Below are 115343 nucleotides of genomic sequence, written 5' to 3' on the forward strand. Positions count from 1 at the left end.
GCCTCCGCCGACGGCTCGGGTCGCTTCTTACGTCCGGTCTGGTCGTTCAGTGTCGCGGTCATCACGGCACCCTCCTCACCAGGCACAACGCCTGGTAGGTCAGTCCGGAAACACCGTTAGATCCATACTCCCTGCGGGCGCCCGCAGGCGTGGTGGGGTCGGGCGGGAGGTCAGGGAGTGCGGACCGCTTCCAGGGCCAGCAGGGCCACGTGGAGGGAGAGGCTGGCTTCTACCGAGTCGAGGTCCACGTCGAGGATGCGGGCGATGCGGGCCAGGCGTTCGTAGAAGGCCGGTCGGGACAGGTGGGCGGCGGCGGCAGCGGCGGACTTGTTGCGGCCCTGCGCCAGGTAGGTGCGCAGGGTGTCTAGCAGTCGCTCCCGGGGGTGGCGGGCGTCGTACTCGAGCAGTGCGCCGAGTTCGCGCTCCACGAAGGTCTGCAACCGGGGCTCGTCGCGCAGCAGGTGCAGCAGCCCGGCCAGACCGACGTGGGGCAGCCGGAAGATCGGCAGGTCGCGCGGATCCCGCCGGGCCGCCTCGGCGATCTGCCGCGCCTCGACGAGCGAACGGCGGGCCTCCCGCGGGGTGCCCACCCCCGATCCAGCGGCCACGATCACGGCACCTGGACCACCACCCCGGGATCCGTCGACCCCCGCCGGCCCGGCGGACGGGTCGATGCCGGCCGCCGACCGGGTCGTGTCACCGACGGAGGACGCGCGAGCGGCGCCCGCGTCGAGGCGTACCCGGCGAAGTGCGCTGGCGAACGCGGACAGCGCGCGGTCCTCGGCGGCCGGGTCGGTCAGGGCCAGCAGCACACCTACCGAATTGTCGTCGACCGCGCTGGTGAGGGCGGTCAGTTTCGCCTCGCGCAGCGCCTGGCCGACGGCCTCCGACAGGTCCCGCAGCCGGGCCTGGGCGGCCTCCGGGCCACTGTCCCCGGCCAGGTCCTCGGTCCGGTGTCGGACCATCACGCCCACCAGGTGCCGACGGTCGAGCACCACGCCGAGCGCCTTGGCCCGCAACGTGACCTCGTCCACCGGTCGGGAGTGGTCTAGGAGCGCGGTGAGCAGGGTGCGGTGGATCTGCCGTTCCAGCCCTTCGGCGTCGCGGCGGATCAACCGGCCCAGCGCGAGGGTGGACGCGGCCCGCTCGATCAGGATTGTCAGCCGGGTGGGCGGGCCGGCGGTCGGCGCGCTGGACTGGGCGCTGGGCACGTCGCCGCTGGCCGGCCAGCGCAGCAGCAGCCGCCCCCAGTCCTGCCCCCGGGCGCCGACGACTGTCACCAGCCACCCGCTGTCCGGGTCGTACGCGGTCCGACCGGCAGGTCGGATCCGCCGGGAGTGCTGCTCCCAGCCGTCCAGCAGCAGCTCGGCGCTCTCCCCGGCCGGGTCGTACCCCAGCACCTGACGGGACAGGTTCTCCAACACCACAGGGCAGCCGGAGAGCTCGGCGGCCTGCCGGATCACCTCGGCGGCGTCGGCGCCCTCGACGGACAGGTCGTTGAACCGCTGGTGGATCTCCTCGGTGGCGCGCAGCTCGGTGAGCTGCGCGTCGACGATCAGCGCGTGGACCGCCTCGGTGATCCGCACGAACGGGGTGGCGCGGCGCAGCTCCACCAGGGGCAGCCCGCGCCGCTCGGCGGCGGCGATCATCACCCGGGGCACCCCGCTGACGTAGCGGCGGCCCAACTCGACGACCAGCCCGGAGACGCCGACGTCGGCCAGGTCCCCGATGAACGCGCGGAGCCCGGCGTCGTCCCCGGGCAGGCCGATGCCGGTGGTGAGCACCAACTCGCCACCGCCGAGCAGGGTGGCGATGTCCGGCACCTCGGCGACGTGCACCCAGCGGACCGGTCGGTCCAGCCCGGCGTCCCCGGCGACCATGCGTGGTGCGCCGTGTCGGACCGGGTCCAGGGCGAGGACCTCACGCACGGTAGGGAACACGGCCGACACGCTACCCTCCGTGACGCCGGATCTCGACTTTCGCCGGGCGACGTCACGCAGGGTCGGCGCGGGTTGGCTCAGTCGACGCCGAACTCCATGGCGGCCCGGTCGAGTGCCTCGTCGTCGGCGGAGGTGACACCCCGGGAGGCGATGGCTTCCGCGCCGCCCTCCGGCATCGCACCGATCAGCCCGGTCGAGGCCGCCTGCGCGGCGCCGACCATCCGCTGCGGGCTCGCCCCGCCAACCATGCCGAGGTTGGCGTACTGCTCCAGCTTCGCCCGCGAGTCGGCGATGTCCAGGTTGCGCATGGTGAGCTGGCCGATCCGGTCCGACGGGCCGAACGCCGAGTCCTCGGTACGCTCCATCGACAGCTTGTCCGGGTGGTAGCTGAATGCCGGGCCGGTGGTGTCCAGGATCGAGTAGTCCTCGCCCCGCCGCAGCCGCACTGTCACCTCGCCGGTGACCGCGGTGCCGACCCAGCGCTGCAACGACTCGCGCAGCATCAGCGCCTGCGGGTCCAGCCAGCGGCCCTCGTACATCAGCCGGCCCAGGCGGCGGCCTTCGCTGTGGTAGTTGGCCAGGGTGTCCTCGTTGTGGATGGCGTTGACCAGCCGCTCGTACGCGGCGTGCAGCAGCGCCATGCCCGGTGCCTCGTAGATGCCCCGGCTCTTGGCCTCGATGATCCGGTTTTCGATCTGGTCGGACATGCCGAGGCCGTGCCGGCCGCCGATGGCGTTTGCCTCAAGCACCAGGTCGACAGGGCTGCCGAACTCCTTGCCGTTGATCGTCACCGGGCGGCCCTGGTCGAAGCCGATGGTGACGTCCTCGGTCGGGATCTCCACCGCCGGGTCCCAGAACCGGACGCCCATGATCGGGCTCACCGTCTCGATGCCGGTGTCGAGGTGCTCGAGGGTCTTCGCCTCGTGCGTGGCACCCCAGATGTTGGCGTCGGTGGAGTATGCCTTCTCGGTGCTGTCCCGGTAGGGCAGGCCACGCTCCAGCAGCCACTCCGACATCTCCTTGCGCCCACCCAGCTCGGTGACGAAGTCGGTGTCGAGCCACGGCTTGTAGATCCGCAGCTGCGGGTTGGCCAGCAGGCCGTAGCGGTAGAACCGCTCGATGTCGTTGCCCTTGAAGGTGGAGCCGTCGCCCCAGATCTGGACGTCGTCGGAGATCATCGCCCGCACCAGCAGGGTGCCGGTCACCGCCCGGCCGAGCGGGGTGGTGTTGAAGTACGCCCGGCCGCCCGAGCGGATGTGGAAGGCCCCGCAGGTCAATGCTGCCAGGCCCTCCTCGACGAGGGCGGCGCGGCAGTCGACGAGTCGGGCGACCTCGGCGCCGTAACTGAGTGCGCGGCCGGGCACCGAGGCGATGTCAAGCTCGTCGTACTGGCCGATGTCTGCGGTGTAGGCGCAGGGCACAGCGCCCTTGTCGCGCATCCACGCGACCGCGACCGAGGTGTCGAGGCCGCCGGAGAAGGCGATGCCGACACGTTCGCCGATGGGCAGGGAGGTAAGAACCTTGGACACGGGGAAAATTATGCAACAGAGCGCATGGACATGCAAGCCGGAGTGAATTATTCGCTGTCGTCCAACGGATCGTCGCGACCCAACTCCCAGAAGGCGACAGCTGCGGCGGCGGCGACGTTCAGCGAATCCACCCCGCGTCGCATCGGGAGCCGCACCCGTACGTCACTGGCGCTCTGCGCCGCGCCGGTCAACCCGGGGCCCTCGGCACCGAACAGCAGCGCCGACCGTGCCCGCTGCTCCGCGGAGAGCCGCTGCATCGGCAACGCCTCCGCCGCCGGGGTCAACGCCAACACCGTGAAGCCGGCCTCCCGCACCTGCTCCAGGCCCGCCGGCCAGCGGGTGAACTTGGCGTACGGGACCGCGAAGACCTCGCCCATGCTGACCCGGACGCTGCGCCGGTAGAGCGGGTCGGCGCAGGTCGGCGACAACAACACCCCGTCGATGCCGAGCGCGGCGGCGCCCCGGAAAACGGCACCCAGATTGGTGTGGTTGTTGATGTCCTCCAGGATCACCACCCGGCGCGCGGCGGCGAGCACCTCGGCCGCCGTCGGCAGCGGCCGGCGGTGGAACGACGCCAGCACCCCCCGGTGTACGTGGAACCCGGTGGCCCGTTGCAGCACGTCCTGCGTCGCGGCGTAGACCGGCGCGTCGCCGGTGTCCAGGTCGGCGAGTTGGTCGATCCGCTTGGCGTCGACCAGGTACGACCGGGCCGGGTAGCCGGCCCGCAACGCCCGGCGCAGCACCAACTCGCCCTCGGCGATGAACAGGCCGTGCGGCGGCTCCCAGCGGGTGCGCAGTTCGACGTCGGTGAGCGCACGGTAGTCGGCGATGCGGTCGTCGTCAGGGTCGGTGATCTGGTGGACGGGCACCCGACGATTCTGCCGGACGGCGCGGCTCGCCCACCGATGCCCACCCGTGGGGTGTTTTGTCCGAAGGAGAAGGGGAAAGACGGCCGAGTAGCGGAACCGACGGGAAGGACCAGTCAGGTGAGCACAGCGCACCCCGGACCGGGCGAAGTCGGCGCTCTGCCCCGGCACCCCACCGTCGCCGACCACATCGTGTCGCGACTGTTCAGTTGGGGCGTACACCGCTACTTCGGTTACCCGGGCGACGGCATCAACGGCCTCACGTCCGCGCTGCAACGCACAGGTGGTCGCGCCCAGTTCATCCAGGTCCGTCACGAGGAGACCGCGGGCTTCGCCGCGTCGGCACACGTCAAGTACGGCGGCGGGCCGCTGGGCTGCGCCCTGGTGACCAGCGGGCCGGGCGCCATCCACCTGCTCAACGGTCTGTACGACGCCAAGCTCGACCACCAACCGGTGGTCGCCCTGGTCGGGCACACCGCGACCACCGCCGAGGGCGGCGGCTACTACCAGGAGGTCGACCTGCTCGCCCTCTACAAGGACGTGGCGGCGGCCTTCCTCGCGCAGCTCGACCACCCCGCGCAGGTACGTCACCTGGTCGACAGGGCGTGTCGCACCGCGTTGGCCCGGCGTACGGTCACCGCCCTGATCCTCCCCCTGGACATCCAGGACGAGCCGGCCATCCCGGACCCACCGCACGCGCACGGCTACTACCAGACCAGCAACGTGCCGAGCAGCACTCCCACAGTGCCGCCGGAGGCCGACGTGCGCCGGGCCGCCGAGGTGCTCAGCGGTGGGCAGCGGGTGGCCATGCTCGTCGGGCAGGGCGCGCTCGGCGCGCAGGAGGAGGTCCGCGAGATCGCCGATCGACTCGGTGCCGGAGTGGCCACCGCCCTGCTCGGTTTCACAGTCGTCGACCATCGCGAACCCTGGGTCACCGGGGCGATCGGACTGCTCGGCACCCGACCGAGTTGGCAGTTGATGACCGGCTGCGACCGACTGCTGATCGTGGGCAGCAACATGCCGTACTCGGAGTTCTACCCGCCACCGGGACAGGCCCGCGCGGTGCAGATCGACCTGGACGGCACCCAGCTCGGACTGCGGTACCCGACCGAGGTGAACCTGACCGGTGACGCCCGTCCCACGTTGCGGGCGCTGCTCAACGAGCTGGGCCCCGGCCCCGGACCGACCGCCTGGCGGGCGGAGATCGCCGAGGCCACCTCCGCGTGGCGTCGCGTGCAACGGGACCTGGCCGAGCAGAGCGCCGACCCGGTCAACCCGCAACTGCTCTTCCACACCCTCAACGAGCGGCTCCCCGAGGACGTGCTGCTCGCCGTCGACTGCGGCACCACCACCGCCTGGTACGCCCGCCACCTCCAGGTCCGCCCCGGGATGCTGGCCAGCCTGTCCGGCACCCTGCTGTCCATGGGCGGTGCCATGCCGTACGCGCTGAGCGCCAAGTTCGCCCACCCCGACCGGCCGCTCGTCGCGCTGATCGGCGACGGGGCCATGCAGATGAACGGCGTCAACGAGCTGATCACCGTGGCGAAGTACTGGCGCGGTTGGGCCGACCCCCGGTTCGTGGTGCTGGTGCTCAACAACCGGGACCTGGCGTTCGTCAGCTGGGAGCAGCGTTCCAGCGAGGGAACGCCGATGTTCCCGGACAGCCAGCAGTTGCCGGACATCGCCTACCACAAGTGGGCAGAGGTGCTCGGGCTGCACGGCGAACTGGTCGACGCACCGGAGCAGGTGCCGGCGGTCTGGGAGCGGGCGCTCGCCGCCGATCGACCGGTGGTGATCAACGCCCTGGTCGACCCGGCCGAGCTGATGCTGCCACCGCACTTCACCGCCGAGCAGGCCCGGAAGACCGCGGCGGCGGTGCTGCGCGGCGACACCGACTGGGCCGGCATCATCCGCCGCGGCATCCCGTCAACGCTAGCGACCTACCGCCCCCGCCGCCCCAAAAACTAACCCCAACCCTCAACCCCAACCCCCCAACCCCAACCCCAACCCCAACCCCAACCCCAACCCCCCCCCCGCGGCCCCACCCCCTGCCCCGTCGATCATGGAGTTGTGGTGGTGGACAGAGGCCCGCAAATACCCGTACAACGGGCACCACAGGTCCATGATCGACGGGTGGGGACGGGGGCGGGGGTGGGGGCGGGGGTGGGGTTCAGCCTCGGCGGTTCAACCAGCGTTCCAGCGGGGACAGCGGGTTTTCGTTCTGGTTTTGGGGAGGCTGCGGGGTCCTGGGGCGCTCTACCGGGCGGTGCGGGTCGCCGGCCAACTCGTGGCTCGGTGCGGCGAACGCCTTCTCCGGCTGGCCCTTGACGGCTGTCGCGATGACCCGGGCGACCGCGTCGATCACCTTGGTCTGCACGGCCGACCCCACCGAGTCGGCCGGGTCGTCCGGGTTGGCGGCGATGCCGGCCACCGCGACCTGCGGGGTGAAGCCGACGAACGTCTCGGTGGAGTTCTGCTCCGAGCTACCCGTCTTGCCGGCCACCGGCCGGCCGTCGAGGATGTCGTTCACCCCGGTCGCGGTACCACCGTTGCACTGCCCGAACGCCGACTGCTGACCCACCGGGCAGCGCGCGGCATCGGTGGCGGCACGGGCGACGTCGGGGTCGAGGACCCGCTTGCAGGCTGGCTGACCAACCGGCACCTTCGCACCGTTCGCGTCGGTCACCGAGACCACCGGCACCGGGGCGCAGTAGGTGCCGTCGGCGGCCACCGTGGCGTACGCATTGGCCAGGTCCAGCGGGGTGGTGGCGGCCACGCCGAGGGTGAACGAACCCCAGTTTTCGGCGTTGTTCTTGGCGAAGGCGGCATCGGAGTCGGCGCGGAAGGTGATGCCGAGCCGCTGCGCCATCTCGACCACCTTGTCCTGGCCGACCTGCTCGGCCAACCAGACGAAGTAGGTGTTCACCGAGCGGCCGAAGCCGTCCCACATCATCCGGTACCCGTCCATCCAGTCCGGGTTGGCGTTCGCCGGGCACCATTTGCCGTCACAGCTGCCCGGCCCCTCGGCGGCGTACCGGGTGGGCAGCTTGGCCGGCGCGTCGAAGCCGGTGGAGAGGGTACGGCCCGACTCCAGCGCGGCGAGCATGGTGAACAGCTTGAACGTCGAACCCGCCTGGTACCCGTCGACGCTGGCCCCGCCGGAGATCAACGGGTTGACGGTGTTCGGGTAGTTCGGTTGTCCGGCCGGGTTGTCAGCCAGGCTGTAGTGCCGGTTGACAGCCATCGCCAACACCTGGCCGGTGCCGGGCTGGACCGCCGCGATCGGCAGGGCGCGCTTGTTGTCGTACCCGTAGACCTTGGTGGCCTGCTGCTGCGCGGTGGCCTGGATCTTCGGGTCCAGCGAGGTGATCACGGTGTAGCCCCCGGAGCGCAGCGCCTGCTCGCGCTCCGCGACGGTCGCCCCGAACGCCGGCTGGGCCACCCACCACCGCCGCAGGTAGTCGCAGAAGTAGCCCCAGTCGTCGTGCCCCTGGGACACGGCGGTGCAGCCGTTGGGCTGCGCGGTGGGGTGCAGGGCCAGCGGCTCCGCCTTGGCCTGGGCGGCCTGCGCGGCGGTGATCGCGTTGGTGGCGACCATCGAGTCCAGCACGTACGACCGGCGGGCCAGCGCGTCGTCCTTGTCTCCGCTGATCGGGCTGTACGCGTCCGGGGACTGCACCAGGCCGGCGAGCAGCGCCGACTCGGCGAGGGTCAGCTGCGCTGGTGCCTTGCCGAAGTACCGCTGGCTGGCCGCCGCGATCCCGTAGGCGCCGGAGCCGAAGTAGGCGATGTTCAGGTACCGGTCGAGGATCTCGTCCTTGCCGAGGCTCTTGTCCAGCGCGCTCGCGTACCGGATTTCCTGGATCTTGCGACCGACGGTGGGGTCGGTGGCGGCGGCCCGCTCCTCGGCGGTGCGGGTGGGGTCGGTCTTGAGGACGTTACGGACGTACTGCATGGTCAGCGTCGAGCCGCCCTGCTCGGTGCCACCGCCCTTGACGTTCGCCACAAGTGCCCGGGCGAGGCCGCGCAGGTCCGCCCCACCGTGGTCGTAGAAGCGCCGGTCCTCGGCCGCCACGATCGCCTGCCGCATCACCGGGGCGATCTCCGACAACGGGACGTCGGTGCGGTTCACGTCGTAGAACGTGGTGATCAGCGTCTTACCGTCGTTGGCGTAGAGGTACGAGCGCTGCGGGGTGGCCGGGGTCTTCAGCGAGGCCGGCAACGCGGCGTACGACCCGAGCGCGGCGCGGGCGCCGAGCCCGAGCAGCAGGTTGCCGGGGAGCGCGGCGACGGCCAGGACAAGCCCGGCCAACACGCCGGCGAGCAGCACGGTGAACAGCCGCGACAGCGGCGAGCGGGGGGCGGCCATGTTTCCCAGGATTGCCACGGAGTTCGGAAAACGGCCAGCGTGGGCGGCGATTGTCAGGCAATTCACCGCCAACCGTGGCAGCGGCCCGACCGTCAACCCCCCAGTACGCCGCTCCAGCGGATGAACCCGGGCAACAGGAGCACGGCGCACACAAGCGCCAGAACCGTCATCGTCAACGGCAGCCGGGCGCGACGCAACGCCCGGCGCAGGTACTCCTGCCGGATCTCGTGCTTCTCGGGCTCGCTGAAATCACGGTCGATGTAGAGGTCGGCGTCGCGTTCAGCCGCCTGGAACAGGTGCGCCGCCCAGGTCAGGAAGCCGGCGGCGACCACCCAGAGCGCCGAATCCAGCGCGATCTTGCCGGTGGAGACGTCGCTGCCCGGTGGGCCGGTGGAGACGGAGGTGAGCATGTTGATCCCGGCCCCGGCGAAGAGCCCGGCCAGGAAGTTGAGCGTTGACGGCGCCGGCACCGCGATGCTCACGCGTCCTCCTCCGGCCCGAAGTCCGGCCACGGCAGATCCGGCCAGGCGACGCCGCAGACAGTGCTACCGAGCGCATCGATCTGCTCCAACAGCTCCCGATCGGCGTGCTCGTCGAGCCGACTGCTCAGCTCCGTGAGCCGAGCACGGTAGGCCAACTGCTCGCTGATCACCTTTTCCACGGCGGGCGTCCGCATCGGTCCGTCGCGCTTGCTGATCTTGTCCCGGATGGTCCCCTCGATCTGCTCGCAGCCGCGCTGCCAGGCGCGCAGAAGACGCCTGGACATCGTCGCCCCGTTGGCGGACGACTCGACGGTTTGCGGCGCCACGGCCACCTCCGACAGCTCGGACGGCTCCGGCCGACCTGGGTTGATGACGTCGGCGAACAGTTTCAGGCTCTCCAGCTGCACGATGCGCCACACGATGTCGGCGAGTTGGGCGGCCACGAAGGGAATGCGGAGCCGCTCCTCGGGCGCGGTGCGCAGCAGCGTCGGGCTCCTCCGCTCGGTGGTGATCCGCTGGACCAGCGTCTTCAGGTGGTGCGGGGCGTCACTGGCGGCTTCGGTGCAGAGCAGCGTCGCCTCCAGCGCCTGAGCCATGTCGATCTCCCGGCCCTGGGTGGCCCACTCCCGTTCCCGCCCCAGCAGCCAGGCATACGCGGTATTCATGCCCGGCCGCATCGGCACCCCGGCTCGCCTCAGGGCACTGAGGCTCATGGCGGTGGTGGCCTCGTCGCGGTTCCACGTGCCGGTGCCGCTGCGCCACCAGTTGTCGAACGGCCCGCCCTCGGACACCTGCAGCTGGAGCCATTTGCAGGCGTCCTCGACCACCGGGTGGTCCACCCGCAGGTTCGCCTGGCACAGGCCGAGCACCACCCGCGCGGTCACCCAGGGCACCCTCGCCGGGTAGAAGTTGCCGTCGTCCTCCTGTGCCCGGCGGGCCACCTCGATCAGGAGGTCGATCCGCTGCTGGTCCTGGTACTTCGCCGGCGCGGCGCCCTCGAAGCCCAGCAGCAGACCGAGCACCCAGTTGCGGTACATCCGATCGGTGTCCAGCTCGTCGGCGCGGATGCCGGCCAGGTGTGGCGCCGCCCCGAGGATGGCGTCCTCCTCGGCCATCGACTCCTGGATCTTGACGAAGTCCTCGTAGTCGGCGGTCACACCACCCACGGGCTCGGGCAGCTTGCAGTCGGGAGCGTCGTAGCTCCAGCGGGCTCGCACCTTGTCGGCGATCTCCTGCCAGGATTCGACGTGGTTGAGCTGAACGAGCGCACTCGCCGCGAAGACGGCGGCGCCGAGATTGTCCCCCCAGGACGGGTCCTCGGCGCTCTGCCGCCGCATCGACCGGCCGTGCCGGATCAGCATCTCCCAGGTGGTGAGCAGGTGCAGGCTGTCGGTACGGGCCATGTCCGGCGAGACCAGCTGGTCGAGCCGACCCAGCGTCGCCTTCATCAGGCGCTCTCCACCGCGCTGCAGATGCAGCCACACGTTGTGCTCCGGGCGCTTCCACAGGTCGGCAGCCTTCCAGTGCTGGAGGGCGTGGTTCATCACCAGCTGAGCCCGACGGCGGGAGCCGATCAGGTAGGCGCCGTCGACCTGGAAGATGAGGCCGTCGTCGCGCAACTGCTCAAGTGTCGTCCGCAACTGACCCGCCTCGCGGGTCGCCATCTGCAGCTCCAGCACGCCGAGGCAGGCCAGGCGGTAGAGCATCTCCCGCTGGTCGTCGGTGGACACCTGCCGGGTGTAGTAGGCCTCCAGGTCCGCCTCGGTGGGCACGCCACCGCGCAAACCGTAGAGGTCGATCGCGGTCAGCGCGATGTGGACGTCGTCCTGAGCCAACCGCCGGATCGTCGGCCAGTTTGCCTCGCTGATGCCGCTCTCGACCAACAGTTGGCTGATCAGCGACTTTCCCTCGGCGAGGACCTGACGCAGCTCCCGGGTGGGTTCGCCGCCGGCGAGTCTGGGGCCGGCCGACTTCCAGCTCGTGGCGAGCACCTGAACGTCCAGCCCGAAGTCGGAGCGCAGCCGGTTGAGGCAGTCGAACATCTCGTTGAGCACCGGCGGGTTCGCGTGCAGGTTCTCCAGGACCACCAGGTAGTGGCCGGTGTTGCTGCGCCCCTGCTCCAACAGCGCCAGCATGATGGACTCCGGGCCGTCGGCCGGGTCGGCGAGGTTGAGCCAGACGACGCCGTCGCCGGCACCGGAGCGCTTGTCGGCGACGTTTGCCACAAGCGCGGACTTCCCGCAGCCGTGCTCGCCGATGACCACCACGTCGCGGCCCTCTTCGAGCTGAAGCTCGACCTTCGTGGAGCTCTCCGTCAACCGGTCCAGCTTGGCGTAGTACTCCATCGCGGCGGCCGAGGGCCGCTCGGCGTGCCCGACCCGCTTGGGCCGCCAGCTCGGACCGAACGGGTCCTTCTGTAGCGCGTACGCGAGTAACACCAGCGGCGTGACACCGTGCGTGCCGTCGGTGTCCTCGGTGGTGGCCCGGACGGCATCCTCGGAGAGTCGCACCTCGGTGGGGCGCCCCATCGCCTCGACCCGGACGACCAGCTCGTGCCCCACCCCGTCGAGGAACTCCGTCGCCGCGCTGACGACCCGCAGCGCGGCGGGTCGCTTGTCGAGCATGGCCGTCTGGGCGGTGAGGTCCTTGTGGGCGGCGGTGAGCAGCTCGTACGCGCTCGCGTTGGGGCTGAGAGCGTTGACGGCCAACCAGGGCGAATAGTCGGGCACCGACCCCCCCTTCGGCGATCACCGTGGGTCAACCACATCACCACGACATGTTGATGCTAACCGCCAATCCTCGTGCTGTCGCAGGGCAGGTCCACCCGCAGCCGGAGGTACTGGGTCCGCACCAGTTCGCCGTCGACCGACTCGACGTCCGAATCGGACACCCGGAATCCCGCTCGGTTGAACGCCGCCCGCACGTCGTCGGCGTCCCCGAGGTCGTGGCTGGCCATCCGGGTGGCGTACCGGCGGGCCGCGTAGGCGAGATCGTCCAGCTCCACCGAGAGCAGCCCCCGCCAGCCCGCGGCCCGCTCACGGAACCGCAGCTCGAAGTCGTCGACGAGATCGGACACCCGGTGCCGGTCGTCCTGCTCCTCGTCATCCCTGGGCCACTCGTTGCCCGGGTGCAACCGGACGGTGGTGATCACCGAACCACCCGGGTTCAGCAGCGCCGACCAGCTGCCGAGCACGGTGTCCGCCGAGTCGCGGTTGAACCGGGTCAGGAACGCGTCGGCCAGCACCAGGTCGAACCGGCCGTCCTCGACGAGCCGGGCGACCGCGTCGGGACAGGTCACGTCGGCCTGGTGCACCTGGACCCGGGAACCGACCTGCTTGGCGTACCAGTCGCAGGCCAGCAGCGGCGTCTGACACATGTCGAGCACGTGCACGTCCAGGTCGGTGGGGAGGACACCGACCGCCGACCGGGCCGCCTCCAGGATGTAGGCGAGCAGGGTGTAGTCGGCGGTGCCACTGATCAACACCCGGCGGGCGCCCTGGCGGAACGCCTCGGCCAACTGCCTGGTGTAGAACTCGGCGTGCCACTGCGGGCTGCTGACCATGTCGAACAGCCGCAGGTACTGCCAGGACTGGTGGTACCAGGAGCAGCCGGTCCGGTCCAGGTGGGACGGTCCGCAGGACATCGGGGCCATCGCGTACAGCATGTTCGCCGACTGGAGCAGCCAGCGGGTCAGCTCCAGGCCGGGCCGGCGCGGTCGACCACGGTCGGGGAGGCATGCCTGGCTGCGCAGCCGATCCCAGAGCAGGCGGGCCTGACTCACCTCGTCGGAGTGACCACTGACCACCCAGGACGCGAGGCCGTCGCCGCCCACCTCCTGCCGCACCACCACCTGACCGTCGATCAGCCACATGTCGGTCATCGGCGCCAGCGGCGGCTCACCGGCGATGAACACCGGCACCATCACCGCGTCCAGATCATGCTCCAGGTCCTCGGCCAACTGCTTGTCGACAGCGCCGGTGCCCACGTCCTCCCCGGGCACCAGGTACATGCGGCGTACCGTGGCCCGCTGCGCCAACTGGCGGAACATCGCCCGGGAGAACGGGTCGACGGACCGGCTCGCGGTGGTGTACGGGACTATCTGGCACAGCTCGTCGTGCACCCCGGCGACCAACCCCTGCACCAACTCGTCCATCGCCGCGCCGGGTAACCGCACCGAGTTGGGGTCGGTGCCCTCGTAGGAGGCCCGGTAGAAGAGGCTGGCCCGCCGCGCCCGGTCGATCAGGTCGGCTGGCGTGACCCTCCCCGGCGCCCCCTTTCGCTCGGTCATCTCGACCACTCCCTCACCCTCGCGACGCCGTGATCACCAAATGATGGCTCCCGGGCACCAACTCGGCGTGCCGGATGAGCCACCCTGATTCCCTGACGGCGGCGATGGCGTCGGGATAGTGGAACCTGCGGGACTGGAAACAGCGGACGCGATGGCCCGCCTGCACCTCTGCGCCACCCAGGACGCCCGGTCGGAGCAGCACTGCTTCGCCGGTCACCGCCCCGTCGCGCCACTGCAGCACGAAATCCAGGTCGACCTCGGGCAGACCGGCGGCGCGCAGCGGCTCCAGGGCCGCGGCGCGGAACTCCGGGCAGCGGTACGGCGCAAGCACCGTCTCCGCCGGCTCGTCCGGCCGACCGACCACCACGCTGAGCACGAGCACGTCGTGCGGGCGCAGCGAGGCTCGGATGTTGGCCAGGGCGGCGGTCGGGCATTCCAGGTTGCCGAGTGTGTGCCCGAGCAGGCAGACGACCACCGGTTCAGGACCGGGTCGCCACCGCTCGACACCCTCGGACACGCCGGACTCGATGTCCCACACGTGAGAGTCAACGCTCATCCGGCCGGCGGCGAAGCGGGCCAACCGGTGACAGGCGATGGCGAGCAGGGTGGCGCTGAAGTCCAACGCGAGGTAACGCTGGCAGGGGTGACCGAGGCTGGTCAGGTGGCCGAGGAAGGCGCTGCTGCGCCGGCCGTTGCCGGGGCCGATCTCGGCTACCGCGAGCGCGTCGGCGGTCAGCGCCTGGGCCGCCAGCAGGGCTTCGGCCTCGTGCCGGGCAGAGGTGAGCATGCTCAGGTAGTCGTCGGTGCTGGCGTACGCGTCGTGCGTGTGGGCGGCACTGCCGGCGTAGGCGAACTTGAGTGGCAGCTGACCGGCGTGGATGGCGGCCAGCGCGGCTCGACGATGCCGCTCGCACTCGAAGTGTGGTGACGGGCAACGGCTCGCGTCACCTGTCGGATCGGGCTGTGGTGGCAGGTTGGTGGCGCCTGTGCCCACCGCGCCGATCGCTTCCGCCACAATGCCCTCCGACGAAGTCAGAGCTGCCGCCGACCTGATAGTAGGGCAATGACGCATGACAATGGCTCGTGTACGCCTGGATTGTTTCAGGATCTGCAACCACAGCACCTCATTCGCCACTAGTAGCAGACCAATAAGCTGATCGCCACCGGCCATCGGCCGGACATTCAAGCCGAACGGCTGAATTGCGCACCGGGCGACTCAGTCGGACCGGCCACTGCGTTTACGCAACTGTTGCACGGCGGCGCGGGCCGCCGTGGTGAACGTCGGCGCGGTGAACTGGTGCCGTTGCCAGTCGCCGTGCAGCCCGCCGATGTCGTCCACCCCCTCCTCCACCAGCAGCACCATGTACTTGCTGAAGGCGAGGGCGGCTCCCTTCTCCTCGATCAGCCAGGCGCTTGTCGCGAACTTCTCCCCGGGCTCGGCAAACTGCCGGGCCCGGGTCATCAACGATACGAAGTACTCGCACTCCCGAATACGGTTGAGCACCGCCATTCCGACGTACCCGTCCGCGGCCCGGCCGGTGATCACGGTGAAACCCTGGTCCTCCAACAATCCGGTGAGACCCCGGACGAAGCCGTCCTCCTCCTTGAAGCGGTAGGACAGGAAAACGGTGTTGCTGGCGACCTTCGGTCGCACCAGGCCCGGTTCCGGCCGAACATGCTCCAGAATCCGCACCTGGTCGACGTCGTCGACCAGGCGTTCCAATTCGTCGTCGCCAGTGCTGCTCGCCCGCTCGCGCACCTCGCCGAGGAGCCGATCCGCCCGGGATCTGCCGGTGGCGAGCAGCCGGAACGCCTGACACTTGGTCAGGACCACGTCGGCCTCGGCCCCCAACATCTCCGGCGGAGTGCGCTTGTCGAGGGTGATGGCATCGCGCAGCCGGGTGCGGTCTCCGTGGTAGAACGTCACCGCTTGTTCCTCGACCCGGGCCAGGTCCACGTAGAGCACCGTCGCGATGCCCTCGTCCGTCCGGGCGAGAACGAACCGGGCGGCCTGAGCCAGATCGGTGCTGAGTGGATCGACGATGAGCACGTCGAATTCCGTCGCGCCCGCGACCCGCGCTGCGGCGTCGGCAAGGGTCTCGACCGCCACCACCCGCTCCACCAGAGGGCTGGAGGTCAGTTCCTGGTAGAGCCGGCCCGCAGCGGAACTATCGTTATCGCAGAGCAGCACGGTCAATCGGGGAAGCGCAGCCACGATATTGCTCCATGAATGTCGACATCGCCGGGAATTGAGCACCAATGGTGGCACGATCCCGCGGCGAGACGCCTCCGCGTTGCGTCCGCCGACAATGGCCAAACGGACCCGTGCCGCGCCGTTGGGACGGGGCGCCATGGGCTGTGTGCTTTCCGGGGCCACACAGTCGGACCTCGGGCGGATCACCGCCCGACGGAGCCGGGGCGCGTCGACCGGATCGGTGCCCGGCCGCTGCCCAGCCGCGCTCTGAGCCCGCGAACTGGGCCGTCACCAGCGGCGGCGCACTGTCGAGTGCCGAGGCTACGTCGACGAAACCGTTGTCCGCCCCGACGTCACCAGCCGCCTCACCGCTATCGACGAGTGGCGGTGACGATGTCGGCACAGGCCGACCACGGCTCGACCCGACCAACCCGAAGGTCACGGATCCGACAGTTCCGTGGAACCGTCTTTCCCGCCGCCGTAGGCCCGCAGGACAACCTCATTTCGTCGTATGGGCTAACCCGCGGCAGGTTTATCGCCGGCACGAATCAGGCGGCGGAAATGGGGCCACCCGGGGCGGTGGGCGGCCCGGCCGGAGTGGAGAGGCTGGCGCTGGCCGCGTCGCGGGCGGTTTCCCGGGGCATCAGGCGGCCGGAACGGTAGCCGATACCGATGCCGGCGATCAGCACGAAGATCGCGCCGAACGTCTGCAGCGAGCCGATCAGGGCACCGCCCAGGCCGAGCAGCGGCGCGGCGATGATCAGCATGACCCCGTCACCAAGACTGAAGGTGCCCGAGCGGGCCACCGCCCACCCGGTGAGAAACCAGCCCACGCTGTAGAACGTCGCGCCGAGCAGGACCAGCGACCGTGCGGTGGTGCCGAAGACCGGCGTCTGCTCGGCGAGCCCGGCGAAGGGCAGCATCAGCACGGTGCCGGCGATGCTCACCAGCAGCCCGGCGGCGGCCACCCGGCGGCTGCGGGTCGCCGCCAGCAGCCCGGTGAGGGCCAGCAGCGCGAGCAGGCCGAGCCAGACCGCGGCCACCCAACCGATCAGGTACGCCGCCCGGCCGTCGGCCGGATAGGGGTCGTTGCCCACCCCGCCGTCGCTGGCCATCGCCACCACGCCGTAGAGGATGGCGTACGCGGGCAGCAGCCACACGGCCGCCCGCGCGAACCGGCGCACCGACCAGGCCCAGCTGGCGTTGGTGGCCGGGCTGCCCGGCGTCGGCTCGTCGACGAACGGCAGTACGCCGAACCCGCCACCGGTGCTGCGGGATCCCAGCGGGGCGAGGGGGTCGTGCGCGCCGGGCACCGGGGCCGAGGACCACATCCGATTCGCCGGATCCTTCATGCGTCACCTCGCTCGTCCGCGAGTGGTGCGGAACGCGCCGGGGCGCCCCGATTGCCTGGTCACCACCCGTCCTAGGACCGATCGTGGCAGGCTTCGGAGCGCCCCATGAGTCTTTCTCGCATTTATCCGGTCGGGCGACCGGCGTCCTGGATCAGCCGCGCTCGCGCTCGTCGGCCGGATCCTCGGTCAGGCTGGCCGGCGACACCGGCTCCGGCGCGGGCAGCCCCTGCGGCTTGTTGCCGCCGGTGGCCTGCGCCTCGGCGACGCGTACCTCGTCGTGGATCTGCTGGGCGGCGGCGGCCGCGGCCTGCGCCGCCTCCGCGGCCTCGCGCTCCACCTGGCTCGCGTGGTCCGCGGCCTCCGGTGCGGGCAGGTCCCCGACCATCTGGCTCAACCCGCCGAGCGCGCCACCCATCCCCTCCAGGGCCTTGGTCAGCTCGGCCGGGACGATCCAGACCTTGTTGGCGCTGCCCTGCGCGATCTGCGGCAGGGCCTGGAGGTACTGGTATGCGAGCACCTTCTGGCTCGGGTTCGCCTGGTGGATCGCGTCGAAGACCGTCCGGATCGCCTTCGCCTGACCCTCGGCCTGCAGGATCCGGGCCTGCCGGTCACCGTCGGCCCGCAGCACCGCCGACTGCTTCTCACCCTCGGCGGTGAGGATCTGCGACTGCTTGTGTCCCTCCGCGGTGAGGATCGCCGCCCGGCGGTCCCGCTCGGCGCGCATCTGCTTCTCCATCGAGTCACGGATGCTGGCCGGCGGCTCGATCGCCTTGATCTCGACCCGGGTCACCTTGATGCCCCACCGGCCGGTGGTCTCGTCCAGCACCCCGGAGAGGTGCCGGTTGATCTCGTCCCGGCTGGTCAACGCCCGCTCCAGGTCGAGCGAGCCGATCACGTTACGCAACGTGGTGACGGTGAGCTGCTCGATGGCCTGCAGGAAGCTGGAGATCTCGTAGGTCGCCCGGACCGCGTCGACCACCTTGAAATAGAGCACCGTGTCGATCGAGACCACGAGGTTGTCCGAGGTGATCACCGGCTGCGGCGGGAAGCTGACCACCTGCTCCCGCATGTCGACCTTCGTGCGCACCGCGTCGATGAACGGCACCAGCAGGTTGAGGCCCGGGGTGAGCGTGCGCTTGTACTTGCCAAGCCGTTCCACCACGTCCTGGCGTTGCTGCGGCACGATCCGCACCGCCTTCGCCAGCGTTATCACGGCGATCAACGCCACCGCGATCACCACCACCCCGATCAAGGTCATCCCGTTCACCCTCTCGCTTCCGGCAGCTCGCCGGCGGAAGAAATATCGTCCTGCCAGACCAGGGCGGTCGCGCCCCGGACTTTGATCACCCGAACCCGTTGACCCGGGTCGAACGTCTGCGTCGTGTCATACGAGCGGCCACTCCACAGCTCACCGTCGATCTTGACGAGGCCGTGGTCGGCGTCCACCCGCTCCAGCACCAAGGCCGTGGAACCCACTATCGCCTCCAGGCCGAACGGCTGGTCGCCGCTCTCCAGCGACGAGAGCTGATGCCGCCGCAGGGCCGGCCGGGCCACCAACAGACTCAGCGCCGACACCACCGCGAAGACAAGCGCCTGTACCGCTACCGGCGCACCCAGCGCGGCGGCACCGCCAGCGGCGAAGGCACCGGCCGCGAACATGATCAGAAACAGCGTCGTCGTGAAGATCTCGGCGACGGCCAGCAGCACACCCAATACGATCCACACCACGGCGTCCACCCCACGATCGTGACACGCAAATGCACGCGCGGCCTCCTCTGGAAGATCAGTAGGCTCGGCGCCGCCCAGTTTCGACCACGATCCGAAGGTCTGACCCCGAGGAGATCCCGTTGACCCTGCTGCCCGAGACCGCCCGACGGATCGACGCCCAGGTCGCCCAGGCGCAGCTGGACGGGCACGCCCCGTCGCTGGTACTCGGCGTGGTCCGCGACGGCGCGCTGGTCCACCTGGCCACCGCCGGCGAGCACCCCCGCCCGGACGCCGACCTGCAGTACCGGCTCGGCTCGATCAGCAAGACGATGACCGCGACCCTGATCATGCAACTGCGTGACGCCGGCCGCCTCGCCCTCGACGACCCGCTCGAGGAGCACCTCCCCGGCACCGGCGTGGGCTCGCTCACCCTGCGCCAGCTCCTCGGGCACGCCAGCGGCATCCAGCGCGAGCCCGAGGGCGAGTGGTGGGAGCGGACCGCCGGGGTCGACCTGACCACCCTGCTCGCCGGGGTCGATCCCGACAAGATCGCCTATCCGCCGCACGCCACCTACCACTACTCCAACCTGGCGTACGCGCTGCTCGGCGGGCTGCTCGAACGGCTCACCGGGACCCCCTGGGTGGACCTCCTCGGCGAGCGGATCCTCACCCCGCTGGGCCTGCCCCGCACCACCTACGCGGCCATCGAGCCGTTCGCCCGTGGCTACGTCGTCCACCCCTGGCACGACACAGTGCGCGAGGAGCCGCGGACCGACACCGGTGCGATGGCCCCCGCCGGGCAGCTCTGGTCGACGATCGAAGACCTGGGCCGCTGGGCCGCGTTCCTCGCCGACCCCGACCCGTCGGTGCTGGCCGCCGACACCCTTACCGAGATGTGCTCCCCCGTGGTGATCAGTGACCTGAAGTCCTGGACCCACGGGCACGGTCTCGGCCTCGAACTCCACCGGGAAGGCGACCGCGTCTTCGTCGGCCACGGCGGCTCGATGCCCGGCTACGTAGCCTCACTGGCCGTACACCGGCCCAGCCGCACCGCCGTTGTCGGCTTCGCCAACTCGTACGGCTTCCGCAGTGGTCACATCGGCGCGCTCGGCCGGCGACTGCTCACGCTGGTCCTGGACGCCGAGCCCGCACCTGTCACCCCGTGGCGGCCGGCCGAGGCCGCGCCGCCCGCCGACCTCGCCGAACTGACCGGCCACTGGTGGTGGATGGGCACCTTCATCGAGGTGTACGCCGACGCCGCAGGTGACCTGCACGCCGGCCCCGTCGGCGCACCCGACCTCCGCTTCGTGGCCGAGGGGCCGGACAGGTGGCGGGGGCGCGCCGGCGAGCAGGACGGCGAGATTCTCAGCGTGCGCCGGGACGAGCAGGGCCGGGCGGTCGCGTTGGACATCGCGACCTTCGTCTACACCCGCACCCCCGACCAGGAGCCCTGAGTCGCGCCGCTCCGGCCGAGGCGGACCCCTCCGTCGCACCCGACAGCCCGCGCAACCGCGCCGAGCCCCCGGGCGCCTGCCACGATCCGCGAACCTTGCCTGATGTCGCTCCCCCCAGCGCCCCGAAGGCAGCCGTCGCGGATCGTGGCGGAGGCGGGCGCGGGACCGCGCGGGTGGGTCAGGTTGGTTCGGTGACGAAGTCGATAAGGCGTTCCATCGCGTTGATCAGCGGCGTCTCCACGTCGGCGAAGCTGTTCACCCGGGACAGGATGTGCCGCCACATCGCCGCCGGCTCGGCCACCCCGAGGGCGGCACAGACCCCCTCCTTCCACGGCTGCCCCGGTGGCACCACCGGCCACGCCGCGATGCCCAGCGCCGCCGGCTTCACCGCCTGCCAGACGTCCACGTAGGGATGGCCGGTGACGAGCACGTACGGCGAGGTCACCTGGGCGACGATCCGGCTCTCCTTGCTGCCCGGCACGAGGTGGTCGACGAGCACGCCGAGGCGTCGGGTCGGGCCGGGGTCGAAGCCGCGTACCTCGGTGTCGAGGGCGTCGATGCCGTCCAACGGCTCCACGACCACACCCTCGATCCGCAGGTCGTCGCCCCAGATCCGCTCGACAAGCGCGGCGTCGTGGATGCCCTCCACCCAGATCCGGCTGGCCTTGGCCACCCGGGCCTTCACGTTGTCGACCGCCACCGAACCGGAGGCCGTCCGTCGCCGGGCCGCCGGCACCGCGGCCCGGCTCGGACGGCGCAGGGTCACCGGGCGGCCGTCGAGCAGGAACGCGGCCGGCAGTAGCGGGAAGTTGCGCCGCCGGCCATGCCGGTCCTCAAGGACCACGGCGCCGGCCTCGAAGCCCACCACCGCCCCGCAGAACCCGGAGTCGGCATCCTCCACGACGAGATCCGGTTCGGCGTCCACCTCGGGGGTGACCTTCCGCCGCCGCCAGTCCCCCGCCAACACGTCCTCGCTGTATCGCCCCGCCATGACGATCACGCTAACCTCCGCGGCTCCGCCCCCGGCCCCGACACACCGCCCACCCGCCCCCACCCGCCGGCCGGGCCGGGGCCCGGCAGCGTGGCAGAAAATCGGGGCGAACAGGGTAGTTCGGGGCAGGCCGGGCGACCGGAGCGGCAGTCGAGACAGGGCCGGTCAGGACCACGTACCCTTTCGGCATGTCCACCCCCGCAGCGGGCGCGGCCACACTCACGCCGCGCCGGTCGAGCCGGTTCGTCGCCTGGGTGCGCGCGTGGCGCGCCGGGTTGGTGCCCTACGACGAGGTCGCCGACGCCATCGCCGGCGACGAGGAACACCTCGTCGCGGACGCCCCCGGCACCTGGACCGACATCCCGCTGGGTGCCGCGCTGCCCACCCTGGCCAAGCTCTCCCCGGACGACATCCGCCTGGTGCTGCCCGCGCCGGGTGACCCCCGAGGGCTGCCCGGGCCGGGCGACTTCGCCGGGGCGGCACTGGTCACGGGCGAGGCGGTGGTCGCCGGCGGGCTCGGTCTGATCCCCCAGGTGCGCTCGCACACCTCCGGCTCGGGAGACTGCTTCGAGACGGTGCTCTGGCGGGTCTATCCGCTGCCGGCAAACGCGCCCGCCGCGTCACTCTCGTTGCCCGGCGCCGCCGAGGCGGAGGCCGAGCTGGCCGCCGCGCTGGCCGAGACGACCGCCGCGCTGACCCGACTCGACGTGGCCCAGTGGCGGCCCGAGTTGGCCGGCGCGCTGGCCGCGCTGCGCCGCCCGGACGGCGCCACCGACCTGCCACCGGGCTTCGATCCGCGAGCCCGCCGGCTCTTCGCCCGCGCCGCGGTGCTCGATCGGGTGCTCGCGTTGGCCGGGCACGCCGCACCCGGCGGCGCGATAAACAACTACGAGGCCCAGCAGCGCGACGCGGCTCTGCGTCCCCTCACCACGGCCTGCCGTCAGGCGCTGGTGGCCGCCTGCAACGCCCCCCTGCGCCCCTGACCCGATCACCCCGCGCCACACCACGAGGCCTGCGCCACGCCGCCAAGGCCCGACGCGCCAGCCGCCGGTCCGATGCGCCCGCCGCAAGGCCCGACACGCCCGCGCACCGGCCCGACACGCCCGCGCACCGGCCATGATCGCGCTCGAACATGGATGTAGTGGCCTTCGGCGCAGCTGGTGACCACTACATCCTGGATAGAGCGCGATCATCACAGGCCGCGCGATCATCACAGGCAGCGCGATCATCACAGGCAGCGCGATCATCACAGGCCGCGCTCGGCAGCGCGCGGCAGCGTCAGCGGCACGGGCAAGCGCCGGCAGCGCCGTGCGGTCAGATCTCGTCGAGCAGGTCCGCGACCGAGTTGATGATCCGGGACGGGCGGTACGGGTAACGCTCCGCCTCGGTGCGGCTGCTGATCCCGGTGAGCACCAGGATGGTCTCCAGCCCCGCCTCCAGACCGCAGAGGATGTCGGTGTCCATCCGGTCACCGATCATCGCGGTGCTCTCCGAGTGCGCGTTTATCGTGTTGAGCGCCGAGCGCATCATCATCGGGTTGGGCTTGCCGACGAAGTACGGCTCCACCCCGGTCGCCTTGGAGATCATCGCGGCGACCGAGCCGGCGGCGGGCAGCGCACCCTCCACGGACGGGCCGGTCACGTCGGGATTGGTGCAGATGAACCGCGCCCCGTCGTTGATCAGGCGGACCGCCTTGGTGATCGCCTCGAAGCTGTAGGTGCGGGTCTCGCCGAGCACCACGTAGTCCGGGGCGAAGTCGGTGAGCACGTAGCCGACCGCGTGCAGCGCCGTGGTCAGTCCGGCCTCACCGATGACGTACGCGGTGCCGCCCGGCCGCTGGTCGGCGAGGAACTGGCCGGTGGCCAACGCGGACGACCAGATCGACTCCTCCGGCACGTCCAGCCCCATCCGGCTCAGCCGGGCCGTCAGGTCACGCGGGGTGTAGATCGAGTTGTTCGTCAGCACCAGGAACGGCTTGCCGGAGGCACGCATCCGGTTGATGAACTCCGGCGCCCCGGGCACCGGCTGCCCCTCGTGCACCAGCACGCCGTCCATGTCGGTCAGCCAACTCTGCACGGGCTTACGGTCATGCATCGGTGCTCCCAGCAGGCGTCGGACGGCGGGTCGGTACACAGCAGACGGTCGGGCAGGAGTCCCACATCGGCAGCTCACCGAGGCGACGGCGCAGCTGCGCGCCGTCCGGTTCGGTCCGCTCGGTGATCAACTCCCGCACCATTGTCACGAAACGCGGGTCGGTGCCCGGGGTGGCGGCCCGGACGAAGTCCAGGCCCAACTGCTTGGCCGTCTCCAGCGCCTCGGTGTCCAGGTCCCAGACGACCTCGAGGTGATCGGAGACGAACCCGATCGGGCTGACCACCACAGCTGTGGTGCCACCCTGCGCGAGGGCGGCCAGGTGGTCGTTGATGTCCGGCTCCAACCACGGCACCTGGGGTGGACCGGAGCGGCTCTGCCAGACCAGGTCGTACGCGAGGTCGGGGGCGGCGGCCGCGGCCACCAGGCGGGCGGTTTCGTGCAGTTGTGCCTCGTACCGGCCGCCGTGCGGGCCGGCGTTGGCCGCCATGGAGCTGGGGATGGAGTGGGCGGTGAAGACCAGCCGGGTGGTGTCCCGCCGCGCCGGGTCGAGTTGCCCCAGGGCCGCCCGGACCGCGTCGGTGTGCGGCTCGACGAAACCGGGGTGGTCCCAGAACTGGCGCAGCTTCTCGATCACCGGGGCGTCCGGGCCGACCGCGGCCCGCGCGGCGGCGATGTCCTCCTGGTACTGCCGGCAGGACGAGTAACCGCCGTACGCGCTCGTGACGAAGGCGAGCGCCCGGGTGATGCCGTCGTCGCGCATCTGGGTCACGGTGTCGGCGAGCATCGGGTCCCAGTTGCGGTTGCCCCAGTAGACCGGAAGGTCGAGCCCGTGCGCGGCGAAGTCGGCGCGGATCGCGGCGAGCAACTCGCGGTTCTGCTTGTTGATCGGGGAGACCCCGCCGAAGTGCTGGTAGTGCTCGGCGACCTCGGCCAGCCGCTCCGGCGGCACGCCTCGACCCCGGGTCACGTTCTGCAGGAACGGCATCACGTCCTCGGGTCGCTCCGGGCCACCGAAGGACACCAGCACCACCGCGTCGTACGACATGGTGTCATTCTTGCCGGTCGGCCGGGACCACCCGGCGACGCCCCCTGGTCCGGCCGTGTGGGTCACGTCGGCGGCGGTCGGGGGCGTCGTCGGGGGAACGTCAGGAGCCGATGGCGTGGTAGCCGCCGTCGACGTGGACGATCTCGCCGGTGGTGGCCGGGAACCAGTCGGACAGCAGCGCCAGGCAGGCCTTCGCGGCGGGCACCTGGTCGCCGAGGTCCCAGCCGAGCGGGGCCCGCTCGGACCAGGCGTCCTCGAACTCGTCGAAGCCGGGGATCGACTTCGCGGCGATGGTGCGCAGCGGCCCGGCGGCGACCAGGTTGCTGCGGATGCCCTGCTTGCCCAGGTGCATGGCGAGGTAGCGCGACGCCGACTCCAGACCGGCCTTGGCCACGCCCATCCAGTCGTAGACCGGCCAGGCCACCTTCGCGTCGAAGGTCAGGCCGACCACCGCGCCGCCGGGGGACATCAGCGGCAGCGCCGCCATCGCGAGGGACTTGTACGAGAAGGTGGAGACGTGCAGCGCGGTCGCCACGTCCTCCCAGGGGGCGTCGAGGAAGCCGCCGCCCAGGCAGCTCTGCGGGGCGAAGCCGATCGAGTGCACGACGCCGTCGAGGCCGTCGACGTGCTCGCGGACCCGGTCGGCGAGGCTGGCCAGGTGGTCGGGGTTGGTGACGTCCACCTCGATGACCGGAGCCGGCTCGGGCAGCCGCTTGGCGATCCGCTCGACCAGGGAGAGCCGGCCGTAGCCGGTGAGCACGACCTGCGCGCCGTTCTCCTGGGCGAGCTTCGCCACCGAGAAGGCGATCGAGGCGTCGGTGATGACACCGGTGACGAGCAGCCGCTTACCGGCGAGCAGTCCGGACATCCGGGAGTTCCTCCGTACGTTGTTGAGATGCGCTGATCAGTGGCCCATGCCGAGGCCGCCGTCGACCGGGATCACGGCGCCGGAGACGTACCCGGCGCTGTCGGAGGCCAGCCAGGTGACCACCCCGGCGACCTCGTCCGGGCTGGCCATCCGGCCGGCCGGGATCGTCTTGCGGATCTCCGCCTTGCGGTTCTCGGGCAGGCCGGCCGTCATGTCGGTGTCGATGAAGCCGGGCGCCACCACGTTGGCCGTGATGTTGCGGCTGCCCAGCTCCCGGGTGATCGAGCGGGCCACGCCGACCAGACCGGCCTTGCTGGCGGCATAGTTGACCTGCCCGGCGCCGCCGGCGAGGCCGACCACCGAGGAGATGAAGATCATGCGGCCCCACTTGGCGCGGAGCATCTTCCCGGAGGCCCGCTTGGCGACCCGGAACGCGCCTGTGAGGTTGGTGTCCACCACACCGGTGAACTGCTCCTCGGTCATTCGCAGCAGCAGCGTGTCGGCGGTCATGCCGGCGTTCGCGACAAGCACCTCGACCGGCCCCAGCTCGGCTTCGACGGCGTCGAACGCGGCGTCGACGGAGGCGGCGTCGGTGACGTCGGCGCGTACGCCGAACAGCCCTTCGGGGGCGTCGCCGCTGCGGTGGGTGACCGCCACCCGGTCGCCCTGCTTGGCGAAGGCCTGCGCGATGGCCAGGCCGATCCCCCGGTTACCCCCGGTCACCAGCACGGTACGGGCCACGGTTCCTCCTTGCGGATGGTCAGCACGGACGCGTCGGAGCCTAGGCGTTACCGGCAGGTAAGCGCTAACGGGAGTCGTGTCACACCGAGGTACGACACCGGGATCAACCCCTGGTGGCACGCCCCGTGACGGCCTCGGCCCGTAGCCTGCGGGTGATGAGACGGCAACCTGTCGTCGTGGCCCTGCGGGCGCTGCGGCAGACCCTGCTGGGCCCGGACGCCCCGCCCGGCCGGCCGCTGCTGGCCCGCTGGCCCGGGCTGGCCCGCCATGCCGGGCCGGTCGGCCTGCTCGCCGCCCTCGGTCTCTTCTGGATCACGGTGACGGTGGAGAGCGACTGGGGCCTGCCGACGCCGATCGCGGTCCTGTTCGCGGCGATGACAGTGGCGCCGCTGCTGGCGCTGCCCCGGCGTCCGCTGCTGGCCTGGCGGCTGACGGTCCTGGCCCTGCTGGTGTGCACGTTCAACGCGCCGGCCGACCAGCCGTGGCCGTGGACCCCGCCGCTGGCGCTCGGCTCGGTGGCGGTGCTCGCGGGGGTCGTCGCGCGTGTCGACCGGCCGGTGCTGGCCTGGGTGGTGGCGATCAGCACGGTGCCGGTGCTCACCCTCGTGCACCCCGACAACCGGCCGGCCGTGCTGGCGCTACTCGGCGCGTCGGCGATCGGCGGCGACCTGATCCGGCGCAACCGGTTGTCCCGGCGGGCGCTTGCCGTGCAGACGGAGCTGAGCGAACGGGAGCAGGAGCGTCGGGCGGTGCTTGAGGAACGCACCCGGATCGCCCGGGAGATGCACGACGTGGTGGCCCACCACATGTCGCTGATCGCGGTGCAGGCGGAAACGGCTCCGTACCGGCTGAGCGACGTGCCGGCCCCGGCGGCCGCCGAGTTCGTCGCCATCGCCGCCTCGGCCCGCGACGCGCTCACCGACATGCGGCGGCTGCTGGGGGTGCTGCGCAGCGAGACGACCGGACCGCAGACCGCGCCGCAGCCGGACCTGACCGACCTGGGCGCGATGGTGGACGCGGCGCACCGGGCCGGGCTGCCGGTCACCCTGGACGCCGAGCTGGTGGACGACGACCGGGTGCCCGCGCCGGTCGGGCTGGCCGCGTACCGCATCGTGCAGGAGTGCCTGGCCAACGCGGCCCGGCACGCGGTCGGGGCCGCGGTGCGGGTCACCGTCCGCGTCGGTCCGTCCGGCCTGGAGGTACGCGTCGAAAACTCGCCGGCCGACGTCCGACCGACCGCCGACGGCGGCTCCGGGCACGGCCTGACCGGCATGCGGGAGCGGGCCACCTCGCTCGGCGGTACGTTCACCGCCGGGCCGCTGCCCGACGGGGGTTACGCGGTGGCGGCCGAGCTGCCGTACGAGCCGGAGGGCGGGGACGCGTGATCAAGGTGCTGATCGCCGACGACCAGGCGATGGTCCGACAGGGCTTCGGGGCGCTGCTGGCCGCCCAGCCGGACCTGCTCGTGGTGGGTGATGCCGCCGACGGCGCGCAGGCCGTCGCCGCCGCCCGCCGGCTCGACCCGGACGTGGTGCTGATGGACGTGCGGATGCCGGTCCTGGACGGTCTGGCCGCCACCCGCACGCTGCTCGGCGACAGGTCGGCGCAGCGCCCCCGGGTGCTCATCCTCACCACCTTCGACCTGGATGACTACGTGTACGAGGCGCTGCGCGCCGGGGCCAGCGGTTTCCTGCTCAAGGACGCCCCGGCAGCCGATCTGGTGCAGGCGGTACGGGTGGTGGCGGCCGGGGACGCGCTGCTCGCCCCGGCGGTCACCCGACGGTTGATCGCCGAGTTCGCGGCCCGCCCGGACCGTCGCCGGCCTCGCCCCACCGACCTGGCCGGGCTCACCCCACGGGAGACCGAGGTGCTGCGGTTGATCGCCCGAGGTCGCAACAACGCGGAGATCGCGGGTGACCTGGTGGTGGCCGAGCAGACGGTGAAGACGCACATCGGACGGATCCTGGCCAAGCTGGGGTTGCGCGACCGGGCCCAGGCCGTGGTGCTGGCGTACGAGACGGGTCTGGTGGCCGCCGGCGAGTAGTCCCGTGGAGCCACCCCGCAGACGGCTCCCCGGCATGACGATCACGCACCACCCGCCCGCGCACTGTCCCTCCGGACGACATTCCGGAGGGAGAACGAGATGCGACGACGAGGTGCCAGCCGGCTGGCGCTGGCCGCACTGCTCGGCGTGAACCTGGTCCTGCCGACCCGACCCGCTCCGGTCGCGGCGGCGGGGTTCGTCGAGGCGTACCCCGTGATGGCGGCGGCGATGCGCGCGGCCGGCCCCCCGTACGCGGACTGGGCGGCCGACGGACGCCGGTTCCTGCTGTTCGACGCGCGCGGTGACGGCCGGGCGGTCGAGGTGCTCGGCGACCTGGCCACGGCGGACCGGATCGCGGTGCTGGTGCCCGGGGTGGGTAGCACCCTCGCCGACTTCGACAGAGGGCTGGGCGGGATGGCCCGGCGGGCGCCGGCGGTGCAGGCCGGGCAGCTCTACCGCGAGTTGCGGGCGAGCGAGCCGTTGGCGCCGGTCGCGGTGCTGGCCTGGCTCGGTTACGACCCGCCCGACGGGGTGTTGACGGCCGCCGGTGGCCGTAGCGCCCGGCGCGGCGCGGCCGGGCTGGCCGGGCTGCTGCGGGAGCTGGCCGCGCGTCGTCCGGCGGCGACGATCACGCTGGTCGGGCACAGCTACGGGGCGCTCGTGGTGGCCCTGGCGGCGGCGGACGCCCCGGCCCAGGTCACCGACGTGGTGAGCCTCGGCGGTGTTGGTGCCGGCGTGCAGCGCGCCGACGACCTGCCCGGCGGGCGGCGGTTCTGGGCGGCGGAGGCGAGCACCGACTGGATCCGTCGGGTTCCGTCGGTACGACTGCCCGGTATCGGCTTCGGCCGCCGCCCCGGTGACCCGTCGTTCGGCGCCCAACCGCTGCCGGTGGGCGGGGTGAGCGGGCACGACGGCTACCTGGCGCCGGGCAGCGCCACGCTTGTCGCGGTGGCGGCGGTCGTGCTGGACAGCGCCGACGCCGACCGGCTCGGAGACGCGCGGTGAACCGGGACCGTGCCGTCGACGCGCTGCGGGCGTACGCCATCGGCGGGGTGGTGCTGGGGCACTGGCTGGTCACCGGGTTGGTGCTGACCGGCGACGGCGGGCTGCACCAGGCCAGTCCGCTTACCGCCCTGCCCGGCCTGGCCCCGATGACCTGGGTGTTGCAGACGCTCGGGTTGTTCTTCTTCACCGCCGGGTTCGGCTCGGCCCGGTCGTTGGCCCGCCACCCGGACGGTACGGGCCGTTGGCTGGCCGGCCGGCTGCGCCGGCTGCTGCTGCCCGCTGTGGCGCTCCTCGGCGTGGGCGCAGCGGTGCTGCTCGCCGCCACCGTCGTCGGCACCTCCGACGACACGCTCGCTGTCGCGCTGCGGCTCGCGGTCAGCCCGCTGTGGTTCCTGGTGCCGCTGGTGTTCCTGGTCGCGGCGACCGGCCCGCTGCGCGCCGCCGTACGCCGGTGGGGGGTGGCGCGTTGTGTCGTACCGGGGGTGGTCATGGTCGCCGCGGCCGACCTGGCGGTGCGCCTGCTGCCGGCCGCCACCGACCTGCCCCCGGTCACCGTGCTGGCGGCCTGGTCGGTGCCCTACCTGCTGGGGGTGGCGCACGCCGACGCGCGGCTGGCCGGCCGGCGGGCGGGCGGCACGTTGGTGGCGGGTGGGACCGTCGCACTGGCGGCGCTGCTGGCGCTGGGCTACCCGGTGAGCGCGGTGGGGGTGCCCGGGGCCGGGGTGTCCAACCTGAACCCGCCGTCGTTGTTGGCCGTGGCGCTGGCGGTGGTCCAGGTCGGGCTGGGGCTTCTCGCCCGGCCGGCACTGGAACGGTTGCTGGCCCGGCCGTTGCCGGGCCGGGCGGTGACCGAGGTGAACCGGTTCGCGTTCCGGATCTATCTGTCCCACCAGCCGATCCTGGTGGGAGTGACCGCGCTCACCGCCCGGGGCGGGTTGGCGTTGCCGGGTCTGCACACCGCGCCGGACGATCCGGGCTGGGTGCTGGCGCGCCTCTGCTGGTTGCCGGTGCTCGCCGCGGCGCTGGTCACTGTCGTGCGGACGGGCCAGCCGCGGGTGCGACGCCGACCGGGCGGCGGAGGGGTCGCCGGCCGGTCGGCCGAGTGCGTTCCGCCGGCACCGCAGGTGTACGATCATCGACGTTCCGGCCCGCCCGACTTGCAGGAGGTGATCGCTGTGCGAGATAGCGATCCTCCCAGTCGTGGCCGGGCCGATGGTCAGCCCCGCTGAGCCACGACTCAGTCTGGTGAGCTGACCCCGCTTCGCTCCCCCACCCCTCGGCCCACGCCGAGGCGTGTGCCGCGCCGTCGGTCCGCCGACGGTCGCCGGGAGCCGCCCGGTCACGACTTCGTGTGCGCGTCCCCACCCCCTGCGGTCCGCCCCCGCACGCGGACCGTCCAGCCGCCACCCGGAGCCGTCCATGAGCCGCTACGTCGCCCCGCTGGGCTTCACCCTCGCCGCCGTCTGGGTGGCCATCGTCTTCGTGCTGGCCGGCGGCGGCCACTGAGGTGGTGCCGACCGGCGGCGGTCGGTGACCGCCGCCGGTCCATCGCTCAGAGCATCCGCGACGACCACAGCAGGCTCAGCGCACCGGCGCAGAGCGCCAGCAGCAGCGCCAACCCGGCGTACCACTGGGTCACCTCCCGCGGCTCGGTCCGGAAGCCGATCGAGCTGCCCATGTCCTGGTAGACCTGCTTCAGCTCGCTCACCGACGCCGCCTCGTAGAAGTAGCCCTCGGTGGTTTCGGCAAGCTCGGCCAGGGCCAACCGGTCCACCGGCACCCGCTGCAACTGCCCGCCGATGTCGACCTGACCGGTGTCGGTGCCGAACGCGATGGTGGAGACCGGAACGTTTGCCGCCTGCGCCGCTGCCGCCGCCTCCTCCACCGACCGCCCGGAGGTGCGGAAGCCGTCGGAGAGCAGCACGATCCGGGCCGGCGGGATGCCCGCCGCACCGTCGGCCGGCACCGACCGGATCGCCTCCAGACAGGTGAACACCGCCTCGCCGGTGGCTGTCGCCTCGGCCAGCACCAGACCGTCGATGGCACTTGTCACCGACTCCCGGTCCTTGCCCGGCGGCACCAGCACGTTCGCCGCTTTGGCGAACGACACCAGGCCCAGGTTGTAGCTCTCCGGCAGCTCACCGACGAACTGCTTGGCCGCCTCCTGGGCCGCCTCCAGCCGGTTCGGTGCCACGTCGTCGGCCTGCATCGACAACGACACGTCGATGGCGAGCATCACGGTGGCCCGCTCCAGCGGCTCCCGGGTGTCCACAGCGGGCCGGGCCAGCGCGGTGGCCAGCACCAGCAGGCAGAGCAGGAACGCGGTCGCCGGAACGTGCCGACGCCAGCCGAGCCCCTTCGGTGCCACCGTCCGCAGCAGGTCCACATTGGTGAACCGCATCGCGAACGACTTACGGTGCAACTGCCGCCACACGTAGAACGCCGCGAGGGCGAGCACCGGCAGCACCGCCAACAGCCACCACGGTTGCATGAAACGGATCATCGTGTCGTCCCCCGGGTACGCGCGTGCCGCTGCGCGGCCACGAAACGCACCATGTCCAGCAGCCAGTCTCGGTCGGTACGCAGTCGCAGGTGGGCCGCGCCCGCGCCGCGCAGGGCGGCGGCGATGGCGGCCCGCTGGGCGGTCGCGGCGTCGGCGTAGCGCTGGCGCAGTCGAGGGTCCGCGGTCTGCACCTCGTGCAGCTCGCCGGTCTCCGGGTCGACCACCGGCAACACACCCACGTCCGGCAACTCAAGCTCGCGCGGGTCGATCACCTCGATCGCCAGCACGTCGTGGCGGACCCGCAGCTTGCGCATCGGCCGGGCCCACTGCTCGGGCGGCGCGAGGAAGTCGGAGACCACAACGACCACCCCGCGCCGGCGCGGTGGCCGGTTGAGCATCTCGATGAGGGCGCCCAGGTCACCACGGCCCGGCTGGGTGGCGGTGCCGGCGACGGTCCGCAGCAGGCCCTGCGCCTCCTTGCGGCCGGAGCGGGCCGGCAGCCGGGTGAGCACCCCGGGTCCGGCCGGCGGCGGTGGTCCGACCCGCCAGCGGCGGGCCGGTGCGGACCCGCCGCCGGTGCCGATCACCGCGCCGATCCGGTTGCCCCCGCGCACTGTCAGGTGGGTGATGGCGGCCACCGCGGCCACCACCACCTCGCGTTTGAGCCACTTTCCGGTGCCGAAGTCCAGGCTGGCGGAGAGGTCCACCGCCAGCCAGGTCTCCAACTCCCGGTCGGCGACCGTACGCCGCACGTGCGGGGTGGTGGTGCGTGCGGTGACCGGCCAGTCCATCCGGCGCACGTCGTCGCCGGGGCGGTACTCCCGGGACTCCCCCGCCTCGCTGCCCGGCCCGGGCAGCAGGCCGGCGTAGTCGCCCTGGAGCAGACCGTCGAGTTTGCGGGTGACAAGCAGTTGCAGCCGGGACAGCACGGCCTCGCTGCGGTCGGGGGCGGGACGAGGGGTGGGTGAGGTCACGGCCGCTGCCCGGGCCAGCCAGCGCCCGGCGGCGGCGCGGTCGACGGCGCGGTGGCCTGCTGCCGGGGGGCGACCGCCGGCAGCGGAATCGTCGACATCACCCGGTGCACGATGTGGTCGGCGGGCACGTCGTCGGCGAGCGCGTCGTAGCTGAGCACCAACCGGTGCCGCAGGATGTCCGGCGCGATGTCCTGCACGTCCTGCGGCAGGGCGTAGTCGCGCCCGCGCAGCAGCGCCAGTGCCCGGGTCGCCCGGACCAGGCCCAGTGAGGCGCGGGGGCTGGCCCCGTACTGGATCAGTTGGGCGACGTCGGGCATGCCGTGCTCGGCGGGGGCGCGGGTGGCCAGCACCAACCGGACCGCGTAGTCGACAAGCGCGTTGTGCACGAAGACCTGGTCGGCCTTGCGTTGCAGGGCGACCAGCTCGGGGGTGTCGAAGACCGCCGTCGGCTCGGGCGCGGCCACCCCCATCCGGTAGACGATCTCGCGTTCCTCCGCGTCGGTCGGATAGCCCACCACGATCTTCATCAGGAACCGGTCCCGCTGCGCCTCCGGCAGCGGGTAGACGCCCTCCTGCTCGATCGGGTTCTGGGTGGCCATCACCAGGAACGGGTCGGGCACCCGGTGGCTCTCACCGCCGATGGAGACCTGCCGCTCGCTCATCACCTCCAGCAACGCCGACTGCACCTTCGCCGGTGCCCGGTTGATCTCGTCGGCGAGCAGGAAGTTGACGAAGACCGGGCCCAGCTCGACGTCGAACTTCTCGCTTGACTGCCGGTAGATGCGGGTGCCCATGATGTCGGCCGGCACCAGGTCCGGGGTGAACTGCACCCGGGCGAAGGACCCGCCGACGACAGTGGCGAGGGTCTCCACCGCAAGGGTCTTGGCGACCCCGGGCACCCCTTCGAGCAGGCAGTGACCACGAGCGAGCAGCGCGACGAACATCCGCTCCACCATCCGGTCCTGCCCGACGATCACGCGTTTGATCTCGAACAGCGCCCGCTCCAGCACTGTGGCGTCCTGCGCGGGGGTGGTCACCGCCGTGGGCGTCTGTGGTGCCGCCCCGTTCGGCGTCGGGGCGTCGGGCATGGTCGGCTGGGCCACCGGTCCTCCACAGCGTTTGTCGGTCGTCGCGGCTCGTGCGGTATCAAGACTCGCATGCCTTGCTGAGTGTCGAGGTGGGGAGAAGCCGATTTTCGCCGCGCGGTCCTCAGCAGCAGAATCGCCCGGTGAGGGTGTACAAGGACCCACCTACCGCGTGTACGATTCACCCCGTCGCCGGGCGGCTCCCCCCGTGGTCGCCCGGCGATCAAACTTCCGTCCGGCTGCCCCTAGACTGGCCCGGATGAGCACCCTCTCCAGCGCCGACGACCCCCTCGTCTGCTCGGCCCGTGGCTGCCGGGCCGCCGCTGTCTGGGCCCTGGAGTGGAACAATCCCCGGCTGCACGACGCCGACCGACGCAAGACCTGGCTGGCCTGCGCCGAGCACCGGAGCAGCCTCGGTGACTTCCTGGACGCTCGCGGCTTCCTGCGTGCCGTCACTGCGGTGCCCGGATCGCCTACGCTCGACACGTGAGCACCCCCGGCGCCCCACCGCCTTCCGGATCCGACACCCCGACGGCCGCGCCGCTGGGCCGGGGGCCGCTGGAGCCCTGGCCCGACACGGTCCACTGGCAGCCGATCTCCACCGACCTGATCTGGGTGCAGCTGATCCGGCTGGCGGTCGTGGTCGCCATCGGGCTGGCGGCGACCGGTGTCGGCTGGGCGTTGAGCGGGCACCTGTTGTTCGGGATCGCCCTCGCCGTCGTGGTGCTGCTCGGCGGGTGGCGGGCCGTGGCGATCGTCCGCGCCGTCCGGGCCTGGGGGTACGCCGAACGGGACAACGACCTGCTGGTCCGACACGGGCTGCTGGTCCGCCGGCTCTCCATCGTGCCGTATTCGCGGATGCAGTTCGTCGACGTCAGCGCCGGCCCGCTGGAGCGCGCTTTCGATCTCGCCACCGTGCAGTTGCACACCGCCGCGGCGGCGAGCGACGCCCGGGTGCCCGGGCTTCGCCCGGCCGAGGCGTCCCGGCTCCGCGACCGGCTGACCGCGCTCGGCGCGGACCGGGCGGAGGGGTTGTGAGCGCGGGAGCGGGCCACCGGTGCCGCCCGCACTGCGACAAACCGGTCACGTCCGGCGCGGGGCAGCGGCCGGGCCGGGGGCCGACCCTATGACCGACGGTCCCGCCGAGCCGAGCACCGTACCGCCGGCCGACCCGACACCGCGCGGGCCGGTGCCGACGGCGCCGCCCGCCGCCTGGCCGGCGCCGCCGGGCGACGGCGCGGGCGAGCCCCGGCAGCGACTGCATCCGCTCAGCCCGCTACTGCACGGGGCCAAGTCCCTGGCCGTGGTCATCGCCGGGTTGTCCTGGTCGACGCTGTCCCGGGTGGGCTTCGGCTGGTTCGCCGCCATGGTGGCGGTGCTGGCGCTCGGCGCGACAGTGCTGTCGGTGATCAGCTGGTACAACACCGGCTACCACGTGGTGGGCCGCGAACTGCGCGTCTACGAGGGGCTGCTCTGGCGGCGTACCCGGGCCATCCCGTTGGAGCGGCTACAGGCCGTGGAGGTGGTCCGGCCACTGCTGGCTCAGCTCAGCGGTCTGGCCGAGTTGCGCCTGGAAGTGGTCGGCGGGGGCAAGACCGAGGCGCCACTGGCGTACCTCGGGGTGGCCGACGCGGCCCGACTGCGCGAGCGGCTGCTGGCGCTGGCCGGGCCGGTGACGCAGCCGACCGCGCCGGGCGACCCGACGCCCGCTGTGGTCCCGGGGGCGGCACCACCGACCAGGCCCGCGCCGGGCCGACCACTGCACGCGGTACGCAACAAGGACCTGCTGGTCAGCCAACTGCTCACCCCGCAGGCGTTCCTGCTGCCGTTCGGGGTGGCCTTCGTCGTCGTGCAGTTCGTCACCGCCGGGTCGTGGTCGTTCGTCGCGGTGGCGAGCACCCTCACCGCGATGGCGGGCGTGCTGCTGCAACCGATCCGCCGGGTGCTCGACGACTGGAACTTCCGGCTGGCCCGCGACGGCGGCACGCTGCGGGTGCACAACGGCCTGCTGGAGACCCGGGCGCAGGCGGTGCCGCTGGCGCGGGTGCAGACCGTGCGGGCCACCTGGCCGCTGCTCTGGCGGGTGAACGGCTGGCTGCGGCTGCGCCTGGAGGTGGCCGGGTATTCCCTCGCCGACGCCGACGACCGCAACCGGCCCGACCGGCTGCTGCCGGTCGGTGACCTGCCGACGGCGACGATGATCGTCGCCGAGGTGCTGCCCGGGGTACGCCTCGACGCCCTGATGCTGACCCCGCCACCGACCCGCACCCGGTGGCTGCACCCGCTGGGCCGTCGCGCGTTCGGTGCGGGGCTGTTCGAGGAGGTGTTCGCCACCCGGTCCGGGCGACTCACCCGGCAGTTGGTGATCCTGCCGTACGCCCGCATCCAGAGTGTGCGGGTGGTGCAGGGCCCGGTGCAGCGCCGCCTCGGGCTGGCCTCCGTGCACGCGGACACCGCTGGCGGTTCCGGTGCCACCGCCCAGGACCGCGACCTGGCCGAGGCCTGGGCCCTGGCCGCCGAACTAACCTCCCGAGCCCACCAGGCCCACAACCCCACCTAACCCAACCCCCAACCCCACCCCCCGCGCGCCCCGCGCCCTCCTCGCGCCCTCCTCGTTGATCATGAAGTTATTGCCCGTCCGAACGGCGTGTCGCGGCAATAACTTCATGATCGACGGGCGGGGTGGGGGTGGGTCCGGGGGGTGGGGTGGGGGTGGGTTTTGGGTGGTGGGTTCGCCAGGTTGTCCAGGCGCGCTCGGCCAGGCCGACCACCAGGAAGGTCAGCCCCACGTACGTCCAGCCGACAAGCACGTCGATCACGTAGTGCTCACCCGAGTAGACCAGGGTGAAGGTCATCGCCAGCGGGTACGCGAGCAGCAGCGGCCACCAGCGGCGGCGGGTGCTGGTCAGGAAGAACAGGACCACGAACAGCGCCCACGCGGTGTGCAGCGACGGCATCGCGGCGACCGGGTTGGAGGCGATCTGACCGGCGTTGAGGACGTTGCCGGCACCGTGCATGCCGAACGCCTTCCAGCCCCGGGTGGAGATCCGGGCGACCTCGGTCAGCAGTCCGTTCTGCGCCGCCCACCAGGGCGGGGCCGCCGGGTACACGAAGTAGGTCACCAGGCCGGCGGCGCACAGGAAACCCCAGCGCCGCATGTACGCGGCCCAACGGTGCCGGTCGCGCAGCCAGAGCACCGCGGCGGCGGCCAACGCGACAACGAAGTGGGAGAAGTACACCCAGCTCGCGGCGACATCCCACCAGTGCACCTGCGGGCGGTAGAGGTGCTGCTGCAACCAGACGGTGGGCACCTCACCACCGGTGGCCCAGCCGAACATGAACCGGTCGGCGACGATCAGCTCCATCGCGTGCGGGGTGGCCCCGTTGTCGGCGAACCCGCGCGAGAGGTTGTAGACGACGAACAGCAGCACCACAGGCACCCAGTCCCGGGCGAAGCGCAGGTGACTGCGCCACGGCCGGTCGCTGTTCCAGGCGATGGTCGCGAGCCAGATCCAGACGAAGGCGTACGCGGGGTCGGTGGGCAGCCCGATGGCCAGCCACGCGGCGACGAAGGCGACCGCCCAGACGGTCATGGCGACGACGCGCCGACGACCCCCGTCGCCGGACGCGGGCGGGTCGGTCCGGGCGGGGGGCTGGGGGTCAGTCACGACGGCCATCGTCGTCAAGGTTAACGACGGGTACGCATCGACCGACGGGGACCACCCGTCGGCCGTTCGGGGTGGGTGCGCCCGGATCGCCGGGCGCGTGCCCGACGCCGTCAGCGAGCACCTAGGCTGACGACCATGCAGGAGCAGCCCGAGCCGGCCTTCGCGCCGGGTCTGACCGCCCAGGTCGAGTTGACCGTCACCGACGCGGACACCGCCCAGGCGGTCGGTTCCGGGGACGTACCGGTGCTTGGCACTCCCCGGGTGCTCGCGTTGGCCGAGGCGGCCACCGTCGCGGCGACGGCGACCGGCCTGCCGGCGGGATCGACGACAGTCGGGACGCGGGTCGAGCTGGAACACCTGGCGCCGACGGTGGTCGGTCGCACGGTGCGGGCGCAGGCCCTGCTGGCGAGCGTCGACGGCCGCCGGCTGTCGTTCGAGGTGACGGTCAGCGACGGCGACCAGACGGTGGCCCGGGGCCGGGTGGATCGGATCCTGGTGGATCGGCAACGCTTCGTCGAGCGCGCCGGGCGGTCGTCGTGACCACCGGTTTCGTCGAGGTCGCCGACCGGGTGCACGTGCTCCGCGAACCGTTGCTACGGGTAAACGTCACGCTTGTCGTCGGGGCCGACGAGGCGCTCCTGGTGGACACGCTCTCGTCGGCCGCGCAGGCCACCGAGCTGGCCGCCGCCGTCCGGGCGGTCACCGACCGTCCGTTGACGATCGTCAACACCCATCACCACTACGACCACTGCTTCGGCAACGCGGTCCTGGCCGGCGACCCACCCCGCCCGGTGTACGCGCACGAGCTGGCCGCCACGGCGCTGCGCACCGATCCGCAGCGGCTGCGCCGGGAGGCGTACGCGGAGCTGCGCGAGGAGCATCCGGCGCTCGCCGCCGAGCTGGCCGACACTCCACTGCTCGCCCCGACGCACACCGTGCACACCGAGACGTCGCTCGATCTGGGTGGTCGGCGGGTGCTGCTGCGTCACCCGGGGCGGGGGCACACCGACGCGGACCTGGTGGTGCACGTGCCGGACGCCGACCTGCTCGTCGCCGGGGACCTGGTGGAGCAGAGCGGCCCGCCCGCCTTCGAGGACGCGTACCCGTTGAAGTGGCCGGACGCGGTCGCGGACCTGCTGCGGCTGACCACCTCGCGCACCGTTGTGGTGCCGGGTCACGGCGAGTTGGTGGACGTCGACTTCGTCCGGGCCCAACATGCCGACCTGGTGAAGCTGGCCTGGCTGATCCGGGCCGCGCACACCGGCAGCGCACCGCCCGAGCGGGTGGCCGCGGAGGCACCCTTCGGCGCCCGCGCCGCGCTGACCGCCGCCCGCCGCGGCTACGCCGAGCTGGACGGCGAGGCCTAGACCCCGAAGCGACGCTCGACGTCCGCGCGGGTGGGCATGGCGGTGGCACCACCGGGACGTTCGCAGACCAGGCCGGCCACCCGCAGCGCGAACGCGACCCGCTCGACCCACCCTGCCGGGGTGTCCGGTTCGCCGTCGTCGAGCAGGTCGGCGATCAGTGCGGCAAGCACCGAGTCACCGGCGCCGGTGGCGTCGATGGCGTCGACCTTCGGGGCCGGCACCCGGACCGGGTCGGCCTCGGCGGCGGCGAGCACCGCGCCGGCCGCGCCGAGCGTCACCACGACAGTGGCGGCGCCCAGCTCGCGCAGGTACGCGGCCACCCCCTCGACCGGTTCACCCGGGTAGAGCAGCCGGGCGTCGGCGGCGCTCAGCTTGACCAGGTGCGCGCCGGCGGCGAACTCGGCCACCACCTGGCGTAGCCCGTCCAGCGGGCCCGGCCCGTCCAGCAGTCGGGGGCGCACGTTCGGGTCGAAGACCCGCAGGCCCGCGGCGAGCGACCAGGCGCGTCGGGCGGCGGCCAGCGGGCCGGGTTGGAGCAGCGCGATCGAGCCGCAGGAGAGCACGTCGGCGCCCTCGAGCAGCGCGAGGTCGAGGTCGTCGGGGCCGAGCAGGCCGTAGGACGGGGGTTCGCCGTAGAAACGGAAGTCGGGTTCCGGCCCGGCGTACGTGACCACCGCCAGCGTGGTCGGTGCCGGCACCGTCACCGCACCGGCCACCCCGACGTCGGCGGCGCTCAGGAAGGCGCGGATCCGGCCGCCGAGCACGTCGTCGCCGAGGGAGCCGACGAACTGTGCCGCGCCGCCGAGTCGGGCCACCCCGACGGCGACGTTGAGCGGGCCACCGCCGATCGTCTGCCGGTAGACCCGCTCCCCGTCGCGTTCGCTGTCGAGCAGGTCGACGAGCGCCTCGCCGAGCACCACCGCGTACCCCATGTCGGTCCTCTCGTCGTCACCAACCACCGGCCGCCGCGCGCCGAGCCGATCGCCGTGCCCTCAGGCTGGCACAGCGCACCGCCCGGTGGGCGCCGAAGGCGGTGCACCGACGCCCGTCACCCCGGCCGGTGGATCGCCCCGTCGAGCGCGGCGAGGGGGCGACCGCTGCCACCCCAGCGGGCCGCGACGATCTGCGCGGCCACACTCACCGCGGTCTCCTCCGGGGTACGACCACCGAGGTCCAGCCCGATCGGGGAGGCGAGCCGGGCCAGTTGCGCCGCACTGAGCCCCGCCGCGCGCAGCAGCTTGTGCCGCTCGTCGTGGGTGCGCCGCGAGCCCATCGCGCCGACGTAGGCCAACCGGTGGCGTAACGCCAACTCCAGCACCGGCACGTCGAACTTCGGGTCGTGGGTGAGGACGCACACCACGGTCCGTTCGTCGGCCCGGCCCGCGGCCAACTCCGTGCGCAGGTAGCGGTGCGGCCACTGCACCACCACCTCGTCGGCCTCGGGAAAGCGCCGGGCGGTGGTGAAGACCCCTCGGGCGTCGCAGACGGTGACCCGGTAGCCGAGGAACGCACCGATCCGGGCCACCGCGGCGGCGAAGTCGATCGCCCCGAAGACGATCATCCGGGGCGGGGTGGCGTACGCGGTCACGAAGAGGCTGACGCCGCTGCCGCGCCGCTGCCCGTGGTAGCCGTACCGGAGCACCCCGCTGTGCCCGGCGGCGAGCAGTCCGAGGGCGTCGACGCGGGCGGCGTCGTCGAGCCGGTCGGCACCGAGCGAGCCGATCGACAGCTGGCCGGTGAGCACCAGCCGCCGGCCCAACCGCCGAGCTGGGTCGGTCGGCACCGCGCCCGGCGGATCGCTGGCGTCGGCGGCCACGCAGGTGACCATCGCCGCCGGTCGCCCGTCGCGGCGGGCGGCGGCGACCGCCGCCAGCTTCGGCAGGGCGTCGGGGTCGACGCGCTCGACGAACACGTCGAGGATGCCACCGCAGGTCAGGCCCACGGTGTACGCGTCGTCGTCGCTGATGCCGTAGCGGATCAGCTCGGCGGCACCGGTGTCGAGCACCTGGCGGCACCGTTCGTAGAGGTCCGCCTCGACGCAGCCGCCGGAGACGCTGCCGGTGACCGTGCCGTCGATCGCCACCGCCATCGTCGCGCCGGGCGGTTGTGGCGCGGAGTGCCAGGTGGCCACGACGGTGGCCAGCGCGACCGGCTCACCGGCGCGGCACCGGCGGTGCACCTCGTCGAATACCTCCGGCACTGGCCGCCGCCTCTTTCGGTACGTCTCCCCGTCCGCAGGATATGGCGTTCGACGGCCGCTGGTGGGTCAACTCATCCATCGAGCAACGACTATTGCGCGGTGGCTGGTGGCGTGCTGAGATGGTGGGTACCGGGCGGTGCGAGGGCTGCCGCGCCACCGGTTGCCGGGTTCGTCACACGCGAGGGCGCCGGTCCCTGACAGGACCGTTGATGGCGTGCGTCCACCGGCCATTCTTCCGCCGGGACACGTCGCCGTGATCGTCGCACCGCTCACATCAGCGGGGCGAGCAGGCCACGTCCCACCCGGTTGCGGCGGGGCGGCTCGGGCGGCGCGCCTCGCGAGTCAGGAGATCCCGTGAACCGTTCCCGTATGGCCGCATTGCTCACCGCGGCCATGACCCTCGCGCTGGGCGCTGTCGCCCTGGCGTCCAGTCCCCAGCCGGCCGCCGCGCACGGTGCGGCGATGACCCCGGGCAGCCGCACCTACCTCTGCTGGCAGGACGGTAAGAGCCAGACCGGCGAGATCAGGCCGAACAACCCGGCGTGCGCCGCCGCGGTGGCCCAGAGCGGGGCGAACTCGCTCTACAACTGGTTCAGCGTGCTGCGCTCCGACGCGGGCGGCCGGACCACCGGCTTCATCCCGGACGGGCAACTGTGCAGCGGCGGCAACACCGGCTTCCGCGGCTACGACCTGCCCCGCACCGACTGGCCACTGACCCACCTGACGTCCGGGGCCCGGCTGGACTTCAAGTACAGCAACTGGGCGCACCACCCGGGCACGTTCTACTTCTACGTGACGAAGAACAGTTGGAGCCCGACCCGGGCGCTGGCCTGGAGTGACCTGGAGGAGCCGTTCCTGACGGTCACCAACCCGCCGCAGCAGGGCGCGGTCGGCACCAACGAGGGGCACTACTACTTCAGCGGCAACCTGCCGTCGGGCAAGAGTGGCCGGCACATCATCTACTCCCGCTGGGTGCGCTCGGACTCGCAGGAGAACTTCTTCGGCTGCTCCGACGTGACCTTCGACGGCGGCAGCGGTCAGGTGACCGGGGTGGGCCCGGGTAACGGCTCGCCGTCGCCCGACCCGACGACCCCGCCGCCGGACCCGACCACCCCGCCGCCGAACCCGACCACGCCGCCGCCGAACCCGACCACGCCGCCGCCGAACCCGACCACCCCGGCACCGGGCGGTGACTGCATGGCGGTCTACAAGGTGAGCAGCACCTGGCAGGGCGGTTTCCAGGGTGAAGTCACGATCATGAATCACGGCAGTACGCCGTTCTCCGGCTGGACCGCGAGTTGGACCTGGCCCAACGGGCAGTCGATAAGTCAGATCTGGAGCGCCACCCAGACGACGTCCGGCTCGACAGTGACAGCGACGAACGTCTCCTACAACGGCACTGTCGCACCGGAGGGCAGCACCACGTTCGGCTTCCTGGCCAGCAGCACGGGAACGAACGGACTCCCGACTGTCACCTGCGCCCGCAAGTAGCCACCACCCCCTGAAATGATCAAGAGGTTTGCGTCACCGGATTGCTCCGGCTGACGCAAACCTCTTGGTCACTGTGGGTGTCAGCGCACCATCGAGCCGACCACCGGCTTGGTGAGCAGGGCGGACTGGTTGCGCTGGATGCCCGGGTCGAGGGTCTTCGCCACGAAGATGGCGTGCCAGATGCAGAAGATCAGCACGGTCCACACCTTGCGGGAGTGGTCGGCCTCCTCCCGCTTGTGCTCGTCGAGCAGCCGCAGCGCGTACGACAGGTCGAGCAGGTCACCCGCGCCCGAGGTGCTGAGCACGTGCCGGGCCCACTCGTACATCTCGCCGCGCAGCCACACGCGGGTCGGGGTCGGGAAGCCCAGCTTCTTGCGGTTGACGATGGCCGGCGGTACGACACCCTGCAACGCCTGGCGCATCGCGTACTTGGTGGCGTCGGAGCGCGGCGGCAGCTTCAGGTCCACCGGGATCTTCGCCGCGACGTCGAACACCTCGCGGTCGAGGAACGGCACCCGCACTTCCAGCGAGTGCGACATCGAGATCCGGTCGGCCTTGACCAGGATGTCGCCGCGTAGCCAGGTGTAGAGGTCGACGTACTGCATCTTGGTGACGTCGTCCAGCTCGGTGCACTCGGCGTAGATCGGGGCGGTGACGTCGGTGTAGCGCACCGAGGGGTCGTAGCGGCGCATCAGGTGCTGCTTCTCCTCCTCGGTGAACATCCGCGCGTTGCCGTAGTAGCGCTCCTCGATCGGGGTGGTGCCGCGCTCCAGGAAGCTCTTGCCCTTGACCCCCTGCGGGATCGCCTTGGAGACCGCCCGCAGGCCCTTCTGCACCCCGCCGGGCAGGCCGTTGACGGTGCCCAGCGACAGCGGCTCGCGGTAGATCGTGTAACCGCCGAAGAACTCGTCCGCGCCCTCACCGGAGAGCACCACTGTGACGTGCTCGGCGGCCTTCTTCGCCACGAAGTAGAGCGGCACCAGCGCCGGGTCCGCCACCGGGTCGTCCAGATGCCAGACGATCTTCGGCAGCGCGTCGATCATGTCCTGCGGACCGATCTTGGTGGGGATGGTGGTGACGTCCAGGTGCCGCGCCGAGTCCTGCGCGACGTCGATCTCCGAATATCCCGGCACGTCGTAGCCGACGGTGAAGGTGAGGATGTTCGGGTTGAACTCCCGGGCCAGCGCCACCACAGCTGTCGAGTCGATGCCGCTGGACAGGAACGAGCCGACCGGCACGTCGGAGCGCATGTGCATGCGCACGCTCTCCCGCAGGGTCTCCCGGATCTCGTGGTACAGCTTCTGCTCGTCGTCGACCGGCGCCGGCCGGAACACCGGCCGGTACCACCGGCGTACGTCGATGCGCCCGCCCGGGGTCCAGTTCAGGTACTCCCCCGAGCCGATCCGGCTGATGCCCTTGTGCAGGGTGCCGGGCTCCGGCACGTACTGCAGCGTCAGGTAGTGGCTCAGATTGGCCGGGTCGACACCCGCGTCACCCTGGTAGCTGCTGTGCGCGAACGGCAGCAGCGCCTTCTTCTCCGAGGCCAGGTAGAGGCCGTCGGCGGTCTCCAGGTAGTGCATCGGCTTGATGCCGAAGTAGTCGCGGGCGCCGAACGCGCGCCGCTCCTGCCGGTCCCAGATGACGAAGGCGAACATGCCCCGCAGCCGGGTGAGCACCTGCTCGCCCCAGAAGTGGTAGCCCGCCACGATCACCTCGCCGTCACCGGCGGTGGCGAACTGCGCACCGAAGTTCCTGATCAACTCCTCGCGCAGCTCGATGTAGTTGTAGATCTCACCGTTGAAGGTGAGCAGGTAACGACCGTTCGCGTAGGGCAGCGGCTCGTGGCTCGACGCGACGTCGATGATGGCCAGCCGCTTGTGGGCGAACACGCCGTCCGCGTACCGGCCGGAAGCGTCGCCGACCACCTCGACCCCTGTCTCATCGGGGCCGCGGTGGTGCAGGCATTCCAACGCTCCGGCGATGTGGTCGCGGTGCGCGGCGGCATTGCCGTTCGCGCTGAAGAAGGCCAGAAGTCCGCACATGGTCGTCATCTTTCCACGCGTGCTGTCGGCCCGTCGCAGCCGTCCGTCGATCCGGCCGCCGGGGGCGTCGGCGCGAACCGGGCGCGCGGTACCGTCGGGATCAGCAACGAAGCGGAGGGAGCGGCGCAATGACCGAGGGACAAACCGGCGGTACGCCGACGGACGGCACGGAATCACACGATCCGGACTTCCCGGAGGCGTTCCTGTCCTTCATGCGGCAGGGCTGGCGCGACACCGCGCTCCCCGTGGCACCCCGGCCGGAGACGCCCAACTACGCCAAGCGGCGCGCCGCGCTCTCCGCGGCCTTCCCCGGCGAGACGCTCGTCATCCCCACCGGCACCGAGAAGGTCCGCGCCAACGACACGGACTACCCGTTCCGGCCGGGCAGCGACTTCGCCTACCTGACCGGCGACCATGACGCCGACAGCGTGCTGGTGCTGCGCCCCAACGGTTCCGGGCACGACGCGACGCTGTACATGCGGCCCCGATCCTCCCGGGAGACCGACGAGTTCTTCCGCAGCCGCAACGGCGAGCTGTGGGTGGGCCGGCGACACACCCTCAACGAGAAGTCGACCGAGCTGGGCCTGCCCACCGCCGACCTGACCGGCCTGGAGGCGACTCTCGCCGACCTGGCGCCGGGGCGTACCCGGGTGTTGCGCGGTTTCGACGCCCAGGTGGACGCGGCAGTGCGCCCCTACGACGGCCCGCGCGCCGACGGGCAGCCGGCCCGCGACCGGGAGCTGGCCATCGCCATCTCGGAGATGAAGCTGGTCAAGGACGAGTGGGAGATCGGCCAACTCCAGGACGCGATCGACGCCACCGTCCGCGGCTTCGAGGACGTGGCCCGGATCCTGCCGGCCGACCGGGCGGTCTCCGAGCGGCTCCTCGAAGGCGTCTTCGCGCTGCGTGCCCGGCACGACGGCAACGACGTCGGCTACAGCTCGATCGTCGGCGCGGGCGAACACGCCACGATCCTGCACTGGGTGCACAACCACGGCGCCACCCGCCCGGGTGACCTGCTGCTGATGGACATGGGCGTCGAGGGCCGCAACCTCTACACCGCCGACGTGACCCGGGTGCTCCCGGTGAACGGGCGGTTCACCGCCCTGCAACGCCAGGTCTACGACATCGTGTACGCCTCGCAGCAGGCCGGCATCGAGGCCATCCGCCCCGGCGTGAAGTTCAAGGACGTCCACCTGACCTGCATGCGGGTCCTCGCCGAGGGCCTGTCCGACCTGGGTCTGCTGCCGGTGAGCGTGGACGAGGCGATGGACGAGAAGTCGACCGTCTACCGGCGGTGGACGCTGCACGGTTTCGGTCACATGCTCGGCATCGACGTGCACGACTGCTCGAACGCCCGCAAGGAGACGTACCGCGACGGCGCGCTGGGCGAGGGCTACGTGCTCACCGTCGAGCCGGGTCTGTACTTCCAGCCCGAGGACGAGTTGGTCCCCGAGGAGCTGCGCGGCGTCGGCATCCGGATCGAGGACGACGTGCTGGTCACCGCGACCGGCGCGGTGAACCTGTCGGCCGGGCTGCCGCGCACCTCCGACGAGGTGGAGACCTGGCTGGCCGAGCAGCGCGAGGCCGGCCCCCGCCTGCCCGGCTGACCAGCCCGCCAGATCACCGCCCCAGCTTTCACCGCCCCAGCTTTCACCGCACCAGCTTTCACCGCACCAGCTTTCACCGCCCCAGCTTTCACCGCCCCAGCTTTCACCGCCCCAGCTTTCACCGCACCGGCGTCGCCGGCCGACCAACGGCCAGGCGGCGCCGGTGCGTCGTCGTCGACAAGACCTCCGGCCCAGCCGGAGGCGGCCGGCCAAGCACCCTCCCCCGTGATCCACTCGGGCGTGATCCACTCGGGTTCACGGAAACCGCGCTATCCAAACCCCGCCGACACCACGGTTTCCATGAAACCCGAGTGGATCATGCTTTCGGCGGGCCTGCGGCGCGGGCGTCGGGCGGCACGCGGGCCGGATGGGTGGTCTCCGTTCCTGCGCAGCGCGGTCGCGCAGGTTGCTTGCCAGCCGAGCCGCAGCTGGCGGTGACATTCACCCGCCAGCGTCACCGCTTTGCGCTGCTCACCCCCTTTTCGCCAGCCCGGGACCGCTTGCCCGGCGACATCTAACCTGCGCCGAATGCGGGGTTATCTCGGATACGTCCGCATCGCGAAGATGGTTCTCATACGGTGGGGATCAGAGGCTGCAACCCATTTGTAGCTGGTCGTGGCGCCTCAGGCGGTGCGACCCCGTCTGGTAGCAGGAAAGGGCGGAAGGCTCTGATGTCCAACGACGTAACGAGTACCGACGGCGGGGCCTCAACAGCTCCGCCGACACGACGACGGCGGGCGCTGTGGGTCGCCGGCGTGGCCGGGCTGACCGGGGTGGTCGGTCTGGCGGCCCTCGGCGGAGTGGCCGCCAGGGATGACAAGCCCAAATCCGACCAGGTCTCCGACGCGCAGCCGTCGACCAACCGGCAGAACGCCAGCGACGCTGGCGGCACGGACGAAGGCGGCGCCAAGGAAACCGACGCCCGGGACGACGAGTGGAGCGGCGACGACTGGAGCGGCTTCGACGACCGGTCCGGCAAGGCCGGCAAGCGCGAGGACGACAAGCGCGACGAGAAGGACCGCGCCCAGCAGGTCCCGTGCGACACGGACAAGCTGATCCAGGCCATCACGTTCGCGAACAACGACGACGGCGGCGTGCTGGAACTGGCCAAGGGCTGCACCTACACCCTGACCCGCAACCAGGGCGGCAACGGCCTTCCCGTGATCACCCAGCCCATCACCCTGAAGGGCGAGCACACCACCCTGGGTCGTGAGGCCACTGCCGACTACTTCCGCATCCTCAACGTCGGCCCCGGCGGACACCTCACCCTCAAGGGTCTGAGCATCAGGGGTGGCCAGACCCTTCAGGCCCCGATGGCCGCCGACCCCGCGACGGTCTGGGCGCCGTACTCGACGGTGATCGGGCCCACCGCGGCCGGCCCGGCAGCGAAGCCGGCCGTCACAACGGCAGCAAAGCCCGCAGCCACAACGGCAGCGAAACCCGCAGCCACAACGGCAGCCAAGGCAGGCCAGGCGACCACGGCAACCAAGGCCGCAGCAACCAAGGCCGCAGCAACCAAGGCCGCAGCAACAAAGGCCGCAGCAACAGAGGCCGCCAAGCCCGCAGCGAAGGCGACGGCGACGGCGGCAGCCGCCAAGCCGATCGCCGCGGCGGCGAAGCCGGCCGGGACCTCGGTGGCGCCTCTGGTCGAGGAGCCCGGGTTCAACGACGGCGCCGGGGTGTTGGTACAGCCCGGTGGACAGGCGGAGATCCTGGACAGCGAACTGCTCTACAACCAGTCCGGCGGCAACGGCGGCGGGTTGGCCAACTTCGGCAGCACCAGGCTCAGCAAGACGACTGTCGCGCACAACACCGCCTTCTTCTTCGGTGGCGGCATCTTCAACGCCGGCGTACTCCAGGTCGACGAGTCGAAGATCAACGACAACACCGGGATCGTCGGCGGCGGTGGCATCGCCAACGGTGCGCCGCGGATCTTCACCGAGGAGGTCGACGGCGGCTCGGTCTGGGTCTACAAGAGCGAGGTCACCGACAACGAGACGCTCGGCTTCGGCGGCGGTGTCCTGGACGTCGAGGGCACCACGACCCTGCACGACACGAAGGTCACCGACAACACGGCGGTCCTCACGGGCGGCGGCGTGGCCGTGGCCGACAGCCAGCTCACCCTCAAGCACGCCACGGTGGCCGGGAACAGCACCGCGCGCGATGGTGGCGGTGTGGCGGTCGTCTCGGACAGCACCGCGACGATCGAGGACACCGCCATCAAGGACAACAAGGCAGGGTTCTCCGGTGCCGGCCTCTTCAACGACGACAGCGTCACCACGTTGCGCGACAGCGAGGTCGTCGGCAACCGGGCCCTCGGCCCGTTCAGCCGTGCTGGCGGCATCCTCAACACCGAGGGGAGCCTGGTGACGCTCCACCGGACGACAGTGGCGCACAACTTCTCCACCCTCCCGCCGGGGGGCATCTTCAACAGCCTCGGCGGCACCGTGACGCTTGACGACGAGTCCGCTGTCACTGCCAACCGCCCGACCAACTGCTTCAACGTTCCGGACTGCTTCGCCTGATCGGGTGGGGCTGATTCACATAGAGGGCGCGCCCCTCCGAGCCGGTCACGGTTCGGAGGGGCGTACCCATTTGGGCAGGTCACAGGCGTCGCGGCCGGCTTGGGCGGTGGTGTGGGGGTCCAGCCCCAGCTGGGCGCAACATGAACCGAATGTGGGCTTCTCTCGGATAAGCCCGCGAGGCGAGGAACCTTCTCATACGGTGGTTTTGGGAGCTACAACCGATTTGTAGCAGGGGACGCCCGTCTGACGGCGGCGACCCTGTCTGGTACGAGGAGAGGGCAGAGAGCTCCGATGTCCAACTACCTAACGAACAACGAAGCCTCCGGGCGGGCGACGGCCAAGCGCCGCCGCAAGCTCTGGCTCGCCAGTGGCGTGGCCGGTTTGACAGGCGTGATCAGCCTCGCGGCGGTGGGCGTCGCGGGCAGCGCCGGAGCGGTCGGCCTGAACTGGAACACCACGCAGGTCAGCAAGGACGGCGACCAGCACGGTGACTGGGACAAGGACCAGGGCCGGGACAAGGACCGGGACAAGGACAAGGACCGGGACAAGGACCACGAGCGCGGGAAGGAGGTGCCCTGCGACACCGACAAGCTGATCCAGGCGATCGTGTTCGCCAACAACAAGCACGGCGGTGTGCTGGAGCTGGCCAAGGGCTGCACCTACAACCTGAGCCGCAACGACTACCAGGGCAACGGCCTCCCGGTGATCACCGAGAACATCACCCTCAAGGGTGAGCACACCACGATCGCCCGGGAAGCCACCGCCGACTACTTCCGCATCCTCAACGTCGGCGCTGGCGGTCACCTCACCATCAAGGGCCTGACCATCAAGGGTGGCCAGACCCTCGAACTGTTCGAGGCCGTCGCGCCGGCCGCCGTCTGGGCGTCCTACTCGGACTCCGAGGCGATCGCCGCGCAGGTGAAGGCCGGCACCCCGCTGGCCCAGGCGCTGAGCACCCGACAGGCCAACCCGAAGGCGGGTCTGAAGGCCGCGCCGAAGGTCACCCCGAAGGCCACGCCGGGTGTCGTCACGCCGCTCGTCGAGCAGCCGGACGACAACGACGGTGCCGGCATCCTGGTCCAGCCGGGCGGCACCGCCGAGATCCTGGAGTCCGAGGTCGTCCTCAACCAGTCCGGCGGCAACGGCGGTGGCGTGGCCAACTTCGGCACCACGAAGATCTGGCACAGCACCGTCACCCGCAACACCGCCTTCTTCTTCGGTGGTGGCGTCTTCAACGCCGGCCTGCTCAAGGTCGAGGAGTCGAAGATCACCGACAACACGGCCGTGATCGGTGGTGGCGGTATCTCCAACGGTGCCGCGCCGATCTTCACCGACAACGTCGACGGCGGGACCGTCGAGTTGAAGAAGGCCGAGATCACCGACAACGAGACGCTCGGCTTCGGCGGCGGCTACCTCGACATCGAGGGCAACACCACGGCGTACGAGACGAAGTTCGCCTCGAACACCGCGATCCTCGCCGGTGGTGGCCTCGCCGCGGCGGACAGCCAGCTCAACCTGCACCACGTGGCGATCGAGAAGAACAGCACCGCAGGTGTCGGTGGCGGTGTGGCCATCGCCTTCGACAGCGCTGTCACGTTCGAGCAGAGCAGCATCAAGGACAACACCGCCGGCTTCTTCGGCGGCGGTGTCTTCAACGCTGGCAGCGTCACCACGCTGCGCGACAGCGAGGTCGTCGGCAACCGGGCCATCGGCCCGATCGGGGTCGGCGGCGGCATCTTCAACATCTTCGGCGAGGTCAACCTGTCGAGGACGAAGGTCGCCAACAACTTCTCCACCTTCGCGCCGGGCGGTGTCTTCACCTTCTTCGGGCCGGTGAACGTGGACGACAAGTCCGCGATCACCGCGAACCGCCCGACGAACTGCCTGGCCATCCCGGGCGGCGCCATCGAGAACTGCTTCGCCTGATCACCGACGACCCAACCGGCCGGCCCCCTTCCGCGCGACGCGGAAGGGGGCCGGCCCCTGTCACTTTCTGACGAACACCGCCACACTGCGCGGCGGTACGGTGAACGTGCCGGCGGCCCTGTCGAACGAGGCGGTACGCAGCACCTCGTCGACCGACTCGACAAGCACCGGGTGCAGTGCCACGTCCGCCCCGCGCAGCTCGGCCACCGTCTGCTTCGCCACCTGCGGGGTGCCGTTGAAGACGACCGTCACCGACCGCCACGCCCCGCCCAGCCCCCGGGCGTCCAGCGTCATCGTCAGCACACCCGGTGTTTCCTGCGCCCCGGAGAGCGGGAACGCCACCCGCCGCTGCACCTGCTCGGCGGTGGCCAGCCCGAACACCGGCGACGACGCCCGGATGCGCAGCAGTTCGGCGTACCTGGCGTTCGTGGTGGTGATCTCCGCGCAGTCCGGCACCAGCGCCGGGTCCGCCAGCAGCGGCTTGGCGTACTGCCACTTGTCCTCGTTGTCCGGCGCGGGCGGCAGACCGACACCGAACCCGTTGCCCCGTGCACAGTCCCAGCGGATCTGGTTGAACCAGTCACCGGAGTTGTACGAGTTGCGGTCCAGCGACTTCGAGCGCAGCCGCTCGGTGCCGGCGGTGACGAACCCGGTGCCCTGACCCAGCACCACGGTGCCCAGGGCCAGCACCTGCATCCGGGAGCGGTCCGCCGCAGAGGTGGCCTGCGGCAGCTTGTACGCCAGCGCGTCGTACAGAATCTCGTTGTCGTGCGCGTCGACGTAGCTGACAGCCTCCCCCGGCGCGGCGGTGTAGCCGGCCGGGGAGCCGTTGTAGTCCACCTGCGCCCCGGTGACCTGCCGCCCGGCGGTGTCGGTGAACCGGTACCCGCGCAGGTTGCCGGTCAGACCCACCTTGATCAGGTCGTGGGCGTGCAGCAGGCGGGCCTTCTGCTCGGCCGGTGACCCGTTGACGTCGTCGCCGTTGGGGTCGGTGTAGAGCCCGGACGCGAAGCCCTGCGCCCGCGGGTTGGCGTCGAACGGCCCACCGCCGCGCACCGCGTCGCGCAGCCGGTCGTTGAAGGTGCCGATGCCGGTGCCGGCCAGGTTGGCCTGGGTGGCCTGGACGAACCGGGCGTCGTTGGCGACCTCGCCGAAGTTCCAGCCCTCGCCGTAGAGCATGATCGACCGGCCGTCCACGCCGTCACGGGCGACGGTCAGCCGGTCCAGCGCCGCACGCACGGCCAGGACGTTCGCCTTCGGGTGGTGACCCATCAGGTCGAACCGGAAGCCGTCCACCTTGTACTGCCGCGCCCAGGTGACAAGCGAGTCCACGACCAGCTTGCCCATCATTGCGTGTTCGGGAGCGGTGTTGGCGCAACAGGTGGAGTTGGCGACGGTGCCGTCCGCCAACAGCCGGTGGTAGTAGCCGGGCACCACCTGGTCGAGGACCGACTTCGCGTCGGTGCCGGCCGCCGCTGTGTGGTTGTAGACCACGTCCAGCACCACCCGCAGGCCGGCGCCGTTCACCCCGGCCACCATCCGCCGGAACTCGGTGGTCCGCGCCGCACCGACCGGGTCGACGGCGTAGCCGCCCTCCGGCACCGTGTAGTGCAACGGGTCGTACCCCCAGTTGTAGCCGTCGGTCTCGGCGACCGCCGCCACGCACTTCTGCTGCTCGGCGGAGTCCGGCGGGAGCGCCGCCAGGTCGCAGGCCGGCTGACGCTGGTCGGCCCGCCGTTCCGGGATCGTCGCGAAGTCGAACGCCGGCAGCAGGTGCAGGTGGGTGACCCCGGCGTCGCCGAGCGCCCTCAGGTGGGCCATCCCGGCCGTTGCCGAGTCGGTGAAGGCGAGATAGGTCCCCCGCCGCTCGGCCGGCACCGTCTCGTCGGCGATGGAGAAGTCCCGCACCGACAGTTCGGTGATCTGCGCCTTCGCCGGGGGCACCGGCGCCGGTTTGCGCAGCGTCCGCCAGCCCGCCGGGGCCAGCGCCGGGTCGTTCAGGTCGACAAACTGGCTGTGGGTGGAGTCCGCCGCCAGGGCCACCGAGTACGGGTCGGTCACCGCGGCGGTGACCATCTTCTGCGCGGCGGGCTGCCACGCCTGCACCTCGTAGCGGTAGTACCTGCCGACCCAGGCGGCGGTGCCGCGCGCCGACCAGACACCGGTGCGGTCGTCGCGGTGCATCGGCACGGTCCGGGGCGACGCGGTGGGCGAGTCGAACACCTGCAACCGCACGCTCCGGGCGGTCGGCGCCCACAGCGCGACGCTCGGCGTCCGCCCGACGAACGTCGGCCCGAGGGTGGCGTCGGTGGCCCCGGAGTACACGTCGTCGAGCACCCCGGGGATCTGCACGCCGGTCGCCGCGAGCAGGGCACCGGCGGCGTCGCGCTCGGTCACCAGCAGCTGCCCGCGCAGCACCGCCGGCACCTTCGCGAGGTCACCTCGATCAAGCGCGAAGCTACGGTACGACCACAGGTGCGGGAACGCCGTGCGCTGGGCCTCGGTGAGCCCGTTGCGCTGCGCCCGCAGCGGCAACGTGGTGTACGCCCCGGTCAGCTCCCCGTCGACCACACTGACCCCGCCGGTCGGCGCGACGACGAGCGCGTACGTCCTGCCGTCGGTCGGCGGGGTCTGCCACGCCACGGTGGACCTGTCGATCCAGTGCGCCTGCTGTTTGCTGATGTCGGTGTCCCCGCTGGCGCTCGTCGCCGTCGTCGGCAGCAACCGGCCCGGTGTGGCGGCGAGCAGCCACACCTCCCGGCCCACTGTGGCGACATCGAGCCGCTGGTCGTCGGGCAGGTCCTTGGTGTCGCCCTGGTGGATGATGTAGTTCAGCCCGGTCGCCCCGGCGGACAGGGGCACCCGGAACACCGCCCCGAACGCGTCGACGGACGTCGGCCGCAACGGCGTCGACCACTCGGTCGGGTCGGCCGCGCCGTCCCACACGTGCAGACCCCACCCGTCGTAGGTGTTGTCGGCCCGCCGGTAGTGGATGACAGCGGTGCCCTCCTCGACCGGTGGGTCCGGCTCACCGGTGGCCGCCTGCCGGCTCGGATAGATCGCCGGGTCGCCCTGTTTCAGCCAGATCTCCCCGGTGGCCGTGACGTCGATGCTGCGGTCCTGCGCCACGTCCTTGGTGCCGCCGGCGTCGACCACGAGGAAGCTCACCGACGTCGCGCCCGGCTTGAGTTTCACCCAGGCGAACCGTCCGTAGGAGTCCTCCCCCGCGAACGGTTGCCCCTTGGGAAACTCGGTGACGTACGCCGGGTCGAGGTCGCCCCAGGCGTACAACCCCCAGTCGTCGTACCCGCCCGCGGGGCGCTGGTAGTGCACCACCGCCCACTCCCGGGAGCCGCCCAGCGGGGGCGTACCAACGGTGGCGGTGGACCGGGCGGTGGCGGTGCGGCCCCGGCCGTCGCGGACCACCGCCTTGTACTCGATGCGGGTGCCGCCGGCCAGGCCGGTCAGGTCGTGCTGCACGGTGTACGGCGCGTGGTCGGCGCTGCCCAGCAACGTCCACCTCCCACCGGCGACCCGGGCGGCGACGGTGACGGTGGCGAGGGGGTCACCTGTCACCTGGGCGGTGACCGCGGCCCGGGTGGCGACCGGCGCGTCCGGGGCGGGCGCGGTGATGGTGACTGTCGGTTTGCCGGCCGCCTGCGCGATGGGGGTGCCGGCCCGGTACACCACCGCCGACAGCGGCGGCACGGTCAGCGCCAGCCTGCCGTCGGTGCCGGCCTTCCCGGTCGAACCGGCCGGGGACGCGCCGCCGGCAGGGTCACCGCCCGTTCCGCCGTAGATGCCGGTGAAGGTGGCGCCGGCCGACCAGGTGTCCACTGTGACAGTCTGCGCGGTGTCGGCGTTGTTCACCGCCACCACGTACTCGGTGCGGTCGGTGGGGGCGATCCGGGAGGCGGCGAACACTCCCGGGCCGTCGGCGGCGTACCGGGTGACCTGCACACCGTCGCGCAGGGCGGGATGCGCCTGACGCAGCCGGCCCAGCTCGGCGATGGTCCGGTACAGCGGGTGGCCGGTGTCGAACTGGTCGCTGGCGTGGGTGCGGTCGGTGCCGAGCAGGTCGTCGTCGAGGTAGTCGGGCACCTTCGAGGCGAACATGTCCTGCCGGGCGTCCTTGTCCCCACCGGGCCCGGTGAAGCCCTGCTCGTCACCGGAGTAGATCACCGGTTGGCCCCGGGTCAGGAACATCAGCTGGTGCGCGAGCTGGTCGCGGCGCAGGTGCGTGGCCGGGTCGGTGCCACCGGCGGCGACGAACGAGCCGATCCGACCCATGTCGTGGTTGCCGAGGAAGGTGGTCAGTCGGCCGGCGTCGGTGTCCCGGGCGGCGTAGAGGTCGTCGCGGGCGTACACGTCGGCGAGCGCCTTCGCCGAACCGGCACCGGTGGTGTAACCGCGGGCGGCCTCCTGGAAGGCGAAGTCGAGGGTGGCCGGCAGCCCACCCTGCCGGACGTAGCGGGAACTGATCTCCGGGTCGGCGCTGTACACCTCACCGAACATGAAGAAGTCCTTCTTGCCGGCCTGCTCGGCGGCCCGCTCGATGCCCTGGCTGAACTGCGGCCAGAACTCCATGTTGACGTGCTTCACGGTGTCCAGCCGGAACCCGTCGACGCCGATCGCGCCGATCCAGTCCCCGTACGCCTTGGTCAACCCCCGAACCACCTCGGGCCGCTCGGTCCACAGGTCGTCGAGGCCGAAGAAGTCGCCGTACTCGCTGTTCTCGCCCGCGAAGGTCGAGTCACCCCGGTTGTGGTACATGGTCGCGTCGTTCAGCCACGCCGGAACCTTGACGCTCGCGTCACCCGGCTCGGCGAACGTCGGCGTGTACGGGAACGACTCGGTGTCGACCGCCGGGAACGCGCGGCTGCCGTCGGCGTAGTTGCGGTCCTCGAACGGCCTCCCCTGCGCGTCGGTGTACGGCGAGGTCGCCTTGTCCACGTACGCGTACTTGCCCTCGGCGTACTTGATGACGTCGGCGGTGTGGTTGACGATCACATCGAGGTAGATCTTGATGCCGCGCCGGTGGGCGAGCGTGACCAGCCGCTTCATCTCCTCGTTGGTGCCGAAGTGCGGGTCCACCTGGGTGAAGTCGGTGATCCAGTAGCCGTGGTAGCCGGCCGAGATGTCGTCGCCGGTGCCCTGCACCGGCCGGTTCTTGAAGACCGGTGCGAGCCAGATGGCAGTGGTGCCCATCCCCTGGATGTAGTCCAGCTTGTCGATGACGCCCTTGAGGTCACCACCGTGGTAGAAGCCCTTGTCGGTCGGGTCGAGCCCGGTCCGCAACCGGTCACCGGTCAGGCCACCCCTGTCGTTGCGGGGATCACCGTTGGCGAACCGGTCCGGCAGCACGAAGTAGAACTGCTCGGCCCGCGCCGCGTTGCCGCCCGCCGTCAGCAGCGCCTCGGCGGTGGGTTCGGCACGCCACTGGGTGGCGCCGCCCACGGCGAGCGGGACAGTGTCGGACGCCTGGGGAACGGCGGCGACCGGATGCGCGGCGACCGGAGTGCCGGCGAGGGTGAGGGTGAGCAGGGGGACGAGGGCCAGCAGGGCGGTGCGCGGTATCGGCGTGGGTTTCATCGACGCCTTCCTCTGGTCGCTGATGCGCCGCACGCTAACCCTCGCCGAAATAATCTGCAATGCTTTGCAAACACTGTCGCAACACAGCAGCATTCTTGCGGAAGCGTGCGGCGTCAACAGCGCTCAGAACCCGCCGCAGCGCACCCCGTCGACAGTGCACTCCCGGGGCGTGCTGGAGGTCCGTTCCAGGTGGAACCGCAACGACACCGAACCACCGGGCCGCACGTCCACCCCACTGACGTAGGTGAACCCGTCGCCGAACTGGCGAAGCGTCCCCTGCGGCACGCCCTCCACCCAGGCGGTCACCAACCGCCCCCCGGAGAACTCCAACCTGACCGTCCAACCACGACTCTCACCAGAACGGTTGGTCATCGCCACCTCGCCGATGAAACCCCCGTCGAAGCTCTGCACCACCCGGTACCGCCCGGTCATCGCCGACGGCTCCTGCGGTGCGCGACTCGGCGACCGCGTCAGCACCGGCCCACCGCCCGTCGCACGGACGGACGCGCTGCCCGACGGTGACCGCGACCCGGCCGAAGCGCTCGGCGGCAGCCCGCTCGCCCGCCCGGACAATCCCGGCCGCACCGGCGGAGGCGACGACGCCGGGCCGGGCACGCTCGGCACCTCCGCCGCCGTCGGCAGCGGCAACACCGGCGGCACCGGTGCCCCGTCAGGTGCGGGACTACGCCCCCGGTACGCGCCCAGAGCCATGAAGAGCAGGACCACCATCACGAGGACACCAGCGCCCACCACGATCCAGGGCGACGACACGATCGCAGCCGGACCGTGCGACAGTCGCGGGGCACGACGCATGCCGGACATGTACCTCCCTCAGCGCACCGTCCGGGCAGCCTAGCGATCGGCAGCCGGAGCCGGAAGCGCCCGAAGACCCGCCCCGCGCGCCACCGACCCGACCCCCACTCAGCCGAGCCGGCAGTCGACCCCGTTGACCGTGCACCGGAGCGGCCGCTGCGCCGACTCACCCCAGCCGACGCGCAACCGCAGCGTCCGGGAGTCCCCCGCCGCCAGCGAACTCGTACCGCGCAGCGTGAACTGGCCGTCCCCCCGACCGCGCAGCGACACACCCGAGTCGTCGACGACCCGCACCGCCCACAGGTCGTCGTCGAACGTCAACTCCACGAGCCAGTCCACCGACCGACTCGACCCGTTCGCGATCGACAGCACCGCCGCGTCGCCGTCCCAGCCGTTCGTGCCGACCTGGTACCGGGCACTCACAGTGCCCTCCGTCGGCACCACCGGCGCCACCGGCACCGCCGGAGCGCTCGTCCGCCCCGGCGTCGGCGAACCGGTCACCGTGGCCCGCGGCGACGGCGTCCGGCTACTACGCGACGGCCGCGGCGACACCGAACGCCGCTCCACCGCGCCCGGAGTCGGCCCACCGGTGGCCGACGCGGCAGCCGGCACCGTCGGCAGAAACACCGAAGGCGCGGCCAGCGGCCTGGTGTCCCGCTCCCTGGTCCGGAACGACAGCAGCGCGATCACCAGGAGCACCACCAGCGCACACACACCGAGCAGCACCACGATCCACGGCATCGATGCCAACACCCGCGCCGCTCGTGACCCTGCCGCACCATCCGGCCGCACCGCCATCAGGTCTCCCCTCGTCCCACCGAGGCGACAGCGTAGCCAGCACCGTACCCACCGGACACCCGGCGGGTACGGAACGGACCAACCGGCCGGCAGGCCCCGGAAAACGGCTCGACCCCACCGGCGGTCCCGGTCAGTCGGCGCACCCCGTCAGCGCGGCGGCACCCGGACCTCAATTTCGGCACCCAGTCGGGCATCCGCGCCCAGCCCCAGGTCATCCCCGCTCCAGAACCGCCCCGGGTCGTACCAGTTCGGACGCCGGCCCGCCGGCAGCAACCCCATCGCCTCGTAGGTCACCGCCACCACCTCGGCGCAGTACGCCGTCTCCAGCGCCCGGTCCCGCTCCCGCGCGGACCCGCCAGTGGCCGGGGACATCGTCGCCGAGGGCGGCGCAGTCGGGGGCGTGGCGGCCGGAGGCGTCGCAGTCGGGGCCGTCGCGGCCGGGGGCGTCGCACTCGGGGGCGTCGCGGCCGATCGGAGTGCCGGGCGGCCCAGCTTCGGCAGCGACGGCACCCGACCGCGCACCCAGCGCCACGCCAACTGGGCCGTCGACGGGAACGGCGTGCCGTCCAACCGCGCGATCGTCCGCAGCACCGCGCGCTCCATCTCCTCGCCGGCCGGCGGGTCGAGCTGCCGCAGCCACGCCCGTTGGCCGTACCGGTTGGCCCAGACGCAGACCGCGTCCCGCAGGTCGTGGAGTTGGACGCCGCGCTGGTGGGTGCCCGACCACAGATCCGGCAACGACCTGCCCAGCTCCGCATGCCACATCAACGGTGGCATGTCGTCGAGCACCACCGCCATCCCGACGTGGTTGACGGGGCTGTTCGTGGTGAACTGGATCGCCCGGTCCGGCACGCTGCGCCCCCGGAACACCCACACGTCACCGGTGCGGGTCAGCTCGACGGCCTCATCCAGGCTGATGCTCATGAGGGACTAGCCTAGGCCGATGCGGCAAGGATTGCGGTGGTGGAAGATCCTCGGGCTGGCCGGCCTCGCCGGCGTGGCGGCCTCCGGCGTGGTCATCGCGCGGGCTGAACGGCGTCGACGCGCGTACACCCCGGAGGAGATCCGGCAGCGCCTGCGCGAACGCCACGCCCAGGCCGGCGACGCCGCGAAGCCCGCTGACACCGCCTGACCAGCCCACCCCGACCCTCCCCGGTGGACGTTCACCCCGCGGCGTGACATCGAGGCGGGGTCTCGGGCTCCCCTGATCCGCTCGATCCTGGTTGTAGTGGCCTCGTCGACGCATCAAGGGCCTATTTCCTGGACCGAGCACGATCATGTGGAGTGCTTCATCCCGGACGTGCCGTCGGCTGCGCCTCGGCCCTGCTCGTGCTCGGCCCTGCTCGTGCTCCGCCCTGCTCGTCCTCGGCCCTGCTCGTGTTCGCGCGGGTCGGTGCCTGGGCTCGAACGGCGCAGAGCGGCATGATCCACTCGTGTTTTGTGATGTCGGGGTATCCCCGGCATCGGGACAGCGCGGTTTCAAGGAATCCGAGTCGATCAAGCCGCATGGCCGTCGTGTCGGGTCAGGTGGACTGGCTGGCTGGGTGGTTCGCCGGATGTGGCGGGTGCTGTCGGGTGGTCGGGGACCGACGGTGGTATCCACTCCTTCGAGGGTGGGCACTACATCAGCGTCGTCGGCTACCGCGACAACGGCAACATCGTCAAGATCGCCGACTCCGCCAACCCGAACACCGCCTCGTACGAGGTGACCGTCGAGCACCTCGCCGACTGGATCGCCACCCGCGGCTACGCCACCAGCTAAGCAGCACCCACCGCCGAAGGGCCGGACCCCACCACGGGGACCGGCCCTTCGGCGTTGCCCACGTCAAAGAACGAACAAGATCCAGGCTAGTTCGAGCGATCGGGAGCGGCCCGCCTACTACACACGAGTCCTTTGGAGCTGATGCCGTAAACGAGTCACGACGAGCCGAGCCGAGCTGAGCCGAGCCGAACCGAGCCGAGCCGAGCCGAGCCGAACCGAGCTGAGCCGAGCCGAGCCGAGCCGAACCGAGCCGAGCAGATGATTCGTTGACGACATCAGCTCGAAAGGACACCCACCCACAAGCCCAGCCCGTATCCGGTCCGCACGCTCGCGGCACAACTCCGCGCGGCCGCCAGCCCTCAGCCGACCGAACGCCAGCGCCAGCGCCAGCGCCAGCGGTCAGGCACGGGCTCAGCGAGCGCGTGGCCCCAGGGGCTCCGCCGGCTCAACGTCCACCACCGGCTCGGCTGCCTCGATGCGGTGGGCCCGGCGGCGCAGCCACCAGGTGCTGCCCAGACCGGCGAGGACCGCGATGGCCAGCCCGGCCCAGGAGATGTCCTTGAGCCAGTGCTCGGCCGCCCGACCCACGCTGAACAACAGGTAGGTGGTGCCGAACGCCCAGACCAACCCGCCGGCGGCGTTGGCCAGCAGGAATCGCCGGTACGGCACGTGCAGCGCCCCGGCGAGCGGGCCGGCCAGGATCCGCAGCAGTGCCACGAAACGGCCGAAGAACACGGCCCAGACGCCGTAGCGGGCGAAGCTCTGCTCGGCCCGGACGAGTTGGGCGGGGCCGAGGTGGCGGGGGAAGCGCCGGCCCAGTCGGGCCAGCAGTGGTCGGCCCCCGCGACGGCCGACCGCGTACCCGATGGAGTCGCCGACGATCGCACCGGTGGCCGCGGCGGTGGCCACCCACTCCGGTTCGACCACACCCGTGGCGGCGAGCAGCGCGGAGCTGACCAGGACGATCTCGCCGGGCAGCGGGATGCCCATGCTCTCCACGCCGATGACGCCGCCCACAAGTAGATATACCGCGATCGGTGGCAGCGACACGAGCCAGTGCTGGACGTCGAACACGGTGACCCCTTCTCCGGCCGGGCTTCGAACCCTACCCGCGGCAACCGGCCCGAAGTGCCCTTCCGCACCCCGCATAAGGCGTCCTAGGAGGCTAGGTGTTGGCGTGGACCGGAGCCCGGCACTCGGGTTGCGCAAATAGCAAGACGGACGTACGGTTTTGTAGAGCGCGGAATCGGCGGTAAGTGTCACCTAACCTCGGCGGCACCCCGACCGGTGCGACAGACTGCTCAGGACTACTCACGGTCGCTGGTGTGAAGGAGTAGAACGTGGCGAGCCTCGACACCTTCGGTGCGAAGACCCAGCTACGCGTCGGAGACGCGAGCTACGAGATTTTCAAGATCGACAAGGTGGACGGCCACGCTCGGCTGCCGTACAGCCTGAAGATCCTGCTGGAGAACCTGCTGCGGACCGAGGACGGCGCGAACATCACCGCCGACCACATCCGCCAGCTCGGCGGGTGGGACTCCACCGCCGCCCCGAGCGTGGAGATCCAGTTCACCCCGGCGCGGGTCCTCATGCAGGACTTCACCGGTGTGCCCTGCGTGGTCGACCTGGCCACCATGCGCGAGGCCGTACGCGACCTGGGCGGCGACGCCACCAAGGTCAACCCCCTCGCCCCGGCCGAGCTGGTCATCGACCACTCGGTGATCGCCGACCTGTTCGGCCGCGAGGACGCGTTCGCCCGCAACGTCGAGCTGGAGTACGAGCGCAACAAGGAGCGCTACCAGTTCCTGCGCTGGGGCCAGACCGCGTTCAACGAGTTCAAGGTCGTCCCGCCGGGCACCGGCATCGTGCACCAGGTGAACATCGAGTACCTGGCCCGCACGATCATGGAGCGCAACGGCCAGGCGTACCCGGACACCGTGGTCGGCACCGACTCGCACACCACTATGGTCAACGGTCTGGGCGTGCTGGGCTGGGGCGTCGGCGGCATCGAGGCCGAGGCCGCGATGCTCGGCCAGCCGGTCAGCATGCTGATCCCCCGCGTGGTGGGCTTCAAGCTCTCCGGCGAGATGCCGGCCGGCACCACCGCCACCGACCTGGTGCTGACCATCACCGAGATGCTGCGCAAGCACGGTGTGGTCGGCAAGTTCGTGGAGTTCTACGGCCCCGGCGTGAGCGCCGTGCCGCTGGCCAACCGGGCCACCATCGGCAACATGTCCCCCGAGTACGGCTCCACCGTGGCGATCTTCCCGATCGACGCGGAGACGATCCGCTACCTGGAGCTGACCGGCCGCGACGCCGCGCAGGTCGCGCTGGTCGAGGCGTACGCCAAGGAGCAGGGCCTCTGGCACGACCCGGAGGCGGAGCCGGAGTACTCGGAGCGCCTGGAGCTGGACCTCGGCAGCATCGAGCCGTCCCTCGCCGGCCCGAAGCGCCCGCAGGACCGGGTGCCACTGGGTGCCGCGAAGACGCTGTTCCGCTCGGCGCTGACCGACTACGTCGCCGACGACTCGGCCGGCGAGCGTGACCTCAAGCCGGGCGTGGCCCGCGAGCAGCTGCCGGTGGGCGCCAACGGCCCCGCCGACGAGGCGAGCGCCGAGTCCTTCCCGGCCAGCGACCCGCCGGCCAACGAGTTCAGCGACCCGGCCGACGAGCCGCGCGACCTGGAGACGGCTGCTGTCGGCAGCGGCGGTCGGGCCAGCAACCCGGTCCGGGTGACCGGCAGCGACGGAGTCGAGTACGAGCTGGACCACGGTGCCGTGGTGATCGCCGCGATCACCTCCTGCACCAACACGTCCAACCCGCAGGTGATGATCGGTGCGGCGCTGCTGGCCCGCAACGCCGTCGACAAGGGCCTGACCCGCAAGCCGTGGGTCAAGACCACCCTGGCGCCCGGCTCGAAGGTCGTCATGGACTACTACGAGCGGGCCGGTCTCACGCCGTATCTGGACAAGCTCGGCTTCAACCTGGTCGGCTACGGCTGCACCACGTGCATCGGCAACTCGGGCCCGCTGCCCGAGGAGGTGTCCGCAGCGGTCAACGAGCACGACCTGTCGGTGGTCTCGGTGCTGTCGGGCAACCGGAACTTCGAGGGCCGGATCAACCCGGACGTCAAGATGAACTACCTGGCGTCTCCGCCGCTGGTGGTCGCCTACGCCCTGGCCGGCACGATGGACATCGACCTGGCCAACGAGCCGATCGGTGAGGACAGCGAGGGCAACCCGGTCTTCCTGCGGGAGATCTGGCCGAACAGCGCCGAGATCCAGGACGTCATCGCCCAGGCGATCGGCGCGACCGGGTTCAGTGCCGCGTACGCCGACGTCTTCGCCGGTGACGAGCGGTGGCAGTCGCTGCCCACCCCGACGGGTGACACCTTCGCCTGGGAGAACGACTCCACCTACGTGCGTAAGCCCCCGTACTTCGAGGGCATGCAGCAGGAGCCGAGCCCGGTCGTGGACATCGCCGACGCCCGGGTGCTGGCCAAGCTGGGTGACTCGGTGACCACCGACCACATCTCGCCGGCCGGTGCGATCAAGGCCGACTCCCCGGCCGGCACGTACCTCGCCGAGCACGGCGTGCCGCGCCACGAGTTCAACTCGTACGGCTCCCGCCGCGGCAACCACGAGGTGATGATCCGGGGCACGTTCGCCAACATCCGGCTGCGTAACCAGCTGGTGCCCGGGGTGGAGGGCGGCTTCACCGTCAACCACCTCACCGGCGAGCAGACCTCGATCTACGACGCCTCCGTCGCCTACCAGGAGGCCGGCATCCCGCTGGTCGTGCTGGCCGGCAAGGAGTACGGTTCCGGCTCGTCGCGGGACTGGGCGGCCAAGGGCACCATGCTGCTGGGTGTCCGGGCGGTCATCGCCGAGTCGTACGAGCGGATCCACCGCTCCAACCTGATCGGCATGGGCGTGCTGCCGTTGCAGTTCCCGGTGGACGTCACCGCCGAGTCGCTCGGCCTCACCGGCACCGAGACGTTCACCATCACCGGGGTGACAGCGCTCAACGACGGGGAGACCCCGCGCACCGTGCAGGTCAGCACCGACACCGGTGTGGAGTTCGACGCCGTGGTGCGGATCGACACCCCGGGTGAGGCGGACTACTACCGGCACGGCGGCATCCTGCAGTACGTGCTGCGCCGCATGATCGCCAACTGATCGCGTACCGATCGTTGAAGGCCGCTCCCGCTTCGGCGGGGGCGGCCTTCGCCGTTCACGCCGAGGAAGGCGTGCGGTCAGGGCGGCGCGCCCCGTCCACCTCGGCTCAGCGCAGCCGCAGCGCGACAGCACGGGCCTCCTCGTCGGTCAGCGGCAGGAACCAGAGGAAACGGCGAACGATGGCTACCGGGTCGGGGCCACCCGGCTGACCGCGCAGGTCGCGGATCGCCCGGCGGGTGATCCGGGAGAACTCGGGGATCAGGGTGGCCCGACGGACGGCGTCCGTCGGGGTGGCCCGCAGTGTCGGGCAGGGCCAGTCCTGACCGCAGGCGTCGCAGGTCCAGAGTGGGCCGTCGGCGGTGTGCGCGACCGGCGGGCCACACCGGGGGCGCCAGCGTGCTTCGGGTACGACATTCGCGGCGCGACCGGGCCCGTGGTGTGCCGGACCGAGCAGCTCGTTCGGGCGGCGCGTGCCTGGGCGCGGCAGGTTCGGCCTGGCCGGAGACCGGCCGATGGTGGGCTTCTGGTGTTTCCGGGGCTTGTCCTCGCACATGCTGCGCTCCTCCTCGACGCTGTCCACACCACACCCTGCCGAGAGTTGCCAAGCAATCACACCGCGTAGAAGTATTGCCTCCTGACGTTTGGAACGTTCTGGAGGGCCTGGAGATGAATCGAGCCGTGCAGGCCGCGATGGTCGAGAAGGGCTACACGGCGGACAGTCTCGCTGCTGAGATTGGTGTCGATCCGAAGACGGCGGCGAAGTGGGCGAGCCGGGACCGAATTCCGCAGACTCGTCATCGCGCGCGGGTCGCCGAGTTGCTGGGTCGGGACGTCGAGGAGCTGTGGCCGGACGCGATGAAGCGGCGCACGCCGGCCTGGTTCCGGCCCTGGGCCGAGATCGAGCGCGAGGCGCTGTCGCTACGGTCATTTCAGCTCGCGTGGATACCGGGCCTTCTGCAGACGAAGGCGTACGCGCTGGCGACGCTGGTCGGCGAGGCGTTGACAGCGGCCGAGGCCGACGGGCTCGCCGAGGCACGGTTGAGCCGGCAGGCCGTCCTACGGCGGGAGCGCCCACCGCTGCTCGTCGCGGTCCTCGACGAGAGAATCCTCCGGCGCACCCTCGATGGCGACCGGGCCATGATGCGGGAGCAGTGCGAGCGGCTGGCCGAGCAGGCCACGCTGCCCAACGTGTCGCTGTTCGTGGTGCCCGCCGAGACCGGCATGTATCCCGGACTCGGTGGGCCGTTCACCATCGCCGAGATGCCGGACGGGGGACGGGTCGCCCACGTCGACAGCCAGGCGCAATCACAGCTCATCGACAAGACCGCCGACATTGCTACCCTGGACCGACGGTGGGAACGCATTCGCGACGGAGCCCTGTCACGGGCGCAGTCCCTCAACCTCCTCAGAGAAGCGGCAGCATCATGGACCTGACCGGCGCTCGGTGGCGTAAGAGCAGCAAGAGTGGCAACAACGGCGGCGACTGCGTCGAGGTGGCCGACAACCTTGCCGGCGTGATCGGCGTACGTGACTCCAAGGACCGAACCGGCCCGGCGCTGACCTTCGACCCGACCGCCTGGACCCGGTTCCTGGCGACGGTCAAGCGCGGCTGATCTCTCCCCGCCGCCCAGCGTCCCGCCTCAGCTGGCGAGTTCGGCCGCCCGGTCCAGCAACGCGCGGCGCTCGGCGGCAGCGGCGACGGTTGCCGCCGCCTGTCGGAACAGCGCGGCGGCGCGCGGTCGGTCACCCTGGCGGGCCACCAGATCGGCCTCCACCGCCACGGCGAGCGGGTGGCCGTCCAGCCCGCCCCCGGCACGCGCCGCGTCGAGCAGCAGCAACCCGGCGGCCGGCCCGTGTGCGTACCCGTGCGCGACAGCGCGGTTGAGTGCGATCACCGGTGAGGACCGGATGTCGGCAAGCGCGTCGTAAGCTGCCGCGATCGCCTGCCAATCCGTGTCGTCGACCGACGCGGCGGTGGCGTGGCAGGCGGCGATCCGGGCCTGCCAGGCGTACGGACCGTCGTGGCGTACCCGATCGAGGGCGGCCAGGCCCTCGGCGATGCCGGCGCGGTCCCACCGCGAGCGGTCCTGCCGGTGCAGGGTGAGCAGGGTGCCGGCGGCGTCGCGGCGGGCGTCCCGGCGGGAGTGCTGGAACAGGAACAGCGCCAGCAACGCGGCTACCTCGGACTGCTCGGGCATCAACCGGTCGAGCAGCCGGGCCAGCCGGACCGCCTCGGCGGCGAAGGCCGGCTCGCCGTCGGCGACATAGCCGCGGGTGAACAGCAGGTACAGCACGGCGAGGACACCGGGCAGCCGCTCGGTGAGCGCCGGCCCGGTCGGCACCCGGTACGGGATGCCGGCCTGCGCGATGCGGGTCCGGGCCCGGGTCAGCCGGCGGGTCATCGTCGACTCGCTGACCAGCAGGAGCCGGGCGATGTCGCCGGTCGGCACCCCGCAGACGGTACGCAGCGTCAGCGCCACCCGGGCCTCCATCGCGAGCGCCGGGTGACAGCAGGTGAAGATGAGCCGCAGCCGGTCGTCGACCACGTCCTCCCCCACCTCGGGCTCGGGCTGCGCGTCGGGCGGCGTGAGCAGCGCCAGGTCGTGCAGCTTGCGGCGCTCCACGGTGGCCCGCCGCAGCACGTCGAGCGCCCGGTTACGGGCCACCGTCATCAGCCAGCCGCCCGGGTTGGTCGGCACACCGTCGCCGGGCCAGCGCTCCAGCGCGACGGCGAGGGCCTCCTGCGCGCAGTCCTCGGCAAGCGACCAGTCCCCGGTCACCCGGATCAGGGTCGCGACGATCCGGGGGTACGCCTCGCCGCTCGCGGCGGCGACGGCCTCCGCCGCCGCGCCGGCCGAAGCCCGGGTACGCATCGGCCGGCGCTGCGAGGTGGACAACGCGGTCAGTCGGGCAGGTCCGCGAGCGGGCGCAACTCCAGACGCCCCTCGCGGGCCATCGGGTGGGCCCGGGCCACCTCGATCGCCTCGTCGAGGTCGGCACAGTCGAGCAGGTCGAAGCCCACGATCACCTCGGTGGTCTCCGCGAACGGCCCCTCGGAGACGAGCAGCTCACCGTCGCGTACCCGGACGGTGGTGGCCGCGGTGGTCGGTGCCAGCACGTCGCCGGTCAGGCGACGGCCGCGAGAGTCGTTCTCGGCCACCCACTTGTGGATGTCCGGCAGCTCGGTGGGGTCGGTGTCCGGCTCGGAGTCGCTGCACACGAACATCATGAACTTCATCTGGTCGCTCCCTGTTTTCTCGGGGTGTCGCCAGCATGACGATCGGCGGACAGCGTTCCGGACACCTCCCCCGAAAAATTCTGCGTCAGTCTCCGTTGGCGGCGCGGCGGCGGGCCTCGCGGGTCTTCATGGCGTGCTCCATCAGCGTGACGAGCACCTCCTTGCTGGACTCGCGCTGCCGGGCGTCGCAGAGCAGCACCGGCACCCCCGGGTCCAGGTTCAGCGCGGCCTGCACCTCGTCGAGCCGATACTTGCGGGACCCCTCGAAGCAGTTCACCGCGACCACGAACGGCGTGCCCCGGCCCTCGAAGTAGTCGATCGACGGGAAGCAGTCGGCGAGGCGGCGGGTGTCGGCAAGCACCACCGCACCGATGGCACCCAACGCCAACTCGTCCCAGACGAACCAGAACCGGTCCTGGCCGGGCGTACCAAACAGGTACAGCACCAGGTCGTCGCTGATGGTGATCCGGCCGAAGTCCATGGCCACGGTGGTGGTGGTCTTACCCTCCACCCCGGACAGGTCGTCGATGCCGACCCCCGACTCCGTCAGCACCTCCTCGGTGCGCAAGGGCCGGGTCTCGCTGACCGCACCGACCATGGTCGTCTTGCCCACGCCGAAGCCGCCAGCGACCAGGATCTTGATCGCGGTGGGCAGTGGGGTCGCTCCCGCCGGCCGGTCAGAGTGCCCGTAGTCCATTGATTACCGCCTCGAAGATGCTGTTGTCGGGAAGGCCGGCCGTGGTCTGCGGCTCGCGGACCTGCACCAGGCTGCGAGCCGCCAGGTCACCGAGGAGCACCCTGATGGTGCCCACCGGCAGGTCGAGATGGGCAGCGATCTCGGCGACGGACTGTATGCGTTGGCACAGCCCGACGATCGCCAGGTGCTCCGGACCGAGACCAACCTCCGGCGTCACCTCGGCTCGGGTCGCGGTGACCAGGGAGATCAGGTCGAACGTGCCGGTGACCGGTCGGGCCCGCCCGCGGGTCACCGCGTACGGGCGCACCACCGGACCCGCATGGTCATCCACCCACTGATGTTCTGCGGACTCTCCCTGGACCGTCATCACCGCTACCTCTCGCCGGCCGGCTGCTCGGTGCGCGACGGCGACGCGACGTACTTGCCGACGCGGGTGACAAGCATCGCCATCTCGTAGGCGATCAGTCCGACATCGGCGTCCTCGCTTGCCAACACCGCCAGGCAGGCGTTGCGGCCGGCCGCTGTGACGAACAGGAACGACGACTGCATCTCGATGATCGTCTGCTGCACCTGCCCCCCACCGAAGCGCTTACCGGCGCCCCGGGCCAGGCTCTGGATGCCGGCTGCCATCGCGGCGAGGTGCTCACCGTCGTCCCGGCTCAGCCCCTGGGAGGAGGCCATCAACAGACCGTCAGTGGAGAGCGCGACCGCGTGCTCGGCCTGCTTCACCCGGCCCACCAGGTCATCAAGCAACCACGTCAGGTCGGCACTCGAAGCCGTCTTCTGCGCCACTTCGTCGTCCTCTTCTCGCCCGGCTCATGCGCCGTACTCGTCTCGGGCTGACCGTCACTTCGTGCGAAGACCGCGTCCGCGGCGGACGGTCAGGTAGCGGTGGGGTCCTCGTCAGTAGGCTCGGACGCTTCCGTCGGCGGAGCACCGGGCGCACCGCCGAGCAGTCGCGCGGCGTCCGTCCGACCTCGCCGGGTGCCCGTCTGGTAGGAGCTCATCATGCGGCGCACCTGCTCCGGCGGACGTACCACGTCATCGTCGTCGGTCTCGCTGGTCGCTGGGTCGTCGCGCAGTTCGGGGACGATGTTCGCCTGCCGAACCCGGACCGGTAGGCCCGAGTTGGTCCGGTCGGCCTCGGCTCCGGCAGGCGCCGGTCCGCCGTCGAGACCGGGCTCGACGGCGCTGTCTGCGTGCTGGGCACTGTCGGCGGGCTCGACGGCGCTGTCCGTCCGCCGGAACGTGTCGACCGCGGGTAGGCCGGTGGGCACCGTGGGAGCCTCCAGGGCGGGTTGTCCCAGACCACGTCGGGCACGGATCGGCAGATCCGGAGAGGCCGACGTCGTTCGCTGTCGGGTGGGCAGGCCGGCCTCCGCGACATCCCCGTCGGCCTGCTGCGTCGGGGTGCTCTCCGCGGCCAGCGGCGCCTGCGCCACCGGATCCGGGCCAGGTGCCGCCGTGCCCGGCACCTGCGGCGCGGCGGCAAGCGCGACCGGCGCGAGGATGGCCGGACGGCTGCGCTTGTCGGCGTCGAGCGCGGCGGTGCCGCTCGCCGTCGACGGCAGCGCGATGGCCGAGGTGCCGGTCCGCAGTTCGCCGGAGTCCTCCGAGCCGGCGCCGGTCTCGGCGACCAGCTCCCGCGGAATCAGCACGACAGCCGTGGTGCCGCCGTACGCCGATTCCTTGAGCCGGACCCGTACGCCGTGCCGCTCGGTCAGCCGGCTCACCACGTAGAGCCCGAGCCGGGCGGCGTTTGCGAGGTTCAGCTCGGACTGGTCGACGATGCGGTGGTTCGCCGCGGCCAGGTCCTCCTCGCTCATGCCGAGGCCCCGGTCCTCGATCTCCAGGGCGAACCCGTTGGCCACCAGCTGCCCGCGCACCTCCACAGTGGTGTGCGGTGGCGAGAACGACAGGCCGTTCTCGATCAGCTCGGCGAGCAGGTGGATGATGTCGCCGACCGCGCGGCCGGCCAGCGAGACCGGCCCGAGTGGCAACACGTTGACGCGCGTGTAGTCCTCCACCTCGGCGACCGCGCCGCGCACCACGTCGACCATCGGCACGTTGCGCCGCCACGCGCGGCCGGGGGTGGAGCCGGAGAGCACGATCAGGTTTTCCGCGTTGCGCCGCATCCGGGTGGCCAGGTGGTCGACCCGGAACAGGTCCTCCAGCTCCTCGGCGTCGTGCTCGCGCCGCTCCATCGCGTCGAGCAGGGTGAGCTGGCGGTGCACCAACGCCTGGGTACGTCGGGCCAGGCTGAGGAAGACCTCGCGGACGTTGCGCCGCAGGTCGGCCTGCTCGACGGCGGTGCGGATCGCGGTCTCCTGGACCGCGTTGAAGGCCTTGCCGACCTGGCCGATCTCGTCGGTGCCGAATTCCAGGGGTGGCGCCTCGGCGGCCACGTCGACCTCTTCGCCGCGACCGAGCCGCTCGACCACGCCGGGCAGCCGCTCGTTGGCGAGGCGGAAGGCGGCTTCGCGCAGCCGTTCCAGTTGCCGCACCAGGGCGCGGGCGGTGGTGATGGACACGATGATCGACGCGATGACGGCGAGCAGACCGAGACCGGTGGCCAACGCCAGGCGGACGATGACGCCGACCGCGACCGGGGTGGCCCGGTCGACGACCCCGTCACCGCCGGCGAGTACGACGCCACTGATCTCGGTCAGCGCGGGGCCGGTGGTGTCGCTCCACTCCGTCGCGGTGACCGTCGGCCGGCCGGCGCCACTGCCCTCCATGAGCTGGTTTTCGAGGGCGGTCAGCCGGCCGAAGGTGGCACCTGTCGAGATCGCCTCGTAGCGACGCTGATCGGCGGCGGGGAGTCGGACCAGTGCCGAGGCGGCGATGAACTGTCGGGCGCCGACGAACCTGGTGAACTCCGCCCGCTCGGCCGGGGTGATCCGTCCGGCGGCGAGCACGCCGGCCAGCAGCGCGTCCTCCTGGGACAGCAACTCCCGAGACCGGTTGAGGTCGATCAGTGCGGCGGTGTCCTCGGCGACCTGGTCGTCGTCGAGGTTGCCGAGCGCGTCGTAGACCCGGAAGACCGACTCGATGACCCCGGTGAAGGTGGCGAGGGTCTCGGCCCGGTCGATGCTCCGCTCGTCGACCGCCGTACGGATCTTGCCCAGGTCACTCAGCCCGGAGGTGAGAGCCTTCATCCGCTGGTCGAGGGCGTCGCTGCCGAGCGCGCCCACCTGCCAGCTCTCGACGGACTTCTGGAACTCCACCCCGAACTGGTCGGTGCGCGCACGTGTCTCCACCAGGGCGGCGCGTTGGGCTTCGTCGGGGCGACCCAGGTACGCCGACGACAACCGGCGCTCCACCTGAAGTTGGATAAGCAGCGGTTCGAGGGGACCGGCGACCTTGCTGTCGAGGGTCTGCACACCGAGCAGGTTGACCCCGTCCCGGACGGTTACCCAGGCCGTGAAGCCCCAGAGCGCGACGAGCGAGACGAGCAGAGCAACGACCTTGGTACGCAGATTCGTACTGCGGGAACCCATTACACCGTCCCTGACGCGGCCTGTGTGAGTGTTCAGTCAGTAATGCGTCATGCATGCATCGACCCCGGCGCACGCTAGCAGCGTCCGGGGCAAATGCTCAAGCGCCGCGGATCATGTGACCGCCGTACAGGTCCGCAGCGGCGGTCGGTCCACATTGCTGACCAGGTCGTCTCTGGCCACTGCCAGTTGTCGGACGCCGAGTACGGCCGCCCGCACGATCAGCACCGGGGTGTAGAGATCCTTATCATGCCACAGTGGAGGGTGCTCGTGCCGATCGTCCACTTCGGCCAGTTGAGGAAACCCGCGAGCGATCGCCTCCGCCACCCCCGGCCGCACCGATCGACGCGTCCCGAGAAGCACGTGCAGGGCGTACGCGGTCTCCTCCACGGTGCCGGCGAAGCGCCCCCAGGTCCCGTCGGCCCGTTGGCTCGCGACCAGCCAGTCGATAGCGCGGTCCACTGCCGGTCCGGCGATGTCAGCCGGTGCGTACCGGTCGAGGGCCGTCACGACGCACGCTGTGGCGTAGTACGGCGACGCGTGCCAGCGGTCGGCCCAACAGCCGTCGGGCTGTTGCTCGTCGGCGAGCCACCCGGCCAACGCTGGCACCCGGCCGGCGTAGCGGCTCGCCCCCGCCGCAGTGTGCCGGGCGTGCCAGCCGAGCGCCTCCAGCACGTGCGCGTTAGTGGTGACCGACCGGCCGTCCTCCCCCCGCCAGGTGCAGAAGTGGGTGCCGGTGTCGAAAAGCAGCAGGCTGGCCGGGTCCACCGGGTGACCGAGTCGGGCGAGCACGTAGAGCGCGACAGAGGTGGTGTCCGCGTCGGCCGGCAACCCCGGGCCGGTCGCGACGCCCTGCGGCCCGAGGGCGGCGACCAACTCGGCGAGGAGCTTCGGCGCCGGCCGCAGCGGCACCCCCGCTCGGACCAGGTTGCTCAGGGTCCAGGCGCGCTCGAACACGGTGATCGGCGTGGTGCAGGGCACCGGTCCGTCGAGCGGACCGACGGCCGCCCGCAGATAGGCGAGCACCTCCGGGTCGGCGCCGGGCGTCGCCGGGTCGCCGAGCCAGGCCGCCGTGGCTGCCGGCGACGCCCCGATGGCCCCGGCGACCGGCGACACGCCGCCGTGCCGGTACGCGGCCGGCCCGAGCACCTCGAAGGCGTGCACCAGTTTCTGCGGCACCGGACGTCCGCTGGCCACCAGCGCGTGGACCGCGTCGAGCCGCCGCCGGTCGACACCGGCTATGGCACCGGGCCCGTCGGCGAACCACCGGTCGCCGCGGGCGGCGAAGAACGCGAGCTGGTAGTTGATCCGCTGCACCAGGGCCGGCACGATGAGGTCGGCGGCCGGTGTGTCCGGCAGCGACGTGCCCTGGCCGAGCCAGTCGGCGAGCACACCCAACCCGCGGCCGGCGGCGCTGGCCAGCCCGTCCGGGTCGGCGGCCCGGCCGTCCCGCAGCGTGCCGAGCAGCGCCTCGACCGCGCTCGCCGTCGGCACCACCGCGTAACCGCTGGGACCACCCCAACCGCCGTCGGCGCGCTGGGTGTCCAGCAGATAGCGCAGCCGCCGGTCGTGACCGGTGAGCCACGGCGCGTCGGCGACGACCCGGCCGGTCTCGTACACCGACGGGGTGACCCGGCCGGCCGGTTCGAGCACCATCGCGGAGTGCAGTTCCCGGACCGACGCGGCCACCGCCGGCTCGTGGCGGGCACCGGCGTCGGCCACGGCGGTCACGACACGCCCCAGAAGTCGGTCGACCGGTAGAAGCCCGAGCTGAAGCCGATCTGCCGGGCGAGGTAGTCGGCAGGTACCGGACAGCTGGCGCGCAGCGGTTCGAGCAGCTCGCGGGCCTCGGTCACCAGGTCGGCGATCCGGCGCTCGACGTCGGCCCGTTCCGGCACCAGCATCAACGCGTTGAGATCCCCCCACCGCTTGTCGCGTTCGTAGCTGGCCAGGTCGTTGACGAGTCGCAGGATCCGCTGCACCTGGTCGCTGGCCGCGACGAGCGCGTCGAGGTGGGCGAGGGTGGCGGGGTCGTCGGAGCGGATCCAGTGCACGACGTTGACCACCGTGCAGGCGAGATTGGCCGCGTTGGCCAGGTACTCGTCCAGGGTGGGCATCGCGCCGCTGCCGGCGGCCTGCTTCCAGTCCCACTCCCGCGCCATCGCGTCGAACATCGTCCGCAGCTCGGTGCGCCACACCGCCCCGTGGGTCGCGTACGCGGGCACGGCGGCCAGCTCGTCGCGCAGCTCGGCGAGAAAGCGGCCGAGTGGGTCGTCCGCCGCCGGTGGCCCGCCGTCGGCCACCGCGAGGCAGCTCGCCGTCAACCTGTCGATCTCGGCACGGCTACGCGCCTCGTGGTCGACGAGCCAGTCGACAGCGAAGCCCCAGAGCACGGCCCGGTTCGTGACCCGCAACTGGTCGAGGTCACAGCGGGGTGCCCCGAACGCGATCGCCATCGCGACGTTGCCGAACAGCGCCGGATCGAACGGTCGCGCCGGAAAGAGATCGGGGTACGCCGCGGCCCGCTCGGCCAGGTCACGTTGGCCCTTCGCGGCGAGGGCACAGATCCGGCCGTGTTCGGCGGCGAGTGCCATCTCGTCGCCACTGGTGGTCGGCAGCGACGGGAGCACTGTGGTCATACCGACGCGCTCCGTACCCGCCGCAGGGTCACCTCGACCCGCTCAAGGGGCCGTAGCGCGGCTGCCACCTTGACCCCGGGCACAGCCTGCCGCTGGAGGCGGAACCGGAAGCGGCTCAGCATGGTGGCCACGATCAGCATCGCCTCCAGATAGAACAGGTGCATGCCGATGCACTGGTGCGGGCCGCCACCGAACGGGAAGTACGCGTACCGGTGCCGGTTGCGGATCTGGTCCGGGTCGAAGCGGTCGGGGTCGAAGACCTCGGGCCGGTCCCAGAACGCGGACATCCGCTGGGTGATCAACGGGCTGACCACGACTGTCGCGCCGGCCTCGATGCGTACTCCGCCGATCACGTCGGCCTTGATCGTGCTGCGGGGAATGAGCCAGCCGATCGGGTAGAGCCGCAGCAACTCGTCGAGCACCTGCCGGGTGTAGCGCAGCTCGCGCAGGTGCTCGCGGCGGACCGGAGCGTCGCCGACCACCCGGTCGATCTCCTCGTACAGCCGCTCGGCGATCTGCTCGTTCTGGGCGATGTGCGGCCAGAGCCAGGTGAGGACGGTGATCGTGGTCTCGGTGGCGGTGGCGATCATGGCGACGGTGTTGTCCCGGACCTGTCGCTCGTCGAGCCGGCCACCATCGGCGGTGCGGCCCCGCCACAGCGTGGCGATGATGTCGTCGCCGTCGGACTCGGCGGTGGTGCGAGCGGCTCGGACGATCGGTAGCAGCATGTCGTCGATGAGTTGCACGGCCTGGTGAAAGGCCCGGTCGCCGGGCATCCGCACGGCCATCGGCGCCCACGGCACGATCAGCCGCGGCATCACCGACGAGGCGATCGCGTCCTGGGCGTCGATGAGGCGCATCGCCTGTGGCACCGTGATCTTGTCGCCGAAGAGGACGTGCGTGATCGCCGAACAGACGATCCGGGCCTGCGCGGTGCCCATGTCGACAGGTTGGCCGGCCCGGGCCGGCTCGTCCAACTCGTCGACGGCCTTCTCGATCGTTTCGGCGATCCCGTCCACAAGCGAGTCGATCCGCCGAGCGGTGAACAACGGTTGGAGTATCTCGCGGCCGTTCTTCCAGTGCTCGCCGTCGCCGAGGATGCTGTCGCCGAACAGCCGCTTCAGGGGACGCCACTGCAGGCCGTCGCCGGCCCGGACATAGTTGTCGGAATTTTCCCTCAGCACCCGCTGCAGATGCTCCGGTCGGGTGACCAGGTAGGGCCGGAACGAGCCCAGACTGAGCTTCACCACCTCGCCCTGCGACCGCTCGCCCACGTCGACCAGGGTGCGGGCCGGATCGCGAAACAGCTTGGGCACCACGTGACGCAGCGGGATCAGGCCCGCTCGTCGTGGCTGAACCGGCACTGGGTGAGGTGCTACCACGGAAACCGACTCTCCCTTGTGGAAACTCGGCGTTGCCGAATGACTCTGCTGAGTGAGGTTTTGTGGAGCATGCCATCGCTCAGCCGTCTACCTCTAGGCGCTTTACGTGAAATTTTCACACACAAGGATTGCGTCGCCGTAAGACCGGCGCGCCGCGACGTTCGCCTACCACAGATCTCGCAGGTGGCGGCGGTCCTGACCACCAGTCGACATTATTGATCTTCGATAGTGACAAACATCACCTTTGAGCCCGCCAATCGGGTCCCTCCCGACGTCGCCGACCCGGTCGGGGACCTGTCCCGCGCCGCGCCACCTGCGCCATGCCGGGCGACCCGGCGGAACCACCGAATCCGGGCGATACCCGCCCCCCTGTGCCAGGCTCTTGTCATGGACGACAAGACCATCCTGAACCGGATCACCGAGCTGGTCGACGAGGAACACAAGCTGCGGGCGGAGGCCCAGGCCCACGAGTCGGGCACCGAGGGCGAGGCGAGCGAGCGGCTGCGCGCCCTGGAGGAGTCCCTCGACCAGTGTTGGGACCTGCTGCGCCGCAGGCGGGCCGCCCGGGAAACCCACGGCGATCCGGACGCGCAGGGCGAACGACCCAAGCCCGAGGTGGAGCGCTACCTCCAGTAACCCCCGGCGGGTCGGGCGGCCGGGCCGCCCGACCCGCTCCGATCAGCGCAGGCCCGCCTCACGCAGCAGCTCGGCGGTCAACGCGCCGGGGTCGACCAGCTCGGCGGGCAGCCCACGGGCCGCGAACCAGGTGCCGACCACCCGTACGTCACGGGCCAGGAACTCCGGCCCCTGCGGGTTCGCCACCACGTCGACCACCTGCGGCAGATCGATCACCACCAGCCGACCCTGGTGCACGAGCAGGTTGTACGGCGACAGGTCGCCGTGCGCGTAGCCGGCCCGGGCCAGCACCCGCAGCGCCTCCACCAGCTGCGCCCACAGGTCGCGTAGCTCTGCCGGACCGGGTCGCAGTTGGGCCAGCCGGGGCGCCGCCTCCCCCGACGCGGCATCTCCGACGAACTCGAGCATCAACTCGGTGCCCCGCAGTTGCACCGGGTACGGCACGGCGATCCGGCCGTGCCCGGCGCTGAGCTCCCAGAGCCGGGCCAGAGCGGCGAACTCGGCGGCGGCCCACTGCCCGGCGATCATCTGCCGGCCGAACGCGGTCCGGCCGGCCATGGCCCGGTTCTCCCGGGAGCGGCGCACCCGGCGACCCTCCAGATAGCCGGCGTCGCGGTGGAACAGGCGGTGCTCGGGGTCGCGGTAACGCTTGACCGCCAGCAGACAGGACCGGTCGGTGTCGGGCACGGCCCGCCGGACCAGGTGGACGTCCGCCTCCTTGCCGGTCTTCAGCACACCCAACTCGGTGTCCTTGGCGGCCAACTCGGTGACCAGCCAGCCCGGGTGCGGCTGGGGACCGTGGACGGCATCGTCCCAGGACGACCAGCGTTCGCCGGTGTCCCGGTCCGGCTCGCTGTCCGGATCAGCGGGCGGCTCGGTGTGCCGCCCGCGCTTCAGAAACTGCGGTTCGTCGTCGTCGAAGCGGCTCTTGCCGCGGCTCCGGCGCTCCAGCGCCGGAAGGTCGTGATCGCGCACTGTGGTGAGGTTCCCTTGATCGAGACTGAAAGAGGCGGCTGGAAGCGACAGGCGAAGACGGCCATGACCGACCCCCTCTTTTCTCGACCGGGCACACACCCGGGTTGCACCATGCGCCGACAATGCTCACCGCGACCCGTCCCAGGGTCAATCGAATTACCGCAGCTACGCGCCGATCCGGCGGGAAGGTCAGCGGGCGAGAACGGTGGCGACCGCGGCGATCAGGCCGTCCGCGGTGCGGCTGGGCGCGAACCGGGTGTCCGACCAGGTGCGCCCCCGGTGCAGCCAGACGCTTGGCAGCCCGACCGCTGCGGCGCCACCGATGTCCGCCTCCGGGCTGTCACCGACCACCCAGGCGCCGCGCAGCGGCATCCGGACCCGCTGGGCGGCGAGCGCGAAGATCCGCGGGTTGGGCTTGCTGACCCCGCACTCCTCGGAGATCACCCAGTCCGCGACGTAGCGGTCCAGGCCGGTCCGGCGAATCTTGGCGTCGTCGACACGTACCGTGCCGTTGCACACCACCACCGGCACCCAGCCGGCGTCGTCGGCGATCCGCAGCGCGCAGGCGGTCAGCGGGTCCAGCCGGGTCTGCTCCACCACCCCGTCGTGCAGCTCCTCCACCAGGTCGATCGACGGGACGCGCAGCTCGTAGCGGTCCCGGATGGCGTCGGCGAGATCCCAACGGTCGGTGAGCCCGTCGGCGTCGATCGAGACCAGCCAGTCGATGTCGGTGGGGGGCGCGCCGATGCCGTCCAGGAAGCGCTCACCCCAGCGGCGGAACGGCCCGGCCCGGTCCAGCAGGGTGTTGTCCAGGTCCAGCAGGAGCAGTGGCACTCGGGCACCCTACGGGACCGACGTGTCCGCCAACAGATGCAGCGGGTACCGACCTGACGATGTGCTCAGCCGGACATCGACGACCGGGGGCCGCCCTGGTCCGCGAGCCGATCGGCGAGCATCGAATGAGCCGACCGGGTGGCCGCGAGCACCGCCGGGTCCAGCGTCGCCACCAGCACCGCCGTGCCGTCGTCGGCACCCCGCTCCAGCACCCGGCCCTGCGGGTCGTAGATCGCCGCGCCGCCGTTGAACCGCCACGGGTCGACGCCGCCTACCGCGTTGGCGAAGACCACGAACATCGTGTTGTCCAGGGCCCGCGCGGCGTAGTAGAGGTCCCTGCGGTGCTCGGAGCCGGCCAGGTATCCGCTGGGGCACAGGTAACCGTGCGCGCCGTCGAGGGCGGCGGCCCGGCCGTGCTCCGGGAAACATCCGTCGTAACAGATGCCCAGGCCGAGCCGCCAGTCGTCGACGAGCAGCGTGGCACCCCGGTCGCCGGCGCTGAACAGCTCCCGTTCGTCGCCCCACAACTGCTGCTTGTCGTAGCCGACCCGGACCACACCGGACCGGTCGACCACGAGCGCGGCGATGGTCCGCTGCCCGTGCGGATGCCGGGCGGCGGCACCGACAAGCACTGTGACGCCGGCCTCGCGCGCCGCGGCGCGCAGCGGGTCGAGCCGGGGATCCGCGACGCCACCGGCCGGATCGGCCGCGACGTCCGTGCCGGCCGGGTCGGCGGCGAGGGTCGGCGGGTGGTACGCGCAGAGGAACAGCTCCGGCAGCACGGCCACCCGGGCGCCCCGATCGGCGGCTCGGCGCACCAGTTCGGCGGCGGCGACTGCGTTTCCGGCGACGTCTCCCGGCGTGGGTGTGGCCTGGATGGCGGCCACGGTCAGCGGGGCGGTGGGCACGGTGCGGGGCGGGGTCACCGGGCGATGGTAGACGGCGACATTCCAAGCCGTACGTACGGTTTGCATGCCCGGGGGGTGACCTGCGACGATCTGGTCGTGCCCAGAGTAAGCCAGGACCAGCTCGACGCGCGCCGGCAGGAGATCCTCGCCGCCGCACGGGCGTGTTTCGCCCGGCTCGGCTACGAGGGAGCGACAGTACGCCGCCTCGAGGAGGCCACCGGCCTGTCCCGGGGGGCCATCTTCCACCACTTCCGGGACAAGGACTCGCTCTTCCTGGCCGTCGCCGAGGACGATGCCGCGGCCATGGTCGAGACGGTGGCCCGCAACGGTCTGGTGCAGGTGATGCGCGACCTGCTGGCCCGCGCTGTCTCGCCGGACACCACCGGCTGGCTGGGCAGCCAACTGGAGGTCTCCCGCCGGCTGCGCACCGACCCGGCGTTCGCCAAGCGCTGGGCCGAGCGGTCCGCGGCGATCGCCGAGGCCACCCGCGACCGGTTGGCCCGCCAGCGTGACGCGGGGGTGCTGCGCGAGGACGTCCCGATCGACGTGCTGGCCCAGTTCCTGGAGCTGGCCTACGACGGCCTGGTGCTGCACCTGGCGATGGGCCGACCCGCCGACGAGATGGGCCCGGTGCTCGACCTCGTGGAGGAGGCGGTCCGCCGGCACTGAGCCCACTGGCTGCGGTCTGTCGAGCGTGGCGACGCTGCTCCACAATGGGGCCGCGGATCCCTCCGGTGACAGGAGCAGTCGATGATCGTTCACGCCGCGTCCGGCGACACCTGGGGCATCCCCGGCCCGACCTTCCTCCGCTTCTATTTGGTGGCGACCGCCGTGGTGGTGGCCGTCGCGGTGTACTACCGGATCCGGCTGGCGGCCGGGTCGAACGCCGCCACGACCGCTGATCCGCTCGGACCGCAGCAGGTCGCATACCTCAACGGTGGGCCCCGGCTCGCCGTACACGCCGCACTCGGCGGCCTGCGCGGCAGCGGCGCGATCGGTGTGCGACCGGACCGTCGACTGACCACCGTCGGTGCCGCGCCGACCGGCCTCACCCCACTGGACCAGGCCGTCCACTGGGCCGCGCACCAGCACGCCCGGGTCGGGGACCTACCGCGGGACGAGCGCGTACGCGGCGCGCTGCAGCAGCTCCGCGACGGCCTGGAGCAGCGGGGCCTGCTGACCGACGACGCGCAACGGGCGCGGGCCCGGTTCTGGACCACGATCCTGATCGCCCTGCTGGGCCTCGGTGTGCTCCGGCTCGTCTCCGGTCTGTTCAGCGGTCACCCGGTCGGTTACCTGCTGCTGACCCTTGTCGCGCTCCTGATCGTCACGCTCGTCCTGCGCCGGCCACCCGTGCTCACCCGGGCCGGTCGGGCCGCGCTGCGCGCCGTGCGCCGCGAGCACACCCACCTCGCCCCGGCGTCCGCGCCGGCCTACGCCACCTACGGGGCGGCCGGTGCGGCGATGGGTGTGGCCCTGTACGGCACCGCCTCGCTCTGGGCACTCGACCCGAGCTTCGCCGAGCAGGCCGAGATCCAACGTCAGGCCGCCGCCAGCAGCGGCTGGAGCGGCGGCTCCGACGGATCCTCGGGCGGTGGCGACAGCTCCGGTGGCAGCTCCTGCGGCGGCGGCAGCTCGTGCGGCGGCGGGGGCGGATGCGGCGGCGGGGGGTGCGGCGGATGACCGGGCCGACCGGGGTGGGCATCGGCTGGCGTCCGGAGATCGCCGGTTTCGTGGCCGAGCTGCCCGGGCTGCGCTTCGTCGAGGTGGTGGCCGAGGCGGTGCCCGCGTCCGGGCCGCTCCCGGCCGGGCTGGCCCGGCTGCGCGAGCGCGCGGTCACCGTCGTACCGCATGGGGTGCGGCTCTCCCTGGGCGGCGCGGAGCCGGTCGACCCGGCCCGGGTCGCCCACCTGGCCGCTGTCGCGCACCGGGTGGACGCGCCGCTGGTCAGCGAGCACATCGCGTTCGTCCGAGCGGGCGGCCTGGAGGCCGGCCACCTGCTGCCGCTGCCACGCAGCCGGGAGGCGGTCGCCGCGGTCTGCGCCAACGTGGCACGGGCCCAGGCCGAGCTGCCGGTGCCGATCGCGCTGGAACCGATCGCCGCGCTTGTCGACTGGCCCGACGACGAGTTGGACGAGGCGGACTTCCTCACCGAGATCCTCGACCGGACCGGCGCTCTGTTGCTGCTGGACGTGGCGAACGTGCACGCCAACGCCCGCAACCGGGGCACCGGCCCGCTGGCGTTGCTGGACCGGTTGCCGCTGGAGCGGGTCGCGTACGCCCACGTGGCCGGCGGCGCGGAGCACTGCGGCTTCTACCACGACACCCACACCGACCCGGTGTCGGCGGCGGTGCTGGAGCTGGTCGAGGCGCTCTGCGCCCGACGGCGTCCACCGGCGCTGCTGTTGGAACGCGACGGCCACTACCCACCGGCCGCCGAGCTGCGCGCCGAACTGGACGCCCTGGCCGCCGCCGCCGACTTCCCGGCCGTGACATGACCAGCGCCGATCCCCGCCCGGGGCTCGCCGAACGGCAGGCTGAACTGGTCGCGGCGCTGGTCGCCGGCGGGTCCCCACCGCCGGGATTCGCCCCGGCCCCACTGGCCGCCACCCGGGCCGCGTTGCTGCGCAAGCGGGCCGGCGACGTGGCCCGGCACTGGCCGCTGCTCGCCGCCGGCCTCGGTGCTGGCTGGTCGACGACCTTCGCCGAGTGGGCCGCCCGGCGACCCACCGCCGGGTCACTGCGCGACGGTTGGGACCTGGCCCGGTCGCTGCGCGACAAAGACGCACTCCCCCCGCCGGCCGCCGAGGAGCTGGCCGTCCGGGAGGCACGCCTGCGCTACGACGGGCGGCGAACGCCGCGCCCACGCCGGATGCCGGCGGTGGGCCGCGCCGGCGGAGCGGTGGCGGTGCAGATCGCCGGCCGGGTACGCCTGTTACGCCCCGCCCCGCGCCCATCGACGGTGGCCTCGGTTGGTGGCGACGACGTGCCGGATGCGGCAGGATCGACCTTATGGATCTAGGGCTGTCCGACCACGTGTACATCCTCACCGGAGCATCCCGCGGCCTGGGCTTCGCGACAGCGCAGTGCCTGGTCGCCGATGGGGCACGGGTGGTCCTGTCGGCCCGCAACCCGGACGCCGTGGCCGCCGCCGCGGCGCAGCTCGGCGGCCCGGAGCGCGCCGTCGGGCTGACCGCCGACCTGGCCGACCCGCAGGCGCCGGGGCAGCTCGTCGCCGCCGCCCAGGAGCACTTCGGCCGGCTCGACGGCGCGCTGATCTCGGTCGGCGGGCCACCGGCGGGCAACGCCGCGGCGATCACCGACGAGCAGTGGCGGCAATCCTTCGAGACCGTCTTTCTGGGCAGCGTCCGGGCGGTCCGCACGGTCGCCGCCGCGCTGCCCGAGGGCGGCGCGATCGGGTTGGTGCTCTCCACCTCGGCGCGTGGTCCGGTGCCTGGTCTCGGCATCTCCAACGGTCTGCGGCCCGGTCTGGTCGGCGCCGCCAAGGACATCGCCGACGACTACGGCCCGCGCGGCGTCCGCGTGGTCGGGCTGCTGCCCGGCCGGATCCTGACCGACCGCAACCGGGAGCTGTTCGCCGCCACCGGTGACCCCGAGCGCGCCCACGCCGAAGCCGAGGCCAGCATCCCGCTGCGCCGCCTCGGCGACCCGGCCGAGTTCGGCCGGGTCGCCGCGTTCGTGCTCTCCCCCGCCGCGAGCTACCTCACCGGGATCACAGTGCCGGTCGACGGCGGCGCGCTCCGCGGGCTGTGACCTCCGACGGGGGCCGACCCGCCCGTGCCGTGACGCCGCCCGAGCGGGCTCAGCCCGACCACCCGGTCGTTGATCGACTCGGCCTTGCCGTTGATCGACTCGGCCTTCAGGAAACCGGGCGGTCGACGCGACCAGGACACCCCGACTTCCAGGAACCCGAGTCGATCAGCGCGCGGCGCACCGGACGGCCGCCGGGACCCGGGGACCGGGCCGATCGTCACCCGACGGTGACGCCCCGGACAGCCCGTCCGACCCGGGCAGAGCTGGCCGCGGCCGCTGACCTGACGATCCCCGACGTCCTCGCGCCGGGGTTGGCGGTGCTCTTCGTCGGCATCAACCCCGGCCTCTGGTCGGCCGCCACCGGCTGGCACTTCGCCCGACCCGGCAACCGGTTCTGGCCCGCGCTGCACCGGGGCGGGTTCACCCCCCGGCTGCTGCACCCCAGCGAACAGGACGAGCTGCCCGCACTCGGGCTCGGCATCACCAACATGGCCGCCCGGGCCAGTGCCCGCGCGGACGAGCTGAGCAGCGAGGAACTCCTCGACGGTGCCGCGATCCTGACCGACAAGGTGGGCCGCTACCAGCCGCGCTGGGTGGCGGTGGTGGGGGTGACCGCGTACCGGATCGGTTTTCAGCGGCCGAAAGCCACCTTCGGGCCGCAGCCGGGATCACTGGCCGGCGCCCGGCTGTGGGTGCTGCCCAACCCCAGCGGCCTGAACGCGCACTTCACCCCGGTCACGCTGGGTGTGGCGTTCGCCGAGCTGCGGGTGGCGACCGGCCTGCCGGAACGGCGCTGATCGACTCGGCTTCCAGGAAGTCGGGCTGTCGACGTGACGAGGACACCCCGACTTCCAGGAACCTGGAGTCGGTCAGCGCGCACCGCGACCGCGACGGACCCGGCCCGGTGCCGGCGGGACGTCAGTTGGCGGCGGCGGGCGGCAGGGCTTCGTCGGCGACGTACGTGCCAAGGGGCATGACCACCGGCTCGGGCCCTGTCGCGTCGACGAACGGGGTGGGCGAGTCGGCGACCGCGAACTGGGTGCGGTACAGCTCGGCGTAGAGCCCGCCGACCGCGACCAGCTCGTCGTGCCGCCCCCGCTCGACGATCCGCCCGCCGTCGAGCACCAGGATCTGGTCGGCGTCGCGGACGGTGGAGAGCCGGTGCGCGATCACCAGGGCGGTACGACCGGCCAGCGCCACCGACAGCGCCCGCTGCACCGCCGCCTCGCTCTCCGAATCCAGGTGGGCGGTCGCCTCGTCGAGGATCACGATCGACGGGGCCTTGAGCAGCAGCCGGGCGATCGCGATGCGCTGCTTCTCGCCGCCGGAGAACCGGTAGCCGCGCTCGCCGACAGTCGTGTCCAGCCCGTCGGGCAGCGACCGGACCAGGTCTGCCACCTGGGCGCCGGCGAGCGCGGCCCAGATCTCGTCGTCGGTGGCGTCCGGCTTGGCGTAGCGCAGGTTCTCGGCGATGGTCTCGTGAAACAGGTGCGAATCCTGGGTGACCACGCCGATCTCGTCGCGCAGGGAGGCGAGCGTCGCGTCCCGCACGTCCACCCCGCCGACCAGCACCTGCCCGTCGGTGACGTCGTAGATCCGGGAGATGAGCATCGACAGCGTCGACTTGCCGGCCCCGGACGGGCCGACGAGGGCGACCATCTGCCCCGGCTCGACGCTGAAGGAGACGCCCTTGAGCACCGGTTCGTTCACCGTCCGGTCGAGGGTGGCGACCTCCTCCAGGGAGGCCAGTGAGATCTCGGCGGCGCTCGGGTAGCGGAATCGCACGTCGCGGAAGTCGACCCGGCCGGTGGCCCTGGGCACCGGCACGGCGTCGGGCTTCTCCACGATGCCCGGCTTCAGGTCGAGCACCTCGAAGACCCGGTCGAAGGAGACGAGCGCGCTCATCACGTCCACCCGCACGTTGGACAGTGCGGTGAGCGGACCGTACAGCCGGGTGAGCAGCAGCGCGAGCTTCACGACGGTGCCGGCACTGACCGCGCCGGCGACCGCCAGCCAACCACCGAGACCGTAGGTGAGCGCCTGGGCCAGTGAGGCGACAAGCAACATCGCCACGAAGAAGGTGCGGGAGTACATGGCCGACTGGATGCCGATGTCGCGGACCCGCTCGGCCCGGTCGGCGAACCGGCGGGCCTCGATCTCGGGCTGACCGAAGAGCTTCACCAGCAGCGCGCCGGCCACTCCGAACCGCTCCGTCATTGTCGCGTTCATCTTGGCGTCGAGGTTGTACGACTCCCGGGTGATCTCGGCCAGTCGCCTGCCGACCCGGCGAGCCGGGATGATGAACACCGGCAGCAGGATCAGCGACAGCACCGTGATCTGCCAGGACAGGATCAGCATCGCACCGGCGGTGAGCACCAGTTGAATGACGTTGCTGACCACCCCGGAGAGGGTGGAGGTGAACGCCCGTTGGGCGCCGAGCACGTCGTTGTTGAGCCGGCTCACCAGGGCGCCGGTCTGGGTGCGGGTGAAGAACTGCAACGGCATCCGCTGCACGTGGTCGTAGACCCGGGTGCGCAGGTCGAGGATGATGCCCTCGCCGATGCGGGCGGAGTACCAGCGCTGGGCGAGGGAGAAGAGCGCGTCGGCGACGGCCAACGCGGCGATGACCAGGGCGAGCTTGACGACTGTGGAGCCGGCCTGCGGCCCCCGGTCGGCGATCGCGTCGATGACCTCACCCGCGAGCAGCGGGGTCGCCACCCCGATCACCGCGGCGATCACCACGGTGGCCAGGAAGATGATGATGTCGCGCCGGTACGGTTGGGCGAAGGCCACGATGCGTCGGGCGACGCCGCGCTTGAGACGATGGCCGGAGACCTCGTCGCTGTTGCGCATCGACCGGAGCATGCTCCACCCGGCCATGCCACCGCCGGACATCGGGTTGGACATCGCTCGCCTCCGGGTCGTCGGTCGGACTGCACCGTCAGGCCAATTCTCCCGACGAGTGTGACAACCTCGGTCGTAACCCGGATCTTCCCGTCCGGTCCTTACCTATTCTCCGCGTCCGGCCAGGGCTCGCACTCGGCGGGTCTGCGACTCCCGCTCGGCGCGCTGCTGATCGGCGTGCGACCGCCCGGCCGCACCCGCCAGCAGCGCCTTGATCTCCACCACCGCGTCCCGGGCGCGGGCGAGCAGCGCGGCGGTCAGGTCCTGGACCGCCCCCTCCAGCTCGGCCGGTGGCACCACCAGGGTGGCCAGCCCGATTCGGTCCGCCTCGGCCGCGTCCAGCCGGCGGCCGGTCGCGCAGATCTCCAGCGCCCGCGAATAACCAACAAGCTCCACCAGGCGCTTCGTGCCGGCGAGGTCGGGCACCAAGCCGATAATCACCTCGGCCATCGACAACTTGGCATCCGTGGCCAGCACTCGCAGATCGCAGGCGAGCGCGAGTTGGAAGCCGGCACCTATCGCGTGCCCCTGCACGGCCGCGATGGAGATGACATCCGGCCGGTGCAGCCAAGTGAAGCCCGCCTGGAATCCCGCGATGTGGTCGGCGCACTCCTGCTCAGGCAGTGTGGCGAGATGCGCGAAGGAGCCAGGGCCGGAAGCGCCAGCCAACGTGAGGTCGACCCCGGAGGAGAAAGCACGCCCCTCGCCCCGGACCACCACCACCCGCACGTCGCCGGGCAGCTCTCGGGAGAAGTCGCTCATCGCCCGCCAGGTCGCGGGCGTCTGAGCATTGAACACGTCGGGCCGGCACAACGTCACCGTGGCGACCGGCCCGTCGCAGCTGAACCGAACCCCGGTTGCCTCGGTGGTCACCGAGCGCCCCGAAGCGTTGCGCCGGCTGACGACGCTGAAAGGCGCGTCATGCCTTCTTGCGGCGCCGGGCACCGCCGCGCTGACGCAGCTGCACCCCTGACTCGGTGAGCACTCGGTGGATGAACCCATAGGAACGGCCGGTCGAGGCCGCCAGGGCGCGGATGCTCTCCCCTGACGTGTACCGCTTTACCAGGTCCTTGGCGAGCGTCTGACGCTCGGCTCCGACGATCCGGCGACCCTTCTCAGTGCTGGTGGCTGTGCCAGTGGCTGCCATGCTGTGTCCTCACGTCCCAGACTGTGCGGTTCGGATACGGTCCCACCTATTAGACCGCCTCGAACGATCATGCGCCAGATATCAACTCTTCGCCAACCGACACGCTATGCAATGTCAGCTTCCCGATAGAGTGATCCTGACATTCGACCCCGGGGTGGTGGGCCAGGCGTACCACCGCCGCCTGGTGGTGGTTGGCGGCGACCCGTAGCCTTCGATGGTGATCGACCTGTTGGGCACCGCGGCCGGAGCGGCGGTGGTCTTCGCCGCCACCGACATCGACGACATCGTCATCCTGACTCTGTTCTTCGTCGCGGCCCGCACCACCGGCCGACCCCGACCCTGGCAGATTGTCGCTGGTCAATACCTCGGCATCGGCGCGCTCGCGTTGGTCAGCGCTGTGGTCGCGGCCGGCCTGCTGGTGGTGCCGGACCCGTGGACGGGGCTGCTCGGGCTGCTGCCGATCGCGCTTGGCGTACGCGCGCTGCGGGGTTCCGACGACGACGAGGCCCCCACTGTCGTCACCGGCCTCCTCGGGGTGGCCGGCGTGACGATCGCCAACGGGGCCGACAACGTGGCCGTCTACGTACCCGTCTTCCGGGCCCTCGGCGTGGCCGACAGCGCCGTCTTCCTGCTGATGTTCGTGCTGCTCATCGCCCTGTGGTGCGCCGCCGCCGCCTGGCTGGGCGGGCACCCCCGCGTGGTCCGGCTGGTCGAGCGCGCGGGCCACTGGCTGGTCCCGGCGATCTTCGTCGGCGTCGGGGTGGTGATCCTGGTCAGCTCCGGTGTGCTGGGCCGGGTGGCCGACCTGCTCGGCTGAGGAACCGCCGGACGGGCGGCCCCGGTCAGGCCAGCTCGACCAGCTCGAGCAGGTCGTCGCTCCAGGCGTCCTCGTCGCCGTCGGGCAGCAGGATCGCGCGGTCCGGCTTGAGCGCCAGCACCGCCCCCGGGTCGTGGGTGACCAGGACGATCGCGCCCGGGTAGTTGGCGATGGCGTCGAGCACCTGCTCCCGGCTGACCGGGTCGAGGTTGTTCGTCGGCTCGTCGAGCAGCAGCACGTTGGCTCCGGAACAGACCAGGGTGGACAGCGCCAGCCGGGTCTTCTCGCCACCGGAGAGCACCCCGGCCGGCTTGTTCACGTCGTCACCGGAGAAGAGGAACGCGCCGAGGATCTTGCGCAGGTCGGTGTCGGACTGCTCGACGGCGGCGGCGCGCATGTTTTCCAGCACGGTGCGCTCCACGTCAAGCGTCTCGTGCTCCTGGGCGTAGTAGCCCAGCCGCAGGCCGTGGCCCGCGTGCACCTCGCCGGTGTCCGGGGTGAGCAGCCCGCCGAGCATCCGCAGCAGAGTCGTCTTGCCGGCGCCGTTGAGACCCAGGATGGCCACCCGGGAACCCCTGTCGACAGCGACGTTGACGTCGGTGAAGATCTCCAGCGAGCCGTACGACTTGGACAGGCCGGTCGCGGTGAGCGGGGTCTTGCCGCACGGCGCGGGGTTGGGGAAGCGCACCTTGGCCACCCGGTCGGAAACCCGCACCTCCTCCAGCCCCGAGATCAGCTTCTCGGCGCGGCGGGCCATGTTCTGCGCGGCGACGGTCTTGGTGGCCTTGGCCCGCATCTTGTCGGCCTGCGCCATCAACGCGCCGGCCTTCTTCTCCGCGTTGGCCCGCTCCCGACGGCGGCGCCGCTCGTCGGTCTCCCGCGCCTCCAGGTACGCCTTCCAGCCCAGGTTGTACACGTCGACCACGGAGCGGGTGGCGTCGAGGAACCAGACCTTGTTGACCACCGACTCCAGCAGCGCGCCGTCGTGGGAGATCACGATCAGGCCGCCCTTGTGGTTGGCGAGGAACCCGCGCAACCAGGTGATCGAGTCGGCGTCGAGGTGGTTGGTGGGCTCGTCGAGCAGCAGGATGCCGCCGCCGTTCTCACCGGCGTCGCGGAACAGGATCCGGGCCAGCTCGATGCGCCGGCGCTGACCACCGGAGAGGGTGCCGATGGTCTGGGCGAGCGCCCGGTCGGGCAGGCCGAGGTTGGCGCAGATGCGGGCTGCCTCGGCCTCGGCCGCGTATCCACCCAGGGCGGCGAACTGGTCCTCCAGCGCGCCGTAGCGGCGGACCAGCTTGTCGCTGGCGTCCTCGGCGAGTTGGGCCTCGATCTCCTGCATCTGGGACATCAGCACGTCCAGGCCGCGTGCCGACAGCACCCGGTCGCGGCCGGTCACCTCGAGGTCGCCGGTGCGCGGGTCCTGCGGGAGGTAGCCGATGGCACTGCGCGTGTCGATCTGGCCGGCGTACGGCTGCCCCTCACCGGCGAGGACCTTCAGCGTGGTGGTCTTGCCGGCACCGTTGCGACCGACCAGGCCGATCCGGTCACCCGGCTGTACGCGCAGGGTGGTGTCGGACAGCAGGATCCGGGAACCGGCACGCAGTTCCAGGCCGGTGGCTGTGATCATGTTTTCGGGCTCGCTCTCGGGGTCTGGAAGGCTGACTCGGGGCACGCGAAACGGCCGGCGGGCTCATGGGCCCGACGGCGCGGGGCGGTTCAGCCTTCGCAGCGCAGCACCCGACAAGTGTACCGGGCGCTGTCGGACGGCCCGCCCGGATTACCGATCAAGATCATCGGGTATCGGAACCGCTGTCCGGACCCCGTCCGGCACTTCACGGACACAACGACATCCATACGACATTCACGGCATACGGCGATCGGGGTCAGCATGGAACTCAACGAGCGGGCCGAACTCGACACCTCACAGGCCAACGACCTGGGCCGGGGCGGCGGGTCGGGCGGCGGCGGCTTCGGCATCCCCATCCCCGGAGGCGGTGGCCGGGGCGGCATCATCGGCATCGTGGTGGCCGTGCTCGTCGCCCTGCTCGGCGGCGGGTTCGGCCTCAACGCCATGACCAACGGCGACGACGGAGGCCAGGCCGGGGGCGGCGACCTGGATCAGGTGTGCGGCACCGCCAACCCCGACCGTCTCGACGACGCGCGCTGCCGCAACCTGCTCTACGTCAACAGCATCCAGGCCTACTGGCAGAAGGCGTACCCGGAGGTGGGCAACGGCGAGTACGAGCCCACCATCACCAACTTCTTCCAGGCCGCGGTGAACACCGGCTGCGGGCAGGCCGACTCGGGGGTCGGCCCGTTCTACTGCCCCGCCGACCGGAAGGTGTACATCGACCTGAGCTTCTACGACGAGCTGGCCACCCGGTTCGGCGCCAAGGGTGAGTTCGCCCAGCCGTACGTCCTCGCCCACGAGTACGGCCACCACGTCCAGAACCTGCTCGGCACCAACGCCAAGGCCGGCCAGGGCGACCAGAGTGGCCCCCGCTCCGCCTCGGTGCGGCTGGAGTTGCAGGCCGACTGCTATGCCGGCGCCTGGGCCAAGCACGCCACCGAGAGCAAGGACAAGACCGGTCAGCAGCCGTTGTTCAAGTCGATCACCGAGGCCGACATCAGCCAGGCCGTCGACACCGCCGAGGCGATCGGTGACGACAGCATCCAGGAGCGCTCCGGTGGACGGGTCAACCCGGACCAGTTCACCCACGGCACGTCCGAGCAGCGCAAGCGCTGGTTCACCCAGGGCTACGACGGCGGTGACCCGAAGAACTGCGACACCTTCGGCACCGACCAGCTCTGATCTGATCTGACCCGCCCCCGTCAGCGCCGACCACGCTGGCGGGGCGGTTGTCGCGCTAGTCGAGCCGGGAGACCTGGTAGTGCTCGATCAGCCGACCGGTGCCGGATCGCGCAGCCGGATGTGCACCGCACGGGCCGCCACAGCCGCCGCGACAAGCACGGCGTGCCGAGGCTCCGGCACGTCGAGCAGCCGCTCCGCGCGCAGCGGCACGAGCGGAGCCAACCGGCGGTCGGCCAGCACCGTGTCCACCGCCCGCCGATCCCCACCGCAGACCACCGCCGCCAACGTCGCCACCGCCGGCAGGAGCAGGCGTACGGCCAGGTCGGCCGCATCACCGAGCGCCGCCCTGGCCTGGTTGTCGCGCCGCCGGGCGAACCGCTGCTGTGACCACCCGCCCGCGGCGGTGCGCCCCTGCACGTAGCGGCTGTCCACCTTGGAGACGACCAGGTCGCCTCCCTCGGCGACGCCGACGGCCACCGCGCCCTTGCGGGCCAGCAGCAGACCGATCCGGCGGGGCGCTACGGCGGCGGCCACGAACCCGGCGACGTCGTCGCTGGCCGGCGCCCCGGGTGGGGCGTACAACTCGGCGGTTGCCCCGTCGTCGGCGGTGAGCAGCAGCCCGTACTCCCGCGGGGTGGCGGTGTGCGGGCCGTGCCGGTCGGCGAAGCCCTCGACCCAGCGGCCGACGCGGGCCGGATCGACCTCCACCCACCGGCCGCCCCCGGCTGCGGGTCGACTGGTCACCGCCCGACCGTACGGCACGCCCGGGTGGGCGGGGCGCTCAGCCCGGCAGCAACGCGACCACCGCCAGCGCGGCGATCAGCGCGCTGGACACCAGGCCGGTGACCAGCCGCCCGCGCGGACTGCTCAGCGCCCGACCGACCACGGTGCCGCCGCCGGCGATGAGCAGCTGCCAACTCGCCGACGCCAGGAACACCCCCGCCACGAAGAGCACCGCCGCGCCCGGGCCCGCGCTGGCGGTGTCCCGACGGCCCAGCACCAGCGCGGTGAAGTAGAGCACCGTCGCCGGATTGAGCAGGGTCAGCCCGAGCAACGCCGCGTAGGCCCGGCCCGGAGTGCTCAGCCCTCCGCCGACGGGTGCCGTCGGCGTGCGCCGCGACCGGTGCGCCGACCAGGTCCGGAACAGGCCGTGCCCGGCCAGACCCAGCAGGACGACAGCCGCGACCACCCGCAGCGGCCCGGCGACCGGCGCGACGACCCCGGCCAGGCTGGCGCCACCGAGCGCGGCGACCGCCGCGTAGAGCCCGTCGGCAGTCGCCACCGCGAGCGCCGCGGCAGCACCGACCCGGAACGAGGTACGAGCGCTCAGCCCCAGGATCAGGATCGCTATCGCGCCGACCGGGATCGCGACGCCGTACCCGGCCACCAGACCGGCGAGCAGCGCCTCGGTCACGGGAGTCGGTGGCGGGTCGAGGCTCGCCCCCGGGCCGGCCGCTGTCGACGCACGGCAGTCGCCGCACGGACCAGGACCTGCATCGGGTACGCCTCAATCACCCAGGCATCCTGCGCGCCGACGCACCACCCCCGCCACCGCTTTTCCGCCCACGCGACCGGAACGGTCCCGGTCCGCAGCGGGAAGCCCGATCCGGTACGCGTCGAGCGCGGCACCCCGGACGGGGTACCGCGCTCGACGACTGGCGAACGGAGTCGGTCAGACGTTGAAGCCGAGGGATCGGAGCTGGTCCCGACCCTCATCGGTGATCTTGTCCGGGCCCCACGGCGGGAGCCACACCCAGTTGATCCGGATGTCGTTGACAAGGCCGCCGCCGGGGCCGGTGGTGAGCGCCTGCCGGGTCTGGTCCTCGATCACGTCGGTCAGCGGGCAGGCTGCCGAGGTGAGCGTCATGTCGAGGGTGGCGACGTTCTCGTCGTCGACGTGCACGCCGTACACCAGACCCAGGTCGACCACGTTGATGCCCAACTCCGGGTCGACGACATCCTTCATCGCCTCCTCGATGTCGGCGATCATGGCCTTGCTGACGCCACCCTCGGGGGCGGCGGCACCGGTGCCGTCGGTCGTCGCGGCGTCGGTCTGCGGCTCCACAGTGGTGTCACCGGCCTCCGGCGTCGCCTCAGTAGCGGTGTTCTCGCTCATGCCGTCCCTCCGCATCGCTTCGTGATGCCACAAGGCACCACAGTGTCATTCGCTCGCTGCCGCACTGTCACGCCTTCACCTCCGGGCTCGCGCCCACACCGGCGCGGGCCGCGGCGTCCTTGAACGCCATCCACGGCAGCAGCGCGCACTTCACCCGGGCGGGGTAGCGGGCCACACCCGCGAACGCAACCCCGTCACCGAGCACGTCCTCGTCCGGCGTGACCTGACCACGCCCGGACATCAACTCCACGAACGCCCCGTGTACCTCGAATGCTTCCCCGGCGCCCCTGCCGCGCAGCAACTCGTGCAGCACGCTCGCCGAGGCCTGGCTGATCGAACAGCCCATGCCGTCGTACGAGATGTCGTGCAGCACGGCGCCGTCGGTGGCCACCCGGACGGTGACCTCGTCGCCGCAGGTCGGGTTGACGTGGTGCGCCTCCGCGACCTGGTCACCCGGGACGTCGGCGTCGCGCAGGCCACGCCCGTGCGGGTGCTTGTAGTGGTCCAGGATGATCTCCTGGTAGAGCTGGTCGAGCTGCACCATCAGTCGAACACCTTCCGCACCTGCTCCAGACCGGCCACCAGAGCGTCGATCTCCTCGGTGGTGGTGTAGAGGTAGAACGAGGCCCGGGTCATCGCCGGGACACCGAACCGGCCGCACACCGGCTTGGCACAGTGGTGACCCACCCGCACCTGCACGCCGAGCGAGTCGAGCACCTGACCCACGTCGTGCGGGTGCACGTCGCCCAGCGCGAACGAGATGGTGCCGCCCCGGCCGACCGGCACTGTCGGACCGAAGATCCGCAGGTCCGGCACCGCGCCGAGAGCGTCGAGCGCGTACGCCGTCAGCTCCTTCTCGTGCCACTGGATGGCCCGCATCCCGATGCCGGTGAGGTAGTCCACCGCGGCACCGAGCGCGACCGCCTCGGCGATCGGCGGGGTGCCCGCCTCGAACCGGGTCGGCGGCGCGGCGAACGTCGAGCGTGCCATGGTGACCGTCTCGATCATCGAGCCGCCGCCCATCACCGGCGGCATCGCCGCCAGCAGCTCACCGCGACCCCAGAGCACACCGATGCCGGTCGGACCGCACATCTTGTGGCCGGTGAAGACGATGTAGTCGGCGTCCAGGTCGACAACGTCCATCGGCAGGTGCGGCACGGACTGCGAGCAGTCCAGCAGCAGCAGCGCGCCCACCTCACGGACCCGTGCGGTGATCCGGGAGGTGGCATTGACGGTGCCGAGGATGTTCGACATGTGCACCAACGAGACGATCTTCGTCCGTTCGGTGACCAGGTCGTCCAGGCCCGACTCGTCGAGGCGGCCCTGGTCGGTCACGGGGAACCAGCGCAGGGTCGCGCCGGTCCGTTCGCAGAGCAGCTGCCACGGGACGATGTTCGAGTGGTGCTCCATCTCGGAGATCACCACCTCGTCGCCCGGCCCCAGCCGGAACCGGTCGTCCGTCTCGCGGGACGGAGCAGCCAGCGGAGAGGCGTCCGGGCGCAGCGAGGCGTTCGAGAAGGCGTACGCCACGATGTTGATCGCCTCGGTGGAGTTCTTGGTGAACACCACCTCGTCGGTGCTCGGCGCGTTGATGAACGCGGCGACCTTGGCCCGCGCCCCCTCGTACGCCTCGGTGGCCTCGCTGCCGAGCGTGTGCACCGAACGTGACACGTTCGCGTTGTGCCGCGCGTAGTGCTCGTCGAGCACGTCGAGCACCTGGCGGGGCTTGTGCGAGGTGTTGGCGCTGTCGAGGTAGACCAGCGGGTGTCCGTTGATCTCCCGGCTCAGGATCGGGAAGTCGGCGCGCACCCGGGCCACGTCGAAACGTGGCACGTCGTCGTACTGCGGCATCCCCTCGGGGATCGCGATGCTGGTCATCTCGGCAGCGCCTCTCCCACTCAGGCCTTGGCCGTGCCGGCCCCGGCGGCGTACCGCTCGTAGCCCTCGGCCTCGAGCTTGTCGGCCAGCTCCGGGCCGCCCTGCTCGACGATCCGGCCGGCCACGAAGACGTGCACGAAGTCCGGCTTGATGTAGCGCAGGATCCGGGTGTAGTGGGTGATCAGCAGCACGCCGGTGTCGCCGGTGTCGCGGACCCGGTTGACGCCCTCGCTGACCACGCGCAGCGCGTCCACGTCGAGGCCGGAGTCGGTCTCGTCGAGGATGGCGATCTTCGGCTTGAGCAGCTCGAGCTGGACGATCTCGTGCCGCTTCTTCTCACCGCCGGAGAAGCCCTCGTTGACGTTGCGCTGGGCGAACGCCGGGTCCATCTGCAGGCGCTCCATCGCGCCGCGCAGCTCGCCACCCCAGGTGCGCAGCTTGGGCGCCTCGCCGTCGATGGCGGTCTTGGCGGTGCGCAGGAAGTTGGCCACCGAGACGCCGGGCACCTCGACCGGGTACTGCATGGCCAGGAAGAGGCCGGCGCGGGCGCGCTCGTCGACGGTCATGGCGAGCACGTCCTCGCCGTCGAGGGTCACCGTGCCGCCGGTGATCTCGTACTTGGGGTGACCGGCGATCGAGTACGCGAGGGTGGACTTGCCGGAACCGTTCGGGCCCATGATCGCGTGCGTCTCACCGGACCTCACGGTCAGGTCGACGCCGGCCAGGATCGGCTTGAGCTCACCCTCGGGCAGCTTGACCGACACCTTCAGGTCGCGGATCTCCAGGGTGCTCATTATCGGGTCACTCCATTACTCGGCGTCAGGCTGACGTAGATGTCGCCGTCGCGGACTTCGACGGGGTAGACGGGGACGGGTTCGGTGGCCGGCAGGCCGGAGGGCTGCCCGGTGCGCAGGTCGAAACGCGAGCCGTGCAGCCAGCACTCCAGCGTGCAGCCGTCGACCTCCCCCTCGGACAGGGCGACCGCGGCGTGCGAGCACTCGTCGTAGGCGGCGTAGAACTCGCCGTCCTCGCCGTGCACGAGCGCGATCGGGGTGCCGTCGACGTCCGCGCTGATCGCGGTGCCCTTCGGCACGTCCTCCGCGGAACAGATCCGGATCATCAGGCGCCGGCCTTGGTGAGCCGGGCCTCGATCGCGTCGCCGAGGCGCTCGCGCAGCTCCTCGACGGGGATCTTGTTGATCAGCTCGGCGAAGAAGCCACGGACCACCAGGCGGCGGGCCTCGCTCTCCGGGATGCCCCGGGCCATCAGGTAGAACAGCTGCTCGTCGTCGAAGCGGCCGGTCGCGCTGGCGTGGCCGGCGCCGGCGATCTCGCCGGTCTCGATCTCCAGATTGGGTACGGAGTCCGCCCGCGCGCCGTCGGTGAGCAGCAGGTTCCGGTTGATCTCGTACGTGTCGGTGCCTGTCGCCTCGGCCTGGATCAGCACGTCACCCACCCAGACGGTGTGCGCGTCCTCGCCCTGCAGGGCGCCCCGGTAGCCAACGTAGCTGCGGCAGTCCGGCACGTTGTGGTCGACCAGTTGCCGGTGCTCCAGGTGCTGGCCGGAGTCGGCGAAGTAGACGCCGTACAGCTCGGCCTCGCCGCCCCGACCTGTGTACTCCACGCTTGTGAACTGCCGGACCAGGTCGCCGCCGAGGGTGACCTGGATGTGGATGACCTTGGCGTCCCGACCCAGCTTGACCTTGAGGTGCTGGGCCTGCACCGCGTCGTCGGCCCAGTCGGCGACGGTGACCAGGGTCAGCTTCGCCCCGTCGGCCACCGAGACCTCGACGTTGTCGGCCAGGGTGCCACTGTCCACGTACTGCAGCACGAGGACCGACTCGGAGAGCACGCCCACGTCGACGAAGGTGTGCGTGAAGGCCACCACGTCCGACGGACCGCCGTGCACGGTGACGATCACCGGCTCGGTGACGACGGCCTCCCGGGCCACCTCGATCAGCGTGCCGATTTCCGACTCACCGTAGGCACGCGCGCTGACCCGGTCCACCGGGGTCAGCACGCTGCCCCGCCGCGGGTCGTCCTTCGCCAGCGGGCCGACGGTGACGCCAGCGGGCAGCTTCCCGTACTCCAGCGCCGGCCAGTGCGCCGACTCGTCTGAGACGGCACCGTCGAGCAGGCCGCGCAGACGCTTGAGCGGGGTGAAACGCCACTCCTCCTCCAGGCCGGTGAGGGCCGGGAAGTCGGCGACGTCGTACGAGCGCAGCGCCTGCGACTTGGTGCTGGGCGGCGGCGCGGAAGCCTGGGTAGTCATGTCTTCCTTGGTCTGTCATGAATCGGTGGGTCAAGGCGGGCCGGGCCGGACCCGGCGTACCGGGTCCGGGCCCGCCCGTGGCCGGGCGGAGGCGGCGTCAGCCGACTGCGCCCTCCATCTGCAGCTCGATCAGGCGGTTGAGCTCCAGGGCGTACTCCATCGGGAGTTCCTTGGCGATCGGCTCGATGAAGCCGCGCACGATCATGGCCATCGCCTCGTCCTCGCTCAGGCCCCGGCTCATCAGGTAGAAGAGCTGGTCGTCGCTGATCTTGGAGACGGTCGCCTCGTGCCCCATCGACACGTCGTCCTCGCGGATGTCGACGTACGGGTACGTGTCGGAGCGGGAGATCGTGTCGACAAGCAGCGCGTCGCACTTGACGGTGCTGCGGCTGTGGTGCGAGCCCTCAAGCACCTGGACCAGGCCACGGTACGAGGTGCGGCCACCGCCCCGGGCGATCGACTTGGAGATGATGGACGAGGAGGTGTGCGGCGCGGCGTGCACCATCTTGGCGCCGGCGTCCTGGTGCTGGCCCTCGCCGGCCATCGCCACCGAGAGCACCTCACCCTTGGCGTGCTCGCCGGTCATGTAGACCGCCGGGTACTTCATCGTCACCTTGGAGCCGATGTTGCCGTCGACCCACTCCATTGTCGCGCCCTCGTGGCAGACGGCGCGCTTGGTGACCAGGTTGTAGACGTTGTTCGACCAGTTCTGGATGGTCGTGTAACGGCAGCGCGCGTTCTTCTTGACGATGATCTCCACGACCGCGCTGTGCAGCGAGTCGGAGGAGTAGAGCGGCGCGGTGCAGCCCTCGACGTAGTGCACGTACGCACCCTCGTCGACGATGATCAGCGTCCGCTCGAACTGGCCCATGTTCTCCGTGTTGATCCGGAAGTAGGCCTGCAGCGGGATCTCCACGTGCACACCCTTCGGCACGTAGATGAACGAGCCACCGGACCACACGGAGGTGTTGAGCGCGGCGAACTTGTTGTCGCCGACCGGGATCACCGTGCCGAAGTACTCCTTGAAGACGTCCTCGTGCTCGCGCAGCGCGGTGTCGGTGTCCAGGAAGAGGACGCCCTGCTCCTCAAGGTCCTCACGGATCTTGTGGTAGACGACCTCGGACTCGTACTGCGCCGCGACACCGGCGACAAGTCGCTGCTTCTCCGCCTCCGGGATGCCGAGCCGGTCGTAGGTGTTCTTGATGTCCTCGGGCAGGTCCTCCCAGCTGGTGGCCTGCTTCTCGGTGGACCGCACGAAGTACTTGATGTTGTCGAAGTCGATCCCGGTGAGGTCCGCGCCCCAGGCCGGCATCGGCTTGCGGCCGAACAGCCGCAGGCCCTTCAGCCGCAGGTCGAGCATCCAGGCCGGCTCGTTCTTCTTGGCCGAGATGTCCCGCACCACCGCCTCGTTGATGCCGCGCTGGGCGACCGCCCCGGCGGCGTCCGGGTCGGACCAGCCGTACTCGTAGCGACCCAGGGCGGCGAGCTGCTCTTCCTGGGTCAGGGGCTGGACGATCTGCTCGGTCATCTATCTGTCCTCACAGTGGTGACGGGATTACCGGATGGAACGCGGCCCGGCTGGGTCGGGATGTGCGTGGTGCACACCCCGTCGCCGTGCGCGATGGTGGCCAGGCGCTGCACGTGGGTGCCGACCAGACGGGAGATCACCGCGGTCTCGGCCTCGCACAGCTGGGGAAACTCGGCGGCCACGTGCGCCACCGGGCAGTGGTGCTGGCAGAGCTGGCCGCCGGAGGCGATAGTGGTCGCGTTGGCAGCGTAACCCTCGGCGGTGAGCGCTCCGGCGAGTGCCTCAGCCCGCGCGAGCGGGTCGTCGCCGGCGTCCTCCATGGCGGCCCGGCAGCGTGATTCCAGGGCGGACACCTGCTCGGCCGCGAACGCCTCGACCGCGTCCGGACCACCGCTGCGGGCGATCCAGCGCAGCGCGGCGGTGGCCATGTTGTCGTAGTGATGGGTGCCACAGCGAACCCGGCCGGCCTCGGTCAGCATGAACACCTTGGCCGGACGCCCCCGCCCGCGGCTGCCCCGAATGACCTGCTCGCGGGAGTACACATCGCCGTCGGCGAGCATCGCGTCGAGGTGCCGGCGGATCGCCGCCGGGCTGAGCCCGAGAGCCACCCCGAGCTGCGCGGCGGTGGTGGCCCCCCGCTCCAGCAGCAGTTGGGTGACCCGGTCGCGGGTGGAGATCTCCGCCGCCGTGGCCCCGGCGGTCGCCGCCGGCGTGGTCGGGGCCGGGACGGACGCGGACGCGCCGACAGCCGGAACAGCCATCGGCTGGTACCCGGGGAGTGCCGCCGCGTTTTTCACAACGCCAACGTTACGTAATTACCCGGAGGGTGGCAAACCCGGGCCCCGGTGATCCGAACCACCGAGCCGGCGGAGTCGGACGAACCTCGATCACTACAGTGCGTAGGATTTGCGCCGTGAACCGAATCGTCCGTCCGGTCCCCGACCTCCTGCTGCGCCGCCTCGCGCTCGCCTCGATCATCGCGAACCTGGGCATCGTCGTCACCGGCGGGGCCGTCCGGTTGACCGCCTCGGGCCTCGGCTGCCCCACCTGGCCCCGGTGCACTGACGACTCGTACGTCACCACCCCGGAGATGGGCGTGTACGGGGTGATCGAGTTCAGCAACCGGATGCTGAGCTTCGCGGTGGGCCTGATCGCGCTGGCCACCCTGCTGGCCGTCCTGACGCAACGGCCCCGCCGAGCCGGGCTGCTGCCCCTCGCGGTCGCCGTGTTCCTGGGCATTCCCGCCCAGGCGGTGCTCGGTGGCATCACCGTGCTCACCAACCTCAACCCGTGGGTGGTCGGCCTGCACTTCCTCGCCTCGATGGCGGTGATCGCCGCCGCGTACGCCCTTTGGCGGCGCATCGGCGACCCGGACGGCCCGACCGTGTCAGTGGTGCCCACGCCGCTCCGCGCGCTGGCCCGGGTCACCACCGCCGCAGCGGTCGCGGTGCTCGTCATCGGCACCTGGGTCACCGGCAGCGGGCCGCACGCCGGCGACCACGGCGCCGCCCGCAACGGGCTCGACAGCGAGTCGATCTCCCAGGTGCACGCGGACGCGGTCTTCCTGCTGATCGGCCTCTCGGTGGCGCTGATCTTCGCGTTCCGCGCCGTCGGCGCGCGGCGGGCCACCCGCGCCGCGATCGTCCTGGTCGCCGTGGAGCTGGGCCAGGGCCTGATCGGCTTCGTGCAGTACTTCACCCACGTGCCAGCGCTCCTGGTCGGCGCGCACATGCTCGGCTCGTGCCTGGTGCTGCTGGCCGCCCTGTCGGTGCAGTGGTCCACCCGCGAGCGCCGCCCGGTGACCCCGGCAACCGAGACCACCCCGGCCGACGAAGGCACCCCGGTCCCGACCCCCGTCTGACAACCCCGCGCCCCGCGCCCCGCGCGAAGATCGTGCTCGAACCAGGAAGTAGTGGCCTCACGACGCGCCGATGCCACTACAACAATGAACGAGCACGATCTCGGGGCAAGGACCCGGTCAGCTCCGCAGGGCCAGGTGGGTGGCGACCGCGGTGGCGAGACGGTCGGGGGCCCCGTCGGCGTACCCGATGAACAGCGACGGCTCGGTCAGCTCCAGCTCGACCAGGACCGGCGCGCCGTCCGGGCCGGGAATCAGGTCGACCCGGGCGTAGAGCAGCTGCCGTGTGCCGCCGGGCACCACGGCGAGGGTCTGCTCGGCCACCGCCAACTGCGCCGGTCGGGCGGTCCGGGTGGCGATCTCCTCGGCTTTGTAGAGCCCGTCCGGGCCGAGGTCCGGACCGGTCAGCATCGGGCCCTTGCGGATCGCGTGGCTGAAGGCGAGCCCGTCGGGGCCGGCCAGGAAGAGCAGCGCCGTCTCGCCCTCGGTGTCGACGGCCCGCAGGTACGGCTGGACCATTGTCACCCGGCCGGCGGCGGAGAGCCGACGGACGTGTGCGACGGCCAGGTCCCGGTGCTCCGGGTCGGCCAGGTCGTACCGGCCGGTGTCCTGACTGCCGGCGCTCACCGCGGGCTTGAGCACGTACTCGCCGGTCTCGGCGGGTGGCTGCCAGCGCTCCCCCGGCTCGACCCACGACGTCGGCACGGTCGGCACCCCTGCCGCGTTCAGCTCGGCGAGGTAGCGCTTGTCGGTGTTCCACCGAACCACGTCGGCCGGGTTGACAAGCGCCGGCACGGTTGCCGCCCAGGCGACGAACTCGTCGCGGCGCAGCGCGTAGTCCCAGGGGGAACGGAGCACTACCAGGTCGAAGTCGGACCAGTCGACGTCGGGGTCGTCCCAGACCGCTGTCGCGACGGAGATGCCGCGGGCCCGCAGCGGAGCGAGGACCAGCCGGTCGTCCGGATCGAGGTCGACGAGGTCGGCACAGGTGACGAGAGCGACCCGGGGTTTCCCCCGGGTCGACTGGTGGTTGGTGGTCAATTCAGGTGGCTGTTCAGCGGGCCATGGTGCGGCGCGCCATGGACCGCCACAGGTCGTTGCTCGGGCGCATCTGGTCCATCAGCTCCCGCTCCCAGGCGTTCTCGACTGCGACTCCCGCCTGGGCGCAGGCCTCCCGCGCCGTGACGGTGTCGTCGGCGAACTGGTCGCCCCACTCGCCGTCGGAACCCACCAGGACGATTCGCGCGCCACGCTTGCCGACGTACTCGATGACCGCCTTCGCGCCGCCGTGACCGGCGGCGAACGCCTGAAGGCCCGCGACCAGGCCGCGGGGGGCCTGCTCGTCGGCGGTCTGCTCGGCCGTCAGCGTCGTATCGGAACCATCTGCCATGACGCGAAGCCTAAGCAGACCCGCACCCTCCCGGGCGAGAACCATGAACCTTTTGTGATGCCAATTACCTACAGGTTTAGGAATCAGCACAGGCTCAGTGACCGAATATATCCGGACTTTTGCCTACAAAAGCAGCGGACAAATCGGTCTGCAGCCCAGGGAGTTGAGCCGATCAGACTCATGCTGAAAGTTACTCTGATGTGACATCAAAGCCGGACAACTCATCAATGTTCGTGATTATTCAGAGGATCGCCGACCGGTTCCGCCGCAGCGGGGCGGAGACGGGTCAGATCAGCGCGTCGAGCGCGACAGCGGCGAACACGATCGTCAGGTACGTCGTGGACCAGTGGAACAGCCGCATCGGCTTGACCGCCTCGCCCCGCGTCGCGCGCCGGCAGAGCCGGTGCGCCTCGACCACGAAGATGGCACCCACCACCAGGGTCGGCACCCCGTAGATCGCGCTGAGCCCCAACGGCCAGACGGCCAGGGAGGTGAGCACGGTGAGCCACGCGAAGATCAGGATCTCGGCGTTCACCCGGCGGACCGACGCCACCACCGGCAGCATCGGGATCCCGGCGCGGGCGTAGTCGTCCTTGTACTTCATGGCGAGCGGGTAGAAGTGCGGCATCTGCCAGAAGAAGACCACAGCGAAGAGCCCCCACGCGGCCGGCGCCAGTGAGCCGGTCACCGCCGCCCATCCGATCAGCACCGGGGCCGCCCCGCAGGCGCCACCCCAGAAGGTGTTGGTCGGCGTGGACCGCTTGAGCCACAGCGTGTAGACGACGTCGTAGTAGACGATCGCGGCAAGCGTCAGCCCGGCGGCGAGCAGGTTGGTGAACGCCGCCATCAGGGCGACCGACACCGCCGCCAGCACCAGACCGAAGACCAACGCGCTCCGCGGCGACACCGTGTGCGCCGGCAGCGGCCGACGCTTGGTACGCCGCATCAACTGGTCGATGTCCCGGTCGATGTAGCAGTTCAGCACGCTTGCCGCGCCCGCGGCGAGGGAGCCACCGATCAGCACGACGGCCATCAACCACAGCGACGGGAGCCCGCCGTCGGCGAGCATCATCGCCGGGATGGTGGTGACCAGCAGGAGTTCGACGATCCGCGGCTTGGTGAGCGCCACGTACGCCGCGAGGACCGCGCGTACGTCCCGCCGGGCCACCGGACCCTCGGCCGCCCGGGCCGGGTGCTGCCCGGCCGGGTTGCTCGCGGGGCGCTCGGTGATCATGCTCACGGATTGCCACCTTCCGGCATCGGGCACGGGGAGATCGGATCGGTCGGGACCATCGCGGGCCCGCACACCGACCCACACACTACGCGTTGTCGTTTTGGCTGCCCGGCCGACCCGACAACGGTGCGGGCCGTCACACCACCGGGTTCGGACCACGCATCCGGAACGTCACCTCGCGCACACCTTGCGGAGATCCCCGGGCGCGCGTTTAGGCACGCTCGATAAGGTCATCGTTGAGGGTTCCGCCCATCTGCCGAGGAGCACAACCATCGTGGCTGCCAAACGACCCGAGCACTCCGCACTGAACTGGTCCGACCTCGATCGCCGGGCCGTCGATACCGTCCGCGTGCTGGCCATGGACGCCGTAGAGAAATCCGGTAACGGCCACCCGGGCACCGCGATGAGCCTCGCGCCCGCGGCGTACCTCCTCTTCAACCGCGTCATGCGGCACAACCCGGCCGACCCGAACTGGCCCGGCCGGGACCGGTTCGTGCTCTCCGCCGGGCACTCCAGCCTGACGCTCTACATCCAGCTCTTCCTGTCCGGTTACCCGCTGAGCCTGGACGACCTCAAGTCGCTGCGGCAGTGGGGTTCGCAGACCCCGGGTCACCCCGAGCACGGCCACACCCCGGGCGTGGAGACCACCACCGGCCCGCTCGGGCAGGGCCTGGGCAACGCGGTGGGCATGGCCATGGCGGCCCGCCGCGAGCGCGGCCTGTTCGACCCCGAGGCCGAGCCGGGCGCGTCGGTCTTCGACCACGACATCTGGTGCATCGTCTCCGACGGCGACATCGAGGAGGGCATCAGCCACGAGGCCAGCGCCCTCGCCGGGCACCAGCAGCTGGGCAACCTCACGGTGATCTACGACGACAACGAGATCTCCATCGAGGACGACACCCGGATCGCCAAGAGCGAGGACGTGGCGGCCCGCTACGAGGCGTACGGCTGGCACGTGCAGACCGTCGACTGGCGCAGCGGCGACGCCGACCAGGGTGACTACCACGAGGACGCCGAGGCGCTGTACGCGGCGCTGGTGGCCGCCCGGGCGGAGACCGCCCGCCCCTCCTTCATCGCGCTGCGCACCATCATCGGCTGGCCCGCCCCCAACAAGCAGAACACCGGCAAGATCCACGGCTCGGCGCTCGGCGCCGACGAGGTGAAGGCCACCAAGCAGATCCTCGGCTTCGACCCGGAGCAGACCTTCCAGGTCGACGAGGAGGTGCTCAGCCACGCCCGCACGGTGATGGGCCGCGGCGACGCCGCTGAGCAGGAGTGGACCACCTCGTTCGACGCCTGGAAGAAGGCCAACCCGGAGCGCACCGCGCTCTACGAACGGCTGGCCGGCCGGGTGCTGCCGGACGGCTGGACCGACGCGCTGCCGGTCTTCCCCGCCGACGCCAAGGGCGTGGCCACCCGGGCCGCGTCCGGCAAGGTGCTGGAGGCGCTCGCGCCGGTGCTGCCGGAGCTGTGGGGTGGCTCGGCCGACCTGGCCGAGAGCAACAACACCACGATGAAGGGCGAGCCGTCGTTCATCCCGGCCACCCACGCCACCAAGGACTTCCCCGGCCACGAGTACGGCCGCACGCTGCACTTCGGCATCCGTGAGCACGCCATGGGCGCGATCCTCAACGGCATCGCCCTGCACGGCGGCACCCGCCCGTACGGCGGCACGTTCCTGGTGTTCAGCGACTACATGCGCCCGTCCGTGCGGCTGGCCGCGTTGATGAAGCTGCCGGTGACCTACGTCTGGACGCACGACTCGATCGGCCTGGGCGAGGACGGCCCGACCCACCAGCCGGTGGAGCACCTGACCGCGCTGCGCGCCATCCCGGGCCTGGACGTGGTCCGCCCGGCCGACGCCAACGAGACGGCCTGGGCCTGGCGGCAGGCGCTGGAGCACACCGACCGGCCCACCGCGCTGGCGCTGAGCCGTCAGCCGCTGCCGACCCTGGACCGCGACGTCCTGGGCAACGCGGACGGGGTGGCCAAGGGCGGGTACGTGTTGGCCGAGGCGTCCAACGGCAAGCCGCAGGTGATCATCGTCGGCACCGGCTCCGAGGTGCAGCTCTGCCTGACCGCCCGGGAGCGGCTGGAGGCCGACGGCACCCCGACCCGGGTCGTCTCGATGCCCTGCCAGGAGTGGTTCTACGAGCAGGATGAGGCGTACCGGGAGTCGGTGCTCCCACGCGGGGTAAAGGCACGGGTGAGCGTGGAAGCGGGCATCGCGATGTCCTGGCGCGGAATCGTCGGTGACCTGGGCGAGAGCGTCAGCCTGGAGCACTACGGGGCGAGCGCCCCGCACACCGTGCTCTTCGAGCAGTTCGGGTTCACCCCCGACCGGATCGTGGCGGCGGCGCACGCCTCGCTGGCTCGGGTGGGCGACATCACCGGTTTCACGACCGGCAACTGAGGGAGCGTGGACGGCATGACGGACAAGTTGAATGAGCTCACCGCCGCGGGTGTGGCGGTCTGGCTCGACGATCTTTCCCGGGTACGACTGAGCTCCGGCGGGCTGGACCAGCTGCGCCGCGAGAAGCACGTGGCCGGTGTCACCACCAACCCGACGATCTTCGCAAAGGCGTTGAGCGACGCCGACGAGTACAACTGGCAGCTGCGCGACCTCGCCATCCGTGGCGTGGACGTGGAAGAGGCCGTCCGGATGCTCACCACGTACGACGTACGGTGGGCCTGCGACGTGATGCGCCCGTCGTACGACGGCAGCGCCGGCGTGGACGGCCGGGTCTCGATCGAGGTGGACCCGCGCAGCGCACACGACGCGGACAAGACGGTCGCCGAGGCCAAGGCGCTGTGGTGGCTCGTCGACCGGCCCAACCTCTTCATCAAGATCCCAGCCACCGAGGAGGGCCTGTCGGCGATCACCGACACTCTCGCCGAGGGGATCAGCGTCAACGTGACGCTGATCTTCGGCCTGGACCGCTACTCGGCGGTGATGGAGGCGTTCCTCGCCGGCCTGGAGCAGGCCAAGGCGAACGGCCACGACCTGTCGAAGATCGGCTCGGTCGCGTCGTTCTTCGTCTCCCGGGTCGACTCCGAGGTCGACAAGAGGTTGGAGAAGGTCGGCTCCGAGCAGGCCAAGGCACTGAAGGGCAAGGCCGCAGTGGCCAACGCCCAGCTGGCGTACGAGCGCTACACCGAGGTCTTCTCCTCGGACCGCTGGAAGGCCCTCGAGGCCGCCGGCGCGCACCCGCAGCGGCCGCTGTGGGCGTCCACCTCGACGAAGAACCCGGACTACCGCGACGTCATCTACGTCGAGGAGCTGATCGCCCCCGGTACGGTCAACACCATGCCGGAGTCGGTCATCCACGCGTACGCCGACCACGGCGAGACGCGCGGCGGCGACACCGTCACCGGCGCCTACGACGCGGCCCGGAAGGTCTTCGCGGACCTGGAGTCGGTCGGGGTGGACATGGCCGACGTGATCGCCACCCTAGAGCGCGAGGGTGTGGAGAAGTTCGAGGCCAGCTGGCAGGAGCTGCTCGACGGCGTCCGTAAGTCGCTGGAGGCGGCGGCCAAGGGCAAGGGTGCCCCGAACAAGGCCGCCAAGGGCAACGCGAAGGCCGCCGACAAGGCCGGTGGCGCATGAGCGACCTTCTCGCAGGGCCGGTGGAGGCAGCCGCCGGGCTCGCCGTGTACGGCGCGGACGCGGTCGACAAGTCCGCGCCCGCCTCGACCCGGGAGGCGCTCGTCAAGGCCGGCGTCCCGGGCAAGCTGGCGGGCAAGGACCCGAGCCTGTGGGGTCCGGACGCCGAAGCCGAGGCGAAGATCCGGCTCGGCTGGGTCGACACCCACCGACGCAGCCGGGAGTTGCTCGTGCAGCTCGCCGAGCTGACCGCGGAGCTGGCCGACCTGGACCACGTGGTACTCGCCGGCATGGGTGGTTCGTCCCTCGCGCCCGAGGTGATCACCCGGACCCTGGGTCGCCCGCTGACCGTGCTCGACACCACCGACCCGGGCCAGGTCCGGGCGGCGCTCGGCGACCGGCTGGAGCGCACTGTGGTGGTGGTGGCCAGCAAGTCCGGGTCGACGGTGGAGACCGACAGTCACCGCCGCGCCTACTGGCAGGCGTTCCTGGACGCCGGGATGACCGAGGCGGAGGCCGGCCGGCACTTCGTCATCGTCACCGACCCGGGTTCGCCGCTGGAGACCACAGCGACCGAGATGGGCGCGTTCACAGTGCTCGCCGACCCGAACGTCGGCGGCCGTTACTCCGCGCTCACCGCGTTCGGCCTGGTGCCCTCGGCGCTGGCCGGGGTCGAGGTCGCCGAACTGCTCGACCAGGCCGACGCGCTTGCCGCGTCGCTCGGCGCGGACCGGGACAATCCGGCGCTGGCGCTGGGTGCCGCCCTGGGTGCCGCGGCCACGCTGGCCCGGGACAAGGTCGCCCTGGTCTCCGACGGCACCGGCATCGACGGTCTCGGCGACTGGGCCGAGCAACTCATCGCCGAGTCGACGGGCAAGGCCGGGGTGGGCATCCTCCCGGTCGTCGTGGAGTCCCCGCAGAGCCCCGGCGCCACCGGTGCGGACGTGCTGACGGTCAGCTACGGCGGCTCGCTCACCCCCGGCGACGTGCCGGGTGGCGGCGGCACCCCGGACGTGGCCGTCAACGGCCCGCTGGGCGCGCACTTCCTCGCCTGGGAGTACGCGACAGCGGTAGCCGGCGTGGTGCTCGGCATCGACCCGTTCAACCAGCCGAACGTCACCGAGTCCAAGGAGAACACCAACAAGATCCTGGCCTCGGGCCTGCCGGCGGAGTCGCCGTCGTTCACCGAGGGCGCGATCGAGGTGTACGCCCCGCAGGGCGCTCCCGGTGACCTGGCCGGGGTGCTGCGCTGGCTGCTCGACGGGCTGGGCGACGACGGTTACCTCGCGGTGATGGCGTACCTCGACCGGTTCGCCGACACCGACACCGCCAAACTGCGGCCGCTGCTGGCGCAGGCGGGCGGTCGGCCGGTCACGTTCGGTTGGGGGCCACGGTTCCTGCACTCCACCGGCCAGTACCACAAGGGCGGCCCGCAGGTGGGCAGCTACCTCCAGGTGACCGGCGCGGTCGCCGAGGACCTGGCGGTGCCGGGCAAGCCGTACACCTTCGGTGAGTTGCAGGCGGCGCAGGCCGCCGGGGACCGGCAGGCGCTCGCCGAACGGGACCGCCCGGTGCTGCGGCTGCATCTGACCGACCGTGCCGCCGGTGTCGCCCAACTGCTCGACGCCGCCGGTGACCTGCCGGCGTAAGGATGGACGACGTGACTGAAGCGGAGCGAGGAGGCGGCATGAACCCGCTGCGCGACCCGCAGGACCGCCGGTTGCCCCGGATCCCGGAGCCGTGTGCTCTGGTGATCTTCGGGGTGACCGGCGACCTGGCCCGCAAGAAGCTGCTCCCTGCGGTCTACGACCTGGCCAACCGAGGGCTGCTGCCGCCCGGTTTCGTGGTGCTCGGTTTCGCACGCCGCGACTGGGGTGACGGCGACTTCGAGACACTGGCCTGCGAGGCCGCCCGCAAGCACGCTCGTACCCCCTGGCGGGACGAGGTGTGGGCCCGACTGGCCGGCAACATCAAGTTCGTCGGCGGGTCGTTCGACGACGACGCCGCCTTCGACCAGCTCGCCTCGACGCTCGACGACCTGCGCCAGACCCATGGCATCACCGGCAACGCGGCGTTCTACTTCTCCATCCCGCCTGCCGCGTTCCCGGTCGTGCTCAAGCAACTGGCCCGCACCGGGATGGCCGACAACGAGAAGTCCGGCGGGTGGCGTCGGGTCGTGGTGGAGAAGCCGTTCGGCAACGACCTGCCCTCGGCGAAGGCACTCAACGACCTCGTCGACGACGTCTTCACCCGTGAGGACGTCTTCCGGATCGACCACTACCTGGGCAAGGAGACCGTTCAGAACATCCTCGCCCTGCGGTTCGCCAACAACCTGTTCGAGCCGCTGTGGAACTCCAAGTACGTCGACTCGGTGCAGATCACCATGGCCGAGGATGTCGGCATCGGCACCCGCGCCGGTTTCTACGACACCGTCGGCACCGCCCGCGACGTGCTGCAGAACCACCTCCTGCAACTTCTCGCCCTGGTGGCGATGGAGGAGCCGACGAGCTTCGACGCCGACGAGATCCGGGCCGAGAAGCTGAAGGTGCTCAAGGCGATCACCCTGCCGAAGGACGTGGCCCGGGACACCGTGCGCGGCCAGTACCTGCCCGGTTGGGTAGGCGGCGAGCGCGCGGTCGGCTACCTGGAGGAGCGGGACGTCCCCACCGACTCCACCACCGAGACGTACGTGGCGGTGCGGCTGGGCATCCAGAACCGCCGGTGGGCGGAGGTGCCGTTCTACATCCGGGCCGGTAAGCGGCTGCCCCGGCGGGTCACCGAGGTCGCCATCATGTTCAAGAAGGCGCCGCACCTGCCGTTCAACGACGCCGACATGGAGTCGCTGGGCAACAACCAGCTGGTCATCCGGGTGCAGCCGGACGAGGGTGTGGTGCTGAAGTTCGGCTCGAAGGTGCCGGGCACCACGATGGAGGTCCGCGACATCGCGATGGACTTCCAGTACGGCGAGGCGTTCACCGAGTCCAGCCCCGAGGCGTACGAGCGGCTGGTGCTCGACGTGCTGATCGGCGACCGCACCCTGTTCCCGGACGCGGCAGAGGTCGAGCAGAGCTGGCAGGTGATCGACCCGCTGGAGCACGCCTGGGCGGGCACCAAGCCGGAGCCGTACCGAGCCGGCGAGTGGGGGCCGCGCGCCGCCGACGAGATGCTCGCCCGCGAGGGTCGCGCCTGGCGACGAGCGTGAACGAGCGCAGCGAGCGAACCAGCAGGCGCGGCAGGACGCAGAGCAGGAGGCTCCAGTGATCGGGCTGTGGGACACCACCGGCAACGAGGTGGTCAAGGCGCTCGCCGCCGAGCGGCGCAGCGCGGGTGGCGTGGCCAGCGGCATGGCGCTGACTCTCATCGTGGTGGTGGACGAGAAGCGGGTCCGGGAGGCGGAGGCGGCAGCGACGATCGCCGCCGCCGCCCACCCGTGCCGGCTGGTGGTGGTGGTTCGCTCCGAGATCGAGCGGGACCGCAACCGGTTGGACGCGGAGATCGTGGTCGGCGGCCGGCTCGGCCCGTGCGAGGCGGTGGTCACCCGGATGTACGGTCGGCTGGCCCTGCACGCCGAGTCGGTGGTCATGCCGCTGCTGGTTCCGGACGTGCCGGTGGTCACCTGGTGGCACGGCGAGCCGCCGGCGGAGATCGCCACCGACTTCCTCGGCGTGGTCGCCGACCGCAGGATCACCGACTCGGCGCAGGCCGCCGATCCGGTGGAGGCGCTGCGGCAGCGGGCCCGGGACTACGCCCCGGGCGACACGGACCTGGCCTGGACCCGGATCACCCCGTGGCGGACCCTTGTCGCCGGGGCGTTCGACACGGCCAGCGAGCGGGTCGTCGAGGCGACAGTTGTCGCGCCGCCCACCGATCCGACGGCGTCGCTGATGGTCGGTTGGCTGTCCAGCCGGCTCGGCATCACCCCGCAGCGGGTGGACTCCGACGAGTTTCCCCGGATGCGGGAGGTGCGGTTGAGCTGCGCCAACGGCGACCAGCTGACGTTGACCCGCGAGGACAGCATGGCGGTGTTCCGGCGTACCGGCCAGGACGACCGGACCCTGCCGCTGGTCCGCCGCCCACTCGGTGACGAGTTGGCCGAGGAGTTGCGGCGGCTGGACGCCGACCAGGTGTACGCGGAGGCGCTTGGTGCGACGGTCGGGCTGCGGGGGCTGGAGCAGCGTCCCGCGCAGCGGGTGCACGTGTGGAAGGATCCGGCCACCGCGCGCCGCGCCGAGGCGGGGGTCACCGCGCACGCCGGCACCAGCGGCGAGAGCTGACGCCCTGCCGGGGCACCATGTCGGGGTAGGGACCGGTGCGGACCGGCCCTCCCCGGAACACACCATCTCGGGCATTTCGCTCCGGGCACGACGCGACAGCGACCGCCCAGCGGTCGGGAAACGAAGGCCATCTGATGACTGAGGCGAGTGTCGCCGTGCACGCCGACGCCGACCTGCTGGCGCAGGCCGTGGCGGCCCGGTTGCTGGTGAAGCTGCTCGACGCCCAGGCCGACCGGGGCGAAGCCTCGGTGGTGCTCACCGGTGGCCGGGTCGCCGCGGCCGTGTACCGGGCGGTGGCGACGCTGCCCGCCCGCGACGCGGTGGACTGGTCCCGGGTCGACGTGTGGTGGGGCGACGAGCGGTTCCTGCCCGCCGGTGATCCGGACCGCAACGAGACCCAGGCCCGGGCCGCCCTGCTGGACGTGGTGCCGCTGAACCCGGCCCGGGTGCACCCGATGCCGGCCTCCGACGGCCCGGCCGGCAACGACCCCGAGGCGGCGGCTGCCGCGTACGCGGACGAGTTGGCCCGCGCCGCCCGGCCTGGGCACGCCACGCTGCCGCACTTCGACGTGCTGATGCTCGGCGTCGGCGAGGACGGGCACGTCGCCTCGGTCTTCCCCGAGCACCCGGTGCACTACGACACCCGGCCGTGCAGCGCGGTGCGGGGCAGCCCCAAGCCGCCGTCGGTGCGGACCACGCTCACTCTGCCGACGATCAACACCGCCGACGAGGTCTGGCTGGTGGCCGCCGGCGCCGACAAGGCCCACGCGGTGGGCATGGCGTTGGCCGGTGCCGGGCCGGTGCAGTTGCCGGCCGCCGGGGTGCACGGGGTGAGCCGCACCCGCTGGCTGCTGGACCGGGCCGCCGCAGCCGACGTTCCCGCGCGCCTCCGCAGCCTGCGCTGAGCTGACAGCAGGGGCCCCTCGTCGAGGGGCCCCTGCTGTCACTCGCCGCGACGGCGGCGCAGCGCTGCGAGCGCCTCGGCCAGCAGGGCCTCGCCCTCCTCGGCGGTGCGCCGCTCCTTCACGTACGCCAGGTGGCTCTTGTACGGTTCGGCGCGGGTCCGGCCGGGCGGGTTCTGGGCGTCCCGGCCGGCCGGCAGGCCGCACCGGGGGCAGTCCCACCGGGGCGGCGCCTCGGCGTCCGCGGCGATCCGGATGTCGACCCGGTGCCCGTTGCGGCACCAGTAGGTGACGTCCTGTCGGGGGGCGGGTTGGTGTCGCTCGTCGGGGCGCATGGGCGCGGAACCGACTCGGGCGCCGCGAATGACGTTGCCACTGGGCACGGCTGCTCGCTCCTGTCGTCGGAGGGGACCCGCCATCATTCAGGGGTGAACGGCGGGCGACGCGGTGCAGCGGAGAAAAGCCTGCGCGCGGCCCGTCGAGTGACGGACCGCGCGCAGATTGTACGACTTGACGAGCCTGCTCAGGTGCCGCTGTTGGGCTGCAGGCGCAGCCAGAGCCCGAGCCCGACGATCGCGGCGAACCAGACGACGCTTACCAGGACCGTGTAACGGTCCAGGTTTTTCTCTGCCACGGAGGAGCCGGCGAGGCTAGAGCTGACGCCACCGCCGAACATGCTCGACAGACCGCCGCCCTTGCCGCGGTGCAGCAGGATAAGCATGGTGAGCAGAATGCTCGTGACGATCAGCAACACGATCAACGTGTATGCGAACCAGATCGGCATGGCTGGGGTCAGTCCTCTCGTAGCGATCCTCGCCCGGTCTGATCGGGCACTGCGGCACCGACCGGCGGACGGGCGGTGTCAAGGATACCGAGCGATCAGCGGGCGATGTGCTCCGGGAACCGGCAGATCTGAGCGAATTCCTCCGCGTCCAGACTGGCACCCCCCACCAGGCCCCCGTCCACGTCCGGCTGGGCCATGATCGAGGCGACGTTCGACGCCTTGACCGAGCCGCCGTAGAGCACCCGGACCTGGTCGGCGGTCTCCTGGCCGAAGCGTTCCACAAGCCGCTGCCGGACCGACCCGCAGACCTCCTGGGCGTCCTCCGGCGTCGCGGTCTTGCCCGTGCCGATCGCCCAGACCGGCTCGTACGCGACAACCACCTGCCGCACCTGCTCGGGGGTGAGCCCGGCGAGGCCACCGTCGAGCTGGTCGGCGCAGTGCGCCACGTGGGTGCCCTGCTCGCGGACGTCAAGCCCCTCCCCCACGCACAGGATCGGAGTCAGGCCGTGCGTCAGCGCCGCCTTCACCTTGGCGTTGACGACCGAATCGTCCTCGTGGTGGTAGGCCCGCCGCTCGGAGTGCCCGACGACCACGTACGTGCAGCCGAGCTTGGCCAGCATCGGACCGGAGATCTCCCCGGTGTACGCGCCGGACGCGTGCGCGGACAGGTCCTGCCCGCCGTAGCCGATGAGCAGCTTGTCCCCGTCGACGGCGGTCTGCACCGTACGCAGGTCGGTGAAGGGCGGCAGCACCACCGTCTCGACCTCGGTGAGCTGCTTTTCGGTGAGGCTCGCCGCCAGCTTCTGCACGAGCAGGTTGGCCTCGAGGTGGTTGAGGTTCATCTTCCAGTTGCCGGCCATCAACGGCCGACGGGTGGTGCTCGCCATGTTCAGTTCTCCAGGGCCGCGATGCCGGGGAGGGTCTTGCCCTCGAGGTATTCCAGGGAGGCGCCGCCGCCCGTGGAGATGTGCCCGAAGGACGACTCGTCCAGCCCCAGGGCACGGACCGCCGCCGCCGAGTCACCGCCACCGACGACGCTGAACGCGTCGGCCTTGGTGATCGCCTCGGCGATCCCCCGGGTGCCGGCCGCGAACGCCGGCATCTCGAACACGCCCATCGGCCCGTTCCAGAAGATCGTCTTCGCCGGGGACAGCGCGGCGCTGAAGCCGGCCACCGTCTCCGGGCCGATGTCCAGGCCGAGCCGGTGGCTCGGGATGCCGTCGACGCGGACCGTGTCGTGCGCGGCGTCCGGGGCGAAAGCGTCCGCGACCACCACGTCGACCGGGAGCAGGATCTTGCCGTTGGCCCGCTCCAGCAGGTTGCGGCAGGTCTCGACCATGTCCTTCTCCAGCAGCGAGGTGCCCACCTCCAGGCCCTGGGCCTTGAGGAAGGTGAAGCACATCCCGCCGCCGATGAGCAGCCGGTCGACAGTGGGCAGCAGTGCCTCGATCACAGCGAGCTTGTCGGAGACCTTCGACCCGCCGAGCACCACCACGTACGGCCGCTCGGGGTCGCTTGTCAGCGTGGAGAGCACCTCGACCTCACGCAGCACCAGGCGGCCCGCGACGTGCGGCAGCCGGGCCGGCACGTCGAAGACGCTGGCGTGCTTGCGGTGCACGGCACCGAACGCGTCGTCCACGTACGCGTCGCCGAACGCGGCGAGCTGGTCGGCGAACGCGCCCCGCTCGGCCTCGTCCTTGCTCGTCTCCCCCGCGTTGAAACGCAGGTTCTCCAGCAGGGCGACCTGGCCGTCGGCCAGGTCCGCGACGGTGGAGCGGGCCGACTCACCGACGGTGTCGGTGGCGAAGTGCACAGGCGCGCCGAGCAGCTCACCGAGCCGCCCGGCGACCGGGCTCAGGCTGAACTGCGGGTCCGGCGCGCCCTTCGGGCGGCCCAGGTGGGAGCAGACGACCACCTTCGCGCCGGCCTCGACAAGCGCGCCGAGGGTCGGCAGCACCGCGCGGATGCGCCCGTCGTCAGCGATCCTCACTCCGTCCGGAGTGCCGCCTTGCGGCGCGGAGGCGGAGTTATGATCGTCGATGTCACCGGTCTGCTTGTCGAGCGGGACGTTCAGGTCGGCGCGCACCAGCACGCGCCGACCCGACACCCCCTCGGCGAGCAGGTCGTCGAGGGTCCGGATGCTCACAGCGACGAACCGACCAGCTTGACGAGGTCGACGAGCCGGTTGGAGTAGCCCCACTCGTTGTCGTACCAGCCGACGACCTTGACCTGGTTGCCGACGACCTTGGTCAGCGGCGCGTCGAAGATGCACGACGCCGGGTCGGTGACGATGTCGGTGGAGACGATCGGGTCCTCGTTGTAGACCAGGATGCCCTTGAGCGGGCCGTCCGCGGCGGCCTTCAGCGCGGCGTTGACCTCGTCCACGGTGGTCTCGCGACCCACGTTGACGGTGAGGTCGGTGACCGAGCCGGTCGGGATCGGCACCCGCAGGGCGTACCCGTCGAGCTTGCCCTTGAGGTCCGGGAGGACCAGGCCGATCGCCTTGGCGGCGCCGGTCGAGGTCGGCACGATGTTCAGCGCGGCGGCCCGGGCGCGACGCAGGTCCGAGTGCGGCGCGTCCTGGAGGTTCTGGTCCTGGGTGTACGCGTGGATCGTCGTCATCAGACCGTGCTGGATGCCGAACGTGTCGTGCAGGACCTTCGCCATCGGGGCGAGGCAGTTGGTGGTGCACGAAGCGTTGGAGATGATGGTGTGCTTCGCCGGGTCGTAGGTGTCGTGGTTGACACCCATGACGACAGTGACGTCCTCGTTCTTCGCCGGGGCGGAGATGATGACCTTCTTGGCCCCGCCGTCGACGTGCGCCTTCGCCTTGGTGGCGTCGGTGAAGAAGCCGGTCGACTCGATGACGACGTCGGCGCCGACCTCGCCCCACGGCAGCTTCGACGGGTCCTTCTCGGCGTACGCCTTGATGGTCCTGCCACCGACGGTGATCTCGTCGGCGGTGGCCTTGACCTCGTACGGCAGGCGGCCGAGGATGCTGTCGTACTTGAGCAGGTGGGCGAGCGTGCCGTTGTCGGTCAGGTCGTTGACCGCCACGACCTCGATGTCGGCGTCGGACGCCAGCACTGCCCGGAAGAAGTTACGGCCGATTCGGCCAAAGCCGTTGATGCCAACCCGGATGGTCACAGGTCCCATCTCCTCGCGTTCTGGTCCGCCGGCTTCAGACAACGGGCCGGCGGGAATGGTGTGCGCCGACCGTTGGAGCCGGCCGTCGACGGTTCATCTCGGCCACCCCGCCGCGCGGTCTGAGGACCTGACCGCCCGAGGCGGTGGGCACGACGAGAAGTGCCGGGTGTCGGCCCCCTTGCCGTACTCAGCGACCTTATCCGAGCGTGCGAGACCACGCTGCGCCGGGTCGTGCTCCCGGGCGCACCGTGCGGCCCCACCGTCCTATCAGACCACGAGCATGTCGGGCGTGACTGCCGCTTCGGTATCCGGGATGCCGAGGTCCCGGGCGCGCTTGTCGGCCAGGGCGAGCAGCCGGCGGATCCGCCCGGCGATGGCGTCCTTGGTCAGCGGCGGGTCCGCGAGCGCACCCAACTCCTCCAGGGACGCCTGCCGGTGCTCCAGGCGCAACCGCCCGGCGTCGGTCAGGTGGTTGGGCGCCTCTTCGGCGAGGATCTCCAGCGCACGGGTGACCCGGGCGGCGGCGGCGACGGCGGCCCGCGCCGAGCGGCGCAGGTTGGCGTCGTCGAAGTTGGCGAGCCGGTTGGCGGT

101 protein-coding genes and 1 pseudogene (1 of these 102 running past the window's edge) are annotated in these 115343 nt (G+C 71.4%); 37 read left to right on the top strand and 65 right to left on the bottom strand.

Annotation, left to right across the window (positions count from 1 at the left end):
• Positions 1–170: 170 nt before the first annotated feature.
• From AB0B85_RS18635 to AB0B85_RS18645, 3 genes are all read right to left on the bottom strand, one after another.
• Positions 171–1949 (bottom strand): PucR family transcriptional regulator, encoded by a 1779-nt coding sequence (locus AB0B85_RS18635; RefSeq protein ID WP_357408810.1) that lies wholly within the window; start codon positions 1947–1949, stop codon positions 171–173.
• Positions 1950–2017: 68 nt separating this feature from the next.
• Complete coding sequence (gene argG, locus AB0B85_RS18640) at positions 2018–3469, bottom strand: argininosuccinate synthase (protein WP_357408812.1); 1452 nt, start codon at positions 3467–3469, stop codon at positions 2018–2020.
• 47 nt (positions 3470–3516) lie between these two features.
• On the bottom strand, positions 3517–4338 hold the full coding sequence (locus tag AB0B85_RS18645; RefSeq protein WP_357408814.1) for an RNA methyltransferase: 822 nt from the start codon (positions 4336–4338) through the stop codon (positions 3517–3519).
• 117 nt (positions 4339–4455) lie between these two features.
• Here AB0B85_RS18645 and AB0B85_RS18650 point away from each other — a divergent pair, with 117 nt between their 5' ends.
• Positions 4456–6303, top strand: coding sequence for a thiamine pyrophosphate-requiring protein (locus AB0B85_RS18650; protein ID WP_357408816.1), 1848 nt, complete (start codon positions 4456–4458; stop codon positions 6301–6303).
• A 202-nt stretch (positions 6304–6505) separates the two neighbouring features.
• Here AB0B85_RS18650 and AB0B85_RS18655 read toward each other — a convergent pair whose 3' ends face one another.
• The 9 genes from AB0B85_RS18655 to AB0B85_RS18695 form a co-directional block, all read right to left on the bottom strand.
• On the bottom strand, positions 6506–8770 hold the full coding sequence (locus AB0B85_RS18655) for a transglycosylase domain-containing protein (protein WP_357408818.1): 2265 nt from the start codon (positions 8768–8770) through the stop codon (positions 6506–6508).
• A 26-nt stretch (positions 8771–8796) separates the two neighbouring features.
• On the bottom strand, positions 8797–9186 hold the full coding sequence (locus tag AB0B85_RS18660) for a hypothetical protein (protein WP_357408820.1): 390 nt from the start codon (positions 9184–9186) through the stop codon (positions 8797–8799).
• Positions 9183–11915: a hypothetical protein gene (locus tag AB0B85_RS18665; protein ID WP_357408822.1), complete on the bottom strand. Its 2733-nt coding sequence runs from the start codon at positions 11913–11915 to the stop codon at positions 9183–9185. The genes AB0B85_RS18660 and AB0B85_RS18665 overlap by 4 nt, the downstream gene beginning before the upstream one ends.
• Before the next feature lie 56 nt (positions 11916–11971).
• Positions 11972–13474 carry a class I SAM-dependent methyltransferase gene (locus AB0B85_RS18670; RefSeq protein WP_357408824.1) on the bottom strand — a complete coding sequence of 501 codons (1503 nt, stop codon included), beginning with the start codon at positions 13472–13474 and terminating at the stop codon, positions 11972–11974.
• A 13-nt stretch (positions 13475–13487) separates the two neighbouring features.
• Positions 13488–14489 carry an L-histidine N(alpha)-methyltransferase gene (locus AB0B85_RS18675; protein ID WP_357408826.1) on the bottom strand — a complete coding sequence of 334 codons (1002 nt, stop codon included), beginning with the start codon at positions 14487–14489 and terminating at the stop codon, positions 13488–13490.
• A gap of 201 nt (positions 14490–14690) precedes the next feature.
• Positions 14691–15689, bottom strand: coding sequence for a hypothetical protein (locus AB0B85_RS18680; protein WP_357408828.1), 999 nt, complete (start codon positions 15687–15689; stop codon positions 14691–14693).
• 527 nt (positions 15690–16216) lie between these two features.
• A complete protein-coding gene (locus AB0B85_RS18685; protein ID WP_357408830.1) occupies positions 16217–17020 on the bottom strand; it encodes a hypothetical protein in 804 nt (267 codons plus the stop codon).
• A 151-nt stretch (positions 17021–17171) separates the two neighbouring features.
• Entirely contained in the window at positions 17172–18278 is a 1107-nt protein-coding gene (locus tag AB0B85_RS18690) for an SPFH domain-containing protein (RefSeq protein ID WP_357408832.1), read from the bottom strand.
• A gap of 5 nt (positions 18279–18283) precedes the next feature.
• The gene (locus AB0B85_RS18695) at positions 18284–18757 is read right to left on the bottom strand and encodes an NfeD family protein (protein ID WP_357408834.1); all 474 of its coding nucleotides are present in this window, start codon (positions 18755–18757) and stop codon (positions 18284–18286) included.
• A gap of 110 nt (positions 18758–18867) precedes the next feature.
• Here AB0B85_RS18695 and AB0B85_RS18700 point away from each other — a divergent pair, with 110 nt between their 5' ends.
• On the top strand, positions 18868–20181 hold the full coding sequence (locus AB0B85_RS18700; RefSeq protein ID WP_357408836.1) for a serine hydrolase domain-containing protein: 1314 nt from the start codon (positions 18868–18870) through the stop codon (positions 20179–20181).
• Positions 20182–20359: 178 nt separating this feature from the next.
• Here the strand turns inward: AB0B85_RS18700 and AB0B85_RS18705 are convergent, their stop codons facing one another.
• Positions 20360–21172 (bottom strand): DUF3097 domain-containing protein, encoded by an 813-nt coding sequence (locus AB0B85_RS18705; protein ID WP_357408838.1) that lies wholly within the window; start codon positions 21170–21172, stop codon positions 20360–20362.
• A gap of 188 nt (positions 21173–21360) precedes the next feature.
• Here AB0B85_RS18705 and AB0B85_RS18710 point away from each other — a divergent pair, with 188 nt between their 5' ends.
• On the top strand, positions 21361–22155 hold the full coding sequence (locus tag AB0B85_RS18710) for a hypothetical protein (protein ID WP_357408840.1): 795 nt from the start codon (positions 21361–21363) through the stop codon (positions 22153–22155).
• Between the two features lie 331 nt (positions 22156–22486).
• Here the strand turns inward: AB0B85_RS18710 and AB0B85_RS18715 are convergent, their stop codons facing one another.
• From AB0B85_RS18715 to fabG, 4 genes are all read right to left on the bottom strand, one after another.
• Positions 22487–23266 carry an HAD-IIA family hydrolase gene (locus AB0B85_RS18715; RefSeq protein ID WP_091403868.1) on the bottom strand — a complete coding sequence of 260 codons (780 nt, stop codon included), beginning with the start codon at positions 23264–23266 and terminating at the stop codon, positions 22487–22489.
• Positions 23259–24311 carry a ferrochelatase gene (locus AB0B85_RS18720; RefSeq protein WP_357408842.1) on the bottom strand — a complete coding sequence of 351 codons (1053 nt, stop codon included), beginning with the start codon at positions 24309–24311 and terminating at the stop codon, positions 23259–23261. Before AB0B85_RS18720 ends, AB0B85_RS18715 begins: the two co-directional genes overlap by 8 nt.
• A gap of 100 nt (positions 24312–24411) precedes the next feature.
• Positions 24412–25179, bottom strand: a complete 768-nt coding sequence (gene fabI, locus AB0B85_RS18725; RefSeq protein ID WP_357408844.1) for an enoyl-ACP reductase FabI — start codon at positions 25177–25179, stop codon at positions 24412–24414.
• Between the two features lie 36 nt (positions 25180–25215).
• Positions 25216–25920 carry a 3-oxoacyl-ACP reductase FabG gene (gene fabG / locus AB0B85_RS18730; protein WP_357408846.1) on the bottom strand — a complete coding sequence of 235 codons (705 nt, stop codon included), beginning with the start codon at positions 25918–25920 and terminating at the stop codon, positions 25216–25218.
• Positions 25921–26075: 155 nt separating this feature from the next.
• Between fabG and AB0B85_RS18735 the strand changes: the two genes are divergently transcribed.
• From AB0B85_RS18735 to AB0B85_RS18750, 4 genes are all read left to right on the top strand, one after another.
• Positions 26076–27305, top strand: coding sequence for a histidine kinase (locus AB0B85_RS18735; RefSeq protein WP_357408848.1), 1230 nt, complete (start codon positions 26076–26078; stop codon positions 27303–27305).
• A complete protein-coding gene (locus tag AB0B85_RS18740; protein WP_357408850.1) occupies positions 27302–27964 on the top strand; it encodes a response regulator transcription factor in 663 nt (220 codons plus the stop codon). The genes AB0B85_RS18735 and AB0B85_RS18740 overlap by 4 nt, the downstream gene beginning before the upstream one ends.
• A gap of 99 nt (positions 27965–28063) precedes the next feature.
• Positions 28064–28969, top strand: coding sequence for an alpha/beta hydrolase (locus AB0B85_RS18745; RefSeq protein WP_357408852.1), 906 nt, complete (start codon positions 28064–28066; stop codon positions 28967–28969).
• A complete protein-coding gene (locus AB0B85_RS18750) occupies positions 28966–30198 on the top strand; it encodes an acyltransferase (protein WP_357408854.1) in 1233 nt (410 codons plus the stop codon). The genes AB0B85_RS18745 and AB0B85_RS18750 overlap by 4 nt, the downstream gene beginning before the upstream one ends.
• A gap of 323 nt (positions 30199–30521) precedes the next feature.
• Here the strand turns inward: AB0B85_RS18750 and AB0B85_RS18755 are convergent, their stop codons facing one another.
• From AB0B85_RS18755 to AB0B85_RS18765, 3 genes are read right to left on the bottom strand one after another with little or no spacing between them, the layout of a single operon-like run.
• Positions 30522–31472: a VWA domain-containing protein gene (locus tag AB0B85_RS18755; protein ID WP_357408856.1), complete on the bottom strand. Its 951-nt coding sequence runs from the start codon at positions 31470–31472 to the stop codon at positions 30522–30524.
• Positions 31469–32464 (bottom strand): DUF58 domain-containing protein, encoded by a 996-nt coding sequence (locus tag AB0B85_RS18760; protein WP_357408994.1) that lies wholly within the window; start codon positions 32462–32464, stop codon positions 31469–31471. The genes AB0B85_RS18755 and AB0B85_RS18760 overlap by 4 nt, the downstream gene beginning before the upstream one ends.
• The gene (locus AB0B85_RS18765) at positions 32443–33549 is read right to left on the bottom strand and encodes a MoxR family ATPase (protein WP_357408858.1); all 1107 of its coding nucleotides are present in this window, start codon (positions 33547–33549) and stop codon (positions 32443–32445) included. The genes AB0B85_RS18760 and AB0B85_RS18765 overlap by 22 nt, the downstream gene beginning before the upstream one ends.
• Before the next feature lie 241 nt (positions 33550–33790).
• On the opposite strand from AB0B85_RS18765, the gene AB0B85_RS18770 reads away from it, so the two are divergent.
• The 3 genes from AB0B85_RS18770 to AB0B85_RS18780 all read left to right on the top strand — a co-directional run bounded on the left by AB0B85_RS18770 (position 33791) and on the right by AB0B85_RS18780 (position 36091).
• Positions 33791–34021 (top strand): hypothetical protein, encoded by a 231-nt coding sequence (locus AB0B85_RS18770; RefSeq protein ID WP_357408860.1) that lies wholly within the window; start codon positions 33791–33793, stop codon positions 34019–34021.
• 53 nt (positions 34022–34074) lie between these two features.
• A complete protein-coding gene (locus AB0B85_RS18775) occupies positions 34075–34569 on the top strand; it encodes a PH domain-containing protein (RefSeq protein ID WP_357408996.1) in 495 nt (164 codons plus the stop codon).
• A gap of 88 nt (positions 34570–34657) precedes the next feature.
• Positions 34658–36091, top strand: a complete 1434-nt coding sequence (locus AB0B85_RS18780) for a PH domain-containing protein (RefSeq protein WP_357408863.1) — start codon at positions 34658–34660, stop codon at positions 36089–36091.
• A gap of 67 nt (positions 36092–36158) precedes the next feature.
• Here AB0B85_RS18780 and AB0B85_RS18785 read toward each other — a convergent pair whose 3' ends face one another.
• Complete coding sequence (locus AB0B85_RS18785; protein ID WP_357408865.1) at positions 36159–37208, bottom strand: phosphatase PAP2 family protein; 1050 nt, start codon at positions 37206–37208, stop codon at positions 36159–36161.
• A gap of 126 nt (positions 37209–37334) precedes the next feature.
• On the opposite strand from AB0B85_RS18785, the gene AB0B85_RS18790 reads away from it, so the two are divergent.
• Both AB0B85_RS18790 and AB0B85_RS18795 read left to right on the top strand, forming a co-directional pair.
• On the top strand, positions 37335–37739 hold the full coding sequence (locus AB0B85_RS18790) for a hotdog domain-containing protein (RefSeq protein WP_357408867.1): 405 nt from the start codon (positions 37335–37337) through the stop codon (positions 37737–37739).
• A complete protein-coding gene (locus AB0B85_RS18795) occupies positions 37736–38566 on the top strand; it encodes an MBL fold metallo-hydrolase (protein WP_357408869.1) in 831 nt (276 codons plus the stop codon). The genes AB0B85_RS18790 and AB0B85_RS18795 overlap by 4 nt, the downstream gene beginning before the upstream one ends.
• Here the strand turns inward: AB0B85_RS18795 and AB0B85_RS18800 are convergent.
• Positions 38563–39498, bottom strand: coding sequence for a PfkB family carbohydrate kinase (locus AB0B85_RS18800; protein WP_357408871.1), 936 nt, complete (start codon positions 39496–39498; stop codon positions 38563–38565). The genes AB0B85_RS18795 and AB0B85_RS18800 overlap by 4 nt on opposite strands.
• A gap of 116 nt (positions 39499–39614) precedes the next feature.
• On the bottom strand, positions 39615–40766 hold the full coding sequence (locus tag AB0B85_RS18805) for an XdhC/CoxI family protein (RefSeq protein WP_357408873.1): 1152 nt from the start codon (positions 40764–40766) through the stop codon (positions 39615–39617).
• Positions 40767–41135: 369 nt separating this feature from the next.
• Between AB0B85_RS18805 and AB0B85_RS18810 the strand changes: the two genes are divergently transcribed.
• Complete coding sequence (locus AB0B85_RS18810; protein ID WP_357408998.1) at positions 41136–42257, top strand: lytic polysaccharide monooxygenase; 1122 nt, start codon at positions 41136–41138, stop codon at positions 42255–42257.
• Between the two features lie 80 nt (positions 42258–42337).
• On the opposite strand, the gene asnB is transcribed toward AB0B85_RS18810, so the two are convergent.
• Positions 42338–44299 (bottom strand): asparagine synthase (glutamine-hydrolyzing), encoded by a 1962-nt coding sequence (gene asnB, locus AB0B85_RS18815; RefSeq protein WP_357408875.1) that lies wholly within the window; start codon positions 44297–44299, stop codon positions 42338–42340.
• 128 nt (positions 44300–44427) lie between these two features.
• Between asnB and AB0B85_RS18820 the strand changes: the two genes are divergently transcribed.
• From AB0B85_RS18820 to AB0B85_RS18830, 3 genes are all read left to right on the top strand, one after another.
• Positions 44428–45909: an aminopeptidase P family protein gene (locus AB0B85_RS18820; protein ID WP_357408877.1), complete on the top strand. Its 1482-nt coding sequence runs from the start codon at positions 44428–44430 to the stop codon at positions 45907–45909.
• A 671-nt stretch (positions 45910–46580) separates the two neighbouring features.
• The gene (locus AB0B85_RS18825; RefSeq protein ID WP_357408879.1) at positions 46581–48434 is read left to right on the top strand and encodes a right-handed parallel beta-helix repeat-containing protein; all 1854 of its coding nucleotides are present in this window, start codon (positions 46581–46583) and stop codon (positions 48432–48434) included.
• Positions 48435–48725: 291 nt separating this feature from the next.
• A complete protein-coding gene (locus AB0B85_RS18830) occupies positions 48726–50360 on the top strand; it encodes a hypothetical protein (protein ID WP_357408881.1) in 1635 nt (544 codons plus the stop codon).
• A gap of 60 nt (positions 50361–50420) precedes the next feature.
• Here AB0B85_RS18830 and pulA read toward each other — a convergent pair whose 3' ends face one another.
• The 4 genes from pulA to AB0B85_RS18850 all read right to left on the bottom strand — a co-directional run bounded on the left by pulA (position 50421) and on the right by AB0B85_RS18850 (position 58487).
• On the bottom strand, positions 50421–55952 hold the full coding sequence (gene pulA / locus AB0B85_RS18835) for a pullulanase-type alpha-1,6-glucosidase (protein ID WP_357408883.1): 5532 nt from the start codon (positions 55950–55952) through the stop codon (positions 50421–50423).
• 123 nt (positions 55953–56075) lie between these two features.
• Entirely contained in the window at positions 56076–56774 is a 699-nt protein-coding gene (locus tag AB0B85_RS18840) for a cellulose binding domain-containing protein (protein WP_357408885.1), read from the bottom strand.
• Positions 56775–56873: 99 nt separating this feature from the next.
• On the bottom strand, positions 56874–57506 hold the full coding sequence (locus AB0B85_RS18845; RefSeq protein ID WP_357408888.1) for a hypothetical protein: 633 nt from the start codon (positions 57504–57506) through the stop codon (positions 56874–56876).
• A gap of 204 nt (positions 57507–57710) precedes the next feature.
• Positions 57711–58487: a hypothetical protein gene (locus AB0B85_RS18850; protein ID WP_357408890.1), complete on the bottom strand. Its 777-nt coding sequence runs from the start codon at positions 58485–58487 to the stop codon at positions 57711–57713.
• Positions 58488–58506: 19 nt separating this feature from the next.
• Here AB0B85_RS18850 and AB0B85_RS18855 point away from each other — a divergent pair, with 19 nt between their 5' ends.
• Together AB0B85_RS18855 and AB0B85_RS18860 are read left to right on the top strand one after the other, a co-directional pair.
• A complete protein-coding gene (locus AB0B85_RS18855; RefSeq protein ID WP_357408892.1) occupies positions 58507–58695 on the top strand; it encodes a hypothetical protein in 189 nt (62 codons plus the stop codon).
• A gap of 447 nt (positions 58696–59142) precedes the next feature.
• A pseudogene (locus AB0B85_RS18860) lies at positions 59143–59325 on the top strand (phytochelatin synthase); the annotation flags it as partial.
• A 411-nt stretch (positions 59326–59736) separates the two neighbouring features.
• Here AB0B85_RS18860 and AB0B85_RS18865 read toward each other — a convergent pair.
• The gene (locus AB0B85_RS18865; protein WP_357408894.1) at positions 59737–60399 is read right to left on the bottom strand and encodes a DedA family protein; all 663 of its coding nucleotides are present in this window, start codon (positions 60397–60399) and stop codon (positions 59737–59739) included.
• Positions 60400–60665: 266 nt separating this feature from the next.
• On the opposite strand from AB0B85_RS18865, the gene AB0B85_RS18870 reads away from it, so the two are divergent.
• Positions 60666–63503, top strand: a complete 2838-nt coding sequence (locus AB0B85_RS18870) for an aconitate hydratase (protein WP_357408896.1) — start codon at positions 60666–60668, stop codon at positions 63501–63503.
• A gap of 106 nt (positions 63504–63609) precedes the next feature.
• On the opposite strand, the gene AB0B85_RS18875 is transcribed toward AB0B85_RS18870, so the two are convergent.
• Complete coding sequence (locus tag AB0B85_RS18875) at positions 63610–64083, bottom strand: hypothetical protein (protein ID WP_357408898.1); 474 nt, start codon at positions 64081–64083, stop codon at positions 63610–63612.
• Positions 64084–64169: 86 nt separating this feature from the next.
• Here AB0B85_RS18875 and AB0B85_RS18880 point away from each other — a divergent pair, with 86 nt between their 5' ends.
• Positions 64170–64937, top strand: a complete 768-nt coding sequence (locus AB0B85_RS18880) for a helix-turn-helix transcriptional regulator (protein WP_357408900.1) — start codon at positions 64170–64172, stop codon at positions 64935–64937.
• A complete protein-coding gene (locus AB0B85_RS18885) occupies positions 64928–65116 on the top strand; it encodes a DUF397 domain-containing protein (RefSeq protein WP_357408902.1) in 189 nt (62 codons plus the stop codon). Before AB0B85_RS18880 ends, AB0B85_RS18885 begins: the two co-directional genes overlap by 10 nt.
• Positions 65117–65143: 27 nt before the next feature.
• Here the strand turns inward: AB0B85_RS18885 and AB0B85_RS18890 are convergent, their stop codons facing one another.
• From AB0B85_RS18890 to AB0B85_RS18930, 9 genes are all read right to left on the bottom strand, one after another.
• Positions 65144–66376 carry a sigma-70 family RNA polymerase sigma factor gene (locus AB0B85_RS18890; protein ID WP_357408904.1) on the bottom strand — a complete coding sequence of 411 codons (1233 nt, stop codon included), beginning with the start codon at positions 66374–66376 and terminating at the stop codon, positions 65144–65146.
• Positions 66377–66405: 29 nt separating this feature from the next.
• Positions 66406–66741: a YciI family protein gene (locus AB0B85_RS18895; RefSeq protein ID WP_357408906.1), complete on the bottom strand. Its 336-nt coding sequence runs from the start codon at positions 66739–66741 to the stop codon at positions 66406–66408.
• An 85-nt stretch (positions 66742–66826) separates the two neighbouring features.
• Positions 66827–67438 carry an ATP/GTP-binding protein gene (locus AB0B85_RS18900; RefSeq protein ID WP_357408908.1) on the bottom strand — a complete coding sequence of 204 codons (612 nt, stop codon included), beginning with the start codon at positions 67436–67438 and terminating at the stop codon, positions 66827–66829.
• Entirely contained in the window at positions 67419–67805 is a 387-nt protein-coding gene (locus AB0B85_RS18905) for a DUF742 domain-containing protein (RefSeq protein WP_030491536.1), read from the bottom strand. The genes AB0B85_RS18900 and AB0B85_RS18905 overlap by 20 nt, the downstream gene beginning before the upstream one ends.
• A 5-nt stretch (positions 67806–67810) precedes the next feature.
• Entirely contained in the window at positions 67811–68230 is a 420-nt protein-coding gene (locus AB0B85_RS18910; protein ID WP_355032793.1) for a roadblock/LC7 domain-containing protein, read from the bottom strand.
• An 89-nt stretch (positions 68231–68319) separates the two neighbouring features.
• The gene (locus tag AB0B85_RS18915) at positions 68320–70938 is read right to left on the bottom strand and encodes a nitrate- and nitrite sensing domain-containing protein (protein ID WP_357408911.1); all 2619 of its coding nucleotides are present in this window, start codon (positions 70936–70938) and stop codon (positions 68320–68322) included.
• Between the two features lie 111 nt (positions 70939–71049).
• On the bottom strand, positions 71050–72666 hold the full coding sequence (locus tag AB0B85_RS18920) for a prenyltransferase/squalene oxidase repeat-containing protein (RefSeq protein WP_357408913.1): 1617 nt from the start codon (positions 72664–72666) through the stop codon (positions 71050–71052).
• Complete coding sequence (locus AB0B85_RS18925) at positions 72663–73574, bottom strand: terpene synthase family protein (RefSeq protein ID WP_357408915.1); 912 nt, start codon at positions 73572–73574, stop codon at positions 72663–72665. Before AB0B85_RS18925 ends, AB0B85_RS18920 begins: the two co-directional genes overlap by 4 nt.
• Positions 73571–74890, bottom strand: coding sequence for a cytochrome P450 (locus AB0B85_RS18930; protein ID WP_357408917.1), 1320 nt, complete (start codon positions 74888–74890; stop codon positions 73571–73573). The genes AB0B85_RS18925 and AB0B85_RS18930 overlap by 4 nt, the downstream gene beginning before the upstream one ends.
• A gap of 453 nt (positions 74891–75343) precedes the next feature.
• Between AB0B85_RS18930 and AB0B85_RS18935 the strand changes: the two genes are divergently transcribed.
• Positions 75344–75592 (top strand): DUF2630 family protein, encoded by a 249-nt coding sequence (locus AB0B85_RS18935; protein ID WP_357408919.1) that lies wholly within the window; start codon positions 75344–75346, stop codon positions 75590–75592.
• A 42-nt stretch (positions 75593–75634) separates the two neighbouring features.
• On the opposite strand, the gene AB0B85_RS18940 is transcribed toward AB0B85_RS18935, so the two are convergent.
• The 3 genes from AB0B85_RS18940 to AB0B85_RS18950 form a co-directional block, all read right to left on the bottom strand.
• Entirely contained in the window at positions 75635–76567 is a 933-nt protein-coding gene (locus AB0B85_RS18940) for an RIO1 family regulatory kinase/ATPase (RefSeq protein WP_357408921.1), read from the bottom strand.
• Positions 76568–76756: 189 nt separating this feature from the next.
• A complete protein-coding gene (locus AB0B85_RS18945; RefSeq protein WP_357408924.1) occupies positions 76757–77401 on the bottom strand; it encodes an HAD family hydrolase in 645 nt (214 codons plus the stop codon).
• Positions 77402–77466: 65 nt separating this feature from the next.
• Complete coding sequence (locus AB0B85_RS18950) at positions 77467–78327, bottom strand: carbon-nitrogen hydrolase family protein (RefSeq protein WP_357408926.1); 861 nt, start codon at positions 78325–78327, stop codon at positions 77467–77469.
• A 78-nt stretch (positions 78328–78405) separates the two neighbouring features.
• Here AB0B85_RS18950 and AB0B85_RS18955 point away from each other — a divergent pair, with 78 nt between their 5' ends.
• The 6 genes from AB0B85_RS18955 to mug all read left to right on the top strand — a co-directional run bounded on the left by AB0B85_RS18955 (position 78406) and on the right by mug (position 82880).
• The gene (locus AB0B85_RS18955) at positions 78406–78978 is read left to right on the top strand and encodes a helix-turn-helix domain-containing protein (protein WP_357408928.1); all 573 of its coding nucleotides are present in this window, start codon (positions 78406–78408) and stop codon (positions 78976–78978) included.
• 81 nt (positions 78979–79059) lie between these two features.
• Complete coding sequence (locus AB0B85_RS18960; protein WP_357408930.1) at positions 79060–79992, top strand: TIGR04222 domain-containing membrane protein; 933 nt, start codon at positions 79060–79062, stop codon at positions 79990–79992.
• Positions 79989–80807, top strand: coding sequence for a DUF692 domain-containing protein (locus AB0B85_RS18965; protein WP_357408932.1), 819 nt, complete (start codon positions 79989–79991; stop codon positions 80805–80807). Before AB0B85_RS18960 ends, AB0B85_RS18965 begins: the two co-directional genes overlap by 4 nt.
• A complete protein-coding gene (locus tag AB0B85_RS18970) occupies positions 80804–81331 on the top strand; it encodes a hypothetical protein (RefSeq protein ID WP_357408934.1) in 528 nt (175 codons plus the stop codon). Before AB0B85_RS18965 ends, AB0B85_RS18970 begins: the two co-directional genes overlap by 4 nt.
• Entirely contained in the window at positions 81322–82083 is a 762-nt protein-coding gene (locus tag AB0B85_RS18975) for an SDR family oxidoreductase (protein WP_357408936.1), read from the top strand. The genes AB0B85_RS18970 and AB0B85_RS18975 overlap by 10 nt, the downstream gene beginning before the upstream one ends.
• Before the next feature lie 227 nt (positions 82084–82310).
• A complete protein-coding gene (gene mug / locus AB0B85_RS18980) occupies positions 82311–82880 on the top strand; it encodes a G/U mismatch-specific DNA glycosylase (protein ID WP_357408938.1) in 570 nt (189 codons plus the stop codon).
• Positions 82881–83001: 121 nt separating this feature from the next.
• Here mug and AB0B85_RS18985 read toward each other — a convergent pair whose 3' ends face one another.
• The 3 genes from AB0B85_RS18985 to AB0B85_RS18995 all read right to left on the bottom strand — a co-directional run bounded on the left by AB0B85_RS18985 (position 83002) and on the right by AB0B85_RS18995 (position 86134).
• The gene (locus AB0B85_RS18985) at positions 83002–84978 is read right to left on the bottom strand and encodes an ABC transporter ATP-binding protein (RefSeq protein WP_357409001.1); all 1977 of its coding nucleotides are present in this window, start codon (positions 84976–84978) and stop codon (positions 83002–83004) included.
• A gap of 114 nt (positions 84979–85092) precedes the next feature.
• Positions 85093–85860, bottom strand: coding sequence for an enoyl-CoA hydratase/isomerase family protein (locus AB0B85_RS18990; protein WP_357408941.1), 768 nt, complete (start codon positions 85858–85860; stop codon positions 85093–85095).
• Between the two features lie 46 nt (positions 85861–85906).
• Positions 85907–86134, bottom strand: coding sequence for a helix-turn-helix domain-containing protein (locus AB0B85_RS18995; RefSeq protein ID WP_007462679.1), 228 nt, complete (start codon positions 86132–86134; stop codon positions 85907–85909).
• A gap of 214 nt (positions 86135–86348) precedes the next feature.
• On the opposite strand from AB0B85_RS18995, the gene AB0B85_RS19000 reads away from it, so the two are divergent.
• On the top strand, positions 86349–86951 hold the full coding sequence (locus AB0B85_RS19000; protein WP_357408943.1) for a cadmium resistance transporter: 603 nt from the start codon (positions 86349–86351) through the stop codon (positions 86949–86951).
• 25 nt (positions 86952–86976) lie between these two features.
• Here AB0B85_RS19000 and AB0B85_RS19005 read toward each other — a convergent pair whose 3' ends face one another.
• Positions 86977–88581, bottom strand: coding sequence for an ABC-F family ATP-binding cassette domain-containing protein (locus AB0B85_RS19005; protein ID WP_357408944.1), 1605 nt, complete (start codon positions 88579–88581; stop codon positions 86977–86979).
• 261 nt (positions 88582–88842) lie between these two features.
• Between AB0B85_RS19005 and AB0B85_RS19010 the strand changes: the two genes are divergently transcribed.
• Complete coding sequence (locus tag AB0B85_RS19010; protein WP_357408946.1) at positions 88843–89766, top strand: neutral zinc metallopeptidase; 924 nt, start codon at positions 88843–88845, stop codon at positions 89764–89766.
• An 87-nt stretch (positions 89767–89853) separates the two neighbouring features.
• Here AB0B85_RS19010 and AB0B85_RS19015 read toward each other — a convergent pair whose 3' ends face one another.
• The 10 genes from AB0B85_RS19015 to AB0B85_RS19060 all read right to left on the bottom strand — a co-directional run bounded on the left by AB0B85_RS19015 (position 89854) and on the right by AB0B85_RS19060 (position 98320).
• Complete coding sequence (locus tag AB0B85_RS19015; protein WP_357408948.1) at positions 89854–90510, bottom strand: acVLRF1 family peptidyl-tRNA hydrolase; 657 nt, start codon at positions 90508–90510, stop codon at positions 89854–89856.
• A gap of 37 nt (positions 90511–90547) precedes the next feature.
• Positions 90548–91180 (bottom strand): LysE family transporter, encoded by a 633-nt coding sequence (locus tag AB0B85_RS19020; RefSeq protein WP_357408950.1) that lies wholly within the window; start codon positions 91178–91180, stop codon positions 90548–90550.
• 258 nt (positions 91181–91438) lie between these two features.
• Complete coding sequence (locus AB0B85_RS19025) at positions 91439–91882, bottom strand: metal-sulfur cluster assembly factor (protein WP_357408952.1); 444 nt, start codon at positions 91880–91882, stop codon at positions 91439–91441.
• Positions 91883–91949: 67 nt separating this feature from the next.
• Positions 91950–92423, bottom strand: a complete 474-nt coding sequence (gene sufU / locus AB0B85_RS19030; protein WP_357409003.1) for a Fe-S cluster assembly sulfur transfer protein SufU — start codon at positions 92421–92423, stop codon at positions 91950–91952.
• A gap of 2 nt (positions 92424–92425) precedes the next feature.
• Positions 92426–93760 carry a cysteine desulfurase gene (locus tag AB0B85_RS19035; RefSeq protein WP_357408954.1) on the bottom strand — a complete coding sequence of 445 codons (1335 nt, stop codon included), beginning with the start codon at positions 93758–93760 and terminating at the stop codon, positions 92426–92428.
• A gap of 20 nt (positions 93761–93780) precedes the next feature.
• On the bottom strand, positions 93781–94554 hold the full coding sequence (sufC, locus tag AB0B85_RS19040) for a Fe-S cluster assembly ATPase SufC (protein ID WP_278140651.1): 774 nt from the start codon (positions 94552–94554) through the stop codon (positions 93781–93783).
• Positions 94554–94880 (bottom strand): non-heme iron oxygenase ferredoxin subunit, encoded by a 327-nt coding sequence (locus AB0B85_RS19045; RefSeq protein ID WP_357408957.1) that lies wholly within the window; start codon positions 94878–94880, stop codon positions 94554–94556. Before AB0B85_RS19045 ends, sufC begins: the two co-directional genes overlap by 1 nt.
• Entirely contained in the window at positions 94880–96031 is a 1152-nt protein-coding gene (sufD, locus tag AB0B85_RS19050; RefSeq protein ID WP_357408959.1) for a Fe-S cluster assembly protein SufD, read from the bottom strand. The genes AB0B85_RS19045 and sufD overlap by 1 nt, the downstream gene beginning before the upstream one ends.
• Positions 96032–96128: 97 nt before the next feature.
• Positions 96129–97559 (bottom strand): Fe-S cluster assembly protein SufB, encoded by a 1431-nt coding sequence (gene sufB / locus AB0B85_RS19055; protein ID WP_234588434.1) that lies wholly within the window; start codon positions 97557–97559, stop codon positions 96129–96131.
• The gene (locus tag AB0B85_RS19060; protein ID WP_357408961.1) at positions 97556–98320 is read right to left on the bottom strand and encodes a transcriptional regulator; all 765 of its coding nucleotides are present in this window, start codon (positions 98318–98320) and stop codon (positions 97556–97558) included. The genes sufB and AB0B85_RS19060 overlap by 4 nt, the downstream gene beginning before the upstream one ends.
• A 152-nt stretch (positions 98321–98472) precedes the next feature.
• Between AB0B85_RS19060 and AB0B85_RS19065 the strand changes: the two genes are divergently transcribed.
• Positions 98473–99420: a COX15/CtaA family protein gene (locus tag AB0B85_RS19065; protein ID WP_357408963.1), complete on the top strand. Its 948-nt coding sequence runs from the start codon at positions 98473–98475 to the stop codon at positions 99418–99420.
• A gap of 117 nt (positions 99421–99537) precedes the next feature.
• Here the strand turns inward: AB0B85_RS19065 and AB0B85_RS19070 are convergent, their stop codons facing one another.
• The 3 genes from AB0B85_RS19070 to AB0B85_RS19080 all read right to left on the bottom strand — a co-directional run bounded on the left by AB0B85_RS19070 (position 99538) and on the right by AB0B85_RS19080 (position 102047).
• Positions 99538–100458: a hypothetical protein gene (locus AB0B85_RS19070; RefSeq protein WP_357408965.1), complete on the bottom strand. Its 921-nt coding sequence runs from the start codon at positions 100456–100458 to the stop codon at positions 99538–99540.
• Positions 100459–100471: 13 nt separating this feature from the next.
• Positions 100472–100807 carry a hypothetical protein gene (locus AB0B85_RS19075; protein ID WP_357408967.1) on the bottom strand — a complete coding sequence of 112 codons (336 nt, stop codon included), beginning with the start codon at positions 100805–100807 and terminating at the stop codon, positions 100472–100474.
• Positions 100808–101093: 286 nt separating this feature from the next.
• Entirely contained in the window at positions 101094–102047 is a 954-nt protein-coding gene (locus AB0B85_RS19080; RefSeq protein ID WP_357408969.1) for a heme o synthase, read from the bottom strand.
• 268 nt (positions 102048–102315) lie between these two features.
• On the opposite strand from AB0B85_RS19080, the gene tkt reads away from it, so the two are divergent.
• The 6 genes from tkt to pgl all read left to right on the top strand — a co-directional run bounded on the left by tkt (position 102316) and on the right by pgl (position 110824).
• On the top strand, positions 102316–104454 hold the full coding sequence (tkt, locus tag AB0B85_RS19085; RefSeq protein WP_357408971.1) for a transketolase: 2139 nt from the start codon (positions 102316–102318) through the stop codon (positions 104452–104454).
• A gap of 15 nt (positions 104455–104469) precedes the next feature.
• Positions 104470–105648, top strand: coding sequence for a transaldolase (gene tal / locus AB0B85_RS19090; RefSeq protein WP_357408973.1), 1179 nt, complete (start codon positions 104470–104472; stop codon positions 105646–105648).
• Positions 105645–107294, top strand: coding sequence for a glucose-6-phosphate isomerase (locus AB0B85_RS19095; protein ID WP_357408975.1), 1650 nt, complete (start codon positions 105645–105647; stop codon positions 107292–107294). The genes tal and AB0B85_RS19095 overlap by 4 nt, the downstream gene beginning before the upstream one ends.
• A 38-nt stretch (positions 107295–107332) precedes the next feature.
• Positions 107333–108847, top strand: coding sequence for a glucose-6-phosphate dehydrogenase (gene zwf, locus AB0B85_RS19100; protein ID WP_357409005.1), 1515 nt, complete (start codon positions 107333–107335; stop codon positions 108845–108847).
• Between the two features lie 55 nt (positions 108848–108902).
• On the top strand, positions 108903–109919 hold the full coding sequence (locus AB0B85_RS19105) for a glucose-6-phosphate dehydrogenase assembly protein OpcA (RefSeq protein ID WP_357408977.1): 1017 nt from the start codon (positions 108903–108905) through the stop codon (positions 109917–109919).
• 134 nt (positions 109920–110053) lie between these two features.
• Positions 110054–110824, top strand: coding sequence for a 6-phosphogluconolactonase (pgl, locus tag AB0B85_RS19110; protein WP_357408979.1), 771 nt, complete (start codon positions 110054–110056; stop codon positions 110822–110824).
• Between the two features lie 38 nt (positions 110825–110862).
• On the opposite strand, the gene AB0B85_RS19115 is transcribed toward pgl, so the two are convergent.
• From AB0B85_RS19115 to whiA, 6 genes are all read right to left on the bottom strand, one after another.
• A complete protein-coding gene (locus AB0B85_RS19115) occupies positions 110863–111204 on the bottom strand; it encodes an RNA polymerase-binding protein RbpA (protein ID WP_357408981.1) in 342 nt (113 codons plus the stop codon).
• A gap of 140 nt (positions 111205–111344) precedes the next feature.
• Positions 111345–111605 (bottom strand): preprotein translocase subunit SecG, encoded by a 261-nt coding sequence (secG, locus tag AB0B85_RS19120; protein ID WP_357408983.1) that lies wholly within the window; start codon positions 111603–111605, stop codon positions 111345–111347.
• A 95-nt stretch (positions 111606–111700) separates the two neighbouring features.
• Positions 111701–112492, bottom strand: a complete 792-nt coding sequence (tpiA, locus tag AB0B85_RS19125) for a triose-phosphate isomerase (protein WP_357408985.1) — start codon at positions 112490–112492, stop codon at positions 111701–111703.
• Between the two features lie 2 nt (positions 112493–112494).
• Positions 112495–113751: a phosphoglycerate kinase gene (locus AB0B85_RS19130; RefSeq protein ID WP_357408987.1), complete on the bottom strand. Its 1257-nt coding sequence runs from the start codon at positions 113749–113751 to the stop codon at positions 112495–112497.
• On the bottom strand, positions 113748–114752 hold the full coding sequence (gene gap, locus AB0B85_RS19135) for a type I glyceraldehyde-3-phosphate dehydrogenase (protein ID WP_030337349.1): 1005 nt from the start codon (positions 114750–114752) through the stop codon (positions 113748–113750). Before gap ends, AB0B85_RS19130 begins: the two co-directional genes overlap by 4 nt.
• A gap of 267 nt (positions 114753–115019) precedes the next feature.
• Positions 115020–115343, bottom strand: the end of a protein-coding gene (whiA, locus tag AB0B85_RS19140; RefSeq protein WP_030491583.1) for a DNA-binding protein WhiA. It continues 657 nt past the right edge of the window; 324 of the gene's 981 nt are visible here — the last part of the coding sequence; its start codon lies off the right edge, out of view; the stop codon is at positions 115020–115022.

Origin of the sequence: Micromonospora sp. NPDC049044 (assembly GCF_040649215.1) — a bacterium.
GTDB lineage: Bacteria > Actinomycetota > Actinomycetes > Mycobacteriales > Micromonosporaceae > Micromonospora.

Excerpts from the sequence above, each read along its gene's own strand:
- sufD (WP_357408959.1), bottom strand. The coding sequence starts at position 96,031 with ATGACTACCCAGGCTTCCGCGCCGCCGCCCAGCACCAAGTCGCAGGCG.
- AB0B85_RS18830 (WP_357408881.1), top strand. The coding sequence starts at position 48,726 with ATGTCCAACTACCTAACGAACAACGAAGCCTCCGGGCGGGCGACGGCC.
- AB0B85_RS18850 (WP_357408890.1), bottom strand. The coding sequence starts at position 58,487 with ATGAGCATCAGCCTGGATGAGGCCGTCGAGCTGACCCGCACCGGTGAC.
- AB0B85_RS18825 (WP_357408879.1), top strand. The coding sequence starts at position 46,581 with ATGTCCAACGACGTAACGAGTACCGACGGCGGGGCCTCAACAGCTCCG.
- AB0B85_RS18770 (WP_357408860.1), top strand. The coding sequence starts at position 33,791 with ATGAGCACCCTCTCCAGCGCCGACGACCCCCTCGTCTGCTCGGCCCGT.
- AB0B85_RS18745 (WP_357408852.1), top strand. The coding sequence starts at position 28,064 with ATGCGACGACGAGGTGCCAGCCGGCTGGCGCTGGCCGCACTGCTCGGC.
- AB0B85_RS18905 (WP_030491536.1), bottom strand. The coding sequence starts at position 67,805 with ATGACGGTCCAGGGAGAGTCCGCAGAACATCAGTGGGTGGATGACCAT.
- pgl (WP_357408979.1), top strand. The coding sequence starts at position 110,054 with ATGACTGAGGCGAGTGTCGCCGTGCACGCCGACGCCGACCTGCTGGCG.
- AB0B85_RS18690 (WP_357408832.1), bottom strand. The coding sequence starts at position 18,278 with ATGACCTTGATCGGGGTGGTGGTGATCGCGGTGGCGTTGATCGCCGTG.
- asnB (WP_357408875.1), bottom strand. The coding sequence starts at position 44,299 with ATGTGCGGACTTCTGGCCTTCTTCAGCGCGAACGGCAATGCCGCCGCG.
- AB0B85_RS18840 (WP_357408885.1), bottom strand. The coding sequence starts at position 56,774 with ATGTCCGGCATGCGTCGTGCCCCGCGACTGTCGCACGGTCCGGCTGCG.
- AB0B85_RS18960 (WP_357408930.1), top strand. The coding sequence starts at position 79,060 with ATGATCGTTCACGCCGCGTCCGGCGACACCTGGGGCATCCCCGGCCCG.
- AB0B85_RS19000 (WP_357408943.1), top strand. The coding sequence starts at position 86,349 with ATGGTGATCGACCTGTTGGGCACCGCGGCCGGAGCGGCGGTGGTCTTC.
- AB0B85_RS18985 (WP_357409001.1), bottom strand. The coding sequence starts at position 84,978 with ATGTCCGGCGGTGGCATGGCCGGGTGGAGCATGCTCCGGTCGATGCGC.
- AB0B85_RS18925 (WP_357408915.1), bottom strand. The coding sequence starts at position 73,574 with ATGACCACAGTGCTCCCGTCGCTGCCGACCACCAGTGGCGACGAGATG.
- AB0B85_RS18975 (WP_357408936.1), top strand. The coding sequence starts at position 81,322 with ATGGATCTAGGGCTGTCCGACCACGTGTACATCCTCACCGGAGCATCC.
- AB0B85_RS19045 (WP_357408957.1), bottom strand. The coding sequence starts at position 94,880 with ATGATCCGGATCTGTTCCGCGGAGGACGTGCCGAAGGGCACCGCGATC.
- AB0B85_RS18895 (WP_357408906.1), bottom strand. The coding sequence starts at position 66,741 with ATGAAGTTCATGATGTTCGTGTGCAGCGACTCCGAGCCGGACACCGAC.
- AB0B85_RS19005 (WP_357408944.1), bottom strand. The coding sequence starts at position 88,581 with ATGATCACAGCCACCGGCCTGGAACTGCGTGCCGGTTCCCGGATCCTG.
- AB0B85_RS19025 (WP_357408952.1), bottom strand. The coding sequence starts at position 91,882 with ATGAGCGAGAACACCGCTACTGAGGCGACGCCGGAGGCCGGTGACACC.
- AB0B85_RS18885 (WP_357408902.1), top strand. The coding sequence starts at position 64,928 with ATGGACCTGACCGGCGCTCGGTGGCGTAAGAGCAGCAAGAGTGGCAAC.
- AB0B85_RS18820 (WP_357408877.1), top strand. The coding sequence starts at position 44,428 with ATGACCGAGGGACAAACCGGCGGTACGCCGACGGACGGCACGGAATCA.
- AB0B85_RS18855 (WP_357408892.1), top strand. The coding sequence starts at position 58,507 with ATGCGGCAAGGATTGCGGTGGTGGAAGATCCTCGGGCTGGCCGGCCTC.
- AB0B85_RS18780 (WP_357408863.1), top strand. The coding sequence starts at position 34,658 with ATGACCGACGGTCCCGCCGAGCCGAGCACCGTACCGCCGGCCGACCCG.
- pulA (WP_357408883.1), bottom strand. The coding sequence starts at position 55,952 with ATGAAACCCACGCCGATACCGCGCACCGCCCTGCTGGCCCTCGTCCCC.
- AB0B85_RS19060 (WP_357408961.1), bottom strand. The coding sequence starts at position 98,320 with ATGGCTGTTCCGGCTGTCGGCGCGTCCGCGTCCGTCCCGGCCCCGACC.
- AB0B85_RS18705 (WP_357408838.1), bottom strand. The coding sequence starts at position 21,172 with ATGGCGGGGCGATACAGCGAGGACGTGTTGGCGGGGGACTGGCGGCGG.
- AB0B85_RS18720 (WP_357408842.1), bottom strand. The coding sequence starts at position 24,311 with ATGTCGTACGACGCGGTGGTGCTGGTGTCCTTCGGTGGCCCGGAGCGA.
- sufB (WP_234588434.1), bottom strand. The coding sequence starts at position 97,559 with ATGACCGAGCAGATCGTCCAGCCCCTGACCCAGGAAGAGCAGCTCGCC.
- tpiA (WP_357408985.1), bottom strand. The coding sequence starts at position 112,492 with ATGGCGAGCACCACCCGTCGGCCGTTGATGGCCGGCAACTGGAAGATG.
- fabI (WP_357408844.1), bottom strand. The coding sequence starts at position 25,179 with ATGTCCGGACTGCTCGCCGGTAAGCGGCTGCTCGTCACCGGTGTCATC.
- AB0B85_RS18965 (WP_357408932.1), top strand. The coding sequence starts at position 79,989 with ATGACCGGGCCGACCGGGGTGGGCATCGGCTGGCGTCCGGAGATCGCC.
- AB0B85_RS18790 (WP_357408867.1), top strand. The coding sequence starts at position 37,335 with ATGCAGGAGCAGCCCGAGCCGGCCTTCGCGCCGGGTCTGACCGCCCAG.
- AB0B85_RS19095 (WP_357408975.1), top strand. The coding sequence starts at position 105,645 with ATGAGCGACCTTCTCGCAGGGCCGGTGGAGGCAGCCGCCGGGCTCGCC.
- AB0B85_RS18685 (WP_357408830.1), bottom strand. The coding sequence starts at position 17,020 with ATGAAGGATCCGGCGAATCGGATGTGGTCCTCGGCCCCGGTGCCCGGC.
- AB0B85_RS18710 (WP_357408840.1), top strand. The coding sequence starts at position 21,361 with ATGTCCACCCCCGCAGCGGGCGCGGCCACACTCACGCCGCGCCGGTCG.
- tal (WP_357408973.1), top strand. The coding sequence starts at position 104,470 with ATGACGGACAAGTTGAATGAGCTCACCGCCGCGGGTGTGGCGGTCTGG.
- AB0B85_RS18900 (WP_357408908.1), bottom strand. The coding sequence starts at position 67,438 with ATGGACTACGGGCACTCTGACCGGCCGGCGGGAGCGACCCCACTGCCC.
- AB0B85_RS18890 (WP_357408904.1), bottom strand. The coding sequence starts at position 66,376 with ATGCGTACCCGGGCTTCGGCCGGCGCGGCGGCGGAGGCCGTCGCCGCC.
- AB0B85_RS18845 (WP_357408888.1), bottom strand. The coding sequence starts at position 57,506 with ATGCCGTGGATCGTGGTGCTGCTCGGTGTGTGTGCGCTGGTGGTGCTC.
- AB0B85_RS18995 (WP_007462679.1), bottom strand. The coding sequence starts at position 86,134 with ATGGCAGCCACTGGCACAGCCACCAGCACTGAGAAGGGTCGCCGGATC.
- AB0B85_RS18755 (WP_357408856.1), bottom strand. The coding sequence starts at position 31,472 with ATGATCCGTTTCATGCAACCGTGGTGGCTGTTGGCGGTGCTGCCGGTG.
- AB0B85_RS18880 (WP_357408900.1), top strand. The coding sequence starts at position 64,170 with ATGAATCGAGCCGTGCAGGCCGCGATGGTCGAGAAGGGCTACACGGCG.
- AB0B85_RS18935 (WP_357408919.1), top strand. The coding sequence starts at position 75,344 with ATGGACGACAAGACCATCCTGAACCGGATCACCGAGCTGGTCGACGAG.
- AB0B85_RS18800 (WP_357408871.1), bottom strand. The coding sequence starts at position 39,498 with ATGGGGTACGCGGTGGTGCTCGGCGAGGCGCTCGTCGACCTGCTCGAC.
- sufC (WP_278140651.1), bottom strand. The coding sequence starts at position 94,554 with ATGAGCACCCTGGAGATCCGCGACCTGAAGGTGTCGGTCAAGCTGCCC.
- AB0B85_RS19035 (WP_357408954.1), bottom strand. The coding sequence starts at position 93,760 with ATGACCAGCATCGCGATCCCCGAGGGGATGCCGCAGTACGACGACGTG.
- AB0B85_RS18670 (WP_357408824.1), bottom strand. The coding sequence starts at position 13,474 with ATGACCGAGCGAAAGGGGGCGCCGGGGAGGGTCACGCCAGCCGACCTG.
- AB0B85_RS18715 (WP_091403868.1), bottom strand. The coding sequence starts at position 23,266 with ATGCATGACCGTAAGCCCGTGCAGAGTTGGCTGACCGACATGGACGGC.
- AB0B85_RS18970 (WP_357408934.1), top strand. The coding sequence starts at position 80,804 with ATGACCAGCGCCGATCCCCGCCCGGGGCTCGCCGAACGGCAGGCTGAA.
- AB0B85_RS18810 (WP_357408998.1), top strand. The coding sequence starts at position 41,136 with ATGGCCGCATTGCTCACCGCGGCCATGACCCTCGCGCTGGGCGCTGTC.
- AB0B85_RS18735 (WP_357408848.1), top strand. The coding sequence starts at position 26,076 with ATGAGACGGCAACCTGTCGTCGTGGCCCTGCGGGCGCTGCGGCAGACC.
- AB0B85_RS19075 (WP_357408967.1), bottom strand. The coding sequence starts at position 100,807 with ATGGCAGATGGTTCCGATACGACGCTGACGGCCGAGCAGACCGCCGAC.
- AB0B85_RS18915 (WP_357408911.1), bottom strand. The coding sequence starts at position 70,938 with ATGGGTTCCCGCAGTACGAATCTGCGTACCAAGGTCGTTGCTCTGCTC.
- AB0B85_RS19010 (WP_357408946.1), top strand. The coding sequence starts at position 88,843 with ATGGAACTCAACGAGCGGGCCGAACTCGACACCTCACAGGCCAACGAC.
- secG (WP_357408983.1), bottom strand. The coding sequence starts at position 111,605 with ATGCCGATCTGGTTCGCATACACGTTGATCGTGTTGCTGATCGTCACG.
- AB0B85_RS18785 (WP_357408865.1), bottom strand. The coding sequence starts at position 37,208 with ATGGCCGTCGTGACTGACCCCCAGCCCCCCGCCCGGACCGACCCGCCC.
- zwf (WP_357409005.1), top strand. The coding sequence starts at position 107,333 with ATGAACCCGCTGCGCGACCCGCAGGACCGCCGGTTGCCCCGGATCCCG.